Source organism: Streptomyces sp. NPDC059582 (assembly GCF_042735715.1).
Taxonomy (GTDB): Bacteria; Actinomycetota; Actinomycetes; order Streptomycetales; family Streptomycetaceae; genus Streptomyces.
In genome coordinates, this window is the sequence record NZ_JBHWCC010000013.1 from 1 (window position 1) to 115,343 (window position 115,343).

91 protein-coding genes, 3 tRNA genes and 1 pseudogene (1 of these 95 running past the window's edge) are annotated in these 115,343 nt (G+C 71.0%); 44 read left to right on the top strand and 51 right to left on the bottom strand.

Annotation, left to right across the window (positions count from 1 at the left end; genetic code table 11):
- Positions 1-48: 48 nt before the first annotated feature.
- Together ACFV0T_RS14075 and ACFV0T_RS14080 are read right to left on the bottom strand one after the other, a co-directional pair.
- Positions 49-477: an organic hydroperoxide resistance protein gene (locus ACFV0T_RS14075; protein WP_385778101.1), complete on the bottom strand. Its 429-nt coding sequence runs from the start codon at positions 475-477 to the stop codon at positions 49-51.
- A 161-nt stretch (positions 478-638) separates the two neighbouring features.
- The gene (locus ACFV0T_RS14080) at positions 639-1,661 is read right to left on the bottom strand and encodes an NADP-dependent oxidoreductase (RefSeq protein ID WP_385778103.1); all 1,023 of its coding nucleotides are present in this window, start codon (positions 1,659-1,661) and stop codon (positions 639-641) included.
- A gap of 100 nt (positions 1,662-1,761) precedes the next feature.
- Here ACFV0T_RS14080 and ACFV0T_RS14085 point away from each other — a divergent pair, with 100 nt between their 5' ends.
- On the top strand, positions 1,762-2,220 hold the full coding sequence (locus ACFV0T_RS14085; RefSeq protein ID WP_385778105.1) for a MarR family winged helix-turn-helix transcriptional regulator: 459 nt from the start codon (positions 1,762-1,764) through the stop codon (positions 2,218-2,220).
- Positions 2,221-2,449: 229 nt separating this feature from the next.
- Here ACFV0T_RS14085 and ACFV0T_RS14090 read toward each other — a convergent pair whose 3' ends face one another.
- Positions 2,450-3,304 carry a hypothetical protein gene (locus tag ACFV0T_RS14090; RefSeq protein WP_385778107.1) on the bottom strand — a complete coding sequence of 285 codons (855 nt, stop codon included), beginning with the start codon at positions 3,302-3,304 and terminating at the stop codon, positions 2,450-2,452.
- Between the two features lie 297 nt (positions 3,305-3,601).
- Between ACFV0T_RS14090 and ACFV0T_RS14095 the strand changes: the two genes are divergently transcribed.
- The 8 genes from ACFV0T_RS14095 (at position 3,602) to ACFV0T_RS14130 (ending at position 13,882) form a co-directional block, all read left to right on the top strand.
- A complete protein-coding gene (locus ACFV0T_RS14095; RefSeq protein WP_385778108.1) occupies positions 3,602-4,762 on the top strand; it encodes a mandelate racemase/muconate lactonizing enzyme family protein in 1,161 nt (386 codons plus the stop codon).
- The gene (locus tag ACFV0T_RS14100) at positions 4,759-5,763 is read left to right on the top strand and encodes a zinc-binding dehydrogenase (RefSeq protein ID WP_385778110.1); all 1,005 of its coding nucleotides are present in this window, start codon (positions 4,759-4,761) and stop codon (positions 5,761-5,763) included. The genes ACFV0T_RS14095 and ACFV0T_RS14100 overlap by 4 nt, the downstream gene beginning before the upstream one ends.
- Before the next feature lie 111 nt (positions 5,764-5,874).
- Positions 5,875-6,852 carry a hypothetical protein gene (locus tag ACFV0T_RS14105; RefSeq protein ID WP_385778112.1) on the top strand — a complete coding sequence of 326 codons (978 nt, stop codon included), beginning with the start codon at positions 5,875-5,877 and terminating at the stop codon, positions 6,850-6,852.
- A 50-nt stretch (positions 6,853-6,902) separates the two neighbouring features.
- Positions 6,903-8,009, top strand: a complete 1,107-nt coding sequence (gene chvE / locus ACFV0T_RS14110; RefSeq protein WP_385778114.1) for a multiple monosaccharide ABC transporter substrate-binding protein — start codon at positions 6,903-6,905, stop codon at positions 8,007-8,009.
- 42 nt (positions 8,010-8,051) lie between these two features.
- Positions 8,052-9,602, top strand: a complete 1,551-nt coding sequence (gene mmsA, locus ACFV0T_RS14115) for a multiple monosaccharide ABC transporter ATP-binding protein (RefSeq protein ID WP_385778115.1) — start codon at positions 8,052-8,054, stop codon at positions 9,600-9,602.
- Complete coding sequence (mmsB, locus tag ACFV0T_RS14120; protein WP_385778117.1) at positions 9,599-10,843, top strand: multiple monosaccharide ABC transporter permease; 1,245 nt, start codon at positions 9,599-9,601, stop codon at positions 10,841-10,843. The genes mmsA and mmsB overlap by 4 nt, the downstream gene beginning before the upstream one ends.
- A gap of 51 nt (positions 10,844-10,894) precedes the next feature.
- Positions 10,895-12,040, top strand: a complete 1,146-nt coding sequence (locus ACFV0T_RS14125; protein ID WP_385778119.1) for an aldose epimerase family protein — start codon at positions 10,895-10,897, stop codon at positions 12,038-12,040.
- Between the two features lie 153 nt (positions 12,041-12,193).
- A complete protein-coding gene (locus ACFV0T_RS14130) occupies positions 12,194-13,882 on the top strand; it encodes a pyridoxal phosphate-dependent aminotransferase (RefSeq protein WP_385778121.1) in 1,689 nt (562 codons plus the stop codon).
- A gap of 56 nt (positions 13,883-13,938) precedes the next feature.
- Here ACFV0T_RS14130 and ACFV0T_RS14135 read toward each other — a convergent pair whose 3' ends face one another.
- Positions 13,939-14,421, bottom strand: a complete 483-nt coding sequence (locus ACFV0T_RS14135; RefSeq protein WP_385778123.1) for an ATP-binding protein — start codon at positions 14,419-14,421, stop codon at positions 13,939-13,941.
- Between the two features lie 156 nt (positions 14,422-14,577).
- Between ACFV0T_RS14135 and ACFV0T_RS14140 the strand changes: the two are divergent.
- Together ACFV0T_RS14140 and ACFV0T_RS14145 are read left to right on the top strand one after the other, a co-directional pair.
- Positions 14,578-14,703, top strand: a pseudogene (locus ACFV0T_RS14140) (transcriptional regulator); the annotation flags it as partial.
- A complete protein-coding gene (locus ACFV0T_RS14145) occupies positions 14,700-14,954 on the top strand; it encodes a DUF397 domain-containing protein (protein ID WP_385778127.1) in 255 nt (84 codons plus the stop codon). The pseudogene ACFV0T_RS14140 and the gene ACFV0T_RS14145, both read left to right, overlap by 4 nt.
- Positions 14,955-14,991: 37 nt before the next feature.
- On the opposite strand, the gene ACFV0T_RS14150 is transcribed toward ACFV0T_RS14145, so the two are convergent.
- On the bottom strand, positions 14,992-15,645 hold the full coding sequence (locus ACFV0T_RS14150) for a DUF4360 domain-containing protein (RefSeq protein WP_385778128.1): 654 nt from the start codon (positions 15,643-15,645) through the stop codon (positions 14,992-14,994).
- 222 nt (positions 15,646-15,867) lie between these two features.
- Between ACFV0T_RS14150 and ACFV0T_RS14155 the strand changes: the two genes are divergently transcribed.
- Positions 15,868-16,557 carry a hypothetical protein gene (locus tag ACFV0T_RS14155; RefSeq protein WP_385778130.1) on the top strand — a complete coding sequence of 230 codons (690 nt, stop codon included), beginning with the start codon at positions 15,868-15,870 and terminating at the stop codon, positions 16,555-16,557.
- Between the two features lie 10 nt (positions 16,558-16,567).
- Here ACFV0T_RS14155 and ACFV0T_RS14160 read toward each other — a convergent pair whose 3' ends face one another.
- A complete protein-coding gene (locus ACFV0T_RS14160; RefSeq protein WP_385778132.1) occupies positions 16,568-17,026 on the bottom strand; it encodes an RrF2 family transcriptional regulator in 459 nt (152 codons plus the stop codon).
- A gap of 206 nt (positions 17,027-17,232) precedes the next feature.
- Here ACFV0T_RS14160 and ACFV0T_RS14165 point away from each other — a divergent pair, with 206 nt between their 5' ends.
- From ACFV0T_RS14165 to ACFV0T_RS14185, 5 genes are read left to right on the top strand one after another with little or no spacing between them, the layout of a single operon-like run.
- Entirely contained in the window at positions 17,233-18,447 is a 1,215-nt protein-coding gene (locus ACFV0T_RS14165) for an MAB_1171c family putative transporter (RefSeq protein WP_385778134.1), read from the top strand.
- Between the two features lie 33 nt (positions 18,448-18,480).
- On the top strand, positions 18,481-18,999 hold the full coding sequence (locus ACFV0T_RS14170) for a toxin (protein WP_385778136.1): 519 nt from the start codon (positions 18,481-18,483) through the stop codon (positions 18,997-18,999).
- Positions 18,996-20,180, top strand: coding sequence for an MAB_1171c family putative transporter (locus tag ACFV0T_RS14175; protein ID WP_385778137.1), 1,185 nt, complete (start codon positions 18,996-18,998; stop codon positions 20,178-20,180). The genes ACFV0T_RS14170 and ACFV0T_RS14175 overlap by 4 nt, the downstream gene beginning before the upstream one ends.
- On the top strand, positions 20,177-21,388 hold the full coding sequence (locus ACFV0T_RS14180; RefSeq protein WP_385778139.1) for an MAB_1171c family putative transporter: 1,212 nt from the start codon (positions 20,177-20,179) through the stop codon (positions 21,386-21,388). Before ACFV0T_RS14175 ends, ACFV0T_RS14180 begins: the two co-directional genes overlap by 4 nt.
- Positions 21,385-22,782, top strand: a complete 1,398-nt coding sequence (locus ACFV0T_RS14185) for an FAD-dependent monooxygenase (RefSeq protein WP_385778141.1) — start codon at positions 21,385-21,387, stop codon at positions 22,780-22,782. Before ACFV0T_RS14180 ends, ACFV0T_RS14185 begins: the two co-directional genes overlap by 4 nt.
- Positions 22,783-22,873: 91 nt before the next feature.
- Here ACFV0T_RS14185 and ACFV0T_RS14190 read toward each other — a convergent pair whose 3' ends face one another.
- Together ACFV0T_RS14190 and ACFV0T_RS14195 are read right to left on the bottom strand one after the other, a co-directional pair.
- The gene (locus ACFV0T_RS14190; RefSeq protein ID WP_385778143.1) at positions 22,874-23,719 is read right to left on the bottom strand and encodes an SMP-30/gluconolactonase/LRE family protein; all 846 of its coding nucleotides are present in this window, start codon (positions 23,717-23,719) and stop codon (positions 22,874-22,876) included.
- Complete coding sequence (locus tag ACFV0T_RS14195) at positions 23,716-24,489, bottom strand: IclR family transcriptional regulator (RefSeq protein ID WP_385778144.1); 774 nt, start codon at positions 24,487-24,489, stop codon at positions 23,716-23,718. The genes ACFV0T_RS14190 and ACFV0T_RS14195 overlap by 4 nt, the downstream gene beginning before the upstream one ends.
- A gap of 110 nt (positions 24,490-24,599) precedes the next feature.
- Between ACFV0T_RS14195 and ACFV0T_RS14200 the strand changes: the two genes are divergently transcribed.
- The 3 genes from ACFV0T_RS14200 (at position 24,600) to ACFV0T_RS14210 (ending at position 28,174) form a co-directional block, all read left to right on the top strand.
- Positions 24,600-25,199, top strand: coding sequence for a hypothetical protein (locus tag ACFV0T_RS14200; RefSeq protein ID WP_385778146.1), 600 nt, complete (start codon positions 24,600-24,602; stop codon positions 25,197-25,199).
- Between the two features lie 198 nt (positions 25,200-25,397).
- Positions 25,398-26,843 carry an acyl-CoA synthetase gene (locus tag ACFV0T_RS14205; protein ID WP_385778147.1) on the top strand — a complete coding sequence of 482 codons (1,446 nt, stop codon included), beginning with the start codon at positions 25,398-25,400 and terminating at the stop codon, positions 26,841-26,843.
- Complete coding sequence (locus ACFV0T_RS14210) at positions 26,840-28,174, top strand: carboxyl transferase domain-containing protein (protein WP_385778149.1); 1,335 nt, start codon at positions 26,840-26,842, stop codon at positions 28,172-28,174. Before ACFV0T_RS14205 ends, ACFV0T_RS14210 begins: the two co-directional genes overlap by 4 nt.
- A gap of 133 nt (positions 28,175-28,307) precedes the next feature.
- On the opposite strand, the gene ACFV0T_RS14215 is transcribed toward ACFV0T_RS14210, so the two are convergent.
- Entirely contained in the window at positions 28,308-31,958 is a 3,651-nt protein-coding gene (locus ACFV0T_RS14215; protein ID WP_385778151.1) for a S8 family serine peptidase, read from the bottom strand.
- 1,990 nt (positions 31,959-33,948) lie between these two features.
- On the opposite strand from ACFV0T_RS14215, the gene ACFV0T_RS14220 reads away from it, so the two are divergent.
- From ACFV0T_RS14220 to ACFV0T_RS14230, 3 genes are all read left to right on the top strand, one after another.
- Positions 33,949-34,986: a rod shape-determining protein gene (locus ACFV0T_RS14220; protein WP_385778152.1), complete on the top strand. Its 1,038-nt coding sequence runs from the start codon at positions 33,949-33,951 to the stop codon at positions 34,984-34,986.
- Positions 34,987-35,005: 19 nt separating this feature from the next.
- Positions 35,006-36,433 (top strand): GAF domain-containing protein, encoded by a 1,428-nt coding sequence (locus ACFV0T_RS14225; RefSeq protein ID WP_385778154.1) that lies wholly within the window; start codon positions 35,006-35,008, stop codon positions 36,431-36,433.
- Positions 36,434-37,010: 577 nt separating this feature from the next.
- Positions 37,011-39,482, top strand: coding sequence for a lamin tail domain-containing protein (locus tag ACFV0T_RS14230; RefSeq protein WP_385778156.1), 2,472 nt, complete (start codon positions 37,011-37,013; stop codon positions 39,480-39,482).
- Between the two features lie 82 nt (positions 39,483-39,564).
- Here the strand turns inward: ACFV0T_RS14230 and ACFV0T_RS14235 are convergent, their stop codons facing one another.
- Genes ACFV0T_RS14235 through ACFV0T_RS14245 form a run of 3 tightly spaced genes read right to left on the bottom strand, consistent with a single transcriptional unit; the run spans position 39,565 to position 48,921 of the window.
- Complete coding sequence (locus ACFV0T_RS14235; RefSeq protein ID WP_385778158.1) at positions 39,565-39,768, bottom strand: hypothetical protein; 204 nt, start codon at positions 39,766-39,768, stop codon at positions 39,565-39,567.
- Between the two features lie 4 nt (positions 39,769-39,772).
- Complete coding sequence (locus tag ACFV0T_RS14240; RefSeq protein WP_385778160.1) at positions 39,773-40,411, bottom strand: hypothetical protein; 639 nt, start codon at positions 40,409-40,411, stop codon at positions 39,773-39,775.
- Positions 40,408-48,921, bottom strand: a complete 8,514-nt coding sequence (locus ACFV0T_RS14245; protein WP_385778161.1) for a ricin-type beta-trefoil lectin domain protein — start codon at positions 48,919-48,921, stop codon at positions 40,408-40,410. The genes ACFV0T_RS14240 and ACFV0T_RS14245 overlap by 4 nt, the downstream gene beginning before the upstream one ends.
- 419 nt (positions 48,922-49,340) lie before the next feature.
- Here ACFV0T_RS14245 and ACFV0T_RS14250 point away from each other — a divergent pair, with 419 nt between their 5' ends.
- From ACFV0T_RS14250 to ACFV0T_RS14285, 8 genes are all read left to right on the top strand, one after another.
- The gene (locus ACFV0T_RS14250; RefSeq protein ID WP_385778163.1) at positions 49,341-53,261 is read left to right on the top strand and encodes a LamG domain-containing protein; all 3,921 of its coding nucleotides are present in this window, start codon (positions 49,341-49,343) and stop codon (positions 53,259-53,261) included.
- A gap of 477 nt (positions 53,262-53,738) precedes the next feature.
- Positions 53,739-54,920 carry an ATP-binding protein gene (locus ACFV0T_RS14255; RefSeq protein ID WP_385778165.1) on the top strand — a complete coding sequence of 394 codons (1,182 nt, stop codon included), beginning with the start codon at positions 53,739-53,741 and terminating at the stop codon, positions 54,918-54,920.
- A complete protein-coding gene (locus ACFV0T_RS14260) occupies positions 54,917-55,768 on the top strand; it encodes a roadblock/LC7 domain-containing protein (protein ID WP_385778167.1) in 852 nt (283 codons plus the stop codon). Before ACFV0T_RS14255 ends, ACFV0T_RS14260 begins: the two co-directional genes overlap by 4 nt.
- Complete coding sequence (locus ACFV0T_RS14265) at positions 55,758-56,141, top strand: DUF742 domain-containing protein (protein WP_385778169.1); 384 nt, start codon at positions 55,758-55,760, stop codon at positions 56,139-56,141. The genes ACFV0T_RS14260 and ACFV0T_RS14265 overlap by 11 nt, the downstream gene beginning before the upstream one ends.
- Positions 56,142-56,705 carry an ATP/GTP-binding protein gene (locus ACFV0T_RS14270; RefSeq protein ID WP_385778171.1) on the top strand — a complete coding sequence of 188 codons (564 nt, stop codon included), beginning with the start codon at positions 56,142-56,144 and terminating at the stop codon, positions 56,703-56,705.
- A gap of 10 nt (positions 56,706-56,715) precedes the next feature.
- Positions 56,716-58,098 carry a cytochrome P450 gene (locus tag ACFV0T_RS14275; RefSeq protein ID WP_385778173.1) on the top strand — a complete coding sequence of 461 codons (1,383 nt, stop codon included), beginning with the start codon at positions 56,716-56,718 and terminating at the stop codon, positions 58,096-58,098.
- Between the two features lie 60 nt (positions 58,099-58,158).
- Positions 58,159-59,442 carry a cytochrome P450 gene (locus ACFV0T_RS14280; RefSeq protein WP_385778175.1) on the top strand — a complete coding sequence of 428 codons (1,284 nt, stop codon included), beginning with the start codon at positions 58,159-58,161 and terminating at the stop codon, positions 59,440-59,442.
- A complete protein-coding gene (locus ACFV0T_RS14285) occupies positions 59,439-60,221 on the top strand; it encodes an enoyl-CoA hydratase/isomerase family protein (RefSeq protein ID WP_385778177.1) in 783 nt (260 codons plus the stop codon). Before ACFV0T_RS14280 ends, ACFV0T_RS14285 begins: the two co-directional genes overlap by 4 nt.
- Before the next feature lie 230 nt (positions 60,222-60,451).
- Here ACFV0T_RS14285 and ACFV0T_RS14290 read toward each other — a convergent pair whose 3' ends face one another.
- From ACFV0T_RS14290 to ACFV0T_RS14300, 3 genes are all read right to left on the bottom strand, one after another.
- Positions 60,452-61,753: an MFS transporter gene (locus tag ACFV0T_RS14290; RefSeq protein WP_385778178.1), complete on the bottom strand. Its 1,302-nt coding sequence runs from the start codon at positions 61,751-61,753 to the stop codon at positions 60,452-60,454.
- Positions 61,750-65,019, bottom strand: a complete 3,270-nt coding sequence (locus tag ACFV0T_RS14295; protein ID WP_385778180.1) for a BTAD domain-containing putative transcriptional regulator — start codon at positions 65,017-65,019, stop codon at positions 61,750-61,752. Before ACFV0T_RS14295 ends, ACFV0T_RS14290 begins: the two co-directional genes overlap by 4 nt.
- Positions 65,020-65,942: 923 nt before the next feature.
- Entirely contained in the window at positions 65,943-66,803 is an 861-nt protein-coding gene (locus ACFV0T_RS14300) for an alpha/beta fold hydrolase (protein ID WP_385778182.1), read from the bottom strand.
- 64 nt (positions 66,804-66,867) lie between these two features.
- Here ACFV0T_RS14300 and ACFV0T_RS14305 point away from each other — a divergent pair, with 64 nt between their 5' ends.
- Complete coding sequence (locus ACFV0T_RS14305) at positions 66,868-67,401, top strand: cysteine hydrolase family protein (protein WP_385778184.1); 534 nt, start codon at positions 66,868-66,870, stop codon at positions 67,399-67,401.
- Positions 67,402-67,446: 45 nt separating this feature from the next.
- Here the strand turns inward: ACFV0T_RS14305 and ACFV0T_RS14310 are convergent, their stop codons facing one another.
- The 13 genes from ACFV0T_RS14310 to ACFV0T_RS14370 form a co-directional block, all read right to left on the bottom strand.
- A complete protein-coding gene (locus ACFV0T_RS14310) occupies positions 67,447-67,839 on the bottom strand; it encodes a PPOX class F420-dependent oxidoreductase (protein WP_385778186.1) in 393 nt (130 codons plus the stop codon).
- The gene (locus ACFV0T_RS14315) at positions 67,836-69,350 is read right to left on the bottom strand and encodes an FAD-dependent monooxygenase (RefSeq protein ID WP_385778188.1); all 1,515 of its coding nucleotides are present in this window, start codon (positions 69,348-69,350) and stop codon (positions 67,836-67,838) included. The genes ACFV0T_RS14310 and ACFV0T_RS14315 overlap by 4 nt, the downstream gene beginning before the upstream one ends.
- Positions 69,347-70,915, bottom strand: coding sequence for an MFS transporter (locus ACFV0T_RS14320; RefSeq protein ID WP_385778190.1), 1,569 nt, complete (start codon positions 70,913-70,915; stop codon positions 69,347-69,349). The genes ACFV0T_RS14315 and ACFV0T_RS14320 overlap by 4 nt, the downstream gene beginning before the upstream one ends.
- Positions 70,916-70,966: 51 nt before the next feature.
- Entirely contained in the window at positions 70,967-72,004 is a 1,038-nt protein-coding gene (locus tag ACFV0T_RS14325; protein ID WP_385778192.1) for a 3-oxoacyl-[acyl-carrier-protein] synthase III C-terminal domain-containing protein, read from the bottom strand.
- Entirely contained in the window at positions 71,991-72,827 is an 837-nt protein-coding gene (locus ACFV0T_RS14330; RefSeq protein ID WP_385778194.1) for an HAD family hydrolase, read from the bottom strand. Before ACFV0T_RS14330 ends, ACFV0T_RS14325 begins: the two co-directional genes overlap by 14 nt.
- A gap of 4 nt (positions 72,828-72,831) precedes the next feature.
- Positions 72,832-73,797, bottom strand: coding sequence for an aldo/keto reductase (locus ACFV0T_RS14335; protein ID WP_385778196.1), 966 nt, complete (start codon positions 73,795-73,797; stop codon positions 72,832-72,834).
- A gap of 17 nt (positions 73,798-73,814) precedes the next feature.
- Positions 73,815-75,047: a beta-ketoacyl-[acyl-carrier-protein] synthase family protein gene (locus ACFV0T_RS14340; protein ID WP_385778198.1), complete on the bottom strand. Its 1,233-nt coding sequence runs from the start codon at positions 75,045-75,047 to the stop codon at positions 73,815-73,817.
- Entirely contained in the window at positions 75,044-75,283 is a 240-nt protein-coding gene (locus ACFV0T_RS14345) for an acyl carrier protein (RefSeq protein WP_385778200.1), read from the bottom strand. The genes ACFV0T_RS14340 and ACFV0T_RS14345 overlap by 4 nt, the downstream gene beginning before the upstream one ends.
- Positions 75,284-75,300: 17 nt before the next feature.
- Positions 75,301-76,347 carry a beta-ketoacyl-ACP synthase III gene (locus ACFV0T_RS14350; protein WP_385778202.1) on the bottom strand — a complete coding sequence of 349 codons (1,047 nt, stop codon included), beginning with the start codon at positions 76,345-76,347 and terminating at the stop codon, positions 75,301-75,303.
- Positions 76,344-77,339, bottom strand: a complete 996-nt coding sequence (locus ACFV0T_RS14355; RefSeq protein ID WP_385778204.1) for an AfsA-related hotdog domain-containing protein — start codon at positions 77,337-77,339, stop codon at positions 76,344-76,346. The genes ACFV0T_RS14350 and ACFV0T_RS14355 overlap by 4 nt, the downstream gene beginning before the upstream one ends.
- Positions 77,340-78,017: 678 nt before the next feature.
- Positions 78,018-78,094, bottom strand: a tRNA-Ile gene (locus ACFV0T_RS14360).
- A 166-nt stretch (positions 78,095-78,260) separates the two neighbouring features.
- Positions 78,261-78,333: transfer RNA gene (locus tag ACFV0T_RS14365), tRNA-Asn, on the bottom strand.
- Between the two features lie 5 nt (positions 78,334-78,338).
- Positions 78,339-78,411, bottom strand: a tRNA-Asn gene (locus tag ACFV0T_RS14370).
- Positions 78,412-78,569: 158 nt separating this feature from the next.
- On the opposite strand from ACFV0T_RS14370, the gene ACFV0T_RS14375 reads away from it, so the two are divergent.
- From ACFV0T_RS14375 to ACFV0T_RS14390, 4 genes are all read left to right on the top strand, one after another.
- A complete protein-coding gene (locus tag ACFV0T_RS14375; RefSeq protein ID WP_385778206.1) occupies positions 78,570-78,875 on the top strand; it encodes a YtxH domain-containing protein in 306 nt (101 codons plus the stop codon).
- A 100-nt stretch (positions 78,876-78,975) separates the two neighbouring features.
- Entirely contained in the window at positions 78,976-80,430 is a 1,455-nt protein-coding gene (locus ACFV0T_RS14380; RefSeq protein ID WP_385778208.1) for an FGGY-family carbohydrate kinase, read from the top strand.
- A gap of 105 nt (positions 80,431-80,535) precedes the next feature.
- A complete protein-coding gene (locus ACFV0T_RS14385) occupies positions 80,536-82,269 on the top strand; it encodes an ABC transporter ATP-binding protein (protein ID WP_385778210.1) in 1,734 nt (577 codons plus the stop codon).
- The gene (locus ACFV0T_RS14390; RefSeq protein WP_385778212.1) at positions 82,269-84,197 is read left to right on the top strand and encodes an ABC transporter ATP-binding protein; all 1,929 of its coding nucleotides are present in this window, start codon (positions 82,269-82,271) and stop codon (positions 84,195-84,197) included. The genes ACFV0T_RS14385 and ACFV0T_RS14390 overlap by 1 nt, the downstream gene beginning before the upstream one ends.
- Positions 84,198-84,246: 49 nt before the next feature.
- On the opposite strand, the gene ACFV0T_RS14395 is transcribed toward ACFV0T_RS14390, so the two are convergent.
- The 5 genes from ACFV0T_RS14395 to ACFV0T_RS14415 all read right to left on the bottom strand — a co-directional run bounded on the left by ACFV0T_RS14395 (position 84,247) and on the right by ACFV0T_RS14415 (position 91,642).
- Positions 84,247-85,707, bottom strand: coding sequence for an RNA polymerase sigma factor (locus tag ACFV0T_RS14395; protein WP_385778214.1), 1,461 nt, complete (start codon positions 85,705-85,707; stop codon positions 84,247-84,249).
- Positions 85,708-85,858: 151 nt separating this feature from the next.
- Positions 85,859-87,763, bottom strand: coding sequence for a DNA primase (dnaG, locus tag ACFV0T_RS14400; protein WP_385778216.1), 1,905 nt, complete (start codon positions 87,761-87,763; stop codon positions 85,859-85,861).
- Between the two features lie 176 nt (positions 87,764-87,939).
- Positions 87,940-89,202 carry an NAD(P)/FAD-dependent oxidoreductase gene (locus ACFV0T_RS14405; RefSeq protein ID WP_385778218.1) on the bottom strand — a complete coding sequence of 421 codons (1,263 nt, stop codon included), beginning with the start codon at positions 89,200-89,202 and terminating at the stop codon, positions 87,940-87,942.
- 133 nt (positions 89,203-89,335) lie between these two features.
- Positions 89,336-90,634 carry a deoxyguanosinetriphosphate triphosphohydrolase gene (locus ACFV0T_RS14410; RefSeq protein ID WP_385778220.1) on the bottom strand — a complete coding sequence of 433 codons (1,299 nt, stop codon included), beginning with the start codon at positions 90,632-90,634 and terminating at the stop codon, positions 89,336-89,338.
- Between the two features lie 105 nt (positions 90,635-90,739).
- Complete coding sequence (locus ACFV0T_RS14415; RefSeq protein WP_385778222.1) at positions 90,740-91,642, bottom strand: sirohydrochlorin chelatase; 903 nt, start codon at positions 91,640-91,642, stop codon at positions 90,740-90,742.
- A gap of 236 nt (positions 91,643-91,878) precedes the next feature.
- Between ACFV0T_RS14415 and ACFV0T_RS14420 the strand changes: the two genes are divergently transcribed.
- Positions 91,879-92,565 (top strand): vancomycin high temperature exclusion protein, encoded by a 687-nt coding sequence (locus tag ACFV0T_RS14420; RefSeq protein ID WP_385778224.1) that lies wholly within the window; start codon positions 91,879-91,881, stop codon positions 92,563-92,565.
- Positions 92,566-92,774: 209 nt separating this feature from the next.
- On the opposite strand, the gene ACFV0T_RS14425 is transcribed toward ACFV0T_RS14420, so the two are convergent.
- A complete protein-coding gene (locus ACFV0T_RS14425; protein ID WP_385778226.1) occupies positions 92,775-93,221 on the bottom strand; it encodes a gamma-glutamylcyclotransferase family protein in 447 nt (148 codons plus the stop codon).
- Positions 93,222-93,393: 172 nt separating this feature from the next.
- Between ACFV0T_RS14425 and ACFV0T_RS14430 the strand changes: the two genes are divergently transcribed.
- The 3 genes from ACFV0T_RS14430 to ACFV0T_RS14440 all read left to right on the top strand — a co-directional run bounded on the left by ACFV0T_RS14430 (position 93,394) and on the right by ACFV0T_RS14440 (position 97,048).
- Entirely contained in the window at positions 93,394-95,052 is a 1,659-nt protein-coding gene (locus ACFV0T_RS14430; protein WP_385778228.1) for a M4 family metallopeptidase, read from the top strand.
- Between the two features lie 703 nt (positions 95,053-95,755).
- Positions 95,756-96,286, top strand: a complete 531-nt coding sequence (locus ACFV0T_RS14435) for a hypothetical protein (protein ID WP_385778230.1) — start codon at positions 95,756-95,758, stop codon at positions 96,284-96,286.
- Between the two features lie 144 nt (positions 96,287-96,430).
- Positions 96,431-97,048, top strand: coding sequence for a class F sortase (locus ACFV0T_RS14440; protein WP_385778232.1), 618 nt, complete (start codon positions 96,431-96,433; stop codon positions 97,046-97,048).
- Between the two features lie 6 nt (positions 97,049-97,054).
- On the opposite strand, the gene cpt is transcribed toward ACFV0T_RS14440, so the two are convergent.
- The 3 genes from cpt to ACFV0T_RS14455 form a co-directional block, all read right to left on the bottom strand.
- Entirely contained in the window at positions 97,055-97,588 is a 534-nt protein-coding gene (gene cpt, locus ACFV0T_RS14445; protein WP_385778234.1) for a chloramphenicol phosphotransferase CPT, read from the bottom strand.
- Positions 97,589-98,099: 511 nt separating this feature from the next.
- On the bottom strand, positions 98,100-99,032 hold the full coding sequence (locus tag ACFV0T_RS14450; RefSeq protein ID WP_385778236.1) for an oxidoreductase: 933 nt from the start codon (positions 99,030-99,032) through the stop codon (positions 98,100-98,102).
- A 318-nt stretch (positions 99,033-99,350) separates the two neighbouring features.
- Entirely contained in the window at positions 99,351-100,238 is an 888-nt protein-coding gene (locus ACFV0T_RS14455; RefSeq protein WP_385778238.1) for a serine hydrolase, read from the bottom strand.
- A gap of 340 nt (positions 100,239-100,578) precedes the next feature.
- Between ACFV0T_RS14455 and ACFV0T_RS14460 the strand changes: the two genes are divergently transcribed.
- Positions 100,579-101,055: an excalibur calcium-binding domain-containing protein gene (locus ACFV0T_RS14460; RefSeq protein ID WP_385778240.1), complete on the top strand. Its 477-nt coding sequence runs from the start codon at positions 100,579-100,581 to the stop codon at positions 101,053-101,055.
- Positions 101,056-101,143: 88 nt separating this feature from the next.
- On the opposite strand, the gene ACFV0T_RS14465 is transcribed toward ACFV0T_RS14460, so the two are convergent.
- The 4 genes from ACFV0T_RS14465 to ACFV0T_RS14480 form a co-directional block, all read right to left on the bottom strand.
- Positions 101,144-102,379, bottom strand: a complete 1,236-nt coding sequence (locus ACFV0T_RS14465; protein WP_385778242.1) for a tyrosine-type recombinase/integrase — start codon at positions 102,377-102,379, stop codon at positions 101,144-101,146.
- A 63-nt stretch (positions 102,380-102,442) separates the two neighbouring features.
- The gene (locus tag ACFV0T_RS14470) at positions 102,443-102,631 is read right to left on the bottom strand and encodes a helix-turn-helix domain-containing protein (RefSeq protein WP_385778244.1); all 189 of its coding nucleotides are present in this window, start codon (positions 102,629-102,631) and stop codon (positions 102,443-102,445) included.
- Positions 102,632-103,083: 452 nt separating this feature from the next.
- The gene (locus ACFV0T_RS14475; protein ID WP_385778246.1) at positions 103,084-104,556 is read right to left on the bottom strand and encodes an ATP-binding protein; all 1,473 of its coding nucleotides are present in this window, start codon (positions 104,554-104,556) and stop codon (positions 103,084-103,086) included.
- A 1-nt stretch (position 104,557) separates the two neighbouring features.
- Positions 104,558-105,400, bottom strand: coding sequence for a bifunctional DNA primase/polymerase (locus tag ACFV0T_RS14480; protein ID WP_385778248.1), 843 nt, complete (start codon positions 105,398-105,400; stop codon positions 104,558-104,560).
- 202 nt (positions 105,401-105,602) lie between these two features.
- Between ACFV0T_RS14480 and ACFV0T_RS14485 the strand changes: the two genes are divergently transcribed.
- The gene (locus ACFV0T_RS14485; protein ID WP_385778250.1) at positions 105,603-106,631 is read left to right on the top strand and encodes a hypothetical protein; all 1,029 of its coding nucleotides are present in this window, start codon (positions 105,603-105,605) and stop codon (positions 106,629-106,631) included.
- Between the two features lie 14 nt (positions 106,632-106,645).
- Here the strand turns inward: ACFV0T_RS14485 and ACFV0T_RS14490 are convergent, their stop codons facing one another.
- The 7 genes from ACFV0T_RS14490 to ACFV0T_RS14520 all read right to left on the bottom strand — a co-directional run bounded on the left by ACFV0T_RS14490 (position 106,646) and on the right by ACFV0T_RS14520 (position 111,563).
- Complete coding sequence (locus tag ACFV0T_RS14490) at positions 106,646-107,110, bottom strand: hypothetical protein (RefSeq protein ID WP_385778252.1); 465 nt, start codon at positions 107,108-107,110, stop codon at positions 106,646-106,648.
- Positions 107,111-107,313: 203 nt separating this feature from the next.
- Positions 107,314-109,419 (bottom strand): ATP-binding protein, encoded by a 2,106-nt coding sequence (locus ACFV0T_RS14495; RefSeq protein WP_385778254.1) that lies wholly within the window; start codon positions 109,417-109,419, stop codon positions 107,314-107,316.
- Positions 109,420-109,499: 80 nt separating this feature from the next.
- Positions 109,500-109,817 (bottom strand): hypothetical protein, encoded by a 318-nt coding sequence (locus ACFV0T_RS14500; RefSeq protein WP_385778255.1) that lies wholly within the window; start codon positions 109,815-109,817, stop codon positions 109,500-109,502.
- 2 nt (positions 109,818-109,819) lie between these two features.
- A complete protein-coding gene (locus tag ACFV0T_RS14505; protein ID WP_385778257.1) occupies positions 109,820-110,173 on the bottom strand; it encodes an RRQRL motif-containing zinc-binding protein in 354 nt (117 codons plus the stop codon).
- Entirely contained in the window at positions 110,170-111,021 is an 852-nt protein-coding gene (locus ACFV0T_RS14510) for a protein spdB (protein WP_385778259.1), read from the bottom strand. Before ACFV0T_RS14510 ends, ACFV0T_RS14505 begins: the two co-directional genes overlap by 4 nt.
- Entirely contained in the window at positions 111,018-111,284 is a 267-nt protein-coding gene (locus tag ACFV0T_RS14515) for a DUF6284 family protein (protein WP_385778261.1), read from the bottom strand. Before ACFV0T_RS14515 ends, ACFV0T_RS14510 begins: the two co-directional genes overlap by 4 nt.
- Before the next feature lie 93 nt (positions 111,285-111,377).
- Entirely contained in the window at positions 111,378-111,563 is a 186-nt protein-coding gene (locus ACFV0T_RS14520; protein WP_385778262.1) for a hypothetical protein, read from the bottom strand.
- 496 nt (positions 111,564-112,059) lie between these two features.
- Here ACFV0T_RS14520 and ACFV0T_RS14525 point away from each other — a divergent pair, with 496 nt between their 5' ends.
- Together ACFV0T_RS14525 and ACFV0T_RS14530 are read left to right on the top strand one after the other, a co-directional pair.
- Positions 112,060-112,827 (top strand): helix-turn-helix domain-containing protein, encoded by a 768-nt coding sequence (locus tag ACFV0T_RS14525; RefSeq protein ID WP_385778264.1) that lies wholly within the window; start codon positions 112,060-112,062, stop codon positions 112,825-112,827.
- Entirely contained in the window at positions 112,827-113,300 is a 474-nt protein-coding gene (locus ACFV0T_RS14530; RefSeq protein WP_385778266.1) for an NUDIX domain-containing protein, read from the top strand. The genes ACFV0T_RS14525 and ACFV0T_RS14530 overlap by 1 nt, the downstream gene beginning before the upstream one ends.
- On the opposite strand, the gene ACFV0T_RS14535 is transcribed toward ACFV0T_RS14530, so the two are convergent.
- The 3 genes from ACFV0T_RS14535 to ACFV0T_RS14545 form a co-directional block, all read right to left on the bottom strand.
- Complete coding sequence (locus ACFV0T_RS14535; RefSeq protein ID WP_385778268.1) at positions 113,288-113,857, bottom strand: HD domain-containing protein; 570 nt, start codon at positions 113,855-113,857, stop codon at positions 113,288-113,290. The two genes, ACFV0T_RS14530 and ACFV0T_RS14535, sit on opposite strands and share 13 nt — an antisense overlap.
- A gap of 11 nt (positions 113,858-113,868) precedes the next feature.
- A complete protein-coding gene (locus ACFV0T_RS14540; protein WP_385778270.1) occupies positions 113,869-114,309 on the bottom strand; it encodes a GntR family transcriptional regulator in 441 nt (146 codons plus the stop codon).
- A 106-nt stretch (positions 114,310-114,415) separates the two neighbouring features.
- Positions 114,416-115,343, bottom strand: partial view of an ADP-ribosylglycohydrolase family protein gene (locus ACFV0T_RS14545; RefSeq protein WP_385778272.1) — the 3' portion only. The gene runs 848 nt beyond the window's last position; the window shows 928 of its 1,776 coding nt (coding positions 849-1,776); its start codon lies beyond the right edge, outside the window; it ends in the stop codon at positions 114,416-114,418.

Here is a 115,343-nt window from a genome sequence, read left to right on the forward strand (position 1 = left end):
GGCCGCACCCCGTCCGGGGTGCGGCCTTCGGCCGCGCGAGGCCCGCCGTCAGACGAGCGTCACGATGATGTTCCCGCGGGTCGCCTTCGAGTACGGGCAGACCTCGTGCGCCTTCTCGATCAGCGACCGGGCGGTGGCGGGGTCGGTGTTCGGGATGTCCGCCGAGATCTCGACGATGATCCCGAACCCGTCCTCGTTGCGGCCGATGCCGACCTTCGCGGTGACGGTCGAGCCGGAGACGTCGGCGCCCTCCTGGCGGGCGACGACGCCGAGCGCGCCCTGGAAGCAGGCGCTGTAGCCGGCCGCGAACAGCTGCTCCGGGTTGGTCCCGGAGCCGCTGCCGCCCATCTCCTTCGGCGGGTTGACGACGACGTCGAGCCTTCCGTCGTCGGTGGCCACGCGCCCGTCCCGGCCGTTCTCGGCGGTGGCGACGGCGGTGTACAGGACGTCAGCGGGTCGGATGGCAGCGCTGGGCATGGTCTTCCTCCTCGGTCCGCCGCGACTCGCGCCCACGATCGCCGACGGCTTCGGAAAGAAGTTACCGCACAACGGAAAGCCCCGAGAAGGGACCGCCAGGAAGAGGGCCGAGACGGAGAACGACAAGAGAGCGGGAGAGAGCGAGAAGAGACCGGCCGGGGTCAGAGCTTGACGATCATCTTCCCGGTGTTGTCGCCGCGCAGCACCCCGAGGAACGCCTCGAGGTTGTTCTCGATGCCCTCGACGACCGTCTCGGCGTACTTGAGCTCGCCGGAGCGGACCCAGGCGCCGACCTCCTGGACGAACTGCGGCTGGAGGTCGTAGTGGTCGCCGACCAGGAAGCCCTCGATACGGCCGCGGGTCTGGATCAGCCGGGCCAGGTTCTTCGGGCCGGGGACCGGCTCGGTGCTGTTGTAGACCGAGATCATGCCGCAGACCGCGATCCGGCCACCGCGGTTGAGGGACCCGACGGCCGCCTCCAGGTGGTCGCCGCCCACGTTGTCGAAGTAGACGTCGACGCCGTCCGGGGCGGCCGCCCGCAGCTGCTCGCCGACCGGCCCGTTCTTGTAGTTGAAGGCGGCGTCGAAGCCGTACTCCTCGACCAGGAGCTTGACCTTCTCGTCGGATCCGGCGGAGCCGATGACCCGGGAGGCGCCCTTGAGCCTGGCGATCTGGCCCACCTGGCTGCCGACGGCGCCGGCGGCACCCGACACGAAGACGGAGTCGCCCTCCTTGAAGTCGGCGACACGCAGCAGACCGGCGTAGGCGGTGAGCCCCGTCATGCCGAGCGCACCCAGGTAGGTCGACAGGGGCGCGGCCTCCGGGTCGACCTTCACGGCCTGCTTGGCGTCCACCGTGGCGTACTCGCGCCAGCCGCCGAAGTGCAGCACGTGGTCACCCGGGGCGATGCCCTCGGCGGCGGAGGCGACGACCTCGCCGACGGCGCCGCCCTGCATGGCCTTGCCCAGCTCGAAGGGGGCCACGTAGGACTTGGCGGCACTCATCCGGCCGCGCATGTACGGGTCCACGGAGAGGTACTGGTTGCGTACGAGGACCTCACCGGGCCCGGGCTGCCGGATCTCCGCCTCGACCAGGGCGAAGTCCTCGGGCTTCGGCCAGCCGACCGGGCGGCTGAGCAGCTGCCATTCACGGCTGGTGGCGGGGAGCGTGGGGGTGTCGGACATGGAACCTGGGCCTTCCTCGCATGGTTCAAATACTTCAGTACCTGAAACAACCATGCTCCTGAATATTTCAGGATGTCAAGTAAAGGGGTACCCTGAAGCCATGCCCACCCCACCGCGGACGCGCCGTCCGGACGCCCTGACCATGGAAGTCGTCGAGCTGATCGGCGAGGTCGTGGCGCGGTTCTACGAGGACTACGAGGCCGCCGCCGGGAAGCACTCCCTGACCGGCGCCCAGGCCCGGCTGCTGAGCCTGCTCGCCCTGGAGCCGCTGCCCATGCGCAAGCTGGCCCAGAAGCTGAAGTGCGAGCCGTCGAACGTGACAGGCATCGTGGACCGCCTGGAGTCCCGCGGCCTGGTGGAGCGTCGCCCGGACCCCGCCGACCGCCGCGTGAAACTGGCGGCGGCGACGCGGGAGGGCGAGGAGACCGCTCGCAGCCTCCGCGAGTCCCTGCACTTCGCCCGGGAACCGCTGGCCGGACTGAGCGAGGAGGAGCGGGTGGTGATGCGGGGGCTGCTGCGCCGGATGCTGGGCACGGACCCGGCGGCCGACCGGACGTGACGCGCCGGGCGGGCGCCCGGGCCGAAGGCGCCGCGGGGCGGGAGAGCCCGAAGGTGCGACGCGCGCCCGTCCCGGTCCGGGGCCGTCAGGGCCACGAGGGCCGCCGGGGCCTGAGAGCCGGCGAGCGGTCCCTGCCCGTCGTGCCCGCGGTGCGGCACGGGCGGTCGGCGGGAACCCGGCGGAGTCCCGTCGGAATCCCGGCAGCGTCCGACCGCGGCTCAGCCGGGACTCAGGTGCACCACCACAGGAATCGGTTGCACGTCTCGGAAGGCGTCGGGTCGGGTGTCGGGTCCGCGGGCGTGGGGTTCGCCGACGGAGTCGTCGTCGGCCCGGGGGGCGTCGCCGGGGCCTGCGTGGAGGCCGTCGGAGCGGTGACCGGGGACTGACTGTCCTCGGGGGTCTCCTCGGCGTCCTTCGACGGGTCGTCCGACGGGGACTCGGACGCCGACGCGGAGGCCGAGGGGTCCGCGGAGGCCGAGGGCGACTTCGTGCCGGTCGTGTCGTCGAGGGGGTCGGCCGTCTCGGTCGCGTTCGCCTCGCCCGACGCGGAGCCCTCCGCCGACGCGTCCCCGCTCGCAGCCGACTTGTCGGAGGAGAAGCCGGGGGCGTCGACGCCCAGCTCGGCGAGGCTCAGTACACCGGCCGCCAGGACGAACCCGGCGGCGACCAGGACGGTGCGCCGGCGGCGTCGGCGGTGGGCGGCCGCCTTGCGGTCACGCCGACTGGCGACGGGCTCGTCGTCGGGTTCGGCGAAGTCGTCGGTCGCGGGAACGCCGCCGGGTCCGGGGTCGTCGCCGGGGCGCTCGAAGTCGTCCGCCGCCGGCTCGTCGAGGCGCTCGGAGTCCTCCCGCCCGCGTCTTCGGCCGCCGCGCCCCCGCTCCCGGCGTCGCGCGGCACGGCCTCCGGGTTCGGCGGGCTCGGGATCGTCGCCCCCCTCGTCGCGCGCGTCCGGGTAGGACGACGCACCGGCGGCACCGGAGTCGGTCTCTTCCGCGTGCTCGCGGAGCTGTTCGGCAGGTGTGCCGCACCCCGGGCACGCGAGGGCGCCGTTGAGGTGCCGTCGGCACGGGTCGCAGTAGTCCATGACGCGGGAAGACTAAGTTCCCGCCGGGTAACGCCACTAGGGGTTGCTGTGAAAATTGTGTGGGAGACCATGTTTAACGGCGTGGGATGTTGCGCGAAGCGCCCGAGGCCGTGCGAAGCGCCTGACATCGTCCCGAAACCGGACTTCGAAACTGTCGAAACCGTTATCTGTCCGACCCATTGACACCCCCGCCGCCCCGTCCTTACTGTCACGCCAGCATTTCGAACGTGTGCCGAAATATCGAACACGCCGGCACGCCAGCCAACTGAGCCGACGAAGCAGCAAGGGGCAACCGCCGTGCGCATCACCGGAATCAGCACACACGTGGTCGGGACGCCGTGGCGCAACCTGACCTACGTCCAGGTGCATACCGACGAGGGGATCACCGGAGTCGGCGAGACCCGGATGCTGGGCCACACCGACGCGCTGATCGGCTACCTGCGCGAGGCCGAGGCCAATCACATTCTCGGCTCGGACCCGTTCGCTGTCGAGGATCTGATGCGCCGGATGAAGTACGGCGACTACGGGCGCGCGGGCGAGATCGTGATGTCCGGTATCGCCGTCGTCGAGATGGCCTGCTGGGACATCAAGGGCAAGGCGCTCGGCGTGCCGGTCTGGCAGCTGCTCGGCGGCAAGGTGACCGACCGCGTCAAGGCCTACGCGAACGGCTGGTACACGACGGAACGGACCCCGGAGGCGTACCACAAGGCCGCCCGGGCGGTCATGGAGCGCGGGTACCGGGCGCTGAAGATCGACCCCTTCGGCACCGGGCACTTCGAGCTGGACCACCAGCAGAGCCTGTACGCCGTCTCCCTCATCGAGGCGGTGCGGGACGCCATCGGCCCGGACGCCGAACTGATGCTGGAGATGCACGGCCGCTTCTCCCCCGCCACCGCCGTCCGGCTGGCCCGCGAGCTCGCGCCGTTCAAGCCCGCGTGGCTGGAGGAGCCGGTGCCGCCGGAGAACCTCAAGGCCCTCGAAAAGGTCGCGGCCAAGGTCGACATCCCGGTCGCGACCGGTGAGCGCATCCACGACCGGATCGAGTTCCGGGAGCTGTTCGAGAGCCAGGCCGTCGACATCATCCAGCCGGACGTCGGCCACCTGGGCGGCATCTGGGAGACCCGGAAGCTGGCCGCGACCGCCGAGGCCCACTACGTACTGGTCGCCCCGCACAACGTCGGCGGCCCGGTGCTGACCGCGGCCTCCCTCCAGGTCGGCTTCACCTCGCCGAACTTCAAGATCCTGGAGCACTTCAACGACTTCGCGGACGCGGAGATCAAGAAGGTCGTCAAGGGCGCGCCGCAGGTCGTCGACGGGTACTTCCACCTCTCCGACGCGCCGGGCCTCGGGGTCGAGCTCGACGTCGACGCCGCCGCCGAGTTCCCGCAGCAGCAGGCCCGGTTCGACCTGTGGGCCGAGGGCTGGGAGCAGCGCAAGCCCAAGGGCGGCGGACAGTGAGCACCGCCGTGGTCGTCGAGGGGCCCGGCGAGCACCGGATCGTCGCGCACGAGCCGCGGCAGCCGGAGGCCGGGGAGGCTCTGGTGAGCGTGCACGCCACCGGGATCTGCGGCAGCGACCGCGAGGTGTACCAGGGCAACCGGCCCGAGGGCTACGTCCGCTACCCGCTCACTCCCGGGCACGAGTGGTCGGGGACGGTGCGGGCGGTCGGCGCCGGGGTGCCCGGGTCGCTGGTCGGCCGGAAGGTCGTGGGCGAGGGCTTCCGCAACTGCCAGGTCTGCGACCGCTGTCACGCGGGCGAGACGACGCTGTGCAGCGCCGGGTACGAGGAGACCGGCTTCACCCGGCCCGGAGCCATGGCCGCCACCCTGACCCTGCCCGCCCGGCTGCTGCACGTCCTGCCGGACGACGCCGATCTGACCGCCGCCGCCCTGCTGGAGCCGGCCGCCTGTGTCGCGGCCGCCGCGATCAAGGCGAACGCGCGGCCGGGCGAGCGGGTCGCGGTGGTCGGCACCGGGACGCTGGGCATGTTCGCCGTGCAGTTCCTGACGGCGGGCTCCCCCGCCCAGCTGCTGGTCGTCGGCACCCGTGACGACCGGGCGGTGCTCTCCCGGCGGTTCGGGGCCACCGACTTCCGCACGAAGGACCAGGAGCTGCCCGACGACTTCGACGTGGTGATCGAGACGGCCGGTTCGGCGTCCGCCGCGCGCACCGCCGCCGCCCTGCTCCGGCGCGGCGGACGGCTGGTGCTGACGGGAATCCCGGCACCGGGCGCGGACGGCCTCGACCCGACCGACCTGGTGGTACGGCAGCTGGAGGTGCACACCGTCTTCGGCGCGCCACCGGACGCCTGGGCGCACACGGTGCGGGTCTTCGCGGCCGGGCTGCTCGATCCGCTGCCGCTGGTCACGCACGAGCTGCCGCTGGCCGAGTTCTCCGCGGCGATCGAACTGGTGGGTTCCGGCGACCCGAAGGTCGGCAAGGTCCTGCTCCGCCCCTAGCCGTATGCCGGTACGGGGGTGACCTGACCGCCTCCGTACCGGCACAGGTCCCAGCCTTTCCGTACCCAGAGCCGCGAACCTCGTCCGAAATACCGAACAAGAAGGACAGTTGTGACCGACGCTTCCGCCCCGGCAGCCCGTCGACCCGGCGAGCAGGCGCTCGCCGCGCTCGGCCTGGGCGCGCCCGCCCTCGACCCCGCCGACGCCTCGCCCCACAGCTTCCCGGGCGGTGGCCGCTGGCGCACCGAGATCCCGTCGTGCGAGGGTCCCGAGGCGCTGGCCGTCGTCCTGAAGGAAGCCTCGCGCCTGGACGTGCCGATCCACCGGATCAGCCAGGGCAGCGGCGTGTGGATGCTGACCGACGCCGAGATCACCGAGATGGTCGACGCGGCCGCCGAACGGGACATCGAGCTCTGCCTGTTCACCGGTCCGCGCGGCACCTGGGACATCGGCGGCTCGGTGCGTACCGACTCGCGCGGCGGAGGGCTGCGCGCCCGCGGCCACGACGCGGTCGCCGGCTGCGTCGAGGACGCGGTGCGGGCCGCCGAACTGGGCGTCAAGTGCCTCCTCGTCGCCGACGAGGGCGTGCTGTGGACGCTGCACCGGGCCCGCCTGGCCGGCCTCCTCCCGGCGGACACCACGCTGAAGGTGTCCGCGCTCATCGGCCCGGTCAACCCGGCCGCGTACGCGGTGTTCGAGGGGCTGGGCGCCGACTCGGTCAACGTGCCCAGCGATCTGACGCTCGATCACCTCACCGAGATCCGGCGGACGTCGGCCGCCCCGATGGACATGTACATCGAGGCCCCCGACGATCTCGGCGGCTATGTCCGGATGTACGAGATCGCCGAGCTGATCCGGCGCGGCGCACCGCTCTACCTGAAGTTCGGTCTGTCCAAGGCACCCGGCATCTACCCGTGGGGCACCCATCTGCGGGACGTGACCCTGGACACCGCCCGGGAGCGGGTGCGGCGCGGCCGGCTCGCCCTGGACCTGCTCGCCCGGCACGGCGCGGACGGCGACATGGCGCCGCTCGGCTCCCGACTGCCCGGAACGCTCCACCGCTTCCCCGTCGACGCCCTCCAGGCGTGACACCCCCGCTCGCCCCCTCTCAACGACGAGAAGAACAAGGACTGATCACCATGCGTAATCGCAGAGCCGCCCTCGCCGCCGTAGCCGGAGCCGCCTCCCTCGCCCTCACCCTCACCGCCTGCGGCCAGAGCGGTGAAGGCGGCAGCAAGGAGGAGGCTGACAGCAGCAAGGGCGGGACCATCGGCATCGCGATGCCGACCAAGTCGTCCGAGCGCTGGATCGCCGACGGCGACAACGTCGTCAAGAACCTGGAGTCCAAGGGTTACAAGACCAAGCTGGTCTTCGGCGAGGACGACCCCGACCAGCAGGTCTCGCAGATCGAGAACCTGATCACGCAGGGCGTCAAGGCGCTGATCGTCGCGGCGATCGACAACAAGTCGCTGAACAACGTCCTCCAGCAGGCCGCGGACGCGAACATCCCGGTCATCGCCTACGACCGGCTGATCCTCGGCACGAAGAACGTCGACTACTACGCGTCCTTCGACAACACCAAGGTCGGCGAGCTGCAGGCCGGCTACATCGTCGACAAGCTCGGCCTGAAGAGCGGCAAGGGCCCGTTCAACATCGAGCTGTTCGCCGGCTCGAACGACGACAACAACACCAAGTACTTCTTCAACGGCGCGATGAGCGTCCTCCAGCCGTACATCGACAGCAAGAAGCTGGTGATCCGCTCCGGCCAGACCGGACTCACGCAGGTCACCACCCTGCGCTGGGACGGCGCCACCGCGCAGAAGCGCATGGACGACATCCTCACCAAGTCGTACAAGAGCGGGGGGGTCGACGCGGTCCTCTCGCCGTACGACGGCATCTCGATCGGCATCCTGTCGGCCCTGAAGTCGGACGACTACGGCTCCGGGAGCAAGGCGCTGCCGGTGCTGACCGGGCAGGACGCCGAGCTGGCCTCGGTGAAGTCGATCATCGCGGGCGAGCAGACGCAGACCGTCTACAAGGACACCCGTGAGCTGGCCAAGGTCGCCTCGAACATGGTCGACGCGGTCCTCAACGGCAAGAAGCCGGAGACCAACGACACCAAGACCTACGACAACGGCTCGAAGGTCGTGCCCGCCTACCTGCTCCAGCCGGTGAGCGTCGACAAGTCCAACTACCAGCAGGTCCTGGTGGACGGCGGCTACTACACGGCGAACGAGCTCAAGTAACCGCCGGTCCCACTGATCCCTCATTGATTGGAAGGCACGACCATGGCGGGACCCGTCCTGGAAATGCGCTCGATCGTCAAGACCTTTCCCGGCGTCAAGGCGCTGTCGGACGTCACGCTGACCGTCCGCCAGGGCGAGGTCCACGCCATCTGCGGGGAGAACGGCGCCGGCAAGTCGACCCTGATGAAGGTCCTCTCCGGCGTCCACCCGCACGGCACGTACGAGGGCGAGATCCTCTTCGAGGGTGACGTCTGCCGCTTCAGGGACATCCGGGCGAGCGAGCAGCACGGCATCGTGATCATCCACCAGGAGCTGGCGCTGGTGCCGTTCCTCTCCCTCGCGGAGAACATCTTCCTCGGCAACGAGCACGCCAAGGGCGGGCTCATCGACTGGAACCAGACCCTGCGGCACGCCAGCGAACTGCTGCGCCGGGTCGGTCTCGGCGACCACCCGGAGACCCGGGTCGCCGACATCGGCGTGGGCAAGCAGCAGCTGGTGGAGATCGCGAAGGCGCTGTCGAAGAAGGTGAAGCTGCTCATCCTCGACGAGCCGACCGCGGCGCTGAACGACGAGGACAGCGGCAAGCTCCTGGATCTCATCCTGGAGCTGAAGAAGCAGGGCATCACCTCGATCATCATCTCCCACAAGCTCAACGAGATCCGCCGGGTCGCCGACTCGGTGACGATCCTGCGCGACGGGCGGTCCATCGAGACGCTCGACGTGAAGGCGCCGGAGACCACCGAGGACCGGATCATCAGCGGCATGGTCGGCCGCGATCTCGACCACCGCTTCCCCGAGCGCACCCCGCACCACGCGGAGGAGGGCGCGGCGCCGGCCCTGGAGATCCGCGGCTGGACCGTGCACCACCCGATCGACCAGCAGCGCAAGGTGGTCGACGACGTCTCGGTGCAGGTGCGGCGCGGGGAGATCGTCGGCATCGCCGGTCTGATGGGCGCCGGCCGCACCGAACTCGCGATGAGCGTCTTCGGGCGGTCCTACGGCCGGTACGCGGGCGGCACGGTCCTCAAGGACGGCACGGAGATCCGTACGAAGACCGTCGCGCAGGCGGTCCGGCACGGCGTCGCGTACGTCACCGAGGACCGCAAGCACTACGGCCTCAACCTCATCGACACCATCAACCGCAACATCTCGCTGACCGCCCTGGACAAGGTCGCCCAGCGGGGCGTGGTCGACGAGCACGAGGAGCGCCAGGTCGCCGAGCGCTACCGCAAGTCGATGAACATCAAGGCCCCGACCGTGTTCGAGCCGGTGGGCAAGCTGTCCGGCGGCAACCAGCAGAAGGTCGTCCTCAGCAAGTGGATCTTCGCGGGTCCCGAGGTGCTGATCCTGGACGAGCCGACCCGCGGGATCGACGTGGGCGCCAAGTTCGAGATCTACACGGTCATCGACAAGCTGGCCGCCGAGGGCAAGGCGATCATCTTCATCTCCTCCGAGCTGCCCGAACTGCTCGGCATGTGCGACCGCATCTACACCATGGCCGCGGGGCGGCTCACCGGCGAGTTCTCACGGGCCGAGGCCACGCAGGAAGTGCTGATGCGTCAGATGACGAAGGACAAAGAGGTAACGCGATGAGCACCGATGTGACCAACGTCCCGGCCGAGGCGCCGCCCGGCAGGAGCGGTGGCGGCGGCACCGGGGACAACCTGCTGCGGCTGATGCTCGACGGCCTGCGCCGGAACATGCGCCAGTACGGCATGCTGATCGCCCTCGGCCTGATCGTCGTGCTCTTCGCCGTCTGGACCGACGGCGACCTGCTGCTGCCGCGCAACGTCTCCAACCTGGTCCTGCAGAACAGCTACATCCTGATCCTCGCGATCGGCATGATGCTGGTGATCATCGCGGGCCACATCGATCTGTCGGTGGGTTCGCTGACCGCGTTCGTGGGCGCGTTCGCGGCGGTGCTGATGGTGCAGCACAGTGTGGCGTGGCCGGTGGCCCTGCTGCTGTGTCTGCTGGTGGGCGCGGTGGCGGGGGCCATGCAGGGCTTCCTGATCGCCTATCTCGGCATACCGTCGTTCATCGTCACCCTCGCCGGGATGCTGCTCTTCCGCGGCCTCACGGAGATCCTGCTCAAGGGGCAGACCCTCGGCCCGTTCCCGGACGGCTTGCAGAAGATGGGCAACGGCTTCCTGCCGGAGGCCGGCCCGCACACCAACTACCACAACATCACGCTGCTGCTGGGTCTCGCCGTGATCGTCTTCGTGGTCCTCCAGGAGGTCCGCGACCGCAGGCGCCAGCAGGAGTTCTCGCTGGACGTGCTGCCGGCCAAACTGTTCCTGCTCAAACTGGTCGCGCTGGTCGCGGCGGTGCTCACCGTCACGATGCTGCTCGCCAGCTACAAGGGCGCCCCGATCGTGCTGCTGATCCTCGGTGTGCTGGTGGTCGGCTACGGCTACGTCATGCGCAACGCCGTCTTCGGCCGTCACATCTACGCGATCGGCGGCAACCTCCCGGCGGCGAAGCTGTCGGGCGTCAAGGACAAGAAGGTCACCTTCTATGTCTTCCTGAACATGGGCATGCTCGCGGCCCTGGCGGGTCTGGTGGTCGCCGCCCGCCTGAACGCGTCCTCTCCGAAGGCCGGCCTGAACTTCGAACTCGAGGCGATCGCCTCCTCGTTCATCGGTGGCGCGTCCATGAGCGGCGGTGTGGGCACCGTCCTCGGCGCGATCATCGGTGGTCTGGTCCTCGGCGTGCTGAACAACGGCATGAACCTCCTCAGCGTCGGCACCGACTGGCAACAGGTCATCAAGGGCCTGGCCCTGTTGGCCGCGGTCGGGTTCGACGTGTGGAACAAGCGCAAGTCCGGTTCGTAACTCAGCTGGGCCCCACCGACGGTGGGGCCCCTCCATCTGCAGGAGCCGCACATGGACATGAGCAGACGTACGGTCATCGCGGGAGCGGCGGCAGCGGGCCTCACCGCCGCCGCCATGGGCACCGCCCACGCCTCGGGCGGCAGGAAGCCGGTACGGGAGCTCTTCGGCACCCTCGTCGACGGAACCAAGGTCCACCGCTGGTCGCTGGAGAACGGCGGCACCCGGCTGAAGGTGCTGTCCTACGGCGGCATCGTCAACGCCCTGGAGATCCCGGACCGGCACGGCCGGTACCGCAACGTCTCCCTGGGCTTCGACAACATCGAGGACTACGTCGCCAAGAGCCCGTACTTCGGCGCCCTGATCGGCCGTTACGGCAACCGTATCGGCAAGGGTCGGTTCACCCTCGACGGCACGGCCCACCAGGTCAGCGTCAACGACGGCGTGAACAGCCTGCACGGCGGCGCCCAGGGCTTCGACAAGCGCGTCTGGGACGTCGAACCCTTCACCAAGGGCTCCGACGTCGGCCTTCACCTGCACTACGTGAGCATCGACGGCGAGATGGGCTACCCCGGCACGCTCCGCGTGAAGGTCACCTACACCCTCACCCGGTCCGGCGACTGGCGCATCGACTACGAGGCCACCACCGACAAGGCCACCGTCGTCAACCTCACCAGCCATGTGTACTGGAATCTCGCAGGCGAGGGCAGCGGCTCGGTCTACGACCACGAGCTGTCCATCGCCGCCGCCCGCTACACACCGGTCGACTCGGGGCTGATCCCCACGGGCGAGCTGGCCAAGGTCGCGGGCACCCCCTTCGACTTCCGCCGCACCAAGGCGGTCGGCGAGGACATCCGCGTCGCGAACCAGCAGCTGCTGTACGGCAAGGGCATCGACCACAACTGGGTCCTCGACAAAGGCGTCACCGCGCGGCCCGCGCATGTCGCGACCCTGCGCGACCCGTCCTCCGGCCGCTCCCTGAGGATCGCGACCACCGAGCCCGGTCTCCAGTTCTACTCGGGCAACTTCCTCGACGGGACCCTCGTCGGCAGCGGCGGCCGTATCTACCGCCAGGGGGACGCCCTCTGCCTGGAGACGCAGCACTTCCCGGACTCGCCGAACAAGCCGTCCTTCCCCTCGACGGTACTGCGTCCCGGCCAGACATACCGGACCTCTACCGTCCACACGTTCGACGCGTAAGTTCAAAACCCAAGAAGTCACACTTCTTTCACAAGAGTTGAACGGCGTCTCGTGCGCCTCCGTATGTAAGGGCGGCCCGTGCTCCCCCGCGCGGGCCACCCAATGACGACGGGCCCGGTCGTCCCCGCCGGGCCCGCCCCATATGGAGGTTCCATGGCCGACAACGTCACCTCGTTGTTCCGCAGCACAGCGGCACACAGCCCGTCGATGGCGGCGCTGACGCGGGAGGGCGACGGATCGGGCCCCGTGGACTTCTGTATCCCCTGCAACCCCTATTTCCCCACCCCGGCGATGTTCGACGAGATGGCCTCCCGGCTGCGCGACATCATCACGTACTACCCGAGCGGCGCCGACACGATCACCGGCGAGCTGTGCAACCTGCTCCAGCTTCCGCCGCAGTGCGTGGCTATGGGCAACGGCTCCACCGAGCTCATCACCTGGATCGACCACCTGCTGGTCCGCGAGTCCCTCGCCATCCCCGTCCCCACCTTCGGCCGCTGGACCGACCAGCCGATGGAGACCGGCAAGCGCGTCGACATGTTCCCGCTCCAGGAGTCCAGCGGCTTCGCCCTGGACCTCGCGCAGTACGCCGAGTTCATCCGCAAGCGAGGCACCCGGGTCGCCGTCATCTGCAACCCGAACAACCCCGACGGCGGCTTCCTGCACAAGCAGGCTCTCGTGCAGTTCATGGACGCGATGGCCGACCTGGACCTGATCGTCGTCGACGAGTCGTTCCTGGAGTTCGCGGACGCCGAGGCGGAACCGAGCGTGGTGCAGGAGGCGATGCTGCGTCCGAACGTCATCGTGCTGCGCAGCCTCGGCAAGAACTTCGGCCTGCACGGCATCCGCTTCGGCTACCTGGTGGCCAACCCGTCGCTGGCCGGCCGCGTCCGCTCCATGCTGCCCAAGTGGAACCTCAACGCCTTCGCCGAGCACGTGGTGTTCATGCTCAAGGAGCACGGCGCCGAGTACGCGCAGAGCCTCCATCAGGTCCGCCGCGACCGACTGGACATGGCCGGCCAGCTCGCCGCCCTGCCCGGCCTGACCGTCTACCCCTCCCAGGGCAACTTCCTCTTCGTGCGCCTTCCCGTCGGCGCCGAGGGCACGGTGGTCCGGGACCGGATGCTGACCGAGCACCGGATCCTGGTCCGTGAGTGCGGCAACAAGGTCGGTTCGTCCAGCCGCTTCCTGCGTCTCGTGGTGCGCCCCCAGGTCGACGTGCGTCGCCTGGTGTCCGGCCTGGAACAGGTGCTCTACGGGACCAGGAGGGGAGCCGCCGTGCCCGAGCCGGCCAACGGGACCAACTACAGCTCGGGCACGGCGGCCGTGGACCGCCTGGTCAGCGCGACGAACGGGGCGGGCATACCGGGCCTCGCCGCCCAGGCCATGGCCGTCGGCATGCCGGCGGCGCCACAGGGCGGCCAGTCCATGGGCTCGGGCATGCCGATGCCGGCTGCGGCGCAGGCGGCCCCGCAGCAGATCCCCCAGCAGATCCCGCCCCAGATTCCGCAGCAGATTCCGCAGCAGGTCCCGCCCTTGATCCCGCAGCAAGTCCCGCAGCAGGTCCCGCAGCAGGTCCCGCAGCCGATGGCGGCACCGGTCCCGGCTCAGTTCCCCGCACAGATCCCGGCCGCCGCGCAGATCCCGGCCGCCGCGCAGATGCCGGTGCCGGTACCGGTCCCCGCGCCGATGACCGGCCCGACCCCGCCCGGTGTACCGGCGCGCGGCGGTCTCACCGCGGCCCAGGTCAGAGGCACGAACGGCCTCACCCCGGCCCCGGCGACAGGCTGGCCCAGCGCCCAGAGCTGGCCGAACGCGGCGGGCATGGGCCAGACGGGCTGACACACCCTCGCCCAGGACTCGATCTACGACGGCCGCCCAGGGACACCGAGCGGCCCCTACGTCCCCGGCGTCACCGGCCCGCTCACCCGCACCATGGCCGGCCGGCCCGGCAGGTCCACCTCCGCCCGCACGGTCTTGCCCGGCGGCGGCTGCCGGTCCACCACCTCCCACCGGTCCGCGAGCGCCGACACGAGGACCAGCCCGCGCCCCGAGTCGGCGAGCGGCGGGACGGCCTGTACGTCCGCCGGTCCCGGCGGGCGGGGATCGCCACGGGTGTCCGTCACCTCCACCCGTACGCTCCCCGTGACGAGCGAGAGCCGCAGCTCGAAGTCCCGGCCCGGCACCCGGCCGTGCGTCACCGCGTTCGCCGCCAGCTCGGCGACGATCACGGCGACGGCGTCGGACACGTCCGTGCCGTGCGGGACGCCCCAGGCGTGCAACTGGTTCACGGCGAGCCGACGGGCGAGGCGGGCACCTCGCGGGGTGGCGCTTAAGCGCTGGGTGAACACACGTACGGTGACGAGTTGTTGGTGGGTCATGCCCCCAATCTGGCGCCCCGATCCACCGTTTCTCCAGGCTGACACCGCGTACGCCGGTCCAGCGTACGTGGTGACCGGGTGGACAGTACCCGTCACCGACCGTGATCATGGGCGCGAGAGGTGACCGATGGTGACCGACGGGTCGGCGGGTGAGCCGGAGTCCTCATCTCCGACCCGAGAGAGATCAGCGTCCTCCATCAGCGGTATGCCAAACTGCGCTCCCAGGCCCTCACTCCAGAGGACTCCAGGGGCTTGCTGGAGCAGATGCGAGGAGCGCTATGAACACGCCCGAACTGGCTTGGTTCAAGAGCAGCTACAGCAGCGCATCCGGCGACGACTGCGTAGAAGTCGCCCTCGCCTGGCACAAGTCCAGCTACAGCAGTGGCAGCGAGGGCGACTGCGTCGAGGTGGCCGTCTGCCCCGCGACCATCCACATCCGTGACTCCAAGAACAGCGACACCGGCGCCGACGGACCGCAGCTCGCCGTGACCCCCACCGCCTGGACGCACTTCCTCCCGCACAGCGTGAAGTAGTGGCCGGGCGGCGGGGCCGGAGACCAGTGGGACGGCGTCAGGACCCGGGGCACTCCTTCCACGCCAGGTGGTAGACGGTGCTGATGTCGCCGTCGGTCGAGTCCATGGTCATGAAGCTGACCTTGCCGGGCGCGGAGCTGCCCGCGTTCACGCGCAGTTCGGTGTTGATGTTGAAGTTGCGCTGGACTCCGCAGGGAGCCCAGACGAGTTGAGCCCAGTCGGTGCTGTCGGTGGCCTGCCAGCTGTCGTCGTAGGGGCCGTTGTACGGGTGGTTGCGGAACGCCGTGCTGGACGAGCCCTGGAAGTAGTACGAGGCCCGCTGTGTCGCGCTCGCGCCGGACTGGAGCGCGGCGTAGCCGCGGTAGTCGGCGCTGGCGATGGCGTACGTGAAGCCGGACGGGACGTGGACCAGCAGGTTGAGCTGGCAGTTCTTGCGGTAGGCCGTGGGGTCGGAGTTGCCGCCGGCCTGGGCGAGGTAGGCACTGTAGGTCACCGTGAAGGCGGTGTTGTCCTCGGAGACGGCGACCGCGGTGGTGCCCTGGGGACAGCCGGAGCCGTTCACCGTGGCGACCTTGATGACGATCTTGTCCGGGGGCGGGTCCTCGAACCCGGAGGACGCGCCCTGCGCCGGGAGCGCAGTGGTGAGCAGAGCGGCGGCGGCCGCTCCGCTCAGGAGGAGTCCGACAGACATGGTTCTCCTAATCGTTCAGTGGGGGGTGGCACGCGCAATCCCGGCCTGTGGAGAAACCATGAGCATGCTGTGAAGGCCGGGAGCGGTCGCATCGTAGGCGCGACCGGACGGCGCGGTCAGGCCGAACTCCGGCCAACCGGAAGGCCCGTCTGTGACGCGGCTGTGACCGGAGGTGTGGCTTCCACCACGGCCGGGCGGCCCCCGTCGCCTCAAGATCGGCGAATGCGCAGAAACCCCTTAACCGCCCTGGCCGTGGGCCGCCCGGCCGTCGCGGTGCTCGCCACGGCCGGCGTGATCACCGGTGTTCTGACTGGCTGGACCGGCCTGGACACCGTCAACGGGTGTGGTCTTCCGGTCAATCGGTATCCGTCCGAAAGCGCGCAGGACTGGGTGCGCGACGCGGACGTGGTGATCGTCGGACGAGCCGGGCGGGAGCGGGAGAGTGATCGGCAGGAGCTGAAGGTCGGGGCGTACCGGTACCAACTGGAACGGACCGTGGAACTGACCCGCGAATCGGTCGTGTTCACGTCCCGCGGGCGCGCGCACCCGGCCCCCGGCCCGACCGTCGACTACGTCGCCCCGGGCTGGAAGATCCTCCGCTCCGACGGCACGACCCGCGTCGACGATCTGACCGGCGACGCGCCCCGCGTGGTCCCGGGCCACACGTACGTCCTCGCCCTGCGCTGGCAGGAGGAACGCTGGGTGTCCCTCGGCGAGGGCGCGGTCGTACCGTTCGACGACCACGAGATCGGTCGGGGGGAGTGGTGCGGCCAGGTACTCGACACCGAGGCCTTCGCCGAGGGCGAGCGCCTCTCCCGCCGGGACGACCACAGCCTGGAGAAGACCCTGCTGGGCCAGGACGAGAAGGCCCTGGCCCGCGCCCTGGACCGGGCCCGGCCGACGGACGGCTGAAGGGCCGGACCTACGGGTTCTCCCACGCCGCGGGCTCCGCCGCGAGCTGCCGTACCGGGTCGGGCAGCGCGTCCGCCGCGAGGTCGGCGATCGTGACCCCCTCCAGGACCCTGCGCACGTTCGCCCGCAGCGCGATCCACAGGGGCAGCAGGGGCTGTGCGGTGCCGGTGTAGGAGAGGCCGGTCGGGCGCTCGCCGCGTACCGACACGATCGGGCCGTCGACCGCGCGGATCACGTCCGCCACCGTGATCGCCGAGGCGTCCCGGGCCAGCCGGTAGCCGCCGCCCCCGCCGCGCCGGCTGTCGACGATCTCGCCGCGCCGCAGATCGCCGAGGATCCCCTCCAGGAACTTGTGCGGAATGTCCTGCGCGGCGGCGACCGTCTCCGCCTTCACCGGGTCCCCGCCCTGTTGTACGGCGAGCTCCAGGACCGCCCGTACCGCGTAGTCCGCCCGTGCCGAGATCCTCATCGCCCCATTGTGAGGCGTCCCGGCCGCCCGGCCGTCTGCGGCCACGGCGCGCGCCACCGGCCGCGACCGTCGGACACCGGCCAGAACAAGGGTAGTTCGGTGTCGAACAACGGCCGGTGGACGACATGACGGGGACACTTCCGGGCGCGTAACCTCGGACCGGCTGCGAGGACGGACGGCGAGGGAAGGTGGGGGAAGGGGGCACGATGGACGGTGGCGTCGGCTTCTCCATCTCCTTCTGGATCCCTACCGCGGTGCTGTCCGCGGCCCTGGTGATCAAGCTGCCCACGATCATCCGGCTGTGGAAGGACCCACTGCTGCGGGCCGTCGGCGGTCTGCTGCTGCTCGCCTGCTCGGTGTTCCTGTTCGTCGCGCCGTCGACGATCGCCTGGACCAACCGCGTCACCGGCGTGCCGAACATCTCCGCGCCCTGGGTGTACTCGCTGCTCACCGCGTTCTGCGGATCCTGTCTGCTGCTGATCATCGCCTGGCGCAACGGCCTGTCCGACCGTTCGGCCGAGACCCGGCGCGCCACGCGGTGGGTGATCGGCGTGTACTCGGGCGTGATCGTGGCGCTGTGGGTGTTGTTCGCCCTCGCGGACGTGCCCGTGGAGCGGCTCACCGACCTCGACACCTACTACGCCAACACGCCGTTCATGCGCGAGGAGATCCTGCTCTACCTGCTCGCGCACGCCGTGGCCGTGCTGATCACGTCCCGGCTGCTGTGGGACTGGGTGCGCACCGACGGGCTCGACGCCTGGCTGCGCTCGGGGCTGACGTCCCTGTGCGTCGGCTACGGCCTGAACCTCATCTTCGCCGTGTCCAAACTCGCCGCCGTCGTGGCCCGTTGGACCGGTCACGACCTGGACCGGCTGAGCACCGGCGTGGCACCGCCCGTCGCCTGTCTGTCGGCCATCGCGATCGCGGTCGGCTTCATCCTGCCGCACGTCGGCCAGTATCTGCACGACCGCTGGCGGGTCCGGCTCGCCCACCAGGAACTGCGGCCGCTGTACCTGCTGACGCGCTCCGTCCACGGCGGCGGCGTGCCCCGGCTGCCGCGCGGCACGGCCGAACTGCGCCTGACCCGCCGCGAGACCTTCATCCGCGACGTGCTGCTGCCGCTGGCCCGGCACATCGACGAGGAGTCGCGCGCCCGGTCGTACGCCGCCGCCCTCACCCTCGGGCTGCCGCCGGAGCGGGCCAAGGCGCTGGCCGCCGCGATCGCGATCCAGGACGCCGTCGACGGGACCCGGGGCCGCTTCGCCGGGGACGGCGCCGCCGAGGACGCGGAACCCACCGGCCACGCGGACACCACCGACCTGCTCCAGGAGATCGGGGCCGTGTCGCGGGCACTGCGCAGCCCCCACGACATCGACGCGGTGCGCACCCTGGCGACGGCGCCGGCGGCGGAGGTGAGGTAGCTGAAGCGGGGCCTGTCTTGGCATATTTCAACGGTGCGTAAGAAGAAGGAGATGCGTCGGCTCGCCGGCACGCTCATCGATCCCATCCGGATCCCGATCCCGGCGGACCCCGAGGCACTCTTCGACGCACTGGTGGAGTCGGTCAGCCAGTGGCGCGGCCGGGAAGTCGTCGTCCACCGGCGGGTCTTCCCGCCGCACACGGCCAGCGGGCTCTGGCTGGACGGCGCCCACCACGACGACGTCGTCATCGACAAACGAGCCGCGGTCTGGCATCAGATCGTGATCTTCTGCCACGAGGTGTGGCACATGCACCAGCAGGGCGGGGGCGACTTGGACGAGCCCGGTGACGGTCCCCGGCTCGTCGCGGCGCGCACCGACTTCAGCCTCGCCGACGAGCAGGAGGCCGACCTGTTCGGCATGCTCATGGGCCGTCGGCTGCGCACCTGGCTGGAGGCGCCGGCCGACTCCGTGTACGCGGCCGACAGCACCGGTGCCCAGAACCTCTCCGGGCGCATCGGGGCCGCCCTCAACTACCGCGGGACACGAGGATGAGCGGCCTGATCAACTATGTGAGCTGTGGGGTGCTGTGGCTGGCCCTGGTGGTCAAGGCCCCCGACCTGATACGTCACTGGCGCGACCCCTACCTGCGCACCATCTGCGTGGTGCTGGGCCTGGCCGGGGTCTGCTTCTTCCTCGGAGCCCCGCCGACGGTCGGCACGATCAACGGCGTCAGCGGCATCCCGAACCTCGCCGCCCCGCTGACGTACGCGTCGATCACGGCGTACAGCGCGGCCGCCCAGATCCTGATCGTCTACTGGCGGGGCGGCCCCCAGGTGCACCGCTCCGTCCGCCGCTGGGTCGTGGCGTACGCCTGCGTCCTGATCGGCATCGCGGCGATGTTCACGCTGGGCGACGCGCCCGTGGAGCGCCGTACCGACCTGGACACCTACTACGCGACGACGCCGTTCATCGCCGAGATGATCGTGCTCTACCTGGCCGGGCACCTCGCCGCGGTGAGCGTGACCATGGTGTCGTCCCTGGGCTGGGCCCGTCAGGTGCACGGCTGGCTGCGCGCGGGCCTGGTGACGCTGGGCGTCGGCACGCTGTGCAACGCCGGGTACAGCGTGAGCAAGCTCGCCGCGGTCGTCGCCCGCTGGTGCGGGCAGGACTGGTCGGGACTCGGTACGACCGTCTCGCCGGCCGCCGCCGGACTGGGCGCGCTGGTGACGGTCACCGGCATCCTGATCCCGCTGATCGGGCCGCGGCTGACCCAGTGGCGCGACTCCCGGCGGGCGTACACCCGTCTCGGACCGCTGGAGCGGGAACTCGACGGCGTCCTCAGCCGCCGCGCGCTGCGGCTGCCCCGGCCCCGCTGGTCCTCCCCCACCAGCCTGCTGATCTGGCGCCGGACCAGCATCCACAACGCGCTGAGCCACCTGGACGCGTTCTTCGACCGGGGCCTGTTCGACCGTACCCGCGAGGCCGCGCTCGCGGACACCGGCGGCGACCCGGAACAGGCCGACGCCGTCGCCTGGGCCGCCGTCATCACGGTGGCCGCGCGGGAGGAGCCGTACCGGGAGAGGCCCCTGACGGACGTCGACGGGCCCGACCGGGTCGAGGACCGGACGCCCGGCCCGGACGCGCTCGCGCGCATCGCCGACGCCCTGGCGTCCTCCCCGCTCGTCGCGGCCGCCCGGATCCGCAGCGGCACCACCACGACGGGCACCGCATGAGCGTCGTGGTCTACGTCGCCGCCGGTGTCCTCGCGCTGTCCGGCGCGGTGCTGTTCCGTCGCCCGCGGGCCGGCGTGCGCGCCGTCCGCAACCCGCTGACCGTGTCCACCTGCGCGGCCATCGCCCTCGGCGCGCTCGTCCTCGTCTGCTCGGCGCCGCTGACCCTGGCCGCCGTCAACGACCTCACGGGCGTGCCCAACTTCGGCGCCCCGCTGACCTACGGCATGCTCTCCGCGTACAGTTGCTCCCTGTTCATCCTGCTGATCAACTGGCGGGGCGGGTCCCGGGAGCGGATCCGGCGCATGGTGCTGCTCGGCATCGCGGCCTACGGGGCGCTGATCGTCGCCATCGTCGTGCTGTTCGCGCTGGCGGACGCGCACACCGAACGGCTCACCGACCTCGACACCTACTACGCCGACACCCCGTTCATGCGCGAGATGATCGTGCTCTACCTGGTCGGGCACAGCGTCGCGACCATCGGGCTGTGCGCGGTGGGCGTCAAGTGGGGGCGTGAGGTCACCGGACTGCTGCGGACCGGGCTGCGGCTGATCCTCATCGGGTCGATGCTGGACGTGCTGGGCTTCCAGCTGACGAAGTACACGGCTGTCGTGGCGCGTTGGACGGGTCACGACCTCGATTTCCTGTCCACCGTCATCGCCCCGCCGATGGCCTCGCTCGGCGCGCTGACCTGTTCCGTGGGGTTCGTGCTGCCCCGACTGCTGCCCTCGCTCGCCGCGCACTGGCACAGTCTGCGTGATCTGCGGACGCTGGGGCCGCTGTGGTCGTCGCTGCGGTTCGCGTCCACCGCCCCGCCGCCGCCCGGCTCCTGGTGGCGGCTGCCGCGCGAGCGGTTGCAGTGGCGGGAGGTCGCCATCCACGACGCGCTGCTGGCACTGGCCCCCTACTTCGACGACCGGGTCCGGGAGCGGGCACTGGGCGGTGCCCTGCGCGCGGGCCGCTCCGCGCACCGGGCGCGGCTCATGGCGGAGGCGGCCATGCTCTGCGACGCCGTACGCCAGGCCGCCGCGCGGGCCCGGCCGCTGGAGACGCCGAGCGGGTACCGGCTGCACGCCACGACGTCCGCCGGGACCAACGGTCTGGCGGAACTGGTGGAACTGGCCCAGGAGTTCACGCGATCATCACATGTCGGAACCGTGCGTGTGGGTACGGTGACGGCCACCCCCGACCGAACCCGAGGAGCCCCATGACGCGTAGAGCTGTTGTCATCGGTGCCGGCCTGGCCGGCATGCTGGCCGCGGCCGCGCTGTCCCCCAGCGCGGACGAAGTGATCGTGCTGGACCGCGACGAGCTGCCCGACGGGCCGGACCACCGCAAGGGCCTCCCGCAGGGCCGCCACGCACACGTCCTCATGGCCGGCGGCATGGCCGCGATGGAGGACGTCGTACCGGGCGTGAGCATGCGCAAGCAACTGCTCGCCGCGGGCGCCCACGAACTCGCCACCGGCCGGGACATGGTGGCGCTGACCCCCGAGGGCTGGTTCCGGCGCTGGCGCCACGAGGGACCTCGGATGATCGCGTGCAGCCGGGCGCTGCTGGACTGGTCGGTGCGGGTCGCGGTCCTGGCGAACACCCGGGCCGAGGTCCGCCGCGGTCAGGTCGTCGACCTGCTGGGCGACGCGGGCCGGGTGACCGGCGTCCGCGTCTCCTCCGGCGCGGCCGGCGACCTCGGTGAGACAGAACTCGCCGCCGACCTGGTCGTCGACGCCAGCGGCCGCGGGTCGCGGGTGGTGCGGTGGCTGGGCGGGCTCGGCGTGACCGGCATCCGCGAGCGGACCGTCGACACGGGCCTCGTCAACGCCACCCGCGTGTACCGCGTCCCGGCGGGCGCCGAGCGCTTCCCCATGACGATCGTGCAGGCCGACCCGTACGTGTCCCGGCCGGGCCGCAGCGGGATGATCCTGCCGATCGAGGGCGGCCGCTGGATGGTCAGCCTCGGCGGCACCCGCGGCGGCGAACCGCCCGCCGACCCGGAGGGCTTCCTGCGCTACGCGCTGGAGCTGCCCCACCCCATCGTCGGCAGGCTGATCTCCGGCGCCGAACCGCTCACCGACGTGCAGATCAGCCGCAGCACCCGCAACGACCGGCGGTACCTGGAGAAGGTCCGCGACTGGCCCGAGGGTCTGGTCGTCCTCGGCGACGCGCTGGCCACGTACAACCCTGCCTACGGGCAGGGCATGACGGTGGCGGCACTCGGCGCCCAGGTGCTCCGCCGGGAACTCGAGGGCACCGGGCTCACCGCCGCCGGCCTGGCCCGCCGGGTGCAGCGCCAGGCCGCCCGTCCGGTCGACTCGGCCTGGGCGGCGGCCGTCGGCCAGGACGTCTGGTACCCGGAGACCCACGGTGCCCGGCCCACCGCCGCCGACCGCCTGGTCACCCGCTTCACCCGCCGCCTCACCCTGGCGTCGACCGGCTCCTACGGCGCGGCGGCGGCCCTGTGGGACGTGACGAGCCTCCAGGCGGGCCCCGCCCGGCTGCTGCGCCCCTCGGCCCTGCTCGCGGTGCTCAACGGACCGCTGCTGCCGCCGCTGGCGGGGCCTCCGTTGACAAAGGAGGAGTGGCGGCTGGTGGCGGCCGCGGGCTGAGCGGGCCTCAGGAACAGCGTCAGGGGCGGGGCTCGAAGGGGGGCACAGAGGGCAGTGGGCAGAGGGGCCGGGGACGGGGCGGAAGCAGGGCTCAGCCGGCGAAGGCCGGCTGCGGCAGTCCCTTCCCCGCGCCCGGCACCACCAGCAGGGAGCCCGCCGCCGACGACGGCGCCGACAGGCCCGTACGGGCTGTGGTGACGTAGAGGTCGGTCAGGTCCGGGCCGCCGAAGGCGCAGGCGGTGGTGCGGGGGGTCGGCAGGGTGAGCACCCGGTCGAGAGTGCCGGACGGGGTGTAGCGGCGGACCGCGCCGCCGTCCCAGAGAGCCACCCACACACAGCCGTCGGCGTCGACCGTGAGGCCGTCGGGGTAGCCGGCCCCCTCCTCGATCTCCGCGAGCGGACGGCGGTTCGCGATCCGCCCGTCGGCGTGGTCGAAGACGTCGATCCGGCGGGTCGGCGAGTCGATGTAGTACATCAGGCGGCCGTCGGGGCTCCAGCCCGTGCCGTTGCTCACCGCCACGTCGTCCAGGACCACCTCGGCCGTGCCGTCACCGGTGACCCGGGAGAGCGTGCCGCCGCCCGGGGCCTCGTCGTAGCGCATCGTGCCGGCCCAGAGGGAGCCGTCGGGGGCGACGGCCGCGTCGTTCGCGCGACGGCCGGGCACCGGGTCGTGGTGCAGCCACCGGAAGGTGTCGTCCGGGTCGAGCAGCGCCACCCCGTCGCGGAGGTTCAGCACCAGACCGCCGCCCGCGCGGAGCTTCACCGCGCCCACGTGCTGCTCCGTCGTACGGACCGTGCGAGCGCCGGAGGCGGGGTCGTACGTGTGGATGCGCGAGCCCAGGATGTCCAGCCAGACGAGCCGGCCGGACGCGGCGTCCCACGTCGGGCCCTCGCCGAGCGTCGCCTGCGCCCGCACCGCCACCTCGTACGCCGTCATGCCACGCTCCGGTGCCCCAGGCGCTCCGACAGCTCGACGGCGCCCTTGGCGGCGAGCTGCTCCAGCTCGGCTCGGCGCTCGTCGCTCCAGCGGATCATCGGCACGGAGATGGAGAGCGCGGCCACCACCTTCCCGGTGCGGTCGTGGACCGGAGCGGCCACGCAGCTCACGTCCGGGTTGGACTCGCGGCTCTCCACGGCGATGCCGCGCTGCCGGATCTCCGCCAGCGCCTCGCGCAGGGCGGCCGGCGAGGTGATGCTGTTCGGGGTCATCGCGATCAGGTCGGCGTCGTCCGGGACGCGCGCGGTGAGCTCCGGCTCGGGCAGCGAGGCCAGCAGCATCTTGCCGACCGAGGTGCAGTGCGCGGGCAGCCGGCGGCCGGCGGCGGACACCATGCGCACGGCGTGCGTGGAGTCGACCTTGGCGATATAGATGACGTCGGTCCCCTCCAGGATCGCCACGTGCACGGTCTCGTCGCAGGTCTCGGCGACCGAGCGGGCCACCTGCTGGCCCTCGGCGGCGAGGTCGAGCTGCTCGGCGTAACGGCTGCCGAGCTGGTACGGGCGTACGCCGAGCCGGTAGCGTCCGGGCTGACCGGGCACCGGCACGATGTACTGACGGGCGGCGAGCGTGGTGACGAGTTCGTGCACGGTGGTGCGTGGCAGCTGGAGCCGGCGCACGATGTCGGGGGCGGAGAGCGTCCCGTCTCCGTCGAGGAAGAGCTCGAGAATGTCGAGAGCTCGGGTCACGGCAGGTACAAGGCGTCCCACGACCGACCCCTCCCTTGATGTTCGATATTTCAACAGACGATCGGGATAACGAACACAGGCTAGCCATAGTGGGGTTCCACGGGCAATGGTCCTGCGGACGGTGGGCGACGATGGGTGCCATGCCGTCCTCGAAGCCTCCCGCCGGCCCCTTCACCGTCCAGGACTTCCAGCTGGTCCTGCTGCGCCGCATGGCCGACCACAACCCCGACCTGGTGGACGACGCCCGCCGCCGGCTGGGCGTCTCCCTCGCCGACATGCGGGAGGCCAACAAGCGTTGGCAGGCCATGCTCCGCTCCCCGAGGTCCCGTTCCGCCGCCACGCGCTACCGCTCCGTCCTCGGCACCCCCGAGTCCGTCACCGCCCGCAGGATCGGCGACCTCGACTGCGCGGCCTGGCAGTGGCCGGTTCCGCTCTGGCCCGACCTGCGCTTCGAGGTCCTCGTGGGACCGAACCAGGCGGTGTGGAACGAGTGGCTGGTGCGCGCGCCGGACGCCCCGGCCGCCGAGCCGCGCACGGTGGACGACCTGCGCCCCTGGTCCTGCACGGTCGACGAGGCGGCCCGCGCCTTCGCCCCCGCCCGCCCCCTGGAGGGCACCGCCCCCACCCGCTGGGGCCTGGCCTTCACCGCCCCGGACGCGCGGGGCGTACGACGGGAGGTGGTCGCCGAGTTCACCTGGGGGCTGTTGCAGCGGACGGCGGTCGGCGAGTAGCGGGGGCGGCGGGCAGCGGGAGCCGAGTCTTCGGGCGGAGCCGAGGTCGGCGGGCGGCGGTGGCCGAGGGCGGCGGGCAGCGGGCAGCGGGCGAAGTGACCGGTATCAACCCTCCGGCGGCGGCGGATCGCACCGGCGCTGGTGTAGGAACGGAGGTGTTGTTCCGGCTGTGTCCCCTCACCACCAGGAGTGCACCGCGTGACCTCCCTCTTTCCGGCCCTGACGGGCGATCCGGGTGAGCAAGTCGCCCTGCGGTTCGGCGACCGGTCCCTGACGTACGGAGAACTCGCGGCGGCGGCAGCCGCCGTCGGCGAACGGATCCGCGGGAACGGCCGGGTGGCCGTCTGGGCGACCCCCTCGCTGGAGACGGCCGTCGGGGTGGTGGGCGTGCTGCTGGCCGGAGCGGCCGCCGTGCCGCTGAACCCCAGGTCGGGAGAGAAGGAGCTCGGGCACATCCTGTCCGACAGCGCGCCGGCCCTGGTGCTGGCCGGTCCGGGGGACGAACTCCCGCCCGCCATGGGTGACGTGGCGCGCGTGGACATCGACGTCCACGCGACCGGCGTACTGCCCGTCGCCGACGACGCGGACGACTCCGCGCCCGCCCTGGTCGTCTACACCTCCGGCACCACCGGCCCGCCCAAGGGCGCCGTCCTCCCGCGTCGCGCGATCGCCTCGACCCTGGACGCGCTCGCCGACGCCTGGCAGTGGACCGGCGACGACGTGCTGGTGCACGGGCTGCCCCTGTTCCATGTGCACGGGCTGGTGCTGGGCGTCCTGGGCCCGCTGCGGCGGGGCGGCTCGGTCCGGCATCTCGGCCGGTTCGACACGCGGGGCGTGGCCCGCGAACTGAACACCGGCGCGACCATGCTGTTCGGAGTGCCGACGATGTACCACCGGATCGCCGAGGCACTGCCCGCCGACCCCGAACTGGCCAAGGCGCTCACCGGAGCCCGGCTGCTGGTGTCCGGCTCCGCCGCGCTGCCCGTGCACGACCACGACCGGATCACGACCGCGACCGGCCGCCGGGTGATCGAGCGGTACGGCATGACCGAGACGCTCATGAACACCAGCGTGCGGGCCGACGGGGAGGCGCGGGCCGGGACCGTCGGCGTGCCGTTGCCCGGCGTGGAGGTGCGGCTCGTCGAGGAGGACGGGACGCCGATCACGGCGTACGACGGCGAGACCGTGGGCGAGATCCAGGTGCGCGGCCCGAACCTCTTCACCGAGTACCTCAACCGGCCCGACGCCACGGCCGACGCCTTCACCGCCGACGGCTGGTTCCGCACCGGCGACATGGCGGTGCGCGACCCCGACGGCTACGTCCGGATCGTCGGCCGCAAGGCCACCGACCTGATCAAGAGCGGCGGGTACAAGATCGGGGCGGGTGAGATCGAGAACGCGTTGCTGGAGCATCCGGGGGTGCGCGAGGCCGCCGTCACGGGGGAGCCCGACCCGGATCTGGGCGAGCGGATCGTGGCCTGGATCGTCCCCGCGGACCCCGGGTCCCCGCCCGACGCCGACGCGTTGGCCGACCATGTGGCCGCCCGGCTCGCCCCGCACAAACGACCGCGCACGGTCCGCTACCTCGACGCGCTGCCCCGCAACGACATGGGGAAGATCATGAAGCGGGCGCTGCCGGTATGACCGACGGCCGCACCGCACGCGGGACCATAGCCCTCGTCACCGACGACTTCACCGAACTCCCGTATCCGACAGCGGAGTCCCGGCCTCCCGACGGCCCGCTCGGCTGGCAGGGCTACGACGCGTCCCGGGCCCGCGCCGCGCGGCGCACCGGCGAGGACGAGGCCGTCGTCTGCGGCACCGCGAGCGTCGAGGGCACCCGGGCCGTGCTGATCGCGTTCGAGTTCGGCTTCCTGGGCGGTTCGCTCGGCGAGCGCACCGGGGACCGGCTGGAGGCGGCGTACACGTATGCGCGCGAGCACCGCCTCCCCGTCGTCCCGCTGGTCGCCACGGGCGGCAGCCGGATGCAGGAGGGCATGCTCGCGCTGACCCAGCTCCAGCGCGTGGCCCGGCAGTCGGTCCTCACCCGCGATGCCGGTCTCGCGCAGATCGCCGTGCTGCGGGACCCGACGACGGGCGGCGGCTGGGCCACACTGGGCGCGGGCGCGGACGTCGTCCTCGCGCTGCCCGGCGCCCAGGTCGGCTTCGCGGGCTCCCGGGTGCGGCCGCCGGACGCCGACCCGGCCGCGTACACGGCGGAAGCACAGGTGGCGGCGGGCGCGGCGGACGCGGTCGTCCGGCCGCGGGAGCTGCGCGGGACGCTGGGGCGGTGGCTGCGGCTGCTGACGACGCCCTCGGCGGAACCGGCCCCCGTGCCACGGGCGCTCGGCTCCCCGGACCTCCCGGCGACCGGCTGGGACGCGGTACGGCGGGCCCGCGCCGCGTCCCACCCGCGGGCCGGGAGTTATCTGGACGCCTACTTCACGCACCGCGTGGCCCTGAGCGGCGACCGCTGCGGCGGCACCGACGCGGGCATGCTGTGCGGCTTCGGCGAGCACCGGGGACGGACCGTCGCCTACGCCGCCCAGACGGGCACGGCGACGCGTCCCGCCGGCTACCGGACCGCCGCCCGGCTGATCCGCCTGGCGGACCGGCTCGGCATACCGGTCCTGACCCTGGTGGACACCCCGGGCGCGGCCAACGACGCCGAGGCGGAACGGCAGGGAGCGGGCGCCGCAATCGCGGACCTGTTCGGCGCGGTGGCCGCCACCCGCACCCCGGTCACCACGCTGGTGATCGGCGAGGGCGGCTCCGGCGGCGCCCTGGCCCTGGCCGCGCCCGGCACCACCTGGGCGGCGCCGGACAGCTACTTCTCGGTCATCGCCCCCGAGCTCGCGGCGGCCATCCTGAAGCGGCCGCCGACGCAGGCCGAGGCGACCGCGAACCAACTCCGCATCCGGCCGCAGGACCTGGTGGAGCTGGGTGTGATCAGGGCCGTCGTGACCCGGGAGTAGGCCGGTCCGGAGCCCTCGGCCGTGCCGGCTCCCCGGTCCGGAGCACACGGCCGTGCCGGCTCCCCGGTCCCGAGCGCACGGCGGCGCCGTCTCCCCCTACCCGGGAGGCGGCGCCGCCTGCTTTCGCCGTGGGCTACTTCACCCCCACCGCCCGGATGATCTCCTGCCGCACCGAGCCGCCCCGGTTGTCGCTCGCGGTCGCCCGCAGGGAGACGTACGCGGCGTCGCGGGGCACGTTCAGCGTCCCGTGCCAGGCGGCCCGGCCGGATCCGGTGAGCCGCACCGGCCGCCAGGTCTTGCCGTCGTCGTAGGAGACATCGAGCGTCCCGCCGCCGAGGGTCCCGGTGCCCGTGGCGTTCGCGACGTACTGGGCCCCGATCCCGACCGGCAGCCGGCCGCCGCCCCGGACCGCGCCCGCGAGGTCGGTGTCGACGTCGAAGGAGAGGTTGATCAGGGGCAGGTAGGTCCAGCGGTCCTCAGGGGTGGCCGCCGACCGGAAGGTCCACTCGGCGTGCCCCTTCGTCGCGAGCTTCCAGCGGCCGGCGTCGAGCGCCGTGTCGGTGACGACCTGGTAGGTGTGCTCGTCGGCGGGCGCGTCCCAGACATAGGCACCGGAGCTCTGACGCCGGTCGACCCGCTCCCCGTCGAGGTAGACCTCGGTGTACTGGGTCATCCCGGTGTCGCTGCTCCACACGTCGCCGAAGCCGGTGTGGTCGGGCCCGGAGTCGCCCCAGCCGGGGGTGTTGAGCTGGATCACGTTGCCGGAGCGCTGCTGGCCCCAGCCGAGGCCGGTGCCGAGCCAGGGGTGCCAGACCGGCTTGAACCAGTCGAGGTCCGGGTGGGAGGCGCCCTTGTAGGTGAGGAGTCCGCTGCGTTCCTCCAACGCGCCGTCGGCCGCCGACACGGACTCGTGCCACTTCTGGCCGGGCCCGGTGGAGACGTAGTCGGTGCGCTCGGCCGGGTAGTCGATCCGCTCCGAGAAGCCGAGGCCGAGGGAGAAGGTGTCGGTGAGGGAGAATCGGTACTCGCCGCCGCTCACCGGCCGCGCGGCATGGAACTTCACGTCCACGGCGGCGAGTTCGCGGCCGCTCGGCGCGTAGGTCAGGTCGTGGTCCGGGATCGCGCCCGGGTGGCCCTCCGAGAGGTCGTACACGTAGGGCGTGTTGCGGGTGCCGGTCATGTCGACCTTGCCCGCGTGCCGCAGCCGGGCCGCGTCGGCGGCGTTGACGGTGGCGATCAGGATCGGGCGGTCACTGCCGTCGTCCGCTCCCCACCAGGCGTTCAGGCGTCCGGCCGTGTCGTCGGTCACGAACAGCGCCTTGGCCCCGGCGTCCTGGGCGGCCCGGGCGAGCGCGCCCGGGTCGGTGCCGGCGGCGAGACGGGCGAGGACCGCCTTGCCGGCGACCCCGGTGAGGGGACCGTCCCCGACGTCGACCAGCGCGAGCTTGGTCCGGCCCTCGACGAGGGTGGCGCCCGGCTGGAAGACCGCTTCGCCGATGCCCTTGACCTCCAGCAGCGGCTTGCCGAGCCGCCACACGGTCCGGTACTCGAAGGAGCCCTGCGTGACCTTCTTGGTGGGCGCGGCGAACATGCTGTCGTACTTCACCGGCACCTGGACCGCGCCGAACAGGTCGGAGCCGTCGGCGCTGCGGTCGTACTCCATGAGCAGCTGCCGGGTCTCGGTCCTCTGGTTCACCTCGGCCCTGATCTCCCGCAGCTTCCGTCCGTCGAGGGTGATCTCGCGGTCCCGGTCGAGGGTGATCTCGGGCGCGGCGAGGAAGCCGAGGCCGAGCGAGTCGGCGCCGTGGCTGCCGCGTACGTCGAGGAAGGAACTCAGGCTGTACGTGGCCGGCTTCAGGCGCAGCTTCAGGGTGCCGGAGTCGTCGACCTGCGCGGTGTAGGCGTCGACGCCCGCGACGAGCTGCTGGACGGCGAGGTAGGCGGCCGTGGGGGCTCCGTCACGGTCCTTGACGTGGACGGTGAGCGTGTACCGCTCCTCCTCCTTGACCAGCCCGAACGCGGTGTGCGCGAGCACTGTTCCGTCGGCGGAGGCCACGATCTGCCCGCTGGTGTCGCCGACCTCCGCCTTGGCGCCGTCGCCGGTCACGGTGGTGGCGGCGGTGCCGTGCGCGGGCACCGTGAGGGAGGTGTCGGCGAGGGTGGCGACCCCGTCCGGGGCGCCCTGCACCGACAGGGTCAACCGTATGTCCGCGTCACCGGAGTTGGTGTAGGTGACGGTCCTGGTCACCGGCTTCTCGTCCGCGTACGGCCAGCCGTAGAAGCCGAGGTCGGCGCTGCCGGTGGCGGTGACCTGCGCGGCGACGGCGTCGGGCACGCTGACCCGGCCCGCCCCCAGCGCGTAGGCGGAGGCGTCGAGTCGCTTCGACGTGGACATCAGCGCGTCCTTGAGCTGGGCGCCGGTCCAGTCGGGGTGCTCCTGGGCGAGCAGGGCGGCCACTCCGGCGACATGGGGCGTCGCCATGGACGTACCGCTCATGGAGGTGTAGTAGCCGCTGCCGTCGGCCAGTCGGGAGCGGGCCGCGAGGATGTCGACGCCGGGGGCCGAGAGGTCGGGCTTGAGGGCGTTGTCGCCGTACCGGGGGCCGGCGCTGGTGAAGTAGGCGGCCTCGTCCGCGGAGTCGACCGCGCCGATGGTCAGGGCCGCGTCGGCGGCGCCGGGCGAGCCGATGGAGGAGGGGGCGCCGGTGTTGCCGGCGGCGATCACGAAGAGGGCACCGGTCTCCTGGGAGAGGGTGTTCACCGCCTGCGCCATCGGATCGGTGCCGTCGCTCGCCTCGGTGGAGCCGAGGCTCATGGAGACGACCTTGGCGTGCACGTCCCGCGCGGCCCACTCCATTCCGGCGATGATCTGCGACTCGCTGCCGGAGCCCTCGTCGCTGAGCACCTTGCCGACGGCGAGCGTCGCGCCGGGGGCGACGCCCCGCTCCTTCCCGTCGGAGGCAGAGCCGCTGCCGCCGACGGTCGAGGTGACGTGGGTGCCGTGCCCGTTGCGGTCGGCGACCTCCTCGCCCTCGATGAAGCTCTTGGTGGCGGTGACCCGGTCCTTGAGGTCGGGATGGCTCAGGTCGACGCCGGTGTCGAGGACGGCGACGGTGACGCCCTCGCCGGTGAGCCCGGCCTCCCAGGCCCGCGGGGTGCCGATCTGGGCGTTGCTCTCGGCCATGTCGGCGCTGACGCGGCCGTCGAGCCAGACGCCCTTCACCCCGTCCTGCGCGGTGAACGCCTGCCAGAAGCCGCGCCCCTTGTCCGCCTCGACGGCCGCCCCGCGCACGCTGGGCAGCGCCCGGGTCCGCTCGGCGCCCCGCGGGGTGACGGTCCGCGCGCCCTTGTCGTAGGTCACGATCAGCGGCAGCTCGTCGGTCTTGTTGTCGGCGAGCCCCTGCCGTATCAGCTCGCTGACGTCGAACAGCCGCTCGTCGAGGGTGCCCGCCCGCAGATACGGCAGGGCCTCGTCCGGTACGACGCTGATCCTGCCGTTGGTCGTCTGGGTCCGCACGGCGCCGGTGGCCCCCTCGGGCCGCTCGACCGTGATCGTCTTCTTCCCGTCGCCCAGGTCGGTCACGGTCACCTTGTCACCGGTGACGAGCGTGACGGTACGGGCGGCGCTCACGGTGGTCGGGGTGCCCGCGGCGGCCGCGGCGGCCGCCGGGGTCGAGCCGGTCGGTCCGCTGCCGTGCGCGCCCGCGTCCACCGCCGGCAACAGGGCGATCACGAGCCCGGCCGACAGGAGGGTCACCCCACGTCTGACTGGTCCTCTGGTCATCCACGCCTCTCTTCCTCGTGTGCTGCGAAGAGTCTCGGGGGGCTTGTGTTGCGGTGGAGTTGACCAGGACGGGCGGAAACGCGCCCTGGCGGGTTCCCGCCAGCGCCTCGCGGCCCGCCCGGCCGGGGCAGCACGCCCGCGCCCGGCGATTCCCGGGCAACACCTACAAACGCCGCACTGAGTAGGAGAGTTCACTGAAGCCGTGCATCTCGGAGCGGGGCGTCCCACGCGGGGTACGGGTCACCGGAGCGCAACTCCGGTTCCCGCCAGCCGACTTGCCGGGCCGGTTCGGAGGCGGCGCGCCTGCTTCTCGGGCAACCGGCCGACGCACCCGACCGCTTCGGGGCCGGCGCGCCGGCCACCCCGGCCACCGCCCGGCGGCGACGGCCGCTCGGGGGCGGCACCTCGGCCAGCCCGGCCACCGCCCGCGACAGCGGCCGACCCGGAGACAGCACTCCCGGCCAGCCCCGCCACCGCCCGGCGCGTCGGCACCGAGGCCAGCCCGGGCACCGCCCGGCGGCGACGGCCGCTTCGGGGACTACGCGCTGGCTGCCCGGCCACCGTCCGACGCACCCGGCCGCTCGGGGGCGGCACCTCGGCCACCCCGGCCACCTTCCGGCGCGTCGGCACTCCGACCAGCCCGGCCACCGTCCGGCGGCGACGGCCGCTTCGGGGACTACGCGCTGGCTGCCCGGCCACCGTCCGACGCACCCGGCCGCTCGGGGGCGGCACCTCGGCCAGCCCGGCCACCGCCCGGCGGCGACGGCCGCTTCGGGGACTACGCGCTGGCTGCCCGGTCAACGCCCGACGCACCCGGCCGCTCGGGGGCGGCACCTCGGCCACCGTCCGGTGGCGACGGTTCGGGGACTGCGCGCTGGCTGCCCGGCCACCGTCCGACGCACCCGGCCGCTTCGGAGGCTGAGCCCTGACCACCGCCCGCGAAGCGGTGCTTCGGGGCAGACCCTCGCCGCCGCCCGCAGCCCGGTCACTTCAGAGACGGCGCCTCGGCCGCCCCGGCCGCCGTCCGCGAACCCGGTCGCTTCGCAGACGGCGCCTCGGCCATCCGGCCACCGCCCGCGACGGCGGCCGCCCCGGAGACAGCGCTCCGGCCACCGCCCGCGACAGCCGGCCGACCCGGAGACGGCACTCCGGCCACCCTTGAGTCGCGCCTCGGCCGCTCCGGCCACCGCCCGCGACAGCGGGCGCCCCGGAGACAGCGCTCCGGCCACCGCCTTCGACCCCAGCCACCCGTGAGTCAGCACCCCGGCCACCCCGGCCTCTGCCGCACGACGGCCACGCGACGGCCATGCGCACAGCCTCACCACCGCCGGCGGCTGTGCACGGCCAATCGGCCCTATCCCCGTCCACGGGTTCCGCAGGGCCAATCGGCCCTATCCCCGTCCACGGGTTCCGCACGGGCGGTCGACCCCGACTCCCCTTGTCCGCGCAGGCCTGCCTGCCCCATCTCCGGTCAGCCGGCTGTACACGGCCGATCGGCCCAGCCGTCGTCCAGGGGCTCCGCAGGGACAATCGATCCCACCGTCTCCCGGCCCGCGGGTCCGACCGGCCTCATCGGCGGCGACCCCCGGCCCCGGACCGAGCGGCAGCGTCCGGCCCCATCCCAGGTCCAGTCGCGCCAGCCGCGCCAGGACCGCCGTATTGTCACTATCTCCTCCGACCCCGGCCCCTGCCCCCGCCCCGCGACCACCACGTCCAGCGTCCAACGCCCAGCCCCGTCGCCCGGCCACGGCGACCGTGGCACCGCGCGACCGCGCGACCCCGACACCGCGACCCCCACCGCACCATCACCACCCCCGCCCCGTCACACGCCCCGACACGGCCGACTCCCTCTGACGCCAGCCCGAACCGCCCGTTCGGCCGCACCCCGCCCGGCCCCCTCCAGAAGGCGCCCGCCGCCCCGCCGCCGCACGATCGAGAAAGGCCCGCCACCCGGCAGGCCGCACGGTCTTGCTCCTCGGGAGGACCTGCCATGACCGCCAGTCTGGAGCAGCTGCGCCGCTGCCACTTCGCCGTCGACCTGGGCGCGGCGAGGACGCGGGTGTTCGTGAAGGGGGCGGGGCTCGTCGTCGACCAGCCGTCCGCCGCCGCCGTGAACACCCGTACCGGCGCGCTGATCGCGGTCGGTGAGTTCGCCGAGCAGATGACAGGCCGCACCCCCCACTACATCCGCGTCGTACGGCCGGTCTCCGGCGGTACGGTCGTCGACATCGAGATGGCCCAGCGCATGCTCCGGCACCTGCTCGGCGACAAGATCCGCCGCAGTCTGCGCCGCAAGCCCCGGCTGCGCGCCGCCGCCTGCACCCCGCACGACGCCGACCCGCTGGCCCAGCGCGCGACGATCGAGACGCTCGTCGGCCTCGGCTCACGCCGGGTCGAGCTCGTCGACACGCTCATCGCCGCCGCCGTCGGCTGCGGACTGCCCGTCGAACGGCCGGAAGCCACCATGATCATGGTGTGCGGCGCGGCCGCCACCCAGGTCGCCGTGCTCTCCCTCGGCTCGATCGTGACCGCCGAGCGGATCCCCGTCGGCGGCGAGGCCGTCGACCACGCGATCATCCAGCACCTTCGCCACGCGCACGAGCTGATGCTGCCGAGCCAGTCCGTACGGCCCCTCCAGCTCGCCTTGTCCGGCAACGGCTCCTCCCCGCACGGGCCCACGTCCACCGAGATCCACGGCCGGGACGTGGCCACCGGCCTGGCCCGTTCCGTGCGGGTGGACACCGCCGCCGTACGGGACGCGATCGAGACCCCGCTGACCGCCGTGCTCGACAGCATCGGCCGGGTGCTGCGGGACTGCCCGCCCGACCTGGTGGCCGACCTGGTCGACCGCGGGATCATGATGGTCGGCGGATCCGCCCTGATCCCGGGGCTCGACCAGATGCTGCGGCACGCCACGGGCATGCCGGTGAACATCGCCGATCGGCCCGACGTGTGCGCCGTACAGGGACTGGGCGCGATGCTGGAGGGCAGGGTCGAGCCGCTGACGCTGAACCCGCTTGCCGCCTGACCGAGGGCGCGGCAACGGTATGGCCGACGACCGGCTGCCGGGACTCCCTCCCCTCCTGGACGCCGTACTCAGCGTCGGCACCGACCTCGAACTGCGCGCCACCCTCCAGCACATCGTGGACGCCGCCGCCGAGCTGACCGGCGCCCGCCGCGCGGCCGTCGGCACGACCGACGCGGCCCGGGACGGGCTCGACGACCTCGACGAGGTGTGCGCCGCGGGTCCGCCCGCCCGGCCGGGCACGTCCGGCACCCTCGAAGTGCCCATCATGGTCGACGACGAGATGTTCGGACGGCTGTACCTCGCCGACAAGCGCGGCGGCCCGTTCACCGCGGAGGACGAACAGTTGCTGCGCGCTCTCGCCGCCCAGGCCGGCATCGCGATCGGCAACGCCCGCCTGTACGAGTCCGCCCGTCGGCGCGAGCGCTGGATCGAGGGCGCGGCGGCCGTGACGACCGCCCTGCTCACCGGCGGGACGGCCGCGGACGCGCTGATGACGGTCGCCGACCGGGCACGCGTTCTCGCCGACGCGGCCGGGGGTGTCATCCTGCGGCCCACCGAGGAGGGCGGTATGGAGATCGTGACGGCCTCGACGCTCGACGACCCGGACGACGTCGTCGGCACGACCATCGAGCCGGGCAGCCCGGTCCTGGTCCAACTCCTCTCCGGACAGGCGGTGTTCACCGACGACGCGGCGGCCGAACCGCAACTGTCGACCCATGTCCCGCACCGTTTCGGCCCCATGATGATGCTGCCGCTCCAGGCAGGCGGCCAGCTCGTGGGCACCCTCGCCCTCCCCCGGCGGCGCGGCGACCGCCCGTACACCCCCGACGAACGCCTCCTGGCCACGCAGTTCGCCTCCCAGGCCGCCCTCGCCCTGGTCCTCGGCCACGCCCGGCACGGCCGGGAACGGCTGGCGGTCTACGAGGACCGCGACCGTATCGCCCGCGACCTGCACGACCTCGTCGTCCAACGGCTTTTCGCCACCGGCATGATGCTCCAGGCCGCCCGGCGCCGGAGCGGCGGCACGGACGTCGACGAGATCCTGAGCCGGGCCGTGGACGAACTGGAGTCGACGATCCAGGAGGTCCGTACAGCGATCTTCGCCCTTCAGCAGCCGCCCGCCGAGGCCCCCACCACGTTCCGTGGCCGGGTGCTGCGCGAGACGGCGGGCGCGGGCGCCCTGCTCGGCTTCCAGCCGTCCGTGCGTTTCACGGGCGCCGTCGACAGCAGCGTCCCGGATCGGGTCGCCGGCCATCTGCTGACCGCCCTGCGCCGCGCCCTGGCCGCGGCCTCCCGCCGCCCGGCCGTCACCCGCGTCGAGGTCACCGTGGACGCCACGGCGACCCTGCCGGACGGCCGCGCCTGCGTACGCCTGACGGTCCACGACGACGGCACGACGCGGGACGGCGACACCGGTACGACGATGACATGGCGGTCCCCCTTGTGAACCGGACCGCCGCTCGATCGCTCAGCCGCTCCGTCGCGCAGTCGTTCAGCCGCTCCGTAGCTCGGTCGTTCCGCAGCTCGGTCGTTCCGCAGCTCGGTCGTTCCGCAGCTCGGTCGTTCCGCTCGGTCGTTCCGTAGCTCGGTCGTTCCGCTCGGTCGTTCCGGCTTCCGCCGGTGTGATCAGTAGGGCAGGATCCGCCCCGAGGGCGTCCTGCGGTCGATCTGTTCGTCCCGCGGAGCGGCGGGCCGACGGCTGACACGGACACGAACCCGGGCCTGACGATTCATGACGCCTCCTCGTGCTGCGTATCCGGTACGGAATCCATGCCCCGGACCCGATCCCTCCACCCTCACCGCGGTGAACGACATCGTTCCCACGCAGGCCCCTCCCATGCACCCGGAGCACGATTACGTCGTAAGGAACAAGACGGAACGTCAGCAACTGGACCCGCAGATTTAACGACGTGCCTCTTGTAACGCCCTTTTCTACGCGCGTAACCTCAGTCGTTCCTATGGCCAGTCAGTCGTGAGGCACCTCATGTGCCTTTCCTCGGGCGGACGTTGAAGGAGTCACCCTCGTGTCGATTCACAGACCCAGCGCGACGCGCGTAGCCGGCGCCGCGTTCGTGGCCGCCACCGCCACGGCCGCCGTCGTCGTGGCGCCGCTGCCCGCCGCCTTCGCCACGCCGTCGACGACTGTGGTGATATCGGAGGCCTACGGCGGCGGCGGCAACTCCGGGGCCACGCTCACCAACGACTTCGTGGAGCTGGCCAACCGCTCGACGGCCGCGTACGCGCTGGACGGGTACAGCGTCCAGTACCTCCCGGCCACCGCCTCCGCCGGCTCGCTGTGGCAGGTCACCCCGCTCACCGGCTCGCTCGCCCCGGGCGGCAGCTACCTGGTCTCCGAGAGCGCGGGCACCGGCGGCACCACCGCGCTGCCGAAGGCCGACGCGAGCGGCAACATCGCCATGGCCGCCGCGAGCGGCACCGTGGCCCTGGTCAAGGGCACCACCGCCCTGACCTGCAAGACGGTCGCCGACTGCACCGGCGACACCAATGTCGTCGACCTGCTCGGCTACGGCACCGCCGTCGTCCGCGAGGGCACCGCCGCGCCGACGGCGAGCAACACCACCTCCGTGTCCCGCGCCGCCTCGCTCGCCGACACCGACGACAACGCGGCCGACTTCACCGCCGGTTCGCCCACCGCGACCAACAGCGCGGGCGAGACCGCGAACGGCGGCGGCGACGGTGGCGGCCCCGGCGGCCCCACGGCGCCCGGCGCGTTCCGGGTCCACGACATCCAGGGCACCACCCGCGTCTCGCCCCTCAAGGGCCAGAGCGTCGTGGGCGTCCCCGGCGTCGTCACCGCCGTGCGCACCACCGGCAGCAAGGGCTACTGGATCCAGGATCCGGCCCCGGACGCCGACCCCGCCACCAGCGAGGGCCTGTTCGTCTACACCGGCTCCGCCGCCCCCACCGTGTCGGTCGGCGACTCGGTCCTGGTCAGCGGCAAGATCTCGGAGTACTACCCGGGCACCGGCACCCAGTCGGTCACCGAGCTGGGCAGCCCGGTCTTCACGACCGTCTCCACGGGCAACGCCCTGCCGGGCGCGGTCGTCCTGAACGACTCCACCGTCCCGGCCGCGTACACCCCGACCGCGGGCGGCGGCAGCATCGATGCCCTGCCGCTCCAGCCGGCCGTGTACTCCCAGGACTTCTACGAGTCCGTCGAGGGCATGCGCGCCTCGGTCACCGACGCCCGGGTGGTCGGCGCGACCAACTCCTTCGGCGAGATGTTCGTCACCGCCAAGCCCCACGAGCGCCCCACCCGGCGCGGCGGCACCCTCTACGGCGCCTACGACCAGCAGAACACCGGCCGGATCGAGATCGCCGCGGCCGACGGCTCCACCCCGACCCTCAACGTCGGCGACGAACTGTCCGGCACCACCACCGGCCCGGTGGACTACGCCTCCTTCGGCGGCTACCTGCTCGCCCCCTCCGCCGCCACCACCGGCACGGCCGTCGACAACGGCCTCAAGCAGGAGGTGACGCGCAGGCAGAAGGGCAAGGAGCTCGCCCTCGCCACCTACAACGTCGAGAACCTCGACCCGAGCGACAGCGCCGACAAGTTCGCCCGTCTCGCCAAGGGCGTCGTCACCAACCTCTCCTCGCCCGACGTCGTCACCCTGGAGGAGATCCAGGACGACAACGGCGCCACCGACGACGGCACCGTCACGGCCGAGGCGACCCTGACCAAGTTCACCGCGGCCATCACCGCGGCGGGCGGCCCGAAGTACTCCTGGCGCTACGTCAACCCGGTCGACGGCAAGGACGGCGGCGAGCCCGGCGGCAACATCCGTCAGGTCTTCCTCTTCAACCCCAAGCGGGTCTCCTTCGTGGACCGCGCCTCCACCGGCGACGCCTCGACCACCGCCGTCTCCGTGGTCAAGGACAAGCACAGGCGTGAGGCGCACCTCTCCGCCTCACCGGGCCGCATCAACCCCACCAGCACCGCCTGGGACAACAGCCGCAAGCCCCTGGTCGGCGAGTTCAGGTTCCAGGGCCGGACGGTCTTCGTGATCGCCAACCACTTCAACTCCAAGGGCGGCGACGACCCGCTGCACGGGCGCTTCCAGGAGCCCACCCGCTCCTCGGAGACCCAGCGAAAGCTCCAGGCCGCGGAGGAGAACGCCTTCGTCGACAGCCTCCTCGCCGCCGACCCCAGGGCCCAGATCGTGGCGCTCGGCGACCTCAACGACTACGAGTTCTCCGACGCGGTCAGCACCCTGACGGACGACGGTGACGTCCTTACGGACCTCATCAACACCCTCCCGGTCGCCGAGCGGTACAGCTACGTCTACGACGGCAACAGCCAGACCCTCGACCACATCCTGACCAGCCCCGCCGTCACGCACTACAGCTACGACGTCGTCCACATCAACGCGGAGTTCGCCGACCAGGCGAGCGACCACGACCCCCAGGTCGTCCGCATCGACGTGAACAACTGCGGCAAGAGCGCGTACCACCCGAAGCCGCACAAGAAGTAACGACGAACCTTCCACCCGAGCCCCCCATCTGACCCTTTCACCAGGCGGGGGGCTTCGGGCGGCTCGCGCCACGGCGCGCGTCTCAGCCCTGGACCAGGACGAGGACCCCACCGGCCAGCAGAAAGACCCCACCCACGAGGGCGACCCCGGCGAGGACGCCGAGCACCCCCGGCCGCAGGATCAGCGTGCCAGACGGGCCGGCCGGGGAGCTCAACTGCCGACGCCGCAGCGCGAGTGCGCGGATGCCGGCAGACACGCCGAGAAGCCCCATGAACAGATACGGCATGGCGTCAGCCCTCCAGGCTGTCGAGCAGGTCCGCGAGCTTGGCGATCACGGTGGCCGGATCCCCCTCGGCCAAGGGCCCGGGGTGACCGGGAACATGAAGCCGGAATTGTCCTGGCCGGTGGAACACCACGGACGCCACGATGTCGTGGGTGAAGGCGTGCCGCATGAAGAGAAGGTTGTGGCCCACGCCCGGGAAGAATCCGCGGACGACCGGATTCTCCGCGGCCAGTTCGACCACGTCCCGGTAGAGCTCCGCGCCGTCACGACGAACGATCCGCCATTGCGTCTCCAGCTCGTCGCCGCGCTCGTAGGCCAGTTGCAGCTCCGAGTAATTCACGAAGGGCCAGCGCGCGGCCATCTCCTCCAGCCGGGTTCCGGCGAGCCAGGCCCGAGCCGCTTCGGCCACCAGGCGCTTGTCCTGCGTGGCTCCGTGTGCCCACCCCCAGCCGTCCCGGACGAACGAGAGAGCGTAAGCGTCGTTGCCGGTGATCACGTTCACCTTCGAACGGCCGTCACTCATGAACGCCAGGGTGCCCGGCCGTTCCTGCGGAGCCATGAACAGCTGCGGAGAACCCTCACCGAGTTCGGCGTTCAATGCTGCGGCCAGTGAATCGCCGACCTCGGCGCCGGGGAATTTCATCATGGTCGGTAGTCCTTCATTTCTTCCGTGATATCAGTCCCGTTCCTGAACCAGCGGATACCCGACCAGGAACGGGACTCGTCGAGGAAGACGTAGTAGTGAATACGCCACATCTCCCATTCCGTACCGCGCACCGATTTCACGTCCCCCTTCGCAGCACGCCCCTTTGCCACCGCGTTCCTGAACACAACCTGAGGATTGAGTTCACCTTCGTCCAGAGCGCCCAGGTCCACGAGGATGTGGATGTCCGGGTTTCCCAGAGCCGCGTTGACTTCATTGATCCACTGCGCGTTGCCCCCGCCGTCCTCGTGCTCGGCCGCGTACAGGGATCCGTTGAACGTCATGGCGCCCTGTTCCCGGGCCAGCGGTTCACCGACGCTCGCGACACCCAACACGACCTTGTCACCGGCGGCAGGCGAGACCCCGCGGGGGGCCTGCCCGTCCTTCTCGCACTCGCAGCGAGGCGAATGGCGATCCTCTCCACACACATTGTGGACCAGCACCGACACACCGCCGGCCACCACGTAGTAGGTGTGTAGTTCGCGGACCGTCAGGTTGTACCTGTTGGCAGCCCCCGGCGTCGCCCGCACCCCAGCGATCAGAAGGCTGTGACCGTCCTCCGCGGTGAGCGCGTGTCCGGGTGTCAGCTTGCCCGCCGGTACCCAGGTGTGAAGGGTCACGTCCCAGAAGGGGTGCTTGGAGGTCGTATGCAGGGTCGCCGTACGGCCGTGGCGGAGGCTCACCGTGACGTCGATCAGGTCCTTGTCGCGGTGGACGAGCGTCGCGACGACCTCACGGGCGCCGACGTGCTTGCCCTTCCCGGCGTCTGCTGACTCGACCTTGTCGCCGACCTTGATCTTTCCGATCGCCTTGGTCTTCCCGTCGGCCATGAGCACGGGGGTGTCCGGCGAGAAGCTGCACTGGCCGCCTTCCTCCGTACCCGAGTTCCCGGTGCCGGGGTCGTCCGAGGCCGTCGCTGCCTTCCGCGAGGCCGCCGCGTCGTGCTGTACGTCGGACTTCTTGGGTTTGGCGGCGTTCTCGCCGGCCGCGTCGCTCGCGGACTCCTTGCCCGCGCCCGAGGCCGCGGCGGCATCGCCGGAGCCACCGGAACTGCCGGAGGCGTCGTGCGGGGCCGGTTCCGCAGCGGCCTTGGGGGCCGCGTCGGCTCCGCCGCCCGAGGGAGGTGACTCCCCTTCCTCCGCGGCGAATCCTCCGGCGCCCGCACAGCCCATCGCCGCGCAGTCGGCTCCGAACATGCCGGCCACCATTCCGGCGCCCTCGGCCGCACCCAGGACGCAGGCCGGGGCGGCGACGACGGTTCCGGCGCAGGCGGAGACGACCACCGCGACGGCGACCACGACAACGACGACCGTGACCACGGTCTCCACGACGGGCAGGGCCTTCTTGAAGTAGTGCCCGGCGCAGCCGAAGAAGCCGTGGCAGCCACCGTGGTGGGACTTCTTCTTGCCGCTGGAGGTGCTGGTGTCCGGCTTGCTCGCGGCGGCCTGGCACGCGGAGCCGCAGCCACCGCCGCCGCCGTCGGCGACCAGCATCAGACCACTCGGGTCCGCCGCGCTCGACGGGTTGTCGCCCGCGTAGGTGTAGCCGCCCATCTGGTTGGGGTCGCCCGGTTCGAAGACGGGGTCGGGGGTGAGGAAGCGGCCGAGGACGGGGTCGTAATTGCGGGCGCCGAGCAGGTTGAGGCCGGTGGTCGCGTCGAGCGGCTGGTCCAGGAAGCCGTGGTTCTCGTCCGGCGCCACCCACGAGCTCGGCTTGGTGCCGCGCGGGTTGCCCCAGGGGTCGTAGGAGCGGCGGGTGACGGTCAGGGACGAGGCGTCGACCGCGGTGACGGCGGTGCCCTGACCGTTGGCGATCTCGTAGTTCACCGAGCCGCTGCTGGAGCGGGTGACGGTGGTGCCGTCCGGGCCGGTGATGCTGCGCAGTCCGGTCCAGGTCTTGGCGGAGACGTTGAGGGTGATCTGCTCGGCGCCGCCGAAGAGGTAGAGGATGCGGGTCTTGTCGGTCCCGTCGACCGCGGCGGTCTGCTCGAGCAGGTCGCCCTGGGCGTCATACAGGTACTTGCTGGTGTTGGTGTGGGTGCCGGAGGTCGTGGCGACGGTGGCCGTGCGGCCCTCGGCGTCGTAGGTGAAGGTCTGGCTCTGGCCGGCCGGGATCGCTCCGGTGGCGGCGCCCGCCCAGGCCTGGCCGCTGCCGCCGCAGGTGGCGACGGTCAGCTGGGTGGCGTTGGTGGCGGAGGCACCGGGGTCGGTCAGGCAGACCGCGCTGTTGGCGTTGCTGACCAGGGTGCCGGTGGTGGTGAGTTTCCACTTCTGGGTGGCGTCGGTCTTGCAGGTGTCGATCACCACGAGGGTGCCGGAGGTGGTCGCGTTGCCCGAGGTGTCCAGGCACAGGCCGAGGACCTTCACCGTGCCGTCGGTACCGATCGTCCACTTCTGGGCGGTGGACCCACTGCAGGTGTTGATCTGCACCTTGGCGCCGGCGGTCGTCGAGCCGCCCGCGTCCTCGACGCACTTCTTGCCGCCGCCGGAGATCGTGAACGCGGTGGACAGCGGGCCGGTGCTGGTGACCCTCCGGCTGATGGTGTCGCCCGCGTCGACGTTGGCGTAGGCGGGATCGGCATAGGTGGAGGCGATGCTCGCGGTGCCGGTGCCGGGGTTGCTGAGGGTGGCCGTGCCTGCCTGGTCCGGCAGGGTGGCGGCGGTCGTGCCGTCGGTGCCGGTGTAGGCGATGCTCTGGGTGGTGTCGTTGAGAGCGCTGCCGGCCGTGTCGTGGTTGACCATGCCGGTGCGGTCGCCGAGCTGGTCGTAGGTGTACGTCTGCCAGTACGGGGCGGGGCCGCCGACGGTGTTCGTCTTGATCGGGGACGTCGTGGTGGTCTGCACCCTCGCCGTGGTGCAGCCGCCGACCGCGCCGACCGTGGCCGCGTTGGGGTCGGTGATGCCGGCGGTGTCCGTCCAGGCGGCGGTCAGCCGCTGGAAGGAGTCGTAGGTGAAGCACTGGATGTCGTGCGTGGTGTTGTTCTGGAGGTCGTCGATCGCGGTCAGTTCGCCGGCCTGGTCGTAGCGCAGGTTGACGACGTCCAGGGCGGTGGTCGACGTCTGCAGCATGCTGCTGGTCTGGGTGACGCGGCCGGTGGTGGCGTCGTACTGGGCGAAGGTCGCCAGTTCCTTGCCGGTGGGGCCGTAGTTTGCCTGCATGACACGGCCGAACGCGTCGTGCACGGCAGTGTCCAGGTAGGCGGGCGTGTTGGCGGAGCTGATGAAGCCGCCGATGCCGTCGAGGTTGCCCTGCTGGGTGTAGCCGTAGTCGATGTCCTCGGCCGGCAGGTTGCCGTCCGCCTGGTAGTGCGTGGTGGACAGCAGGCCGACGTTCGGGGTGTAGCGGGAGGTGGAGGTGTAGGTGACCGTCCCGGACGCTGGCGCGCTGGACTGGCCGGCGGCGGCGAACCCGTCGGCGGCCGGGATCGTCAGCGTGGTGCCCAGTGGCTGGTAGGCGGTGTCGTAGCCGGTGACGGCCTGCTTGTACGCCTTGCCCGACGCGCCGCCGACGTATCGGGTCGCGGAGGTCTCGTAGCCCTTCTCCAGGGTGTCGTACTCGCGGGAGGCCAGCAGTTTGCTCTGGTCGGGACTGGCCGACCAGGCCGCGGCGTACTCGGCGGTGGGCCGGTTGTCCCAGTCGTAGGTGAAGGACAGCGCCTGGCCGCGCGGGTCGGTGGTCTGCAGGAGGTTGCCGGCCAGGTCGTACTTGTCGTACGTGGTCCTGCCCGCGTTCGGGTCGGTCTGTGAGGTCTTCTGGCCGAGCGCGTTGTAGGTGTACGACCAGGCGTTGCCCGCGTTGTCCCTGATCGAGTCGATCTGGCCCGCGGCGGTGTAGACGTAGTGCGTGGTGGCGTCGGCGGCCGGGACGGCGCCCGCCGTGCCCTGCTTCCACAGGACCGTGCCGCCGGAGGAGACCACGTCCGCGGTGGAGTCGTTGCGGATCTGGAAGGTGGCGCCGGTGGTGGCGGTCAGGCCGCTGGTCCACAGCTGGGCGACGGCCGTGCTGTAGACGACCAGGTTGCCGTCGGTGCCGAACTTGGCCCAGGCGCCGGGGTGGCCGCCGGTGCCGGAGGACCAGATGGTCGCGCCGGTGGTCAGGGCTGAGAGCACCAGGTTGCCGTCGGCCTGCATGCTCAGGCGGACGCTGTCCGAGGTCAGCGAGGTGCCCGAGGGGATGACCGAACCGCCCGTCAGGGTGACGGTGGAGCCGGTGTTCTTCACCACCGTGCTGGTGGTCTGGCCGACGGCGTTGCTGAAGGTCGCGGTGGAACGGCCGCCGGCCGGGGCCGTGGTATCGACCTCCTCCGCGCCCGGGTAGCTGGTGGAGGTGTGCCACTGTTCGACGGCCTGGTGCCAGAGCGTCTGACGCAGCGGCCGGCCCTGACCGTCGTACGTGGACGTGGTCTCCGAGGGGATCTGGTTCTCGTTGGCCGCGTACAGCGTGGTGGACGGGAAGTGGTTCGGCTCGGAGTAGGCGGCGTACGACGCGGTCTGCCAGCCGTGCGAGTCGTAGAAGGTGTCCGAGATGATCCGGCCCGCGTCGGAGTCGCCCATCGCGGTGGACTGTGTCTGCCGCGGTTGCAGCATGCCGTCGTAGATCGTGATCCTGGTGGCGTACGTGCCGTCCTCGCGGAGCGTCTTCGTGGTGACCGAGGACGGCGCGCCCGGCTGGGTGACGGTGTCGCCGGGGGCGGGGACGGCGCCGGGGTTGATCGAGTACGTGAAGGTCTCGTCCGCGCTCTGGCCGACCGACTTGTCCCGGCCGGGCAGCCACACCGCGGTGCGCCGGCCGAGCGCGTCATACGTCATGTCCGTCGTGCGGTTGTTGGCGTCGACGCTCTCCAGCGGCAGACCGCGCAGCGCGTCGAGGGTCGACTTCACCTGCCAGCCCTGGCTGTTGACGGAGGTCTTCGCGGTGGCGTTGGTGTTGCCGCCGGAGCCGCTCCAGACCGGATCGAAGTCGGTGTGGGTCTTCTGGCCGGTGGCGTCGTAGGCGTCGGTGATGCGGCCGCCGCCGTCGTACTTCGTGGCGGACGTCGTCTGCCAGTTCTCCGTGCTGCCGGTGAATCCGGTCGCGGTCTGGGTGCCGGTGACCTGACCGAGGGCGGTGACCTGGCCGAAGGCTCCGAGGCCGGACAGTGTGCCGTCACCCGCGTAGTAGATCTTCTGGTCCGTCAGCAGGCTGCTCGCGCTCACCGCGGTGGTGCAGTCACCGACGACGGAGATGACCCGGTCCGCGTACGACAGCATCATCGTGTTCGACGCCGGCGGGCTCGCGTAGGTGGTGGTGGCGCACTTCTCCTGCCTGGGATCGGTGCCGTCGCCATGCCCGTTGACGGTGGAGACGCGGCCTTGGCCGTCGTACGCCGTGTCGGTCGTCGTGTGCCGCCAGCTGCCGTTGGCGAGCAGCTCGTACTCCCGGGAACTGCTCGCCTTGATCCGGTGCGCGCTGAGGTCGGGCAGGGTGGACAGGCCCGGCTCGGTGTCGCCGGGGTTGTCCTCCTGGGTCCAGTCCGTCCAGGGCGCCTGGTTCGCGGACGCGGTGGTGGTGAAGGTGAAGGGGCCGTTGACGCTGACCGCGTCGACCGTGCCGCCGGCCCCGGTGTAGGTGTCGTCCTGCAACGTGGTGCCGGCCAGCTGGTCGGCGTCGGGGACGCTCAGGACGGTACTACCGCCGACCTTGGCGTCGACGGTGACGGAGCGTCGGGTGCCGTCGGCCTTGTAGTCGCCGTCCATGCCCTGCAGATAGGTGGTGGTCTGCTGGGTGACGGGTTCGGGGGCCTGCCCGGTCTGCACGGTGACGGTACGGAAGCCGCGGAACTGGTCCCAGGTGCGGTGCTGGTCGTCGGTCAGCGCCGAGTCGTCGCGGTGCCAGGCCGGGCCGGAGTAGCTGTAGCGGGAGACCTGGGTCTCCGAGCCGGCCGGGTTGTTCTGGGCGTCCGGCCTGTACTGGCCGGCGATGGTCAGATCGGACACGGCCACGCTGTTGACGGTGACCTTGTTGAACCAGTCCGCGATCGGCTTCGAGGCGCCGGGGACGGTCCAGTAGACGGGGTAGCAGGAGTTGGTGTTGCTGTCGGCCTGGGAGATCGAGAGTGTCTTTCCCGCGCAGGGTGCCGAGTTGTACTCGACGGCGATCGACTCACCGCTCTCGGTCTGGATGCTGGAGATGCGCGGCCGGTACAGCGGCGGGGCGGACGGCGAGTCGTCGTTCACCCGGTTGTCGATCTCGGTGCCGGTGAACGACACCTGGTTCAGCGTGATGTCGCTGTTGCCGTTGTCGTAGGTGTCCTTGCCGGTGTGCCGGACGGACTGCAGCCACATCACGGCCTGGAGCATCCCGGCGTCCTTGGGGTCCACCGTGGTGCCGGTGACCGGGTCGACGGTGCCGCCCGCGTCCGAGTAGACCTGGCCCAGTTCGTAGGAGTCGACCGCGGTGAGCTGGTCGGTCGCCTTCACATGGACCTTGGTGGTGATGGAGTCCAGCCGGGTGGTGGTCCAGAAGCTGGGTCCCGATGTGACGCACACGTCCTCGGGCACCTTCGTTGCGCCGTCCGGCAGCTTGGTCTTGTCCGTCGAGTCGCAGTGCAGGTCCCACGGCACGTCCGGCCAGTGGGTGGCTGTGGAGTCCTTGAGGTTTCCGGCCGAGCAGTCGGTGAAGCCGGAGTTGGTCTGGCACCTCTGCGCCAGGCCGAAGTCCACCTCGGCCGCCGGGGTGCGTCCGGCCTGCTCGTCGGCGAGCTTGTAGCCGTACGAGATCAGCGTCAGCGCGCCGCCGCGGGTGTACGAGGTCAGCGTGCCCGTGTCGTCCGGGTCGTCGCTCACGCCCGCCTGACCGCCTCCGAGGTCGTAGTAGTTGGATTCGGTGGTGTAGTCGTAGCGCTGCACGAATCCGGTCGGCGACACGACGAAGTCGAGGTTCCAGCGCCAGCCCTCCGGTTTGTCGCACTGGGAGGCCTTGCCCTTGGCGCTGTCGTGGCAGGGGTCCGAGGAGCGCGGGTGCAGGACGGGCACTCCCCACGCGGAACGCGTCGAGTCGTCGGCGGGGTTCGCGGGCATGGTGGCGTCGCTGCCCACGCCGGTCGGCGAGTGGTCGGCGCCGAAGTAGGCCGCGCTGCCGTCGGTGGTCAGGACGCGGTAATAGACGCCGTCATGCAGGCCGTTGGCGGCGCCGGACAGCTCCTGCACCACCGTGCCGTCGTCGCCTTGCAGCCGCCACTGCTTGATCTCCCCGGGCACGCTCGAGTCCACGCCGTCGGGCACCAGCACGCCGGAGTGCGAGCCGAAGGAGAGCGTGGCGTTGTCCCCGCCCCAGCACTCGTCGCCCGAGCCCTTGACGAGCTTCTTTCCGTCCGAGTCCAGAAGCGAACCGCAACTGCGGTAGCCGCGCTCCACGAAGCCGACCTGGTAGCTCCAGCCGTCGCCGACCCAGGACGCCTGGGAGTTGCGGGCGGTGGTCTCGCCGTCCACCGACTGCGAGTCGTAACTCAGGCCGACGGAAGGGGCGTTGCCACCGAGCGCGGCGGGCACGGAGATCGGGTAGGCGTAGGTGAAGGAGCCGGTGGCGGAGGCCTGCCAGGTGCCTGCGGCGGAGAGGGTGGTGGCGCCGAAGTCGCCCTGGGAGCCGGAGGTGCCGGAGGTGACCGCCAGCGCGGTGGTGCCCGTGGCGGCGGCCAGGGGCGCGGTGCGCACGGACATGGCCGTCGGGCCGTGCGCGTCGCCCGACTCACCCGTGTCGTCCTTCTGCTCCGGTTCGGGGTCGGAGGCGGGTGCGGGTGTGGAGTCCAGGGTGACGGTCGCCGTCAACTGGTCGGCGGTGGCGCGGTTGGTGAACTTCAACGGGGTGCGCTTCTGGCACTCCGTCCGCTCCGGTGTGGTCAGCGCACAGCCCGGCAGTTGGACGAGCTGAAGCCGTGAACCGTAGCCACCTCCGTACGCCTTGGCTATCGCGCCGTAGTCGACGACCACCCGGACCCGGGCCCCTGCGGTCGTCGCAACGGACGGGGTGATGCCGAGCAGCATGCCGTTGGCGCCGGCCTTGAGCGTCCGGGCGTGGGACGCGGTCTCGACGCGGACCCCGGGGACCGCGTGCCCGCCATCGGCGGACGCCAGCCAGACCGGCAGTTCACCCGCCTTGACGGGCCCCGCCGCACCGGTGGTCGCCAGGTCGACGGTGGCCGTCGCCGCCTTGGGCCACTGCGGGGTGTCCGCCCGATAGGTGTCCGGTGGCCGGTACCCCTTGGGGTGCGCGGTGATCTTCTGCCGCAGGGCGTGCGCTCCTACGGCCCGAGTGGTGTCGAGGCTCTTGGGATCCCTCGGATTCCACACCGCGCCGGTGAACTTGAAACCGCCGTGGTGTCCGAAGTCGGGGTCGTCCGAGTGCCCAGCGAGGAAGCCCGGGGTGCCGACACCGGTGGCGATCGCCACCGGCAGGAGCAGTGCGACGAGGGCCACCGGAATGGTCCACAGGCCCGGTCCGCCAAGGAATCTCCGATGCCAACCGCCCGTGAACCAGCGCCGTCTGCCACTCACGCGTATCCCCCGGAATCCGGCCCTGCTGGGCCGTCATGTCGTCACCGCACCCGTGTGAGTGATCGACCGGAGGCTAAAGATGGCCATGATCGCGACTCAATACCCTTTGCCATTTCAGTGGAAAGACCGTGCCTCAACTTGGCAGACCGTGTGTAGTTTCTGTACCGAAATCGATCACTGCCCTGTGGCTACCGGGCTTCCCCCCACCCCGATGCCAGCAATCGAAGGAAGCCCGCCAGGTGTTGAGAGAGCCCAGCCCCTTGCTGCCACCGATACGAACCGGCCAAAGACGCGTCGCTCCGGCACGCCGACTCGTCCTGTTCGCCGCCGCCCTCAGCCTGTTGTCGGCCCTCCCGGTCCTACCCGCCGTCGCCGACGGCTTCTCACCCACCCCGGCCGATCCTCTGCTGGCCGCGCGTGCGCAGGCCCTGTCCACCGGAAAGTCCGTCCCGGTGGACGCGTTGACCACGGAGGTCTCCACCACCGAGGCCCTGCCGGACGGCACCTTCTCCAACACCACCAGCGTGCTGCCCGCCCGGGTCCTCAAGGACGGCGACTGGACGCCGGTGGACGCCGACCTGGTCGCCGACGGCCACGGCGGCTACACCCCCACCGCCACCCCGAACGGGGTCACGCTCTCCGGCGGCGGTGACGGACCGCTGGTCACCCTCACCCACGCCGACGGGGCTGCCATGGCCCTGACCCTGCCGTTCACGCTGCCCAGGCCCAGCGTCGACGGGGACACGGCGCTGTACTCGTCGGTGCTGCCCGGCGTCGACCTGTCGGTGTCCGTCACCGACCAGGGAGGCTTCAGCGACGTCCTGATCGTCCACGACGCGGAAGCGGCGACGAACCCACAGCTGAAGAAGCTCACGTTGGCCGCCGACACGAACGGCCTCAGCCTGGCCACCACCGACTCCGACAACATGACCGCCACCGCCACCGACGGCGATCTGGCCTACACCAGCCCGCAGCCCCTGATGTGGGACTCCGGCACCACGCCCGGCACCCCCCATGAGCCCGGCCCGGCCACCGGCCTGGTCTCCTCCGTGGCCGGCCCCGGCCCGGGAGCCGACACCGAGCCGGTCGCCATGACCGCGACGAGCAAAGCCCTGACCCTGACCCCGGACGCCGGCCTGCTCGCCGGTCTGGACACCACGTACCCGGTGTACATCGACCCGTACACCAACCCCGTCTCCTCCACCGCCGGCCACTACACCGAGGTCTACTCCAGCTCGGCCTGCGACAACTCGCCGCAGTACGACAAGGCGCAGACCAACGGGCAGGGCGTGGGCTACCAACAGTGGGGCGGCGCCTGCGGAGTCGGCCTGGAGCGGTCGTACTGGGCGATCAACACGAGCGGGCTGCATCCGTCGTTCGTCGTCTACGACGCCTTCGTGAAGATCTCCACCACCTACGCGGCCAGCTGGGACTGCAGCCACAACCAGCCGCTGACGCTGCACACCACGAACGCGATCTCGTCCGGCACCGACTGGCTGTCCCGGCCCGGCGTCCACGACAGCGCCTTCCCGCCTGCCACCGACACGGTGCCCAGCGGCGCCAACTCCGGCAGCTCGTGCAGCAACAGCACCGCCACCTTCCACGTCACCGACCAGGCCCAGAAGATCGCCGACCAGGACGGTGACGGCTACGACGCCGACGGCACCTTCGGTGACGGCACCAACACCTGGACCATCGGCCTGTACGGCAACGAGTCGCAGACCTCCGGCAACGACGACTACCTGCGCATGTCGACCACGCTGACCCTCACTACCAAGTTCGACATCCCGCCCGCCGTTCCGACCGGTCTGCACATCACCCCGGCCGCCGCAGGCGCCTCCGCCGCCTGCACCATGACGGGCGTGGGCTGGATCGGCGCCACCACCTACTCGGACGCCGGCAGCAACATCACCCTGCACTCCACCGTCACCACCCAGATGTCCGGCGAGAACGTCAAGGCGCACTACCACGTGTGGGACCGCACGGTCGATCCAGACGGCGACGGCAGCGGCACCGACGTCTCGAACCCGGTCAGCGCCTTCCTCGACTCCGGCACCGACGCGGCGGTGAAGATCGGCGCCACCCTGAAGGACGGCCACCAGTACGGGTGGGACGTCTACGCGGAGGACGACTCGTCCTCCGACCTCAAGTCCGCGGTATCCGAACACTGCTGGTTCACCACCGACTTCACGGCGCCGCAGACCCCGGAGGTGACCGGCAACTCCTCGTTCCCGACGGTGGGCTCCGGGCCCGCCGACCCGGTGGTCTACGCGGCGCCGGGCACGACCACGGACTTCACCGTGGCCGGCTCCGACAGCCCTGCCGTCGACACCACCTGCGACCCGGGCCCCTGCAAGTCCAGCGGCATGGGCTCCTTCCTGTGGCAGCTCGACTCGCCGCCCACCGCGGCCGACGGTCAGAGCGCCGCGCTCACCGGCACCGACACCCAGGGCAGGTCCACCGCGACCATCCCCGTCCCGATCCGCGACTGGGGTGTGCACACCCTGTACGTGGCCGGTGTGGACAAGGCGGGCAACATCTCCACCGCCCCCTCCGGCTACACCTTCACCGTCCCCTGGAACCCGGCCACCTCGGTCAAGCCCGGTGACATCTCCGGCGACGGCGTGCCCGACCTGCTCGCCACCACCAAGACCGGCGACCTCGACCTGATCCCCGGCAACAGCGACCCCGCCCAGAACACGGCCCCGGGGCCGGGCGGCCCGGTGACCGGCGCCCCGCCGGCGGTCACCGGCCCGGTCACCGTCGCCACCAAGTCCGACTCCCCCGACGGCACCGGCTGGGACACCTACCTCATCGCCCACCGGGGCAACCTGCACGGCACGAACGTCGACGACCTCTTCGCGTACAAGAGCGGCAAACTGTACGTCGTGAAGAACGACCAGGATCCGGTCGACGACGCGTCCTTCCCGCGCTCCCCGTACTCCACGTACGGCGGCTTCATCGGAAGGCGGTTCGACGTCATCACCAAGGACGCCTGCGCGCCGGCCGACATCGTCGCCGACGACAGCCGCTGCCGCGGTACCGACTACAACAGCCAGACCTGGAACATCAGCCAGCTCGTCACACCCGGCAACGTCTTCGGCAACACCAATGGCTATCCCGCCGTCATCAGCGTTGAGAACAAGGAGCTGTGGATCTACCAGTCCGACGGCGGTTACCACCTGAAGAACCCGATCCTGCTCGGCGACGGCGACTGGACCGGGCAGACCCTGATCGCCGCGGGCACCTTCAAGGGCAACCCGGTCCTGTGGTCCCGTGACAACGCGACGGGCAGCCTGTACAGCTACCCGATCACGGTGGACGCGGCGACCCTGGTCCCCGCTCTCCTCCACCCCACGGTGCACACGAGCCTGGGGCTCACCCTGTCGCCGGCCGCCTACCCCCGCATCGCCTCCCCCGGTGACATCAACAGTCCCGTGCAGCCGGGCGCGACCAACCCCGGCGGCCCGGACGGCCTGCCCGATCTCTACGCGGTGGACGTCTTCGGGCAACTCGACGAGTACAACTACCGCCAGAGCCCGGTCCTCACCTCCCCTCCCATGTACGACTTCGCTCCGCCGGTCTCCCTGGGTTCGGTGTCGGACACGGCTACGCACTGGTGGAAGCTCGCCGAGGGCGCCGGCACCACCACTGCCGACAGCACCGGCACACTCACCGCCACTCTGTCCGGTGGCTACACCTGGGCCACCGACACCACCCGCGGCAACTCCGTCACCCTGAACGGCACCACGGGGTACGCGGCCGCCACCGCGTCCGCAGTGGACACCTCCAAGAGCTTCACCGTCTCGGCCTGGGTCAAGCTCAACTCCCTGACCGGAAACAGCACCTTCCTCTCCCAGAACGGCACCACCAACAACGGTTTCCAGCTGTACTACTCCTCCGGCGCGCAGGTCTGGGGCTTCGGCCGGCACAGCACCGACGGCACCACCGGGGCCGTCTGGCGGGCCGTCTACGGCAGCAAGGCCACCACCGGTCAGTGGACCCATCTGGTCGGCGTCTACGACGCCACCGCCAAGGAGCTGCGCCTGTACGTCAACGGCAGGCTCACCGGCAGCAGGGACTGGACCTACACCCCCTGGAACGCCACCGGCCCGCTCCAGATCGGCCGCAAACTGTCCTCCGGCGCCTACGGCGAGTACGCCAACGCGTCCGTGAGCGGCATCCGCGTCTACCCCACCGCCCTGCCCCCGGCCGACGCGTCGGCCACGGGTGACGTCCCGAAGGTCACGCAACTCGGCTGACCCGCACGACCGACACATCGGATGCCCCGCCCCCGCCACCCGACGGGGGCGGGGCATCCCTGCGTGAACGGCGGGACATCGGTTCGTGAACAGGGGATTTCACCCCCGGACCGAGGCACGGCCGGGTGTGGAAAAGTTCTGTAGGTTCAAGGCGCCCGCAGGCGGTCCCGGTTACTCAGAGCTATCCTTCGACCATCGGGCACACCTGCCAGTGACGACGATCGGATGCACCGTCAACCGCCTTGCCTGGAAGGCCCGTTGTGCCCGGTAGAGGCCCCCGAGGGCCGCCGATCCGAGGCCTGGACACGGTGATAGCATTCCCGCGTCTGCGACCTTGATCGACTTGCCTCGGGCTCCGGCCCGGTATCGGTCAACTCCTCGTGCACCAGCGGTTATGCAATCCCCCGTGGAGTGTCGCGGACCCTCGCGAGGTGTATCCGCGGAGGCCTGCATGCCACGCGCCGGGAAAGGTTTTCCATGAATCGAGACGCGCTTATGTGGTGCCTGGTTGCGGTCACGGCGATAGCCGTCGCCGCGGTTGTGGTGCTCGTCCTCCGCAACAGGGCCCTGGGGGTGAAGAAGAGGCAGGCCGAGGCCGCGCTGGAGCAGGAGCTCGGCACCGTCCAGGGACACCTGCACCTGGCCCAGGGCGAGCTGCTGAGGGTCCGGGGCGACCAGGACCGGGTCATCCGGGACGCCGAGCAGTCGGCGGAGGCGAACACCAAGGACGTCCTCAAGGGCGCCGCCCGCTTCCTGCAGAGCCTCGCGGCCGAGCAGACCGTGCTGCTGGACGAGATCCAGCGCAAGTACGGAGGACACACCGTCCTCGCCGACCTGATGGACGTGAACCACGCCAACGCCCAGATGGCCCGTAAGGCCCAGGGCATCGCGGTCATGTGCGGCGCTCCCGTCAGCCGCCGCAACCAGCCCGCCAGCGTCTACGACGTCGTGCGCAGCGCCCAGAGCCAGATCCGCAACTTCAACCGGGTCGAGATCATGCAGCCGAGCGGCATCGCGCTGAAGGCGACCGCGGTCGCCCCGGTCGCCCTCGCCGTGGCGGAGCTGCTTGACAACGCTGCCAGCTTCTCCCAGGCGGACGCACCGATCGAGGTGACGTTCCAGCGGGTCCAGAAGAACCTGTGCATCGTGATCGACGACGCCGGCGTCGGCATGAACGACGAGGACCGGCAGAAGGCGACCGTGCTGCTGTCCGGGGACTCCGTCCCCCGGCTGTCGCAGCTGGGCTCCCAGCCCAAGTTCGGTTTCCCCGTGGTCGGTCTGATCGCGAGTCAGTACGGCTTCAAGGTGGATGTCACCGGAGTCTCGCGCTACGGCGGCGTCCGGGCCGTCGTCCTGCTGCCAGAGGAGCTGTGGACCATGGAGGAGACGCCGGCCCCGGCCGAGGAGACCCCCATCAGTATCAGGGGGGTCGAGAACCGCGATCAGAACAGCACGCGCACGGTGCACGGCCTGCCCAAGCGCGGAGCGCGCCAGACGCCCATCGCCAGTGTTCCCTCCGGCGACGGCGCCCCGCGAGGGACGCAGACGTCCAGAAGGACCGCCCGTGGGTCCGGCGGCGGCCTGGGCGCTTTCCAGCGCGGCACGCTGACGGGCCGCGACCTCACCGCCCCGTCGCCCGAAGGGTCCGAAGACGCATGACCACAGACATGTCGTGGATGGTCAAGGACATCGTCGACAACGTCCCCCGGGCCTTGCACGCCGTGGTGCTGTCCGCCGACGGCCTCCCCCGCGGGGCCACGGAGGGCCTGAGCCCGGCGGACGTGCGGACCATCTCCGCCGCCATGGCCGGGATGCAGTCGCTCAGCCGGGCCACCGCCCACTTCGCCGGGCTGGCGCAGGAACGGCAGTGGAACCAGACGATCATCGAGTTCTCGCACGGCTGGGTGTTCCTGATCGGTGCGGGGCAGGGCGCCTACCTGGCCGCCGCCGCCGAACCCGACGTCGACATGGAGCAGATGTCGTTCCGTATGAACCGTCTGGTCATGCGGCTCGGTGACAACCTCGCCTCCCGGCCCAGGGTGGGCGTCGGGGAGCCGGCCGAGGGCGGCGACGGCGCCTCGGCGCAGCGGGCGGGGGCGGGCGGTCAGGGGATCGTCCTCCCCGAACTGGACGAGGTGATCTCGTCCGTCCCCGGTGCCCGGCACGCCGTGCTGCTCGGCGCCGACGGACTGCCCCGCGGCGCGAGTTCGGGGATGGACAAGGACCTGGCGGACACGATCTCCGCGGCCATGACGGGCATCCTCGCCTACAGCCGTGCGACCTCGCAGTTCGCGGGCGGCCAGGAGGCCGACGAGTGGCAGCAGACGGTGATCGAGTTCCAGCACGGCTGGATCTTCCTGATCTCCGCGGGTGGTGACGCCTTTCTCGCGGCCGCGGCCGAACACGACTGTGACATCGAGGAGTTCACCACGCGCCTCAAGGACGTGGTGCTCATGGTCACCCCGCAGCGGGTGCCGCAGCAAGGGAGGGCCGGCCATGCACGATGAAGGACCGGACGAACTGGAACTGACATCCGCGTTAGTCCCTCTCTTCGTCATCACCCAGGGACGTGGACTGCCCGCGGACCACGAGTTCGAGCACACCACCCTGGTGATCGCCCACGCCGACACGTCGGCCGCGGCCCGCACCCTGTCCCCGGAAGCCCGACGGGTCATGGACCTGATAGCCGACGGCTATCTGTCCGTGGCCGAGGTCTCCGGCCATACGCACCTGCCGCTGGGCATCGTGCGCATCCTGCTGGCGGAGATGGCGGAAAAGGACCTCATCATCGTGAGGAACCCCCCGGAACGTGCCGAGCGTCACGACCGCGAACTGCTCGTCGCCGTACTCGACGGCCTGCGAACCCACTTGGGAGCGTAAGTGAAGCATCTTGATCCGGCCGTCTCCCACGCGGTGAAGGTTCTCATCGTGGGCCACTTCGGGGTCGGCAAGACCACGTGCATCGGCAGCATCTCGGAGATCAAACCGCTGCAGACCGAGGAGGAGATCACCGAGGCCAGCGAGGGCTTCGACGACCTCTCGGGAACCCCGAACAAGACGACCACGACCGTGGCGATGGACTTCGGACGTCTGACGCTCAGCGACACCCTGGTCCTCTATCTCTTCGGAACGCCCGGACAGGAACGTTTCAAGGAGATGTGGGAGGGCCTGTCCCGGGGCGCGCTGGGCGCCCTGGTCCTGGTGGACCCCGAGCGGCTGCACGAGAGCTTCCCCATCCTCGACCTGGTCGAGCGCTTCGGCCTGACCTATGCCATCGGCGTCAACCACTTCGACGGCACCCCGGCCTACCCGCTCGACGAAGTGCGCGAGGCGCTGAACCTCTCCGACGAGACCCCGATCGTGCACTGCGACGTCCGCGACCGGGGCTCTTCGGGGCAGGCACTCATCACCCTCGTCGAGCACCTCATGTCCATACTTGGCTAGGAGTCACGGCATGCAGCAGCAATTCGACCCCTCCGGGATACCGGCGGGGTGCCCCGCGCACGGCAACGTCCAGCTGTTCGGACCCGAGTTCGGCTCCGACCCCGAGGCCCATTACGCCGGCCTGCGTTCGAAGGGACCGAGCTCCCCGGTCGACATCGCGCCGGGCGTCGAGGTCGAGCTGGTCACCAGTTACGACGCCAGCCTGTACATCCTCCAGAACGCCGGCTCGTTCGTCCGGGACTCGCGCCGCTGGGCGGACCTGAACGCGGGCCGCATCCCCGAGGACAGCCCGGCACTGCCCATGATGGGCTACCGCCCGAACGCTCTGTTCAGCGACGGCGCGGCGCACGCCCGCCTGCGCCAGGCGGTCACCGACAGTCTGGCCACCATCGACGAGGGCCGGCTCGCCCGGAAGACCCAGCAGTCCGCCGACTACCTGATCAGCGGGTTCAGCTCCGAGCCGCTGGGGCAGGCCGAGCTGATGGCCGCGTACGCGCAGCCGCTGCCCCTGCTGGTCTTCAGCGACCTGTTCGGCTGCCCGCCGGAGATCGGCGACCGCGTCATCGTCGGGATCAGCGGCATCTTCGAAGGCACCCCCGGCGCCGACGCGGTCCTCGGTGGCGCCCTCGCCGAACTGATCGCCCTCAAACGCAGCCAGCCCGGCGAGGACCTCACCACCCGTCTGATGGTGCACTCGGCCCGGCTGACCGACGAGGAGGTGCTGCACCAGCTCGTGACGCTGCTCTCCGGCGGCACCGCGCCGCTGACCGCCGCCATCGGCACCAGCAGCGCCCTGTACCTCAGCGGCGACTGGCCGACCGGCCTGCCGATCGAGGACGCGGTCGTGCAGACGCTGTGGAACTACGCCCCGATCGCCAACTATGCGGCCCATTACCCCACCCACGACGTCGAACTGGGCGGCCGGGTCCTCAGGGCCAACCACCCGGTGCTGATCTCCTTCGCGGCGGCCAACACCGACCCCAAGCTGACCGAGCACCGCGAACAGCTCAGCGCCAAGGCCCATCTGGCCTTCGGCGCCGGCCCGCACGCGTGTCCGGCCAAGGACCCGGCGTTCATGATCGCCGCGACCGCCGTCGAGTCCCTGGTCAACCGGCTGCCGGACGTCGAGACACGCGTCCCGTTCAAGGAGCTCGCCTGGGCGCCGAGCCCGTGGAGCCGCACGCTGGTGACCGTTCCGATCCGGTTCACCCCGCGCACGGTGCTGTCGGCCGCAGCCTCCCGGTCCACCGCCGCCGGGGCTCCCCTGGGCACGCAGCCGTCCGCCTCGGCCCCCCAGCCGTCCGCGGTTCCCACGTCCCGGCCGGCGCACGCGGCGCCCCAGCCCAAGGGCGGGCTGTTCAGCCGCTTCCTGGCCTGGACCAGAGGCGAGTGACGTAGGTAACCCTAAGAGAACACAGTGGTATTGGATGCTTCAATCAACCCACGGGTACGTATGGCGGCTGTTGCTCAGAAAGGAGCCGTCATCGTGGGGTTGAGTGTCACGACTCCGTCGTCCGACCGTCGCGCCACCGTCTCTCTCTTCTCCCGTCTCCGGAAGCCCGAGGGACAGACCGACCCATTCTCCATCTACGCGGAGCTCCGGTCGCAGGGCGGAGTCAGCCCCGCACCCTGGGGCGGTCTGCTCGTGACCAGATTCAGCACCTGTGACCGGGTGCTGCGCAGCGGCGACTGGCTGGAGCCGGACAAGGAGTGGAGGCAGCGGCAGGGGGAGCGCACCCGCTGGAGCGCCCCCTCCTCCCGTGAGATCAGCAGCACCCTGCCCGCGCTCAACCCGCCGGAGCACACCCGGGTGCGCCGTGCGGCCGGCACCTTCGACCGCGGCACGATCGAACGCATGGGGCGGCGGGTCGGCGGGATCGTCGAGCGCCTCCTCGACTCCCTGATGGACCATCTCCACACCGGCGAGGCGGACTTCGCCGCGCTGGTCAGCGAAGAACTCCCGATCGCCACCATCGGGGACTGGCTCGGCCTGCCCGCCGCCGACTGGCCACGGCTGCGGGAACTGACCCATGACCAGGTCTTCACCCAGGAACTGCTGCCCTCCGCGAGCCAGTTGGCCCGGTCGGACGCGGCCATGGCCGAACTGCGGACCTACTTCCTGGAGCTGGTGCGCGACCGGCGCACCCGCCTCGGCGACGACCCCGTCTCGGACTGGATACGGAGGTGGGACGCCCTGGAACCGGACCAGGACAAGGCCGACGAAGGGGTCTACTTCCTGGCCCTGTTCGTGCTGCTGGCGGCCCTGGAGACCACGTCCACCCTGTTGTCGACCATGACGCTCCTGCTCGTCGAGGACCCGACGCGGTGGAACATGATCGCCGAACACCCCGACCTCGTCCCGGCGTTCGTCGAAGAATCGTTGCGCTACGACCCGCCGACCCATGTGATCAGCCGAGTGGCCGCCAGGGACTGCCTGCTCGACGGCGTCGAGGTCGGCGCCGACCAGATGGTCCACCTCATGGTCGGAGCGGCCCACCGCGACCCGGAGAGACACCCGCACCCCGACCTCTTCGACCCCCGCCGCAAGCCCGGCCACCTCGCCTTCAGCGGAGGCATCCACTACTGCCTCGGCGCCCCCCTCGCCCGGCTCGAGGCTCACACCCTGCTCCACCAACTGACCACGCGCCTGCCCCGCCTCACCCTGGTCCGCCGCCCGGGCTGGGCCCCCAGGGTGGCGTTCCGGCGCCTGCTGAACCTGGATGTCGCCCTCGCATGAACCCCTCCCCCCTCACCTTTACCGCACCGGTCCGCGAAACCCTCGCCGTCGAGCAGACCGGCCCCGTCCTGCACGTCCGGCTCAACCCCGCCGCCCAGGACGACACCCTGAGCACCGCCGTACTCGACGACCTCCTCGCCCTGCTCGACGGCCTCCACGAGCAGCCCGACGTCCGCGTCCTGGTCCTGTCGTCCCTGGGCAAGGACTTCTGCCTGGGAGCCGACCGCCAGGAATACCAGGACGCCGTCACCTCCGACCCGACAGGAGCCGCGCTGCGTCGCATCGCGGACAAGGCCCACCGTCTGTGCCAGGCACTCGAGACCACCCACGTCATCACCGTCGCCCGGCTCCACGGCAGCGTCATAGGCGCCGGTCTCGCGCTCGCCGCCTACTTCGACCTGCGGGCGGGCGCCGACACCTGCCGGTTCCGGATGCCGGAGGTCGGTCTGGGCCTCTCCCCCGCGTGGGGCGGAGCCATGGGCCGCCTCATCTCCGAGGCCGGCGCCGCGAACATCCGTGAGCTCATGCTCACCTGCGACGTGTTCGACTCCCCGACCGCCCATCGGATCGGTCTCCTCCACAAGGTCGCCCCCCTCGACCGGTTGGACGACACCATCGCCGGCTGGACGAGGCCACTCGTACGCCGCTCACCCGAGGCCCTCGTCCTGACCAAGCGCATGCTGGCCGGCTACACGCGGGCCGACCGCATGGCCGACGTCTCACTCCTCGACTCCCACCTCCTGACGTCCCGACTGACCGCCCCCCGAAGCCGTACGTGACGCCTCCCCGGAGAAAGGCCGTCGGCCTCCAGGCGCACGCGAGAGCGCGGCCGAAGTCGGACAACCGGCGTCGCCCCGGTGGCCGGCCGTCGTGAGGGCGGCGCGGGACACGCTTGAGGAGACGCGCGCCGACCGCTGAGGAAAGTGACCCCCGAGGGGCCGGGCCACCGTGTGCGGTGGTCTGGCCCCTCGGCGTTCGCCGCTCACCGCTCGCCGCTCGCCGCTCACCGCTAACCCTCCCCGACGGCCGCCAGGTCCACGTCCTTGGTCTCCCGGTACCGGAAGAACGACACAGTGCTGATCAGACAGAGCACCACCACGTACCACGGGTACCAGGTGGTGTGGCCGTGCGCGGAGAGGTACTCGATCAGGTAGGGCGCCGTGCCGCCGAACAGGGCCACCGTCAGCGCGTACGGCAGCCCGATGCCGCTCGACCGCAGCGACGTCGGAAACATCTCCAGCACCGCCGACGGCGCGGCCGCCGCGTAGCAGCCGAACAGCAGCAGAGCCGCCGTCATCACCGCGCCCAGCCGCACGGCCGAACCCGACAGGAGCCCGAAGAGCAGCGGGGACACGATGGCGAACCCGCAGCCGAACACCAGCAGCAGCGGACGGCGCCCGTACCGGTCGGCGGCCATGCCGAGCAGCGGAAGCGCGGCCATGAACACCACCTGCGCGACGACGGCGGCCTTCAGCGCGGCGTTCGCCGGTATCCCGTACTGGAGTTGGGCGTACAACGGCAGGTACGAGGCGAAGGTGTAGTAGACGACGGTCGCACCCAGCGTGAAGCCGACCACGCGGGCGGCGGCGCGCGGGTGTGTGCGCAGCACCTCCCGCGCCGGGTTGCGCGGCCGCCCCCGCACCGCGTCGAAGACGGGTGTCTCGCGCATCCGGCCGCGCAGGTACCAGCCGTACAGGGCGAGCAGCGCGCCGAGCGCGAAGGGAACCCGCCAGCCCCAGGTTCCCAGCTGGGCAGGGGTGAGCGTGTCGTGCAGGAGCAGCGCGAGCAGCGTGGCCGCGAGCGTGCCGAGGGTGGTGCTGATGTAGACGGCGCTGGAGTACAGGCCGCGGCGCCCGCTCGGCGCGATCTCGTTCACGTACGTGCTCATCGCCGCGCCCTCGCCGCCCGCGGACAGCCCCTGGAGCGCCCTGGCCACCACCAGCAGCGCCGGGGCCAGTACGCCGATCGTCCGGTAGGGCGGGGCGAGCGCGATCAAGAGGCTGCCGCCCGCCATCATCAGCAGGGACAGCCGCAGTGCCGTGGTGCGGCCGTGGCGGTCGCAGTACGCGCCGATCAGCGCCCCGCCGAGCGGTCGGAACAGGAACCCGACCGCGAAGACCGACAAGGTCCGCAGGACGTTCGTGGTCCCGTCGCCCGCCGGGTAGAAGTGCGGGCCGAGCAGCGCGGCGAACGTCACGAACGTGGCCCAGTCGAACCACTCCATGGCGTTGCCGACGGAGGCGACCAGCACCGGCCGCAGTCGGCCCCTCCCCAGGGATACGCGACCCGCCTCCGCGACAAGGGTGTTCACGATGTCGTCCTCCCGTGCTGTGATCGTGCGGCGGGTGCGACGGGCGCGGCGGGTGCGGCGGTTGCGACGGGTATGGCGCCGAGTCGTGCGCGTACGTCTTCGGCCTCGGCGACGCCGATCTCGGTGAACGCTTCCAGAGCCTGGGTCCAGTACGCCCGCGCCCGCGGGTGGTCGCCGTCGAACGTGGCGACGGCGCCCAGGACGTGCCTGGCCCTGGCGATGTTCAGCCGCTGCGCGGTCGGCTGCGACAGGGCGAGCGCCAGCTGCGCGCACTCCTCGGCGCGGTGCGGGTCGCCCAGCCTCAGGTAGAGCGGGGCCAGTTCCAGGAGGACCTTGCTGCGGGCGATGTGGTTCACGCTGCCCTCGGCGAGGGTGCGGGCCTCCTCGGCGTGCCCGGCGGCGTCCTCACGGCCCAGCAACCCGTCCGTGACGGCCATGCGGGCCAGTGCGTACGCCTCGCCGTCGACATAGCCGATCTGCCGCGCGCCGTCGAGCGCCGCGGCCGCGTAACGGGCCGACTGCGGCAGCGAGCCGAGGCCCACGCTGATGGCCGAGAGGAGGCACAGCGTCTCCACCTCGTAGGTGCGGTCGCCGCACTCCTGGAAGGAACTCAGCGCCCGCTGGGCCGAGTCGAGCGCGGTCTCGGGCCGGCCGATGTCCAGGTCGACGAGGGCGAGTCCGTACAGCGAGATGCTTCTGTCGTACGAGGAGTCGATGGACTCGGACACCTTCAGCGCCCGGGTGAAGCAGGACCGCGCCTCGGCCGGCTCCCCGGTCGCCTGGCGCACCAGGCCCAGGTTGCGCAGGCTGTACGAGCTGATGTGGTGCAGGCCGAGGCCGCCCGCGGTGGCCAGCGACGCCGTGAGGCACTCGGTGGCGCGCGCCATGTCTCCCCGCGTCCAGTGGATGAACCCCAACAGGCCTTGGGTAGTGGCCTCCAGCCGTGGCGACCGGATGGTGTGCGCGACGTCCAGCGCCCGCCGTGCGGCCTCCTCGGCCTGCGCGCCCCGGCCCAGGCTGAGGTGGGCGAGGCTCATGTTGTTGAGCGTGGCCGCGACCTCCTCGGCCATGCCGAGCCGGTCGTGCAGCGCGAGGCTCTTCTCCTGGTGCGCGATGGCCCGCTCGTAGTCGCCCAGCGTGTTGTGGAGGTTGGCGAGGCTGCGGTGCATCGCCGCGATGCCGCGCTCTTCGTGGAGGGACTCGGCGGCGGACAGCCCGATGCTGGTCGTCTCCCGCCACTCGGTGCGGTACTTGCCCGTCCAGAAGAAACCGCGCAGCGCGTCGGCCAGATGCCAGGACATCTGGTGGGGGCCGTGCGTGCCGAAGTGGCGCACACAGGCCATCAGATTGCGTCGCTCGGCCAGCAGCCAGGCCATCGCGTGGCTCTCGTTCGGGAACTGCGGCGCGTCGAAGGTCGCCTTCGGCCGCTCCGGTTGGGCCAGCCGCACGAATTCCGAGTAGAGGACGTCGGCCGCGGCGCAGGCGCCCGCGAGATACCACTGGCCGAGCCGCTCCAGGGCTTCGGCCCGCTCCCGCGCGGAGTGCTCGGCGAGCGCGCAGCCCTGCGCGTACTCACGCAGCAGATCGTGGAACTGGTAGCGGCCGGGGGCGGGTTGCTGCAGCAGGCTCGCCGTCTCCAGGCGGCTCAGGCCGGTCCGTGCCTGCGCCTCGCTGATGTCGGCGAGCACCGACACGGCGGCGGGTGTGAAGTCGGAGCCCGGGAAGAGCCCGGCCAGGCGGAAGACCGCGCGGTCGTGCGGGGTCAACGCGTCGTACGACAGGGCGATGGCCGTGGAGACGGCGGACGTGTCGCCGTCGACGGAGAGCGCGGCGAGACGGTTTCCGCGACGCAGACTCTCCAGGTAGTCCTCGGTCTGCCCGCCTGGGGCGCCGATCAGGTTCGCCGCGGCGATCCGGAGCGCGAGCGGCAGGTACGAGCACAGGGCGGCCACTTCGCGTACCACATCCGGCTCGATCGCCACCGCGGCCTGCCGCATCATGCCGGTGACCAGCTCGGCCGACTCCTGCGCGCTGAGCGTGCCGACCCTGATCACCTGCGCGCCGTGCGTGACCGCGAGGGAGCGTAACTGCCGCCTGCTGGTGATCAGTACGGAACATCCCGCGTCGCCGGGGATGAGCGGCAGCACCTGCTCGACGCTGGACGCGTTGTCCAGCACCACCAGCACGCTCTTCCCGGTCAGCTTCGACCGGTAGAGATTGGCCTGTTCGACCGGGTCGACCGGGATCTGGTCCGCGGGCACGCCGAGGCTGCGCAGGAACTGCGAGAGCACCTGGTCCGGCGGGAGCGGCGTCTGCGCCCCGCCCTGCTCGTAGCCGCGCAGGTTCACGTACAGCTGTCCGTCCGGGAAGGCGCTCCGCACCCGGCTGCCGAGCCATACCGCGAGCGCCGTCTTGCCCACGCCGGGCGGCCCGGACAGGACCACGACGGGGACGCCGGTACGGTCCGGAGCCGGAGGGAGCATCGTCTCGATCCGGCCGACGACCTCGTCCCGGCCCACGAAACCCACGGCCAGGGGCGGGAGTTGCGCGGGTACCGTGACGGCGCCGAGGCGCGGCCCGTGCGGGGCCGCGAGGGCGGGGTCCGATTCGAGGATGCCGGCGTGCAGGGAGCGCAGCCGTTCCCCGGGCTCGACGCCGAGTTGTCCGACCAGTTCACGGCGGGCCTGCTGGTAGATGTCCAGCGCCTCCGCCTGCCGTCCCGAGCGGTACAGAGCCAGCATCAGCAGGCTCCAGAAGTTCTCCCGCAAGGGGTTGTCCATGGCCGCCGTGCGCAACTCCTTCACCAGCTGCGCGTGCCTGCCGAGGTGGAGCTCGGTCTCGAAGTACGCCTCCAGCGCGCCGAGCCGCTCGTCCTCCAGTGCCGGGGACTCGTCGCGGCGCAACGCGTCCGACGGGATGTCCGCGAGCGGCGCGCCCCGCCAGGTGCTCAGCGCGTCGGCCAGCAGCCGCGTCCGCTCCTCCGGCATCTCCGCCTGCTGGGCCAGCCGGACCAGACGGCGGAACCGCGTCAGGTCCAACTCCCCGTCGGCCACGTCGATCCGGTAGCCGCCGGCCGCCGTCTCCACCAGGCCGGCGTCGCCGAGCAGCATTCTCAGCCGTCGTACGTACGTGTGCAGCGCCCCGCGCGGGTTCGACGGCTTGCGCTCGTCCCACAGCCAGTCGGCGAGGCGGTCGTTGTCGACCACCGACCCGGCCCGCAGCAGGAGCGCGGCCAGCAGCACCCGGAGTTTCCCGGAATCAATCACCAATTCTCGGCCGGCGACGCGCGCGGAGAGCGTTCCCAATATTCCGAAACTGTTCCCGACGCCAGGCGCGGCTGCGCTCGGCGATGGGACGAATTCTGTTCGCACCATGCAGTTCTTGCCGTCCCCCGTAGACGTGTGCACAGCCTCCCGATGCTACGCACCGCGCCATTGCCAGAACGCGTGCAAGGGGACCCCTCAGCCGTGCCGTTGCCACCCTAGGCGACATCGGAGGCGCCCCGGGAGTCCCGCCTTGTTCGGTTTGTCACACACCAGGTCCGATCTTTCGCGCCCGTACCCGCCGAGGTGAGGGCGGCGGGACCGGCTCCGGACAGTGGAGCGAGGGTGACGTGCCGGGTTCCGGTGGGCACCGGAGGTGGCTCGGCGCGGAATTTCCCCACGAGATGTTCCACGTCTGTTCGTCGGCGGGGAATTCCCTGCCGTGACGGTTGCCGCGCGAAAGCGACGGGCTCGTGACGAGCTCCTGGCCGTTTCGACGTTTCTGGATTCCTGGCCCGGCCAGTGCGCTCACGCAGTGCCCGTGAACCGTGAAATCGCCGCCGTCAGCGGGTCCGAGAAAGACGCCTCATCAAGGCGGTAAGAGGGGCGCCGGCTGCGCAGCGCCCGGAGGAAATCGCTTTCCGCGTCCGGACTTCCACCGTCGGCGGTCGGGGACGCGAGGGTTTCGCGGGCCGACGAGGCGGTGCCGTCGGCGGCGGGCGCGTGCCGGACTCCGTCACCGGGCTCGGGGACGTACGGCAGCGCGGCGTCGCCGTGCGTCTCGGGCTTCGAGCACCCGACCGGCGCCGCGCCCACGTGTGCTCTCGGCCGCGCGCGCCAGGGAGCGGCCCTGCCGGTTGCATGACGCATCACAGTCTCCTTCGTACGCGATTCGGGCGGTCGTGGCGGGGAGCGATATCCCTCGGTCAGGTCCGCCGCAGGTGGTCGACGACCAGCGACCTGATGGTCGACGACCAGTGCGGCGGGAAGATGTGGCCCATGCCGGCGATCCGCCACAGGCGCGCGTGCCGGATCACCCGGTGCAGTTCCTCGCCGTGCTCCAGGGGAAGGACCGGGTCCTGCTCGCCGTGCACGACGAGAGTCGGCACGTCGAGGGCGGCGATCCGGCCGGTCAGCGGGGGCGTGCGGTCCAGGGCCGCCGAGTGACGCCAGGAGGTGTCGAGACCATGGCCGCGGGACATCACGCGCCGGACCAGGTCCATCCAGTAGGCCTGGTCGAACGGCACGGCGGGCCCCACCAGCACCCGCCAGCCGTCGACCGCCGCGGCCACGCGCTCCTCGGGCCCTCGCGGCGGGGACGCGGTGAGCCGTGCGGCCCGCTCCAGCATCGGCGGGCGCGGCCCGGGCAGTCCGGTTCTCGGCGGCAGCCGCACATCGCCGTTCGCGTCCGGGGAACTGGACAACAGCACCAGCGACCGCACGAGTTCGGGCCGGTCGAGCGCGAGCAGCTGGGCCACCATGCCGCCGACGGACTGGCCCACCACGTGCGCCGAGCCCAGGCCGAGCCCGACGATCACGTCGGCGGCGTCCCCGGCCAGCGTCGACAGGTCGTACTCGCCGTCGGACTTCCCCGACCTGCCGGTGTCCCGGTGGTCGTAACGCACCGCGAAGTACCCGTCCGCGGCGATCAGTCGGCACAGCTCGTCCGGCCACACGATGCCCGGCGCCGTGCCGCCCATCACCAGCAGCACCGCCGGATCGCGGCGGCTGCCGAACGTCTCCGTCCACAGTCGCAGGCCGTCCTGCGTCGCGATTGGCCTCTCCATCGGGCTCTGTTTTCCCCTTGGTAGGGTGCGGTGGACCGCTGATCATCTGTCCTGGGGGAACTGAATGACCCGCGCACGCACGGCACTTGTCCTGGTTGATCTGCAACGGTGGATCGTCGACATGCCGTGGCAGCCGACCCGCGGCGATGTCGTGAGCGATGTCTGCGGGAGGCTGCGCGAGCACTTCGCGAGCACCGGCTCCGCGACCGTCGTCCTCGTCCGGTACGTACGAGCCGACGGCGCCGACGGCGGCGTCGACGCCGCCCCCAACCGGTTGGTTCCCGGTCTGGAACCGCGTACCGGCGAGCACCTGGTGACCAAGAACGGCCTCGACGCCTTCGAGGGGACGGACCTCCACGACCGCCTGCTCCGCGAAGGCGTCACGCAGGTGGTGATCGCCGGTCTGTCCACCGCGCACGGCGTCGCCGCCACCGCCGCGACGGCGCTGCGCCTGGGCTACGAAGTGGTCGTCGTCTCCGACGCCACCGCCAGCGTGGACGAGGCGCAGCACCGCGAGGCGCTCGACCGGCTCACCGCGCTCGGCGCGCGCACCGGTCCGGTCGCGGACCTCGTGGCCGCGAAGGTCGGCGGGAGCTGACCTCGCGGCCCGGCAGGTCACCGTCGGCCGGCCTCAAGCCGCGGTTCACTGGTGGCTGACCGCCGTGGGCTTGACCACGTACACGATGCGGTGCGCGACGTCCGGCGGCGGGCCGTCCAGTTTCATGCCGTACCGCTGCGCGAGCTGCGCGAAGAACTCGCCGGACGAGTCGTCGTCGATGCGCACCACCTCGCCGCGGATCTCCAGGTAACGGTACGGCTGGTCCGGGTCGTTGACCGACACCGCGACGTGCGGGTCGGCTGTGATGTTCTTGTACTTGTAGCGGACCGTCGTGTTGGTGAAGCGGACGTACTCTCCGTCCCAGGAGAACCACATCGGGTTCACCTGCGGGCCACCGCCCGCCGCCCGGATCGTGGCCAGATGGCCGAAGAGCGGCCGCTCCAGCAGGTCCCGGTGGCTTTCCGGAATGAGGCTCATACGGTGTGTTCCTTCACTCTCTCTCGTTCGTCCTGCCCGGCGCCGAGCAGGGGGCGGAACAGGTCCGTCAGTCGTGCCCGCATCGTGGCGACGTCCCTGGCGATCCAGTCCACGTGACCGTCCGGTCGGACGAGCACGAACGCGGGCCTTCCACGACGTGCCTCGGTGCGGACGTCGAGCACCGCGTCGAGCCGGTCGGCGCACCACCGGGTCAGCTCGCGCGCCGACTCGTCCCGCGTCCCCGTCAGGATCAACGTGTGGCGCAGATCGTCGAGTTCCTTCCGCAACGGCTGCGGCGCCAGCGCGCCGGGCACGAACCCGGCCGTCTTCCTCCCGGCCGAGGGTCCGGTCCGGTATTTCATCCGCAGACCGGCGAGCCACGGAACGTACGCCAGGTCGAAGAGACGCAGGCCCGACGCGACACGCAACAGGTTGTCGCGCAGGAGGACCTGGTGCCCCTTGCGCAGCAGCCACAGCTTCGTCTGCACGTCGGCCTGGCGCACCACCGCGCGCGCCACGTCCCCGCGCTCGCTCACATAGGTGTCGAGCAGCCGCTCGGCGCTGTGCCCGTGCCAGACCAGGGCGAGCTTCCACGACAGGTTGTGGGCGTCGTTGACACCGGCGTTGAGGCCCTGCCCGCCGGCCGGGCTGTGGATGTGCGCGGCGTCCCCGATCAGGAAGACCCGGCCGTCCCGTGTCGTGTCGGCGTGCCGCGCGTGCACGTTGAAGACGCTGATCCAGTCGGGGTCGCGGAGCCGGATGCCGCCGGGCCCGCGCTCGTCGACCAGGCTCTGCACCATGGCCAGGTCGGCGTCCTCCTGACTCACCCCGGCCGGCGCCGAGGTGAACACTCGCCAGCGGCCGTCCGGCAGGCCGCAGGCCACCAGGATGCCGCGTGGTGAGCAGAAGTAGTGCGTCATCCGGTGATCGAAGCGGGTGTCGACCATCACGTCCGCGACCACGAACCGCAGTTCGTACGTGGATCCCTCGAAGCCGATGCCGAGGTGGCCGCGGACCGTGCTGCTCGCCCCGTCCGCCCCGACGACGTACGCGAACTCCTCCTCGTGCTCGGTGCCGTCCGGATGACCCAGCCGGGCACGCACCCGGTCGTCCAGCTGCTCGAGGCCGAGCAGCTCGGTCCGCCACCGCACAGCGCCGCCGACCGAGGTGAAGTTGGTCCGCAGGACCTCCTCGATGTCCGGCTGCGGGCAGATCAGCGGGCGGGTCGCCGGCTTGTAGCGGAGGTTGGCGATGACCTTCCCGTCGGAGTAGTACCGCATCTGCGACTGGGGCAGTGCGCGGGTGGCCAGCAGTTCCTGCCCGCCGACCCGGTGGATCAGCTCGACGGTCCGCGGCCACAGGCCCAGCGCCTTCGACAGCGTGCTGGGGCCGTCGGCCCTGTCCACGCAGCGGACCGGTACACCACGCCGGGTGAGTTCGGTCGCCGCGGTGAGCCCGGCCGGTCCCGCGCCCACGACAAGGACGGGGAGCGCGTCCGCGGGGGCGGTCATACGGCCGCCTTCTCGACGGCGGGTTCGGCGGCCGCGGCCGGCTGGGCGCGCTCGCGCAGCATCACGCTCACCAGCACCGCGCTCGCGGCGCAGATGGCGACGACCACCCACAGCACCAGGTGCAGGCCGTCGGTGTAGCTGCCGGTGAGCAGGTCGAGGAAGTCGGAGCGAGCGGGACCCGCGACGGCGTCGGCCGCCCCGGCCATGTCGCCGCCGATCACGCGGTCGGCCACGCCGCCCGCGTCGATGCCGTTCGCGCCCTGGACCGCGGACAGGCCGTCGGAGATGTGCGAGCGCGTCGAGTTGAGCAGCACGGCGCTCATCACGGCGATGGCGAACGCCTCACCGGCCAGGCGCATCGTGTTGAAGAGTCCGGCGGCGGCACCCGCCTGCGCCGGCTCCACGGAGGTGATCGCCGCACCGTCCACCAGACCGGCCGTCATGCCCATCGAGATACCGAGCAGCAGCAGCGGACCGGCCAGCGCCGGCACCGGCACGTCCGGCTCGATCAGGGTGAGCCAGCCCGCGCCCACCGCGGCGACCACGAGGCTCAGGGTGAGGACGAGCCGGGTGGACACGCCGCTCTTGACCAGCTTGCTGACGACGAGCGGAACCACCAGGACCGGCAGGGTGAGCAGCATCATCGTGGCGCCCGAGGCGTTCGTGCTCATCCCCGCGACCCCGGTGAAGTACGTGGGCAGCAGCACCAGCAGGCACACGAAGCTGAACGACAGCGCGACGGGGATCAGCGAAACCGCCATGAAACGGCCCTGCTTGAGGAGCGAGAGCTGGATCATGGGCTGGCGCTGCCGCAGTTCGGCGACGGCGAACAGTGCCATCAGCACGACCGACCCGGCGAACAGCAGCAGCGTTCCACCGCTCGTCCAGCCGTGCTGCGGCCCCTGGACGATGGCGTACATCAGGCAGAACAGGGACAGTGTGAACGTGATGGTGCCGGCCCAGTCGACCTTCGTCGCGGCGGGGTTCTTCGACTCGGGCATCAGCGGCACCGCGACGAGCACGAGCACCGAGATGGCCAGGTGCGAGAGGAACACCGAACGCCAGCCGAAGGTGTTGACGAGCAGACCCGCGGTCGACGGGCCGAGTGCCAGGCCGGCACCGGCCGACGAGCCGAGGATCGCGAAGGCCCGCGCCTGGGCGGCGCCCTCGAACGTCGTGGCCAGTATGGCGGCACCCGAGGTCATCACCGCCGCGGCCCCGAGCCCGGCGAGCGCGCGCGCCACGTCGAGCACCACGATGCTCGACGTCACCGCGCTAGCCAGGGTCGACAGGGCGAACAGGGCGGTACCGGCGGCGAACATCCGCCGTCGGCCCACGATGTCCGCGAGCGAGCCGCAGCCCAGCATGAAGCAGGCGAAGGCGAGGTTGTAGGCGTTGACCACCCACTGCAACGGGGCGAGCCCCACGTGCAGATCGGAGTTGATCTCCGGAAGTGCGACGGAGGTACCGGTCAGCGAGGCAGGCAGGACCAGGACGGCAAGACAGACCGCGACAAGCGTCAAAGTCGGATTGCCGCGACCGGTGTCCGGACGAGCCGTACTCATGAAAGGTCCCCTTTCAAGGGGTTGATGGGGGGATGGGGTTAACGGTGGGGATCAGCGGGTGGGCCGGGCGACGACCGCGCACGTGAAGCCGAAGCCCCCGCCCGCCGAGATGGTCAGGGCGATCTCGCCGGGCGCGAGGAGCTCCTGCTCCCGGATGTCGGTCAGGTTCGCCGCCATGTCACCGGCTCCCAAATGGCCGGTGCGGTCGCCCAGTTCGACGATCCTGGCCTTGGTCAGGCCCTCGACCGCCGGGTGGTACGTCTCGCGGCGGACCTTGATGCCCACCCTGGGCAGAGCGAGAACCCGGATGCGGGGGTCGTCGACGTCGATGCCGGCCTCCTCCAGCGCGGTCGTGACGATGTCGCGCAGAGCGACATGCACTCCGCTGTAGAAGCCGTCGAGGCCGACATCGGTGATGAACGCCTTCTTGGTGCGCTTGACGTCGATCCGGTCGCTGTTCCACCGGCTCGCCGGGGTGAACTCGTCCCGGCCGCGGTGCAGCCCCTCGGCCGCCGAGACGGCGGCGCTGGACAGTCCGAGGAGCGTGAACTCATCGAGAGAGTCGTCGCGTTCGTGCAGCAGGATCGCTGTCGCCCCGTCGCCGTAGAAGACGCCGTAGTCGCCCGCCCAGCGGTCGAAGCCCTCGTCGGGGAAGCGGTCGCCGGTGGTGACCAGCGCGGTGCCGACGGTGCTGTCGGCCAGGAGCCGCGACGCGGCCGCCTCCAGTGCGGTGCCGCCGCCGTTGCACATCACCTGGATGCCCAGCGGTACACCGCGCACCGCGCCGACCCGGTGCGCCACGTAGTGCGCGGGGGACCAGAAATCGTGGCCCTGGTGATGGATCCAGGCGTGCGTGGTGAAGCCGAGGCCGGCGCCGTCCCAGCCCGCCGCCGCCAGCGCGCCGCGCGCCGCCTCCACCGCCATGTCCGGCGCCGAGACCGTCCCCGAGACCGGGACTTCGGTGACACCGGTGTTCGTCAGGTCGTCCTCGCCGATCCTGCCACGCGCGACGGCGTCCAGGGCGGTCTCGACGGTCCCCGGCAGCCACGTCCGCACCGCCCTGATCCCCAGCCCGTTACCGAGTCGCATGTGCGCGTTCCTCCGTGTTCGACGTGGAGGGAGCCCGCAGGGCGGGGGGAGGTGAGGTCGCCGCAGAGAAGGCGGACGGGTGCCTGGCCGGGTCCGTAGCGGCGGTCCCCTGTGCCACCGCTGCGGACCCGGCGGTCCCCGGCAACCGGATCCAGCCGAACCTCTCGGCGTGTTCGGCGAGCACCGGGTCGTCCCCGACGACCCCCGCGCCACCCACGCAGGTGAGCAGCGGCAGATCCGACGCGTGGTCGCCGTACGCGACGCACTCCTCGGGACGCGCGCCCGACCGGTTCATCAGTGCGCGGGCGGCCGTGGCCTTCGCCTCGCCGATCATCGCGGTGCGCACCTCGCCCGTGTACCGGTCCGCGACCACCTCGGGCTCGCCGCACAGCAGATGGTCCGCGCCGAGGTGCTCCGCGATCGGTTCGAGGCAGGCCCGGAACGACCCCGAGACGAGCGCGACTTCGCATCCCTCTGCCTGGAGCCGGTGCAGTTCGCGTACGGCCTCCTGGTGGAGGAAGCCGTCCCGCTGCCGCTCGCGGGCGAACCAGCGGCGCCCGCTCTCGGCGACCGCGGCCTCCTCCATCCCCGCGTAGTTCCGGTAGTAGGCGCGGTTGGTCTCCTCGCGGGGCACGCCGGCCCGAGCCGCTCGCGTCAACTCGTCGGCGGCCGCGCGGTATCGGTCGGGATCGGCGAGGTGGAACTCCAGGAAGGAGAACATGCTCTTGCTGTCGATCAGCGTCTCGTCGACGTCGAAGAACGCGATTCGGACGGGCCGTGCGGGCCGGCGCCCGCCGCCGGCGGGTCGGATGTCGTCGCTCATGCGCTCAGTACCTGCTTCCGACGGCGGCGGGCAACGCGGCCAGGTCGGCCAGGTCCTCCTCGGTGAGGCGGACCTCCACCGCGGCCAGGTTCTCCCGCAGATAACGGGAGTTCTTCGTGCCGGGGATCGGCACCACGCGGTCGCCCTGCGCCAGCGTCCAGGCGATGGCCACCTGGGCGGGCGTGACCGAACGGCGGTCGGCGACCTCCCGGATCACGTCGACGATGCGCTGGTTCGCCTCCATCGCGGCGCGGTGGAAGCGCGCGTTGGCGGTGCGGAAGTCGCTGTCCTCGAACTGGCCGGGGTGCAGGGTCCCGGTGAGAAAGCCGCGGCCCAGCGGCGCGAACGGAATGAAGCTCGCCCCCACGCTCTCGCACCAGCCGACCATCCCGCCCGACTCGCCCTCCAGCGCGTCGCGTGTCCACAGCGAGAGTTCGGACTGGACGGCGGTCACCGGGTGGATCCCGTGTGCTTCGCGGGCCTGTGCGACGGTGGCCTCGGACATGCCGAGCCAGCGCACCTTGCCCTCTTCGACGAGCTCCGCCATCGCGCCCCATGTCTCCGCCAGCGGCACGGCGGGTTCGATGCGATGGACGTAGTAGAGGTCGATGACGTCGATGTTCAGCCGGCGCAGGCTGGCTTCGACCGCTGTCCGCAGGTAGGCCGGCGAGTTGTCGCGGTGGGCCGCCCGGTGCTGAAGGTCGTCCAGGACGATGCCGAACTTCGTCGCGACGACCGCCTCGTCCCGGCGGCCCGCGACGGCCTTGCCCAGTAGCGTCTCGTTGTGGCCCGCCCCATAGAGGTCGGCCGTGTCCAGCAGGTTCCCGCCGAGGTCCAGTGCCTCGTTGATGACCCGGATGGAGCGTTCGTCGTCTCGGGCGGACTCCTGGTAGAGCCAGCTCATGCCCATGCACCCGAGGCCGACGCTACCGATCTCGATTCCCGTGTTGCCCAGTTTTCTCAGGCGCACCTTTGCTCCTTCTGCTCTCAGACGGCCGCGAATACGAGTGCGGCGTTGTGGCCGCCGAAACCGAGTGATGTGCTCACCGCGACTTCCAGGTCCGCCTCTGCCGCCTTGCCCGACGTGACGTTGAGGTCGATCTCGGGGTCGAGGTCGGTGAGGTTGGCCGTCGGCGGGACCACACCATGGCGCAGCGCCAGCGCGGTGAAGGCGGCCTCGATGGCGCCCGCGGCGGCGAGCGCGTGCCCGGTGACGCCCTTCGTCGAGGTGACCAGCGGGCGCTCGCCCAGGACCCGGCGCAGTACGCGGCCCTCGGCGACGTCGTTGAGCGGGGTGGAGGTGCCGTGGGCGTTCACGTGGTCCACCTCGTCCGCCCCCACACCCGCGTCGGCGAGGGCGGCGCGCAGGGCGCGCTCCATCCCGGCTCCGCTCGGGTCGGGCGCGGTGGCGTGGTAGGCGTCCGTCGACGAGCCGAAGCCGATCACGTCGGCGTAGACCGAGGCACCGCGCGCCCGCGCGTCTTCGGGCCGCTCCAGTACGAGGATCCCCGCGCCCTCCGCCGCGACGAAGCCGTCGCGCGCCGCGTCGAACGGCCGGGACGCGGCGGCCGGATCCTCGCGCCGCCCCGAGAGCCCGCCCATGCGCGTCAGGCCGGTGATGGTCGCGGGCGTCAAGGCGGCCTCCGCGCCACCGGCCAGCACCACGTCGCAGGTGCCGGACCGCAGCAGGTCCCGGGCCAGGCCGATGGCGTTGGAGCCGGACGCGCAGGCGGTGGCGGTGACCATGCTCGGCCCGAACGCCTTGACGTCGATGGCCATGTGGCCCGCGACCATGTTCGACATCCCCATGGGGATCATCAACGGGGAGACGCTCTTCGGCGCGTCCTCCAGGAACCTGCGGTGCTGCTGCTCCCATGTTCCCGTACCGCCGAGCGAGTTGCCGACGATGACGCCCACGCGGGTGCCGTCCCAGCTCTCCGGGTCGAGACCCGCGTCGGCCACCGCCTGGCGGGCGGCGACGATCGCCAGCTGCGTGAAGCGGTCCAGCCGCCAGGCGTTGCTCGGCCCGAGCCGCGCCCCGGCGTCGAAGCCCGGCACACGACAGGAGAAGTCGACGGGCAGGCCGGCGAGTTCGGGATCGGGAGCGGCGGTCGACCGGCCGGAGCACACCCGCTCCCAGCTCGTCCGCGCGTCGAGGCCGGCCGCGGTCACGAGTCCGACACCGGTGATCGCCACGGCCCTCTTCGAGAGGAGGGTCACGCCCGCACGCCCTGGGATTCGATGAGCTCGACGGTGTCCGCTATGGTCGTCTCGCCCTGGAGGACTTCGTCGCTGAGGTCGACCCCCAGATCCTTGTTGATGAGCATGGTCAGCTCGATCAGCGCGAGCGAGTCGAGGGCGAGATCCTTGTAGGAGATCCCCGGCTCGATCTGCGCGGCGGGCACGCCGAGCTGGGAGACGAGAAGACCGGTCAGCTTTTCCTGTACAGCGCTCATGGTTCCGCTTTCTTCGTTCACTTCGTGTAGGTGGATTCAGCGGGCGCCGGGGGGCCCGGCAGTGGTTCGACGGACACCTCGGGAAACTCCAGGGCCGCGGCCCCCCAGGTGAGGCCTCCGCCGAAGGCGCACAGCAGCACCCGGTGCCCCGGCGCGATCGAGCCCGTGTGCACCGCGTCGGCCAGTGCCAGCGGGATGGAGGCGGCGACGGTGTTGCCGACCCGGTCGAGGTTGACCACCAACTTCTCCTCGGGCAGTCCGAGTTCATTGCCCACGGCGGTCAGGATGCGGATGTTCGCCTGGTGGGCGACGAGTCGGTCGACGGACTCGACGGGCCAGTCGAGCTGTTTCGCCAGCCGCCGCGACGACTCGCTCATCCGCGTCACGGCGTTGCGGAACACCGAACGGCCCTGCATCGTGAAGAACTCGTCGCCCGGTGCGTCAAGGCCCTTCGAACGGTGCTCGGACCCGCCGCCCGGCACCGTGATCAGGTCGGCCTGGGAGCCGTCGCTGGCCAGGTCGAACCCGAGCATCGCGCCGCGTTCCCGCAGGCTTCCGGCGCGCAGCACCGTCGCCCCCGCGCCGTCCCCGAAGATCGCCCTGGTCGTACGGTCCCCGGGGTCGAGGATGGTGGAGAAGGTGTCGGCGCCGATCACCAGGGCGCTGTCGGCGATCCCCGCACGGATCATGCTCGACGCGGTCGCCAACGCGTACACGAACCCGGTGCAGACGGCGGCCACGTCGAACGCGGGTATCTCTCCGAGCCCGAGCCGGCTGGCCACTTCCGGCGCCGTGGCCGGGCACGGGTGGTCCGGGGTGCTCGTCGCGAGGACGAGGAGGTCCACCGAGTCCGTGCCCGCCGAGGCGAGCGCCCGCGCCCCGGCCTCGACGGCGACGTCCGAGGTGGACAGCCCCGGCGGGACGACGAACCGCTGCCTGATCCCGGTGCGGGTGGTGATCCACTCGTCGGTGGTGTCGAACTGCCCGGCGAGGTCGTCGTTGGTGATCCGCGTCGGCGGCAGCCAGCCTCCGAGTCCCGCGAGTACCGCGGCCCGTCCGCTCACCGTGCGCTCCGGTGCGACGCGGGAACGGCCGAGGTCTCCACGGTGCCGGACGCGACCTCGTCGCCGTTCTGCCGGAAGGCGATCCGGAAGATCTGGATCCCGTCGGTGTCGCGCTCGGGGACCGCGCTGACCGTGGTGGGCGCGTCGAGTTCGGCGAACTTGGCGAAACCGATGTCGAACCCGATCAGCGTGGACCCGGCCGCGGGCCGGCCGAGGAGCCGGGCGCCGGCGAGCAGGGCGGCCTGCCGTGCGGCCTCCGTGAGCACCATGCCCGGCAGGTGGTCCTGCGCGTGGTCGAACATGCTCGGGTTGTCGTTGGGCGTCCGTACGCCGGCGGAGATGCCGTCACCGTCGCGCACCGGGGCGATGAGCAGGGCGTTGACCGGCGCCGCGCGCCCGAGGTCCTGAGGGGCGACCGTCGCCGGGACGGTCGCGACGTCGTCGGACGAGACGGGCGGGCTGCCGCGCCGCTTCGACCGGACGAAGGAGTACGTCCCCGACGACAGGTAGCCGACCGCCATGCGCACCTCGCCGACCTCCTCCCCGCGGAGCAGGAGGCGCATCTCGTACGTGACGGATCGGACGGCCGCGGTCGCGCCGACGGGTCGGTCGGTCGCGACCTCGATGGTCAGCTCCGCCGGGTCGCCGGAGTGCGCGGTGAACAGGCCGGGGAGCCGCATGGACCACGACTGCAGGACGAACTTCGTGTCGCTGTCGACGCCGAGGTGAGAGTGCGCGCCGTAGGTCTCGGCCTGCCGAGCGCATTCCAGGAGCAGGATCGGGTCGACGACCGAGTGACCGATGTGATCGGTGAAGTAGGCGTGCGACGAGGGGAGTTGGGCGCCCGCGAGGAAGCGCTGCCCGTCGACCGCCGAGGTGTCGGTGAGGAACACTTCCGACAAGGCCCGGCGGTGGAGGAGGCGCCGGTCGACAGACCGGACGAACTCGAGCGCCCGGACACCGGACGCAAAGGTACTTGTGGACACCGTCATCGGCGGGTAACCCCCTCCCAAGAGCGCGGTGGAACTCGCACCGGCGCTCTCGGAATCTCGTAGTCGTGCACCGGCGGACCAACGCGTCCGCGGTTGACGGTGACGAAATTAGCCACGGCGTCTTTCGTCCCGCTGTCCGAGCGTGTAAGGGGTCGCCGTCCCGCTGTCAGGACCGCTGCCATGGGGACTCTCGCGGGCGGTTCCGCGCGAGTCCGACGGTTCTCGTGGTGCGTGAACACGGGTGGGCCGGTCGCCGGCCTCGCGGTTCACCGGGGACGGGGTGCGCTGGTGGGTGTCGGCGGGCGTCCTGCTCGTCTCGCCCGAGCGGCCTGCCGGATGCCGGCAGAGTCCGCTCCGCCCGTGGCCGAGCGCGATGTCGACCGGCGGGAACCAGGGGGCGCACCGGGCCGGCCCGCCGGACCGACAGGTGGTGTGCGCGACCGGATCGACGGGCGGACAGGCCGGACTCAGCTCACGTACGTGTCCTCGAGGACGTCATGCTCTGTTCGGGCCATTACGACGTCGCCCTGCCCCGTACCCGCGGCCTGCGCACCGGACGGGCCGATCTCCCGAGCGGCGCCCGACTCCGAAGTCGCGAGCAGGGGATTCACTCCGCTGAGCGAGAGTTGACGTTCCGGCACTCAGCAAGGAACGTTTCTTCCGGTCACGGACCGGCACTGGTGGGGCGGGTGGGACTCGAACCCACGGCCGACGGATTATGAGTCCGCTGCTCTAACCGGCTGAGCTACCGCCCCATACGGCGTGTCGCGTACATGTGTGCGCGCCGTCTGCCGCAGCATAGCCGCTCATACGATCTCCTGCTTCGTATGGTCGACTTCGCATGACCATGAGGACCGTGCTGCCGTCCGAGCGGTTCCCCCGGACATGAAAAAGGACCCCTAAGGGTCCTCGTTCAGCATGCTCCCCCGACTGGACTCGAACCAGTAACCTGCCGGTTAACAGCCGGCTGCTCTGCCAATTGAGCTACGGAGGACCGAGCTCCCCCGACTGGACTCGAACCAGTAACCTGCCGGTTAACAGCCGGCTGCTCTGCCAATTGAGCTACGGAGGAATGCCTCGTTGCATCGAACGCATCTCCCTGGGTATTCGCCAGGGGGCGGACGCTCGCTGCGACACATACATTAGCGCAAGCAGGGGGGTGCTCCGCCAATCGGTACTCCCCGGCTTCGATGCCGCGCCAGAGACCTACGCAAGGGAAGGGCGGTCGCCATGCGCTACCGGCTCACGTTCGTCGCCGGACTCGTCCTGGGTTACGTGCTGGGCACGCGGGCCGGGCGCGAGCGCTACGAACAGCTGAAGAAGTCCGCGCGTCAGGTCGCGCAGAACCCTGCCGTGCGCAACACCGCGGAGTCGGCCGCCCAGCAGGGCCGCCAGATCGCGGGCAAGGCCTACCACGTGGTGAGCGAGAAGGTGGGCGAGCGGATGCCCGACTCGGTCTCGGACCGGGTGCGCTCGCTGCGGACGCGCAACGGTGCCGGAGCGGGCGAGGACGACTGGGGGACCAGCAATACGTAACGCAGGTCACAGGGCCGGAGGCCAGATGACAGACGAACTGCAACGTCCCTGAGGCTTCACCCGGCACCGACACCTCTCCCGGTGCGGCAGAATTTTGAGCATGGGGATAGTCGCCGGGTTGGACAGTGCGCCCGATTTCACTCGTATCGTCGTCTGCGACGCGGACACGGGAGCCGTGCTCAGGCAGGGCTATGCGCCGCATCCGCTGGAGGCAGGCGAGGGCGGCGGGCGGCCGGCCGACGTCGATCCGCAGGCCTGGCTGCTGTCCCTGGGCGAAGCCGCGGGCGGCGGGCTCCTGGAGGGCGTGCAGGCCATCGGCGTCTCCGCGCAGCAGAACGCGATCGTGCCGCTGGACAGCCAGGGCAACACCGTGCGGCCTGCGCTGGTCGGCGGCGACCGGCGGGCCCAGGTCGCGGCGGCCGACCTGGTGGACGCCCTCGGCGGGCGCGAGGCCTGGGCGCAGGCGGTGGGCTGTGTGCCGCAGGCGGCGCAGCCGGTGACCAAGCTGCGCTGGCTGGCCCGGAACGAGCCCGACAACGCCCGGCGCGCCGCCGTACTGCTCCAGGCCCACGACTGGCTGGTGTGGCAGCTGCTGGGGCGTCCGGTGCGCCGGACCACCGACCGGGGCGGGGCCTCGGGCACCGGGTACTGGTCGGCCGCCACCGGTGGCTACCGGCCCGACCTGGTCGAGCTGGCGCTCGGCCACCAGGCGATGCTGCCCGACGTGATCGGCCCGTCCGAGGCGGCCGGCACGACCCCGGAGGGGCTGCTGATCTCCGCCGGTACCGGCGAGACCATGGCCGCCGCCTTCGGGCTCGGTATCGGCCTCGGTGACGCGGTCGTGTCGCTGGGGGCGTCCGGTTCCGTGATGGCCGTCCATCCCGAGGCGCTGGTCGACCAGAGCGGGATGATCACCTCACTGGCCGACGCCACCGGCATGCACCTGCCGGTCGTCACCACCCTGAACGCCGTACGCACCCTGCGCGGCACCGCCGAGCTGCTCGGCCTCGCCGATCTGGAGGCGCTGTCCGACCTGGCGATGAAGTCGACGCCGGGGTCGCACGGCCTGGTGCTGCTGCCCTATCTGGAGGGTGAGCGGACGCCGAACCTGCCGCACACCGCCGGGACCCTGGCGGGCCTCAGGCGCGAGTCGATGCGGCCGGAGCACCTGGCGCGGGCCGCGTTCGAGGGCATGCTGTGCGGGCTCGCGGACGCGCTCGACGTGCTGCGCGGCCGGGGCGTGGAGGTGCGGCGGGTGTTCCTGCTGGGGGCGGCCGCGGAGCTGCCCGCCGTCCAGACCGCGGCGCCCGCGCTGTTCGGCGCGCAGGTCGTGGTGCCGCAGCCCGCCGACTACGCGGCGATCGGCGCCGCCCGGCAGGCCGCCTGGGCGCTCGGCGCCTCCCAGGGCACTCTCGACCCGCGCACCCCGCCCGCCTGGCAGGGCGCGGCCGCGCAGGTCCTGGAGCCCGGTGAGGAGCTGGCGGTGGGACAGGCGGTGCGCCAGCAGTTCGTGTCGGTGCGGGAGCAGACCCATCCGGGGGCGTTCCGCGGATGAGGGCGATCCGTTGGCTTAATCGGTTGAGGTAACACCGGTGGAGTGTCGGACGATAGGGGCCAGGGGCAACCGTCCGCCCCTTTCGCCGACTCCGAGAGACGTAGCGTGCTCATACGACTTCTGCGGGCCTATCTCAGGCCCTACAGAAAACCCATCGCTCTCCTGGTGCTGCTGCAGTTCCTGCAGACCTGCGCCACCCTCTACCTGCCCACGCTGAACGCGGACATCATCGACAAGGGTGTCGTCGACGGCGACACGGGCTACATCCTCAGCTACGGCGCTGTCATGGTCGGCATCTCGCTGGCCCAGGTCGTCTGCAACATCGGCGCGGTCTACTACGGCGCCCGGACGGCGTCCGCGCTCGGCCGGGACGTGCGGGGTGCCGTCTTCGACCGGGTGCAGTCGTTCTCCGCCCGGGAGGTGGGCCGTTTCGGCGCCCCCTCGCTGATCACCCGGACGACCAACGACGTGCAGCAGGTCCAGATGCTGGCCCTGATGACGTTCACCCTGCTGGTGTCGGCGCCGATCATGTGCGTGGGCGGCATCGTCCTGGCGCTCGGTCTGGACGTCCCGCTGTCCGGGGTGCTGGTCGCGGTCGTCCCGCTGCTGGGCATCTGTGTGACGCTGATCGTGCGCCGGCTGCGCCCGCTGTTCCGGGCCATGCAGGTGCGCCTGGACACCGTGAACCGGGTGCTGCGCGAGCAGATCACCGGCAACCGGGTCATCCGCGCCTTCGTGCGCGACGACTACGAGCAGGAGCGCTTCCGGAAGGCGAACACCGACCTCACCGACCTCGCCCTGGGCACCGGCAACCTGCTGGCGCTGATGTTCCCGGTGGTCATGACGACCGTGAACCTGTCGTCGATCGCCGTGGTGTGGTTCGGCGCCCACCGCATCGACAGCGGCGGGATGCAGATCGGCGACCTGACCGCGTTCCTCGCCTATCTCATGCAGATCGTCATGTCCGTGATGATGGCCACCTTCATGTTCATGATGGTGCCGCGCGCGGAGGTGTGCGCCGAGCGCATCCAGGAGGTCCTGGAGACCTCCTCCAGCGTGGTGCCGCCGGTCGCGCCCGTGCGGGAACTGCGCCGCCACGGCCATCTGGAGATCCGCGGGGCGGGCTTCCGCTACCCGGGTGCCGAGGAGCCGGTGCTGAAGGCCGTCGACCTGGTGGCGCGCCCCGGTGAGACGACCGCGGTGATCGGCTCGACCGGCAGCGGCAAGTCGACCCTGCTGGGTCTCGTACCGAGACTTTTCGACGCCACCGACGGCGAGGTGCTCGTCGACGGGACCGAGGTCCGCGACCTCGACCCGCAGCTGCTGGCGAGGACGGTCGGGCTGGTGCCGCAGAAGCCGTACCTGTTCGCGGGCACGGTGGCGACCAACCTGCGCTACGGCAATCCGGACGCCACGGACGAGGAGCTGTGGCACGCGCTGGAGGTGGCGCAGGCCAAGGACTTCGTCGACGGGCTGGAGGGCGGCCTCGACGCGCCGATCGCGCAGGGCGGCACGAACGTCTCGGGCGGTCAGCGGCAGCGGCTCGCCATCGCGCGTACGCTCGTGCAGCGGCCGGAGATCTACCTCTTCGACGACTCCTTCTCCGCCCTCGACTACGCCACCGACGCGGCGCTGCGCGCGGCGCTGGCGGACGAGACCGCCGAGGCGACCGTCGTCATCGTCGCCCAGCGGGTGTCGACCATTCGCGACGCCGACCGGATCGTCGTGCTCGACGAGGGCCGGGTCGTGGGCACCGGCCGTCATCACGAGCTGATGGCGGACAACGAGACCTACCGGGAGATCGTGCTCTCCCAGCTGACGGAAGCGGAGGCCGCCTGATGGCCGGGCCGATGGGGCGGATGATGGCCGGGACCGGCCCGGACAGCCGCTCGCTGGACTTCAAGGTGTCGGGCAGACGGCTGCTGAGCCACTTCAAGCCCGAACGGGTCACCATCTACGTGCTGCTGACGTGCGTGGTGGTGAGCGTGGGCCTGAACGTGATCGGGCCGAAGATCCTCGGCAAGGCCACCGACCTGGTCTTCGCGGGGATCATCGGGCGGCAGATGCCGGCCGGGGCGTCCAAGGAGCAGGTGCTCACGGCGATGCGCGAGCGGGGTGACGGCTCGGTCGCCGACATGCTCCGCAGCACGGACTTCACGCCGGGCCAGGGCATCGACTTCGGTGCCGTCGGCGACGTGCTGCTGCTGGCGCTGAGCACGTTCCTCGTCGCGGGCCTGCTGATGGCGTTCGCGACGCGGCTGGTGAACCGGGTGGTCAACCGGACGATGTTCCGGATGCGGGAGGACGTGCAGACGAAGCTGTCGCGGCTGCCGCTGTCGTACTTCGACCAACGGCAGCGCGGCGAGGTGCTCAGCCGGGCCACGAACGACATCGACAACATCGGGCAGACGCTCCAGCAGTCGATGGGCCAGCTCATCAACTCGCTGCTGACGATCATCGGTGTGCTGGCGGTGATGTTCTGGGTGTCGTGGCTGCTGGCGCTGGTCGCGCTGGTCACCGTGCCGCTGTCGTTCGTGGTGGCGACCCGGGTGGGCAAGCGGTCGCAGCCGCACTTCGTGCAGCAGTGGCGCTCCACCGGAAAGCTGAACGCGCACATCGAGGAGATGTACACCGGGCACACGCTGGTGAAGGTGTTCGGGCGGCAGGAGGAGTCGGCGAAGCAGTTCGCCGAGCAGAACGACGCGCTGTACGAGGCGGGCTTCAGGGCGCAGTTCAACAGCGGGGTGATGCAGCCGCTGATGATGTTCGTGTCGAACATCAACTACGTGCTGGTCGCCGTCGTCGGCGGTCTGCGGGTCGCCTCCGGCTCGCTGTCGATCGGTGACGTGCAGGCCTTCATCCAGTACTCGCGCCAGTTCTCGATGCCGCTGACGCAGGTCGCGTCGATGGCGAACCTGGTGCAGTCGGGTGTCGCGTCCGCCGAGCGGGTCTTCGAACTCCTCGACGCGCAGGAGCAGGACGCCGATCCGATGCCGGGTGCCCGGCCCGAGGAGCTGCGCGGACGGGTCGCGCTGGAGCACGTGTCGTTCCGCTACGACCCCGAGAAGCCGCTCATCGAGGACCTGTCGCTCAAGGTCGAACCCGGGCACACGGTCGCCATCGTCGGCCCGACCGGCGCGGGCAAGACCACGCTGGTCAACCTGCTCATGCGGTTCTACGACGTCACCGGCGGGCGCATCACCCTCGACGGCGTGGACATCGCGCGGATGTCCCGGGACGAACTGCGCGCCGGGATCGGCATGGTGCTCCAGGACACCTGGTTGTTCGGCGGCACGATCGCCGAGAACATCGCGTACGGCGCCGCGCGGGAGGTCACCCGCGGGGAGATCGAGGAGGCGGCGCGCGCCGCGCACGCCGACCGGTTCGTACGGACCCTGCCGGACGGCTACGACACCGTGATCGACGACGAGGGCAGCGGGGTCAGCGCCGGTGAGAAGCAGCTCATCACCATCGCGCGGGCGTTCCTGTCCGACCCGGTGATCCTGGTGCTGGACGAGGCGACGAGTTCCGTCGACACCCGCACGGAGGTGCTGATCCAGAAGGCGATGGCGAAGCTGGCGCACGGGCGTACGTCGTTCGTCATCGCGCACCGGCTGTCGACGATCCGGGACGCCGACACGATCCTGGTGATGGAGAACGGGTCGATCGTGGAGCAGGGGGCGCACGCCGAACTGCTCGCGGCGGGCGGGGCGTACGCGCGGCTGTACCAGGCGCAGTTCGCGCAGGCCGTGGCCGAGGTCGACTGAGGCGGCCGACCTACGGCCCCGAGGGCCGCTCACCCGAAGTGGGCGGCCCTCAGTCCAGGTAGCCCCGCAGCTGGTCCGCGAAGGTGTGGTCGCGCAGCTTGTTCAGCGTCTTGGACTCGATCTGGCGGATGCGTTCCCGGGTCACCCCGAAGATGCGGCCTATCTCCTCCAGCGTGCGCGGGCGGCCGTCGGCGAGCCCGTAGCGCAGCTGGACGACCTTTCGCTCGCGTTCGCCGAGCGTGGAGAGCACCGCTTCCAGGTGTTGCCTGAGCAGCAGGAACGCCGCCGACTCCACCGGTGAGGCCGCGTCGCCGTCCTCGATGAGGTCGCCGAGGGCGACGTCGTCCTCCTCGCCGACGGGGGCGTGCAGCGAGACCGGTTCCTGGGCCAGCCGCAGCACCTCGCTGACCCGCTCGGGCGCCAGGTCGAGGTGGTCGGCGACCTCTTCCGGGGTGGGTTCGTAGCCGCGTTCCTGGAGCATGCGGCGCTGGACGCGCACCACGCGGTTGATCAGTTCGACGACGTGCACCGGGACGCGGATGGTGCGGGCCTGGTCGGCGAGGGCGCGGGACATGGCCTGGCGGATCCACCAGGTGGCGTAGGTGGAGAACTTGTAGCCGCGGGCGTAGTCGAACTTCTCGACGGCCCGGATCAGGCCCAGGTTTCCCTCCTGGACGAGGTCGAGCATGGTCAGGCCGCGGCCGACGTACCGCTTGGCCACGGAGACGACGAGCCGCAGGTTGGCCTCGATCAGGCGGCGCTTGGCCATCCGGCCCAGCACCACCAGCCGGTCCAGGTCCAGGGCCAGCTGGCTGTCCAGGTCGGGGGTGTTGAGGAGCTTCTCCTCGGCGAACAGCCCGGCCTCGACACGGCGGGCGAGGTCGACCTCCTCGGCGGCGGTGAGCAGCGGGATGCGGCCGATCTCGCGCAGGTACTGGCGGAACAGGTCCGAGGACGGGCTGCCGGAATCGGCGCGGGCGGGCGGGAGTTCGACGGGCTCGGGAGCCTCCTCCTGCGCCGCCTCGTCGGCGGGTGGCTCCCCGGGCTCGGAGGACTCCGCCGGCTCGGACGGGACCTCCGGCTCCGCTTCGGGATGGTGCGCGGCACGGTCCTGTGGGGGCACGGCGACCAGCACGTCGGTCTCGGCGTCCGGCTCCACGCCGTCCGCGCCACCGTCCGTACGACTGTCCGTACCGCCGTCCGTACGACTGTCCGTACCGCCGTCCGTACGACTGTCCGTACCGCCGTCCGTACGACTGTCCGTACGGCCGTCGGTCCCGCCGTTCTTGCCGCGGTTCTTGCTGCGGTGCGTGCTTGCGTTGGTCTGGGTCAGGGTCTGGGTCTGCACGGGGGCGACCTCCAGGATGATCGCTGCTGAGGTGTGCGGCAGCGGTACTTCGGGGACGGAGTGGGCGGCCTCGCCGCTGTCCGTCCCGTACGCGATGAGCGGAACCGCGGGGGTGTGGGACCCGTTGGGGACGGATCGGCCGCGCTCCGAGGACTCAGGCACCGGAACCCAGTGTGGAGTACGACACATCGCCGCCACGAGGGGCGTGCGGTGACTTTTTGCGTCCGCTCCGTGACCGCACGGTTATCCCGGTGTACGGGTAGGCCTCTGCGCGGGACTCAAACCACGGGAACGGTGTACGGCCGATTCCGTGTCAGAGGGCGGCCGCGCCCTGCTCCCGCAGCGCCTGGTCGTACTGCTGGAGGATCCACAGCTCGTTCTGCACGGCGGCGAGTTGGGCCGGGTCACCGTGCGAGCCGAGGCGGGTGAGGCTGGACTGGATGTCACGGATGCGGCGCTCGACGGCCCGGCGGCGCACGGTCACGAGCTGCTCGCCCGCGTAGTTCTCGTCGACCGTCCTGCGCATGATCGCCTCGACCGCCAGTTCCGTCACCATCGCGCGCACGGTGTCGTCGGGGGCGGCCTCACGGACCCGGATCAGGTACTCCTGTCCGTCCTGCGTGCCGTACTCCGCGCCGCCCGCCTCCATGACGGCCTGGCGTACGGCCGCGTAGGCCGCGGCGGTGAACTCGTCGACGCCGTACGCGTCGAAGGCCGGGGAGACCAGCTCCGGGCGCTGGAGGGCGAGCTTGAGGAGCTCGCGCTCGGTGGCGTAGACGGGGTTGCGGAGGTTGAGGGCGGGGCCGCCGGCGGTGGGACGCGGGGCGGCGTCGTAGGGCTGCGTGCCGCCCCGGGCCGGTGCCGGGGCGCCCTTGCCGCCCCGGTCGCGGGCCCAACGGGCCAGCTGGGCCACCCGCTTGACCACGAACTGGGTGTCCAGGATGCCGAGCATGCCGGCCAGCTGGACGGCGACCTCGTGCTGGGCGCCGCTGTTCTTGATGCGGGCGACGATCGGGGCGGCCTCGTCGAGGGCGGCGGCGCGGCCCGCGGGGGTGTCGAGGTCGTAGCGCACGACGATCTGGCGCAGCGCGAACTCGAAGAGCGGGGTGCGCGGCTCGACCAGGTCGGCGACCGCCTCGTCGCCCTTGGCCAGCCGCAGCTCGCACGGGTCCATGTTGTCCGGCGCGATCGCGATGTACGTCTCGGCGGCGAACTTCTGGTCGTCCTCGAAGGCGCGCAGGGCCGCCTTCTGGCCGGCCGCGTCACCGTCGAAGGTGAAGATCACGCGAGCGCTGCCGTTGTCCATCAGGAGGCGCCTGAGGATCTTGATGTGGTCGCCGCCGAAGGCCGTGCCGCAGGTGGCGATCGCGGTGGTGACCCCGGCGAGGTGGCAGGCCATGACGTCCGTGTAGCCCTCGACGACGACCGCGCGGCTGGACTTGGCGATGTCCTTCTTCGCCAGGTCGATGCCGTACAGGACCTGGGACTTCCGGTAGATCGGCGTGTCGGGGGTGTTGAGGTACTTGGGGCCGTTGTCCGCCTCGTACAGCTTGCGGGCGCCGAAGCCGACGACCTCGCCGCCGATGTCGCGGATCGGCCACATCAGCCGGCCGCGGAAGCGGTCGATGGGGCCGCGGCGGCCCTCCTGGGAGAGACCGGAGAGGGTCAGCTCCTTGTCGGTGAAACCCTTGCCGCGCAGGTAGCGGGTGAGGTGGTCCCAGCCCTGGGGGCTGTAGCCGACGCCGAAGTGGACGGCGGCGGCCTGGTCGAACCCGCGCTCGGCGAGGAAGATCCGGCCGGTCTCGGCCTCGGGGCTGGTGGCGAGCTGCTCGGCGTACCACTGGGCGGCGACCTTGTGGGCCTCGACCAGGCGGATGCGTTCGCCACGCTGGTGGGCGGGGTTGTACCCGCCCTCCTCGTAGCGCAGGGTGATGCCGGCCTGGGCGGCCAGGCGCTCGACCGACTCGGAGAAGGTGAGGTGGTCGACCTTCATCACGAACGTGATGGTGTCGCCGCCCTCCTGGCAGCCGAAGCAGTGGAAGAGTCCCTTGCTCGGGCTGACCTGGAAGGACGGCGACTTCTCGTCGTGGAACGGGCAGAGTCCCTTGAGGTTGCCGCCGCCCGCGTTGCGCAGCTGGAGGTACTCGGACACGACGGCGTCGATCGGGACCGCGTCCCGTACCGCCTTCACGTCCTCGTCGTTGATCCGTCCTGCCACGTGGTGATTCTACGGGGGCGCACCGACACCCGAGCGCTTCGCCGGACGCGCGGTGCCGAACCCGCGGGCCGTCCGTCGCCGCTCGCCCGGTTGCCCGCGCCCGCTCCGTCGCCGCTCGCCCGGTTGCCCGCGCTCCTTTTCGGCGCGGGTACCGCGGCGGGCCTCGTCGCGACCGCTCAGGGGACGAGGCTCTCGAGCGAGACGTGCGGATCCGCCAGCGCCTCCGTGTCCACCTGGGTCCTGGACCGGATCAGCTGCTGGATCGGCTCTGTGACATCCCACACGTTCACGTTCATCCCGGCCAGCACCCTGCCCTCCTTGAGCCAGAAGGCGATGAACTCCCGCTTGACCGCGTCCCCCCGGATCACCACCTCGTCGTACGACCCCGGCGGCGCCCATCCGCTGTACTCCATCCCCAGGTCGTACTGGTCGGAGAAGAAGTAGGGCACGCGGTCGTAGGTGACGTCCTTGCCGAGCATCGCGCGGGCCGCGACCGGACCGGCGTTGAGCGCGTTGGCCCAGTGCTCGACGCGCAGCCGGCCGAAGAGGGGGTGCGGGAAGGAGGCGACGTCCCCGGCCGCGTAGATGTCGGGGTCGGAGGTGCGCAGCTGGGCGTCCACCACGATGCCACCGCCCTGCGAGCGGTCGGCGAGCTCCAGGCCCGCGGCCTCCGCGAGGGAGATCCGGGGGGCCGCGCCGATCGCCGCGAGGACGTCGTGCGCGGGGTGCTCCTCGCCGTCGTCGGTGCGGGCGGCGAGGACCATGCCGTCCTGGCCGACGATCTCCGTGAGGCGGACGCCGAAGCGGAAGCGGACCCCGTGCTCGCGGTGCAGCTCGGCGAAGACGTTGCCCAGCTCGGGGCCGAGGACGCCGTGCAGCGGGGTCGGCTCGGGCTCGACGACGGTGACCTCGGCGCCGTACTCGCGGGCCGCCGCCGCGACCTCCAGGCCGATCCAGCCGCCGCCCGCGATCACGATGTGTCCGTTGTCACGGCCGAGGGCGGCCAGGACGCCCTTGAGGCGTTCGGCGTGGGCGAGCCGGCGCAGATGGTGGACACCGGCCAGGTCCGTGCCCGGGACGTCCAGCCGGCGGGGCTCGGCTCCGGTGACGATCAGCAGCTTGTCGTAGTGGACGAGGGTGCCGTCCTCGCCGAAGCGGACCGTCTTCGCGGTCCGGTCGACGGCGTCGACGGTCTGGCCCAGGTGCAGCTCGATGTCGTTCTGCGCGTACCAGGCGGGTTCGTGCACGAAGACGCTGTCGCGTTCCTCCTTGCCGAGCAGATAGCCCTTGGACAGGGGCGGGCGCTCATAGGGGTGGTCGCGTTCGTCGCAGATCAGTATCACGCGGCCGGTGAAGCCCTCCGTCCGGAGCGTCTCGGCCGCCTTCGCGCCGGCCAGGCCGCCTCCGACGATGACGAATGTCTGATCCGCGTCGACCACTTGATGCCTCCTCGTAAGGGTGTCGCCATATGCGAGCGTCCCGCACGCAGGGTGATGCGGGAAGAGGGGGTGACCCGATCAGGCCACGCAGGGTCACCTTCGAGTGCCCTTCCACCTCAGGATCGAACTCCGCTCACGCGCCTCGGGGTGCTGTCAGCCAGGTGTGCAGCGAACGGGCCGAGGCGTCGGTCAGGGAGCCGATCTGGTCGACGATCACCCGTTTGCGGGCGCGGTCGTCGCCCGCCTGGTCGAACAGCGCGCGGAACTGGGGGTCCAGACCCTCCGGAGCGCGGGCGGTGAGTGCCTCCGCCAGTTCCGCCACCACGATCCGCTGGTCGGCACGCAGCCGCTCCTGCTCGGCGCGCTGCATGACGTAGCGGTCCGCGACCGCCTTGAGAACCGCGCACTCCAGCCGGACCGGGCGCGGGACGACGAGCTCGGCGGTGTAGCGCGTGAGCCGTCCGCTGCCGTAGGCCGCGCGCGTGGCGCCCTCGGCGGCCAGGCAGAAGCGGCCGATGAGCTGGCTGGTGGCGTCCTTCAGGCGGGCCTGGGCGACCGCGGAGCCGTCGTAGCCGTGCGGCCACCACTCCTGGTCCTGGAGACGGTCCAAAGCCTCGGCGAGCTCGGCGGGGTCGGTGTCCGCGGGCACGTACCGGCCGACGGCGACCGCGAAGACCTCCTGGCGCTCGGGCTCGGCGTGCAGGCAGTTGGGGTCGATGTGGCCGGCGTGCAGGCCGTCCTCCACGTAGTGCACCGAATACGCCACGTCGTCCGCCCAGTCCATGACCTGGGCCTCGAAGCAGGTACGCGTGCCGGGGGCGTCCTTGCGGACCCAGTCGAAGACCGGGCGGTCGTCCTCGTAGACACCGAACTTCGGGGAGCCGGGGGCGGTGGGATGCGCGCCCCGCGGCCAGGGGTACTTGGTGGCCGCGTCCAGGGCGCCCCGGGTGAGGTTGAGCCCGACGCTGACGAGGTCGCCGGACTCGGGGTCCCGGACGAAGCGCTTGGGCTCGATGCGGGTGAGGAGCCTGAGCGACTGGGCGTTGCCCTCGAAGCCGCCGCAGTCGGCCGCGAACTCGTTCAGCGCCTGTTCTCCGTTGTGCCCGAACGGCGGGTGGCCCAGGTCGTGGGAGAGACAGGCCGCCTCGACGAGGTCGGGGTCGCAGCCGAGGGCGGCGCCGAGCTCCCGGCCGACCTGCGCGCATTCGAGGGAGTGGGTGAGCCGCGTACGCGGACTGGCGTCCCAGACCTGACTGCGCGTGCCGGGCGTCACCACCTGGGTCTTGCCGGCCAGCCTGCGGAGCGCCGCGGAGTGCAGGACGCGGGCGCGATCGCGTTGGAAGGCGGTACGACCGGGCCGTTTGTCGGGCTCAGGAGCCCAACGCTCGACGGAGGCCGGTTCGTAACTGACGGGGAGTGCGGTGCCTTCCATGTCTCGACAGTAAGCGCCGACGGTGACAATCGGGGGGTGCGAGGGTCCGGGCGCGGGCCGGATCGCGGGGAATCGCGGCCGGCCCTCGGCGGTGCGTCGCGAAGTTCAGGCGGTTGTCAGTTTCGGGGCCGTGGGGGTCGAGGTCGTCGGCGTGTGGTCGTAGCGGTGGAGGATCAGGCGGGCCAGCGCCGGGTGGGCGCCGAGGGGGGCGGAGGCCAGCCAGGGGGCGGCTTCGGCGCTTCGGGTGGCCGAGCCGCCCGGGGTGGTGAAGTACGCGGCCACGGCGACCCGGTGGCGGCCCCGCGCGATCATCGCGCGCACGGCGGTGCGGACGTCGGGCGTGGCGGCGCAGGCGTAGGCGGGGACCACCGGGACCCCGAGGCGTTCGGCCAGGAGCCGGGCCGTGGCGCGGGTGCCGGCCGCCGACTCGGGATCGCGGGGGCCTGCCGCGGCCAACACCACACCGCTGCCCCGGCGTTCGGCCTCGCTCAGCCGGGTCCGCCAGCCGGACTCGACCAGACGCTCGTACAAGGCTTCGACGAGCAGCGGGTGCGGGCCGAGCGGGTCGGCCACGCGCGTGCGCACCCGGGCGCCGGCCGCCGACTCCGTGATGTCCCGCTCGACGGGCCCGCCGTGCCCGAGCAGCAGCGGCACGAGCACCGCCTCGTCGCAGCGCAGGGCGGCGAGCGTGTCGGACAGCAGCGGCTCGTTCAGCCCGATGTGGCCGAGGTGCACGGGCAGTCCGGGGCGCAGCTCGCGGACCCGGTCGAGGAGCGTACGGACCGTGGCCGCGGCGCGCGGGTCGCGGCTGCCGTGGGCCGCCAGGACGAGCTCGGGCGGCGCGGGACGCCGCCTGCCGTCGAGGGAGACGCGGCTGAGCTGACCGGCCAGCTGGGAGCCGATCCGGTTCATGAGGTGCGCCGCACTGTCGAGATGGGCGCCACCGGGGGGCAGACCGCCGGAGCGGCGGTGGTCGGACTCGTCGAAGAAGGAGAGCGACGCCGTCATGAACCGATGGTGACGGTACGAGGTTGCCGTCCCGTTGCGCGGGGATGACAGGCCCTCTCCGCGCGTTCACCGCGGGAGGCACGGGGTGGGTGAGGCATGGTGACCTGCCCTGACGGCATCGAACACGGGTCCGATCATCGGTGCGGCGACGAAACCGGATCACCCTTTACCGCGTCCTCCAGGGTCGAGACCTGGCCACGGCGCCCCGCCGCGGTCACCTGGGGAGGGACCGTCCGATGCGCCTACCGAAGCCGAGCAGACCCCGCCTGCCGCGCACCCGTGCGGGGTGGCGGCGGCTGACGCAGGCCGTGATGGCCGGGTGCGTGCTCGCGCTGTCCCCGGCGACCTGGCTGTACGTCGTGACCGGCGACCGGCTGCACACCACGGCCGACGTCCCCCGCACCGAGGTCGCGGTGGTCTTCGGCGCGGGCCTGTGGGACGGCGAGCCGTCGCCGTACCTCGCGCACCGCCTCGACGCGGCGGCCACCCTGTACCGCGCGGGCCGGATCCAGGTCGTCCTCGTCACCGGCGACAACAGCCGCGAGGACTACGACGAGCCGGACGCGATGCGCGCCTATCTGACCCGGCACGGCGTGCCCGACGGACGGATCGTCAGTGACTACGCGGGCTTCGACACCTGGGACTCCTGTGTCCGCGCCAAGAAGATCTTCGGCGTGGACCGGGCCGTACTGATCAGCCAGGGCTTCCACATCCGGCGGGCGGTCGCGCTGTGCCAGGCGGCGGGCGTGACGTCGTACGGCGTCGGCGTCGACGCGAAGCACGACGTGACCTGGTACTACGGGGGCGCCCGGGAAGTCTTCGCGGCGGGCAAGGCGGCACTGGACGTGCTGTTCGAGCCGGACCCCCGCTTCCTCGGCCCGAAGGAGCCGGGGGTGACCCGGGCACTGGCGGCCGGCCGGTGAGGCGGGGCTCGCGGTAGGGCGAGGGGCGAGGTAGGGCGAGCGTCGCGGAGGGGCAGGGCCCGGGTGAGGCGGGGCTCGCCGTGAGGCGGGGCTCGCCGTGAGGCGGGGCTCGCCGTGAGGTGCGGGCCGCAGTGCGGCGGGGCTCGCCGTGAGGTGCGGGCCGCAGTGCGGCGCGCGGAGGCGGTCGCGGCCCGGGGCAGCGGACCGGGTCAGCGGCTCGGCCGCCAGTCCCCGCTCTCGATGAGCCGGCCGCCGGCCCGCAGGCGCGCGGCGACCGTGGGCGCGGCGACGTAGACCCAGGCGCGCACGGCCGTGCCGTCCGCGACGCGGGCGACCTCGCGCTCGACGCGTTCGTAGAGACTGCGCGGATCGCCGGGCACGTACTCCTCCAAGCGGTCCAGGTCGACGAGCAGTTCGGCGTACGCGTCCGGCAGCGCGGTGACGAGTTCCCCGCGCACACCGGAACCGGCGGGCTCCTCCACGGCGTACGGGTATCCGGGCCCGTCGTACAGCACGGCGCCCGCGAGCCGGGCCGGGTCCTCGGACCGCGTCCGGCCGCGCAGGAAAACGTCGTGGTTGATCTCGCCGGGCCGGAGCGTCCCGTAGACGAAGAACGGCAACTGTCCGCGCACCCGCGCTCCCACTCGTACCCCCACCGGCACTCTCACCTGCACATCTGCACTACCGAAGCGTTGCAGAAACGATTCTCACCCCTCACACCTCCCCGTGCAGGCGCTATGGACATGACATGTCATGGCCTCTTAAATCTTCGTCAACATCCCGCGCAACCCCCCACACGCGCCCGATGGCGCCTTCCCGAGGAGACCGATGAATCGGATACGGCAGCACGTCAGCACGGTTCGCAGGTCCCGCCGTCTCGCATCCGCCTGCGTGGCCGCCACCACCGCGACCCTGCTGGCCGCCGCACTCTCCCCCACCGCCGACGCGGCCGACAGACCGACTCGGACCACCGCGATCGACAACGCCGCCTCTGCCGTCGCGGACCACGCGGCCGCACTCGGCCTGACCTCCGTCCAGGGCACCACCGTCCGGGACGTCGTCGTCGACAAGAACGGCACCCAGCACGTCCGCTACGACCGCACCTACCACCAACTCCCCGTCCTAGGCGGTGACTTCGTCGTCCACCTCGACTCCCACGGCGCGTACCGCAGCGCGGACCGGGCGACGCGGACCGCGATCTCGCTCCCCACGATCACCCCCGCCGTCTCCGCCCCGAAGGCCGCCGACGTCGCGGTGAACGCGCTGCGCGCCGCGAACCTCGGCGAGACCCTGAGGAAGGTCACGGCCAAGCCGCGGCTGGTCGTGGACGCTCTGCACGGCACGCCGAAGCTCGCCTGGCGCACCGACGTGGTCGCACTGGACTCGCTCGGCAACCCGGTGGCCCGCGCGGTGCTGACCGACGCCCGCACCGGCGCCCAGATCGACGCCTGGGACACCATCGAGACGGCGACGGGCGACGGCAGGTCTCTGTACGGCGGCACGGTGGCACTCGAGACGACCGTGTCGGGCTCGACGAACCAGCTCAAGGACCCGACGCGCGGCAACACGTACACGGGTGACGCCGCGAACAAGACCGACCTGTGCATCTTCGGCATCTGCATCAGCCGGGCGCCTTCGACGGTCTTCACGGACACCGACAACCACTGGGGCACGGGGGCCACTTCCGACCGCTCCTCGGCCGCGGTGGACGCCCAGTACGGCACGAACGAGACCTGGGACTACTACAAGAACGTCCACGGGCGGAACGGCATCGCGGGCGACGGCAAGGGCTCGTACAACCGCGTCCACTACGGCAACAACTACAACAACGCCTTCTGGGACGACAGTTGCTTCTGCATGACGTACGGCGACGGTGACGGGACGACGTTCGGCCCGCTGGTCGCGCTGGACGTGGCCGGTCACGAGATGTCGCACGGCGTCACCTCCAAGACCGCCGCGCTGACCTACTCCGGCGAGCCGGGCGGCCTGAACGAGGCGACCTCCGACATCTTCGGCACGCTGGTGGAGTGGTACGCGAACAACTCCTCGGACCAGGGCGACTACCTCATCGGTGAGAAGATCGTCCGCTCCGGCTTCGGCAAGGCGGCCCTGCGCTTCATGGACCAGCCCTCGAAGGACGGCAACTCCGCGAACTGCTGGAGCTCGTCGGTCGGCAACCTCGACGTCCACTACTCCTCGGGCGTCGCGAACCACTTCGCGTACCTCCTGGCGGAGGGCAGCGGCGCGAAGACGATCAATGGGGTGAGCTACAACTCGCCCACCTGCAACGGGTCCACGGTGACGGGCATCGGCCACGACAAGCTGGGCGCGATCTGGTACCGCGCCCTGACGGTGTACATGACCTCGTCGACGAAGTACGCGGGCGCCCGCACGGCGACCCTGAACGCGGCGAAGGACCTCTACGGCGCGACCAGCACGGAGTACGCGGCGGTGGCCGCGGCCTGGAGCGCGGTGAGCGTGGGCTGATCGCGGCTCGCACTTCGCGTCCCGCGGTCGCGGTCGCGGTTCGCGGTCGCGGTCGCGGTTCGCGGTCGCGGTCGCGGTTCATAGATCGCGTTTCGCGGTCCGCGGTCCGCGGTCCGCGGTCCGCGTGCAGCGTCAGCTGCGATCCGCCCCGTACGACGGAGCGGCGACGGTGGCCGTCCGGTGAATCCGCCGGGCGGCCGGAGGAGGCCGGTGCCCGCACCCAAAGCGCCGGCCTCCGGCCTGCTTCGGGCGGGGTCGGACCGCCCGGCCCGCCACGGCCCCCGGTCACCACGGTCGCCCGCCCCGCCGGATCGCCCACACGGGCCGATCCACCGCCGTCCCTCACCACCGGCTCAGCCGGCGCCCCGGTGGCGATCCGCGGCACCCGCTTCGTCCACCGCACCGCCCGGAGGTCGTCCTCGGCGGCCCCACTCCGGTCGTCTCACCCGTTCACCCCCGCGCCGTGCGCCCTTCGGGATTCTTCCCTCGGTGGCCCCTCACACGCCTGTGACCTGCCGAAACGGGTCGGGGCGAGATTCCGCGGCCGCCCTTCTGACACCCATTCATCCCAAATCTGACACTCCCTCAGGGAGCGGGCTCGGCTCGCTGCCACTTACCTCGGAAGAGCAGGGGCACGACCGACGCAGCGGCACTTGGGAGTGTCGCCGGCCGTCGCCCCACCGATGAGCTCGAGGGAGCACCGATGCGACGTACGGCCCGTCTGCTGACCGGCACCGCGCTCGCCGTCGTCGCCGCGGGCGGGATCGCCGCGCCGGCGTACGGCGACACCTCCGACAGCCTGGAGGTGTACCCGTCCACCACGGTGGCGGGTGGTCACGTCACGGTGAACACGTCGGCCTGCGGCAACGGCGGTACGGCGCTCGGCGACACCGGCTCGATGGGCGCCGGGCAGTTCACGCTGGCGCCCAGCACGCACGAGAACGACGCGATCGGTCAGTTCCAGGTGCCGCGCACCACGCAGCCGGGAACGTACGAGATCGTCGCGGTGTGTGCCGAGGGCAGTCGGCGGGTGAAGGGTGATCTGACGGTCACCATGACCGCCCTGTCCGGTCCGCAGGGGCAGGTGCAACCGAGAGGAAGCGTAAAGACGGGGGTCGGCGGCGCACTTGGCACCGACCCCGTGCAGACCGCGGCCGGCGTGGCGGCTCTCGCCGTCGCCGCCGCGGGCGGTACCTGGCTCCTGCATCGCCGGGCGAGAGGCGACGGGATCTGACGGACACCCTCCGCTGTCCGTCCGCCGGTACCGCATGTCCCCTCCCCCTCCGGGTCCGACGCCCCTCGCGGCCCGGAGGGGGCACGGGGACGATTTCAGAGGAGCTTCGGAGGAGCTGAAGAAGAGGGGAAGAGGGAGGCTGGCATGCGCAGGGTCGGCAACACCGCCATAGCCACGGTCAGCGCCGTGGCGCTCTGCTCGGGCGTGTGGCTGCTGCACGGCACCGGGACCCACGCCCCGCCACAGCCGTCCGCCGCGCAGGCGCACGCCGACCTGGGCGACGCCCGCGCCGCCGCCCCCGCGCTGCCTCCGTCCCCGCCCGACCGCATCCGCATACCGTCGATCCGCGTGAACGCCCCCCTCATGGGACTCGGGCTCACCGGCACCGGCAGCCTCGACGTCCCGCCCGCCGGGGACAAGAACCTCGCCGGCTGGTACGAGGCCGGCACCACCCCGGGCGAGACCGGCACCGCGATCGTGGCCGGCCACGTCGACAACACCGACGGCCCCGCCGTCTTCTACGACCTCGGCGCCCTGAAGAAGGGCAGCACCGTCGAGGTGGACCGGCGCGACGGCAGCGTGGCCCTCTTCACCGTCGACACGGTCGACGTGTACGAGGCGAAGGACTTCCCCGACGAGAAGGTGTACGGGGCCGCGGGGCGGCCCGAGTTGCGGGTGATCACCTGTGGCGGGGGCTATTCACGCACCACCGGGTACCAGGGGAACGTGGTCGTCTTCGCCCACCTCACGGGGAGCCGCTGAGCCCGCTCACGCCACCCGCGCCGCGATGGCCCGCGCGCACACCAGGGACTCGGTGCGTGTCGTGTCCACCTCGAAGTCGTAGACCACTCCCTTGTGGACGATCTCCGCCTGTTCCGCGGCCATCCCCGGGACCCGGTCTCCGCGCACGATCTCCCGGCCCTCCGCGACCTCACCCTCGCAGCGGACGCCGACCCACAGCACGTCCAGGCCGTCGAGGGCCTGCCGCCACCGTTCCTGGGAGGCGGCACCGCCGAGGAACACGTCGTCGACGATGATCCGGGCGCCCGCGCGGACCGTCGCGGCGATCCCCGTCATCCACGCCGCCTCCAGCGCCCGGAACCGGGGTCCCACGCTCACTCCGCCGTCCGGGGCGAAGTCGATCCCCGCGGGCGAGGTCTTCAGGGACGCGGGCATCGAGTCGACCAGGGAGTCGATCCCGACGCTCAGCCACGGCTCCGGCAGAACGGCCTGAAGGCACCGGGCGATACCGGACTTGCCCGAGCTGGAACCGCCGTTCAGCACGATCACTTGAGTGCTCACCGCGACACGGTAGAAGACTCCCCTCGCGGCGGACAGCGAATTTCGGCGGCGGCCGGGGCGCGGTGCGGGCGCGGAGGTGCCGGGGGTGCCAGGGCGCCGGGCGCGCCTCGGGCTGCCGGGGGTGCCAGGCGCGCCTCGGGTGCCAGGGGTGTGCCGACCGCGCGGGGGGGGTGCCGGGCGCGCCTCGGGCTGCCGGGGGTGCCAGGGCGCCGGGCGCACCTCGGGCTGCCAGCGGTGCCGGGCGCGCCTCGGGTGCCAGGGGTGTGCCGACCGCGCGGGGGGGTGCCGGGCGCGCCTCGGGCTGCCGGGGGTGCCAGGGCGCCGGGCGCGCCTCGGGCTGCCAAGGGTGCCGGGGGCGCCGGGCGCGCCTCGGGCTGCCGGGGGTGCCGGGGGTGCCGGGCGCGCCTCGGGTGCCAGGGGTGTGCCGACCGCGCGGGGGGTGCCGGGTCCGGGGGCCGCCGGCCAGGCTGGACACGGCCATGACTCCGTCGGCCGCCGCCGTTCGAGACCCCTACTCCCGCGCCTTCAGCCCGGCGTACGTCACCCCTGTGAGCTCTTCGGACGCCTCCCACAGGCGGGCGCTCGCCCTGTCGTCGCGGGTCCAGCGGGCCCGCCACGACGGTGCGGGGGCCCCGCGCCACATCGCGATGGACGGGCCGGTGAAGGAGTCGGGGCGCACGCCGGGGGCCGTGGCGGCGTGGAGGCTGGGCAGGGCGCCCGCCTCGGCCGGCTGGGCGATGACGCGGTTGCCGAGCTCCATGAGCCGCTCGGCGCCCCGGCGGCCCTCGGCGCGTGGACCGGCGGTCTGGAGGTTGGTGGCCGCGTACCCGGGGTGGGCGGCCGCCGCGACCACGTCCGAACCGGCGGCCGCCAGCCTGCGCGTCAGCTCGTGCGTGAACAGCAGGTTGGCGGTCTTCGAGCGGGCGTAGGCGATCCAACGCCGGTAGCGGTGCTCGCTGTTGAGGTCGTCGATGTCGATGTTCGCCAGCGCGTGCATCATGCTGGAGACGGTCACCACCCGTGCGCCGGGGGTGGCGAGCAGCGCGGGCGACAGCAGCCCCGTGAGGGCGAAGTGTCCGAGGTGGTTGACGCCGAACTGCGTCTCGAACCCGTCCGACGTCGTCCCGTAGGGCAGCGCCATCACACCGGCGTTGTTGACGAGCAGATCGAGCCGCTCGTACGGCAGTTTCGCCGCGAACTCCCGCACGGACCCGAGGTCTGCGAGGTCCAGGCGGGCGAACTCGGCCTGCGCGCCCGGTATTTCGCTACCGAGCCGCGCCACCGCCGCCCGTCCCCGCGCCTCGCTCCGGCAGGCCACGACCACGCGTGCGCCCTTGCGCGCGAGTTCCCGCGCGGTGACGTACCCGAGCCCGCTGTTGGCGCCGGTGACGACGGCCGTACGGCCGCTCTGGTCGGGGATGTCGTGCGCGCTCCAGCCTGACATGCGGTGTTCCCTCCACGGATGCCACAGATGACACAGATGACACAGAGGCCACGGATGGCAAAGTCACGACGGATACGACGGATACGACGGATGTGACAGGCGCCACGGGTGCCACGGATGTCCCGGGCACGCCTGGACCCACCCTAGGCCCGGCCTGGGCCGCCCGGGGAGCCCGGCGGGGGTACGCGCCCCCCGCCGGGCCCCGCAGGGCCCCGCCCCGAACCCGCAGCGCTCCCGAACCCGCCCCGGCCCGCCGTCGAACCGCCATCAGCCCGCCGTCGGATCCACGTCGGCCCGACCCCGCCGCTGACGGCGGCGTCAGCCTGTCGCCGACGGCTTCAGGTCGCGGTTCACGACCCGGGACGCGGCCTCGACCGTGGCTATGCCCTCGGCCATCGTCCGGCTGCCGCGCGAGAGCACGGCCATCCCGTAGTCGCGTCCGCCGCCGGTGAACACACCGACGCTGTGCACCCGCCAGCCGTCGCTCGCGTCCGGCAGCCAGCCGTTCTTGACGTGGACCGTGGCCGCCGCGGGCGCCCCTGCCGGGGTTCCCCACCGCTGGTCGGCTTCGACCCGGTTCATCAGACCGAGGGCGTAGGCGCGGGCGCTCCGGTCGAGGACCGTGTTGTCCGAGGTGAGCAGTCGCAGCAGCTTCAGCTGGTCGCCCGCCGTGACCTGGGTGCGCCCCCAGTGGCCGTTCACTGCGGGAACGGTGTCCCGCATGCCGGCCAGGGCCAGGAAGTGCCGGATGCCGGTGAGCCCGACCTGATGCCACAGGGCGTTGGTCGCGTCGTTGTCCGACTTGGTGATCATGGCGGTGGTGAGCTTCACCTCGCGTGCGGTCAGCTCGCGATGCTCGTCCGCCGCCTGCCGCAGCAGCGAACCCAGCACCGTGACCTTGATCACGCTCGCCGAGTCGAAGGCCGTACCGGCTCGCAGTGTGCACGAGGTGCCGGTGGAGCGGTCGTACACGGCGAGCGCCGAGACGCCCTCACGCCCGTGCAGGGCGCCGGCGATGTCCCGCGACAGCCGGTTCGCGAGCCCCGGGCTCTTCGAGGTGCAGGTCACGGGCGAGCCGCCGACGGTCGTGCCGCCCGTGCTCGCCCCGGCCGGGGCCGCGGTGGCGAGTGCGGCGAACGCGGCCCCCGCGGCCACGACCGCGGCAAGTCCCCGTCGCGTGCGACGGATGGTGTGCGTTGCGGGCATGGAAGCTCCCGTCCTGCTCAGTGTCTGGGGTCACATCGGCAACCCGCCCGCCTTGACTGCGGGATGCGACGAATGACGGCGACGCTACAGGGACGAAGAGACCCATGACGCGGAGAAAGTCCCCTTATGTCTGAATTGCGCATTTTCTATGCGTGTGACATTCGTCAAGGCATTCGTCGCAAGGAGTCCGGACAACAACCGCTCACGCACTCCCGGATGGCGCCCGGATCCCGCCGGGATCGCACCCGCTCCCTTCGTCACGAACCCATCACTTCCCCTCCACAAATGGTGTCCCGGCATTACGGTCATCCCCGCATCTGGCACACCTTGGGGGAACGCGATGACCAACCCGTACGCCGCTCCGGCCGCCTCGCCCGCCCCGCGCTGGGCGCGCAAGCGCTACCTGCTCCCGGCGCTCGGCCTGGCCCTGTTCATCGGCGTCGGCATCGGCAGCGGCGGGCAGGACACGTCGACCGGCGACGCCAAGGCCGCCGCCGCCGAGCCGCGCCCGACGGTCACCGTCACGGCCACGGCGACCGCGACCGAGACCGCGGCGCCCGAGCCGGCCGCCACGGTGACCGCCACGAAGACCGTCAAGGTCACGAAGACGGTCACGGCCCAGCCGGCGGCGGACAACGGCTCCGACGACAGCGGGGACGTCGCGGGAGGCTCCGGAGGGGACGACGGCGGAGGCGGCAGCACCTACTACGCCAACTGCACCGCCGCCCGGGCCGCGGGGGCCGCCCCCGTCCACGTCGGCGACCCCGGCTACGGCCGCCACCTCGACCGCGACGGAGACGGCGTCGGCTGCGAGTGAACCCCGAAGGGGCGGCACCCCCGCACAGGGTGTAAGACCAACCCCTTGAACAGGGGATTCGGGGTCTGCCGCCCCTCACAGGGCACTCTCAGGGCACGTCACTCAGCGCGGCCTCCATCATGTCGGCGGTCCGGTCCTCCTCCGCCTCCCACAAGTGCGTGTACACATTCAGCGTGATCGATGGCTTAGCGTGACCAAGCCTCATCTGCACCTGCTTCGGCGTCGCCCCGTTCTTGATCAGGACTGAGGCGTAGAAGTGCCGCAGATCGTGAAGCGTCGTGTCCTCGGGGACACGGACCTTGCCGCCCGCCTTCTTCAGGTGGGCGTTCGCCCGCTTCACGTTCCGGGCCCACACTTTCGCCCAGCTCCCCCGCCGGATCGCTCCGCCGGTCTCGCTGGTGTACAGCAATCGGGCATGACGCCATACGGGCTTTCGTGGGTTCGTCCGGTCCTCGATGTGCACGATCCGCGGCGGGAACTTCTCGCGATGCCGTGCGATCTCGTCTACGACCGAACGTCCTTGAGGAACGGCCCGATAGCTCTGCCTGGTCTTCGGCTCCCCGAGGTACGGCACCCCCTTGTCGGGACCGATCAACTGTTGTTTGACCGTCACAATCTCGGCAGGATCGCGGTCCTCCAGCCCGAACAACTCGCCTTGCCGTAAGCCCGTCGAAGCGGCCTGCCTCACCAGGGCGCGGTACCGGGGAGACGCGGTCACGATGAGCGCCTTCACCGCCTCCGGATGAAGCGGGTGGATCTCCGGATAGAAGACCTCTGGTGGTTTCAGCCCCTCCCATGGGTACTTCGGGATGATCCCCTCTTGATGGGCCATCTTCAGGATGCTGGTGCAGACATTCCAGGGCGTCGCGAAGGTCGACGGAGCAATGGCCGCAGACCGCTCTTTGATCCACCTCAGTCCGTCCACCCGCTGAATCCGGCCGATCTCCCGGTTGCCGAAAGTCGGGTAGACGTGCAGCCGTAGGGCCCGCTCAACGTTCGTCTCGGTCCGCTCGCGGTGTACGGCTGTCTCCTGCCAGCGTTCAGCGATGACCCTGAACTTCTGCTTGCCCAACTCCCGGTTCACGAACGTGCTGTCGTCGAGTTCAGTCGTCACCTTGGCGGCCCGGGAGTCCGCAGCAGTCTTCTTCTCGAAGTTCTCCTTGCACTGCTTGCCGGACAAGTCCCGGTAGCGCACCTGCCAGCGTTTCCCTGTGCCGTGATCGGTGCTGGGATACACCGTCTGCGTCTTGCTGCTGTGTGCCTCGCAAGGCTCGGCGTCGGCCGGCGGCCGGGACAGATGCCAGCGGTCGTACACGTCAGCCATCAGAACCCGTCCTCTCAGAGTAAGTCGAGTCGGCCATCAGGTAGGGCTCATTGCTGGTTTGGGTCATGCTGCGCGTTGGCTTCCGATCTCCTCGGAGTCGTACTTGTCGAGCGCGACGGCGTCGTACAGAACGCGTCGACCGCGCCTCATGAAGCACTGCGGGCCGGTTCCGGCGTAGCGCCAGTAGCGGACGGTTGCGGGCGACGTGCGGTAACGCTCGGCGACTTCTGCAGTCGTCAGGTACCTCTTCATGACGTCCTTCCTGCGGAAAGGGAAAGAGCAAGTCCCGCCCCGGGGTGCCGGGCTGTGTCCGAGGTGTGGATTTCTGCGTCACCGCGTCATCCGCGTCATACGGGCTTCTGACCTGCGCGTTTTGGGTGACGCAAAGGGGCGAGAGTGCGTCATCGGTGACGCAGGCGCTGCGTGCATCGATGACGCAGGTAACGCAGCGGTGACGCAGAATTCGCCGTCTGCGTCACCGCTGTATGCGCAGCTCAGAGGGCGCTTTCTGGGGCCTGGTGACGCAGGTGACGCACCGCTCTCCTACTTAGGAAAAAGGAGGGGGTGTCTGTGGTGGTCTGGTGCGGCTTAGGACGTGAAGAAGGAGCCGCTGCGCGGCGCGTCCATCAGGCGGCGCAAGCGCCGAACAGCAAGAGGAGCACGCCTGGCCGGTGGTGCTCCTCTTACTTGAACAGCGGTGCCGGTCAGAGCGCCTGCTGTTCGTGCCGGGGCACGGCCTGGGTGCGGGTCATTTCGATGTAGCGGCCCGCTTTGGTGCGGCCCGAGTCGATGAGGACGCCCCGGGCGGCGAGGGTGGGCTGTAGCCGCTTGAGACGGTCGGAGAGCACCTTCCCGGTGGTCGGCCAGCCCTTGGGCAAAGGGCGGCAGTCGTCGCCGATGTAGACGCGGCTGAGGCAGTGCAGCCACTCCGTGGACGTCATCCGCTGCTCGGCACCCGGTTCGATGCCGGCGGCGTGCTGCAACACGGTCTGCGCCAGGAGGTCGCCCTCAATGACGTCGTCGTTCAGATCGTCCAGACTCGCCCGGTAGGCGGCGAGAGCTCCCAGACCGGTTGCGGCATCGAGCTGCGCGCACAGGTGGGCGAAGTCCGCCATGCGCAGGTCGGTGGGGGTTTCCGCCTCGGCGGCGCGGACCTTCACCGTGAGGTCCAGGAGCGAGCCGAGAACGACCGGTAGAACCTCCGCGTACTCCGCCCACAGTTCCGCTTCGGTGCGTCGCACCCGGGGCCGCTCCAACCGCAGCGGTAGGAGCCGTTCGGCGAGGTCGGGCCGGATGACTCCCACATCAATACCGGTCAGCAGCAGGGGTCGGCGGTAGCCGACGCGGAAGACGTCCCCGTCGGTGAACAGGGCGCGCTTGACGCTTTCGGCGCCGGTCACGATGCAGCACATCGCATCCGAGAGTTCCGGTGTCATGTGGGAGAGGTTGTCCAGCGCGGTGACCCATCCGGCCGCCACGGCCGCGATCAGGTTCTCCTCATCCTTCGGCGCCCTGCGCAGGTCACCGCTCATGCCCTCGATGATCCGCACGAGCATCCGCCCGCCGGTCGACTTCCCCGCACCCTGCGGGCCCGTGAGGAACGGCGCGGGCACGGGCACGGACGGCCCCAAACAGCCGATCAGCCACGCGATGGCCAGGCACTCGGTTTCCGCGGTGGCGAAGTTGCACAGCCGGAGAAGGAGGTCGATGCCCTTGCCGTCGGTGTCCTTGGCCGGCAGCGGCAGTTCCCCGGTGAGCTGGGTGCGCCGCCAGCACACTTCGCGCGGGTCGGGGGTGAGGATGTCCCAGCCGGTGGGGTGGATGCGGACGGACTGTCCGTCGTTACGGCCCAGGTCCAGCCACGTCGCCCCATCGAATCCGGGGGCGACGCGGATGTGTACGGGCTGCACGTCCTCGGTCAACGCGAGTGCTTCGATCAGGTCCAACGCCTCTTTGAGTGCGGTGCCGTTGAACACGCCGATTCCGTCCTTGTACAGGCCGACCATGAGTTCCTGTCGGTGGCTGCCGGTGGTGCCCTGGGAGCGGATCGGTCGGGCCACGGGGTGGCCGTTCTTCTGCGCGTACACGGTTCCGTCGGCCGTGCGGAAGTAGCGGAAGTGCGCGTGCGCGTAGTCGGCGATGACTTCGCGGGCGGGGTTCTTCTCGTCGTCGGACATGTCACAGTCCCAACGTGGTCAGGGCGTTGGTCCACGCGTCGGTGCAGTGCCGCGGCGATTCGCCCTTGGCCTGCGCGGCGGCGAACAGCCGCGCGGTGTGGGCGTCGGTGAGGCATCCGCACCGGCCGTGCGTGGACAGCACCGCGAGGAACGTCCGGTAGACGGTGGCGTGCACCGCGCTGGAGGCCGCGGCGATGCGCTGCTCGGCCATGGCGATGCCACGGTCCAGATAGGTCGGCGTGCGGTGCGGGCACTCCCCGCCCTCAGCCCGTGCGGGCACCATGACGGCCGCCGGCCGGGCCGCGGTGGGTTCCTTCACGGTCAGCGCGCGCACGACGTCCGGCAGGCGGGCCGTGCTGCCGGCACCGGACCCGCGCCACCGGGCATAGGCCATCGTCGACTTGATGTCGACACCGTTACGGACGCCATTCACGGAACGGGTGGTGCCCTGGTAGATCCAATGTTCGCCGCGCGTGGTGGGCACGGTCCGGGTGGCGGGCAGGGCCGCGCGAGCCCAGTCGACAGCCGCGGGGTTGTCGAGATCCACGACGGTCAGTCCGGCGCCGCCGGGGTGGTAGGCGACGGATACGGCTTGCCGCCACGCCGTGGCCCACGCGGGCGAGGTGAGCACCTGCGGGTCGGTGGTGGCCGCGGCCCACGCGTGGCACGCCTTGGGGCAGTGGCAGGGGCCGGCGCTTTTCATGTTCGGCCGGCCGCCGCACGCGTTGCCGGAGCAGGCGGCGCAGTTGCCGAACGGCACCTTTCCAGCCCGCAGCGGCAGCACCGGGACCGAGCGTGCGGCCAGCGCGAGCGCGGTGTCCAACAGGGGCGGGACGGTGCTCACGCGGCCACCTCCAGCGCCAGCGTGAGGGCGGCGAGGGCTCGCCGGATGTCGGTGGGTTGGGTCATGCTGGATGTCTCCAGTTCCTGGGATGGATGCTGGTTGGTGAGGGCGGTCCCGGACTTTGGCGAGACGGGGGCCGCCCTTTCGTTGCGCCGCGGAATTGCGGCGGCGGGGTGTCAGTGGGGGCGGTTACTGTCGCGGCATGACGACGACCGTTGATCTTGTGCCGGGACTGGTGACGACGCGTGATGCCATCGCGGCGACCTACGGCTGTGGCACGTTTCAGGGCATCGAGCCGGCCGCGGATGCGGGAAAGGTGTTCGTGTACTCCGACCCGTCCGCGGGTGAGGAGTACGGCTACACCTTCGATGGCCGTGCGGAAGACGATGAGTTCGGTCCGCTGTACCTGTACACGGGTGCCGGCGCGAAGGGGGACCAGAAGCCGTCCGGCCGCAACGGGTCGTTGCTGAGCCATGTGGAGAAGCGGCGGGAGCTGCATCTGTTTGTTGCGCACGGCAGGGTGCCGGGCAGTGGGGCGATGCTTCAGCGCTACATCGGGCAGATGGTGTTGGACCCCATCAAGCCGTATGAGGTGCGGCGCGGGCCCGGCACGGATGGCGTGATGCGTAACGTGCTGGTCTTTCGGTTCCGGCCGGCGGAGGGAACGACGCCGGCGTGGACGGAAGCCGACAACCTTCCGGCCGCCGCGGCAACCGAGGTGGAAGTCGTCGACCCCGTAACGGCGGTGCCGGCGCCGGTGGTGCTGCCGCAGCAGAGTGGCGCGAAGGTCAAGAAGACCGAGCAGCACAGCACCACGGAGACGGTCGCGGACATTCCTGCGGGACAGCGCAAGGTCCTGCGCCGCGAGGGCGAGTTGGTGAAGGCGTTTACCGCGCATTTGGCCGCGGCCGGGCACGAGACCCACAGCTTTCAGATCACCATTGCCGGCGAGCCGGGAGCGTTGACGCCGGACCTGTACGACGCGACGGATCACGTGCTGTACGAGGCGAAGGGCCAGACGACCCGGGCGAACGTGCGGATGGCGATCGGACAGCTCGCCGACTACCGCCGCCACATCCCCGGGCGCCGAGACCTCCTGCGGGTGGCCGTGCTGCTGCCCAGCGAGCCGACCGCGGACGTGCGGGATCTTCTCGGCGAGGAATACGTCGAGCTGGTCTACCAGACCGAGGACGGCTTCGCCGGCTGGCCGCTCGCCTACAACCAGCCGTAGCCCGTTCCGGCTGGTCAACCGTGGAACCTGTTCCGCTTGATCACGGCTTTGCGGATGTTGACCGTGGTCCCGCCCCGGTGGCCACTCGCGCTGAACAACTGCACGGCGATCCATCCGCCGAAGATCACGGCCGCGAGGGTGATGAGCTGGGTGATGAGCGCGGTCAGAGCGGCGATGAACGTGGTGAGCAGGAGCAGTCCGCCGCACGCGGCGAGGAATCCGACGCCCCCGAGGGCGACGTTCACCGCCGCGCGCGAGACGGCCGGCTTCGTGGCGAGGGGTTCGGGCTGCATGGGGTTGATGGCGTAGCCGGTGACGACACGGCCGTCGGGCAGGACCACGCTCGCCACCGACGGGACCGCTCCCGGCTGGACGGGGATGAGCGGCGCCGGCGTGACGATGGCGGGGGCGATCGGGGTGGGCGTGTGGACTTCCACGGCCCCTTGTGTGGGCGCGTGGTGACCGTGTTCGGGGTACATGCGGAATCCCTTCCAGTGCTCGGTCAGGGAGGCGATGGCACACCCTTGTGGGTGGCCTGTGGAGGGGGTTTCAGGGGGCTGACCTGGGATGCCTCCCTACCTCCCTGGCGATCATTCGTGCAGGTCAGATGCAGGGAGGCGGGTCAGGGAGGGGATTAGGGAGTTCTCCCTGCCTCCCTGACCCGTCGGGGTGTGGCTCCCTGCTATTCGGCGGCGGAAGCGGAACCGTTCGTGTCGCGGTTGGCGAGGGCGCGGGCGACGCGTTCGCGGGCGACGACCATGCGCCCGTCGGACTTGTACGGTTCGGCTCCGGTGCCGTCCAGGACGCGCTTGAGGTCGATGAACGACCACTTGCCATAGGCGTCCTCGCTGAGTGCCGCGAGCCGCTTCAACACGTCCTGGGTGATCAGTCGCGGGGCGTCCCCGATGACGCCGGCGATGTCGGCGAGCGGGTCACGCTCCTCACCCCGCTCGACCACATGCAGCGTGGTGACCCCGTCGCGCAGTGCCTTGGCGCGGTCGGCGATGACTACGGCGTCGTCGGTGCTGATGTAGTGCGTGCGGACCGTGACGGAGGCCTGTCCCTTGGGGGTGTCGATGCCGTCGGAGGCGACGACCAGGGTTCCCTTGTCCAGACCGGGGCGCAGCAGGTGCGGGGCGGCGCCGCCGTTCACGGCCTTCTCCCCGAGCGCCATGACGCTCTGCGCTTCGGTGCCCAGGGCGAGGGAAGCGCGGGTGTGGGCGCCCTCGCGGACCAGCTTGGGAAGGTTCTGATCGGTGGGGTCCTGGGTGCCCTGCCACAGCAGCACGTTCACGGCCCGGCCCTGGTTGTGGATCTTCCGCGCGGCCATGAAGTACCGGGAGGTGGAGCTGGAGCCGCCGTAGGGGCGCTTCTCCTTGTCTTTGACCGGGCACATGAACGCGACCTGTGCCTCGTCGACGACGATGATGAGCGGCGGGAATGCCGTTCCGGGCGGCGCCTGGAGTCGGCGGTTCATCTCTTCGACCGCGTCCTCGAGCATCTCGGTGACCTGGATGACGTGGTCGTCGGTCGGTCCCTGGATGAGGCGGACGGCCAGGCCGTCGAACATCCGCCAGTCGCCCGCGCCCTTCAGGTCACCCATCCAGAACGCGACCGACCGGTCGAGGGCGAGCCAGAGGGCGAGGGCGCGCAGGGCGGCAGTCTTGCCCTGGTTCGACAACCCCGTGATCAGCAGGTGCCTTTGGAAGACGCTCAGGCTGGCGGCGTCGCCGCGCAGGTCCTGACCCCACGGGGCCTTGCTCTTGGCGTAGTTGGCGGTCATCGTCTCGTCCGTGACCAGCGGCGAGGGGCCGATCGGCTGGTCCAGCGCTCCGGAGTCGGCGATCCACACGCGGACGGTGCGGGCCGCCTCCGCGGTCATGATGAACACCTCGTGCTCGTGCCGGGTCAGGTTCTCGGCGAGTTTGCGTCGGCGCTGCTGCACCTCGGTCGTTGTGACCCCGGACGGGAGCGTGACGTCGACTTCGACGCCGCATCCGGCGATCCGGATCGGACCGAGCATGCTCGCGCCGGCGTCGCCCATCTCCTTGATGGCGCCTCGCAGCGCCGGGACGCCCAGGTCGCGCAGGGCCTTGACCACGATCGAGGGCGTGATGGGCTCGCCCTCGCTGGAACGGACGTTGTCGGGCATCGACCATGCGGGTGCGGCTTGCTGTTTGCTGCCGACGGCCCACAGGGCGAGCAGGGCGAGGAACGGGCCGATCGTGACCGCCGGGCCCCACACCACCTGCACGATCCGGATCAGCAGCCCGATGAACGCGATAGTGGCCGCCAGGGGGGTGATGACGTCGGCGACGTCGCCGTTGTTGATGGCCATCACGACCCCGAGCGCGACCAGCACGCCGACACTCATTCCGGCGCCGACCGCGACGCCCTTGGCCGCGTCGACGGGCGAGTGGAGCAGGTCCATGCGGCGGCGGTGACGTGCCTCGCGGAAGCGCTGGAGACGCTCTTCCCACTCTTCCGCCACCTCGTAGTTCCCCGCGGCTTCCGCAGCGCGCAGCATCCGCTCGTAGCGGGCCCCGGTGCGGCCGTCCCAGGTGCGGCGGGCGACGATCCGGCCCCCGTTGAAGGTGTAGAGGCCGTGCCGGGCCACGGCGCGGGCGGCGGTGCGGGTGGTCTCGTGCGTGACCGCGGTTCGCACGGCGCGGCCGGAGCGCACCCACAGTGGCACGGGCCGGACGGCGGGCGGGTTGGGGACCACGGTCAGCGTGGTCACGGCGGGTGGGTCGGTGGGCTTGTGCAGGGGAACGACGTTCTGGCTCATGGTGGTGAGCACTCCTGACTGCCCCATGGCGGGGTGAAGTGGAAGGGGTTCCGTGCGGGGCGGGGTGGTGCGGGCGGGTGTCACCACCAGCCGAAGGACTTCTTGGCGGCTTTGGCGCGGGCGGTCTCGGTGACGATCCGCTGCCGCTCGATCTGCAAAGCGGTCAGTTCCGCGATGAGCCGCGTCTCCGCAGCGGTCGAGACGGACTCCAGCCGGTTGTCCGCGCGGCTGGTGCTCCTGCCGCGCATGACCCGGTAGGAGCCGCCGGCCAGCGCCCGCAATGCCGCGCGCCGCTCCGGTCCGGTCAGGGGCCACATCTCGCCCTGCCGGACCGCTTCGAGCTTGCGCGTCGTCTCCCGGATCGCACGGTCCAGACGGCGGGTGTCGGGCTTGCCCATGGTCAGCAACTCCTCGGCGATTCGGGCTGGTTGGGGTAGGTACAGGGCACGCAGGTGCCGAGTGAGGTGGGGATGACGTATCCGGCGTCGCGCCGGCAGGTCGGGCAGGTGCGGCGAGCGCGCATCATCGCGTTATGGGCTCGCCACCGGCCCGGCGTCATCGGCCGGACCGGTCGGGCGAGGTCGACGCGGTACAGGTAGGCGACCAGCGGCGGCCGTCCCCGGCGGCGCGGCCGTTCCATCTGCGCGGCGACGTCCTGTCCGCCGGGGCGCAGGTTGCGCGCTCTGAGTTGGCGGCGGGTGGCGTAGCCGTCCGGGGCCAGGTGCCACCGGAATACCGGCAGCGTCCCGCTCACGCGACGCGCTTCCATGCGGCCCGCAACCTGACCTCGGATGCGGAGTGGCCGGCGGCGCGGAAGCGGGTGGCCATCTCGCGGTAGGACAGGGCCGGGGTCTCGCTGTGTCGGATCTGGTCGACCAGCGCGTCAAGCGCCGCGTCGGTCAGTGCGGGCCCCGCATCCAGGGCGAGGGGTTCGGTGGGTCCCCACACCGGGAGGTTCCAGGCGGGTGTGACGCCGGGCGTGACCCGGGTCGTCACGCTGGTCAAAGCGCGTCCGGTGTCCTCGCCCTCGCGTGCGGTCTCCAGCGTCGACCACGCCCGCGACAGGCTGTGTGCGGTCCGGGCCTGGACGCGTGCGACGCGGGCCCCGGCGTCCGTCACGGCCGTCAGCCGCGTCTCCTCCGTCGTGGCTTCCGCCCGCAACCGGGCGCGGGCCACGGCCGCCTCGTCGCGGGCCTCCTGCTGGATACCGCGGATCGCCCCGAGGGCGTTCGGGGTGAGTGCCGTGCGCTCCCACAGTCCGTGGACCAGCCAGAGTGCTTTGGCCGCGATGGGGAGCCAGGCCACGGCCAGCCAGGCGCCGGCGGACTCTTCCGCGGCGAGGGCGTGGGCGATGAGGACGCCGGCGGCGATGAGGCCGAAGGACCAGCCGACGCCGGTCACGGCGCGGCTGTGGTCGCCCTGCGCGGCGAGGCGCCGTTCGTAGGCGAGGGTGGCGAGCCATCCGCCGTCGATGCCGAGACCGACGACCAGCGCGACCGGCCACGGCATCACGGGACTGAGCCACATGACGACCACGGCGAGGGTGAGCACCATGGACACCGCCGTCATCGCGACAGCCGGCAACACGGTCTTGGCCTTCACGCCGCACCCCCGACCGTGCCGTCGGTGGTGAGGTTGGCGAGGGCGCGCCACTCGGCCAGCATTCGGGCGAGGGCGCGGCGGGTGCGGCGGGTGTCGACCTCGTTCGGGGTGTGGTCCATGGCGATGATCTGCGCGTCGATCAGGTCGACGTCCGCCAGGATCAGCGGCATCTCCTGCTCGATCGCATCCAGCTCAGCGTCCGTCGGCTCCATCCAGTCGGCGAACGCGGTAACAGCTTCCTGAACTGTGACGATGATGTTCATTGGGTCGTGTTCTCCCTAGTCGGTGGTACGGCCCGAAAGCGCCCCCGGAGTTCCAGCTCCGGGGGCGCGCGCCGTGTGCGGTGGTGGGGTTGGTCAGTCGCGCTTGTTGCCGTTGTTGACGTCGTCGATCTGGACGTTGTCGGGGTAGCCGTCACGGAGGCGTACGAGCGTGAAATAGCTGCCGCCGACGTCCGTGATCCGGTGCGTCTCGCCCCGATACTGGACGTCCGTGCCGACCTGGTCGGCGTTCGGGTGCTTGGGGTTGGTGATCCTGCGCAAGACCTGCTCCTCTCGTATCGGGATAGGGAGACCAGGCGCGGCGGCTGTCCTGTCCGGGAGTGCCGCCACGCCGGAAACACGTGCCAACGCTGCGAAGCAGCCGGTTGCTGGTGCGAGGTGGTGCGCTGTCTCCTTCGGGAACACGGGCTCCCGTTTCAGGCGTATGGAGACGTGACCTTTCGATCTGAGCCCTCCGGTTGACCAGGGATCCGGGTCCCTCGGCCCGCTCTGTCCCGGGCCCCTTGTCGTGCACTCGATCGGCCCGCGGAAGCGGTCCCGATCGAGAAGTACATGTATTACGTGTTCCTCATCTTGCAGAGGGGGGTTCGCCCCGTCAAGCCCTTCGGCTGTTTGGAGTACGCGCACCCCTCGCGCTCGATGCACCTACAGAGTGGCGTCGCGGGCGACGACACTCGACTTCGCACCTGTACGACCTGGGTCGTTCTTAGCTAGCGTGAAGTCGTACCAAGTCGTCCCTAGTTAACGGAGGTTGGGCGTGGCGAACGAGCGACTGCGCGGCGCGATAGTCGACTTGGGCTTGACCCTTGATGAGGTCGCCGAACGTCTCGGAGTCTCGGCCAAGACGGTGGAGCGCTGGATCAACGACCCCGAGCGCAAGCCGTACCGCCGCTTCCAGTACGCGACCGCATCACTTCTGAAATGCGAAGTCTCGTACCTCTGGCCGGACGAACGGACGTCGGCCGAAGTGACCGCGACGGGCAACGCCGAGTTGGTCAGGCTGTATCCGCATCGGTCCGTAGTGATGCAGACCCTTTGGACGAACCTGTACTCCAAGGCGACCCGGCAGTTTGACCTAATGGTGTACTCGGGGTTCTGGCTCACTGAGGATGCGACGTTTCACCGCATCGTGAAGGAGAAGGCGGCCGACGGAGTGCCCATCCGCTTCATCCTGGGAGAGCCCACGTCGCCGGCCGTGGCCGTTCGCGGCGGAGACGAAGGGATCGGCGCGGCGATGGCGGGCAAGATTCGAAACGCCCTCATCAACTACGGCCCGCTCTTCGGTCTCCCCGGTGTCGAGTTCCGCTTGCACGGCACCACGCTCTACAACTCGATCTACCGGGCCGATGACGAGATGCTGGCGAACGGCCACCTCTACGGGGTCGGCGCCTACATGGCCCCTGTGCTGCACCTGCGCCGCGTTCCGGGCGGTGAACTCTTCGACGCCTACGCTGAGAGTGTTGAGAAGGTGTGGGAGTCGGCCCGCCCGATCTCCTCACCCACCGATTGGGAAGGCACGCACTGATGAGCCGGATCGACTACTTCCGCGACCCGAACGCCCCAAAGGCCAACTCGGTGGTCCCCTCGGTGACGGCGGTGGTCCGCAACGATGCGGGACGCCTGTTGCTCATCCACAAGACGGACAACGACCTTTGGGCCCTGCCCGGTGGCGGCCATGACATCGGCGAACGCATCGCGGACACCGTCGTTCGTGAGGTCCGGGAAGAGACCGGCATTGACGTTGAGGTCGACAACGTCGTGGGGCTCTACACCGACCCTCAGCACGTGTTGGCGTACGAGGACGGCGAGGTCCGGCAACAGTTCTCCATCTGCTTCCGGGCCCACCCGGTCGGCGGTTTCCTACGCACAAGTAGCGAGTCGAAAGAGGTCCGCTGGATTGATCCAGCGGACCTTGACGGACTGGACATCCACCCTTCGATGATGCTGCGCATCAGGCACGGTCTCGATACCGCGCGGCAAGAGCCCTACATCGGCTGACCGCCAACAGAGGCTTCCGCCATCCGCGCCCCGACGCGCTTCGACGCTGCATGGATCTCGGGGGCCGCGCGCTGGATGAACCGCCCAACAATCGTGTCCGAGCCGTATCGCTGCACGATCTCATCCAGCCGCTCGGTCGGTGTCGTCTGCGTCCCGTCCGGCGTCGTCGTCATGTCGCAGTACAGCAAGGCGTCGACCAGGTCGGGACGCTCTAGCTCGAACTCACTCTCAAGATCCTGACGAAGTCCGCGTTCCTCCGCCTCCAGCAAGGCGCATGAGTGATGCGCCACGAGACGAACAACCCGTTCGTCTGCGCCTTCCTGATCCCTGAGGAACCGCGCGCCGTCCAAGGGGTGGAAGCCCGTGGCAGCAATGGCCGGCGAGTAGCCGATGTCATGCAGCACGGCCGCGGCTTCCAGTAGCTCCGCGTCCTCCCTCAGGATCGGGCTCAGGGAGCGAGCACGCTTGGCGACCCCTAGCGAGTGCTCCCACCGGCGCGGCAGCGATTCGGAAAGCAGCGATTCGGAGAGCGCGTATGCCCACTCAGTCAGTCCCATGGCGGCCAAGACTACGGCCGCTCGGGAGGTGCGGGGAGGGCGCGTACCGTGCGTCCCTTGCCGTGAACAGTGGCGAGCAGGCCGTTGCCCTCCATGAGCGCCAAGACTCGACGCACAGCCGTTCTGGACGCGCCGAACCGATCGCACAGTTTCGACTCTGAGGGGTAAGGGTCGCCGACCGAGAGCGCATCCTCCGTAATCACATCGATCATGCGTTCATCCAGGGATCGCCGATCGCCACTTCGAACGGGGCGCCAACCGATCCCCGGCGCGGACTCGACCACGCCGTCAGCTTCAAGGACCTTGAGTGCACGACGGATGGTGTTGCGCGAGACATCATGCGAGCGCATCAGCACCGCCTCCGAGGGCAAGGTATCGCTACCCCCTCTGATCTCTTTACGCAGAACTTCCGCAATAACTATGTAGGTTCCGCGCGGGCTGACTTCCGGCACCTCTGCTCCTCTCGCATCACTCCAACCTTTCGCCCCCAAGGGTCCCACAATCTACTCACGGATAAACAGATACCTCCAGCGCTCTGCCTCACGGAAGCACCCTGACTTATCGGGTGTTCCTCCGTTGGCGGGTGTTACGCGCCGCTTGACTAATAATTGCCGCGAAGGCAACCGCCGCATCGATCGAAACTTCACGGCTCAGTTCCAACAGGAGGCGGCCGACGGTTTCGTTATCCATGCCCGAAGCTCGCGCTTCGCGGATCGCCGACTCAACCGGCCTTTCTTGCTGTCGAACTTGGCTGACCCGAGGAGAATCAGAAAGATCCAGTAGAGCTTGCTGCTGATAGGAAGGCTTTCTCTCATCAGATGCCTTCCTAAGCCGTTCGGCGATCTCCTCGTCACCTCGGACTTCATTGTCTTCCATTCGAGGTGGCCGACCTAGACCAACATTCGTAGTTGGCAAGAGAGTACCGGCAATCCCAGGAATCACCTCCCTGGGATTTTCGCGCTGCTTGACGAGAACATTCTGACCAAATTCGAGGAGAAGCCACTGCCAGTTGAATCCTCCGCCGGCCTCGAAAACTGGCCCTTCAGACTCAACGTAACCAAGCCCAGTAAGAAACTTGCGACCTTGCGTCAAAAGTACCGAGTCAGCCTGCGTCTGAGGCGGCTGCCAGTGCAACAGGTCTGGATATTGAAAATTGGGACGTCTGTCAATTCCCGCAATCCGTGCGGCTTCCCTCACGATATAGCGGTCATCTTGAATTCGTCCCGGGAGTTCAGAAGGCCCGGAAATCAGAGCTCCCGCGATCCCCCCGTACACGGTCGCAATCGAATCCGTATCTGAATTGATCGCACCACAGGCGACCCTTATAGCCGTATCGAGATCTCCAGGGAATAGAAACAGTAGCGCCAAGGCAGCAAACAGGGTCCCCACTCCGCTACCGCGCTGTTCATCTTCAAACAGTCCCCACGTCCCCAAGAGTTTAAAATATTGATCGACCCTCTGTCCCTCATCGAGACCTGAAGACGAT

Coding starts and splice junctions, on each gene's coding strand:
- ACFV0T_RS14180 (WP_385778139.1), top strand. CDS start 20,177: ATGAGCGTCGTGGTCTACGTCGCCGCCGGTGTCCTCGCGCTGTCCGGC.
- ACFV0T_RS14200 (WP_385778146.1), top strand. CDS start 24,600: ATGGGTGCCATGCCGTCCTCGAAGCCTCCCGCCGGCCCCTTCACCGTC.
- ACFV0T_RS14285 (WP_385778177.1), top strand. CDS start 59,439: ATGAACCCCTCCCCCCTCACCTTTACCGCACCGGTCCGCGAAACCCTC.
- ACFV0T_RS14185 (WP_385778141.1), top strand. CDS start 21,385: ATGACGCGTAGAGCTGTTGTCATCGGTGCCGGCCTGGCCGGCATGCTG.
- ACFV0T_RS14300 (WP_385778182.1), bottom strand. CDS start 66,803: ATGGAGAGGCCAATCGCGACGCAGGACGGCCTGCGACTGTGGACGGAG.
- ACFV0T_RS14490 (WP_385778252.1), bottom strand. CDS start 107,110: ATGTACCCCGAACACGGTCACCACGCGCCCACACAAGGGGCCGTGGAA.
- ACFV0T_RS14310 (WP_385778186.1), bottom strand. CDS start 67,839: ATGAGCCTCATTCCGGAAAGCCACCGGGACCTGCTGGAGCGGCCGCTC.
- ACFV0T_RS14130 (WP_385778121.1), top strand. CDS start 12,194: ATGGCCGACAACGTCACCTCGTTGTTCCGCAGCACAGCGGCACACAGC.
- ACFV0T_RS14470 (WP_385778244.1), bottom strand. CDS start 102,631: ATGAAGAGGTACCTGACGACTGCAGAAGTCGCCGAGCGTTACCGCACG.
- mmsA (WP_385778115.1), top strand. CDS start 8,052: ATGGCGGGACCCGTCCTGGAAATGCGCTCGATCGTCAAGACCTTTCCC.
- ACFV0T_RS14220 (WP_385778152.1), top strand. CDS start 33,949: ATGACCGCCAGTCTGGAGCAGCTGCGCCGCTGCCACTTCGCCGTCGAC.
- ACFV0T_RS14235 (WP_385778158.1), bottom strand. CDS start 39,768: ATGCCGTATCTGTTCATGGGGCTTCTCGGCGTGTCTGCCGGCATCCGC.
- ACFV0T_RS14190 (WP_385778143.1), bottom strand. CDS start 23,719: ATGACGGCGTACGAGGTGGCGGTGCGGGCGCAGGCGACGCTCGGCGAG.
- ACFV0T_RS14255 (WP_385778165.1), top strand. CDS start 53,739: ATGAATCGAGACGCGCTTATGTGGTGCCTGGTTGCGGTCACGGCGATA.
- ACFV0T_RS14305 (WP_385778184.1), top strand. CDS start 66,868: ATGACCCGCGCACGCACGGCACTTGTCCTGGTTGATCTGCAACGGTGG.
- ACFV0T_RS14440 (WP_385778232.1), top strand. CDS start 96,431: ATGCGCAGGGTCGGCAACACCGCCATAGCCACGGTCAGCGCCGTGGCG.
- ACFV0T_RS14430 (WP_385778228.1), top strand. CDS start 93,394: ATGAATCGGATACGGCAGCACGTCAGCACGGTTCGCAGGTCCCGCCGT.
- ACFV0T_RS14275 (WP_385778173.1), top strand. CDS start 56,716: ATGCAGCAGCAATTCGACCCCTCCGGGATACCGGCGGGGTGCCCCGCG.
- ACFV0T_RS14330 (WP_385778194.1), bottom strand. CDS start 72,827: ATGAGCGACGACATCCGACCCGCCGGCGGCGGGCGCCGGCCCGCACGG.
- ACFV0T_RS14215 (WP_385778151.1), bottom strand. CDS start 31,958: ATGACCAGAGGACCAGTCAGACGTGGGGTGACCCTCCTGTCGGCCGGG.
- ACFV0T_RS14085 (WP_385778105.1), top strand. CDS start 1,762: ATGCCCACCCCACCGCGGACGCGCCGTCCGGACGCCCTGACCATGGAA.
- ACFV0T_RS14145 (WP_385778127.1), top strand. CDS start 14,700: ATGAACACGCCCGAACTGGCTTGGTTCAAGAGCAGCTACAGCAGCGCA.
- ACFV0T_RS14075 (WP_385778101.1), bottom strand. CDS start 477: ATGCCCAGCGCTGCCATCCGACCCGCTGACGTCCTGTACACCGCCGTC.
- ACFV0T_RS14390 (WP_385778212.1), top strand. CDS start 82,269: ATGGCCGGGCCGATGGGGCGGATGATGGCCGGGACCGGCCCGGACAGC.
- ACFV0T_RS14175 (WP_385778137.1), top strand. CDS start 18,996: ATGAGCGGCCTGATCAACTATGTGAGCTGTGGGGTGCTGTGGCTGGCC.
- mmsB (WP_385778117.1), top strand. CDS start 9,599: ATGAGCACCGATGTGACCAACGTCCCGGCCGAGGCGCCGCCCGGCAGG.
- ACFV0T_RS14160 (WP_385778132.1), bottom strand. CDS start 17,026: ATGAGGATCTCGGCACGGGCGGACTACGCGGTACGGGCGGTCCTGGAG.
- ACFV0T_RS14280 (WP_385778175.1), top strand. CDS start 58,159: ATGGCGGCTGTTGCTCAGAAAGGAGCCGTCATCGTGGGGTTGAGTGTC.
- ACFV0T_RS14135 (WP_385778123.1), bottom strand. CDS start 14,421: ATGACCCACCAACAACTCGTCACCGTACGTGTGTTCACCCAGCGCTTA.
- ACFV0T_RS14415 (WP_385778222.1), bottom strand. CDS start 91,642: ATGACGGCGTCGCTCTCCTTCTTCGACGAGTCCGACCACCGCCGCTCC.
- ACFV0T_RS14260 (WP_385778167.1), top strand. CDS start 54,917: ATGACCACAGACATGTCGTGGATGGTCAAGGACATCGTCGACAACGTC.
- ACFV0T_RS14345 (WP_385778200.1), bottom strand. CDS start 75,283: ATGAGCGCTGTACAGGAAAAGCTGACCGGTCTTCTCGTCTCCCAGCTC.
- ACFV0T_RS14450 (WP_385778236.1), bottom strand. CDS start 99,032: ATGTCAGGCTGGAGCGCGCACGACATCCCCGACCAGAGCGGCCGTACG.
- ACFV0T_RS14420 (WP_385778224.1), top strand. CDS start 91,879: ATGCGCCTACCGAAGCCGAGCAGACCCCGCCTGCCGCGCACCCGTGCG.
- ACFV0T_RS14150 (WP_385778128.1), bottom strand. CDS start 15,645: ATGTCTGTCGGACTCCTCCTGAGCGGAGCGGCCGCCGCCGCTCTGCTC.
- ACFV0T_RS14325 (WP_385778192.1), bottom strand. CDS start 72,004: ATGCGACTCGGTAACGGGCTGGGGATCAGGGCGGTGCGGACGTGGCTG.
- ACFV0T_RS14530 (WP_385778266.1), top strand. CDS start 112,827: ATGAGCCGGATCGACTACTTCCGCGACCCGAACGCCCCAAAGGCCAAC.
- chvE (WP_385778114.1), top strand. CDS start 6,903: ATGCGTAATCGCAGAGCCGCCCTCGCCGCCGTAGCCGGAGCCGCCTCC.
- ACFV0T_RS14455 (WP_385778238.1), bottom strand. CDS start 100,238: ATGCCCGCAACGCACACCATCCGTCGCACGCGACGGGGACTTGCCGCG.
- ACFV0T_RS14515 (WP_385778261.1), bottom strand. CDS start 111,284: ATGAACATCATCGTCACAGTTCAGGAAGCTGTTACCGCGTTCGCCGAC.
- ACFV0T_RS14320 (WP_385778190.1), bottom strand. CDS start 70,915: ATGAGTACGGCTCGTCCGGACACCGGTCGCGGCAATCCGACTTTGACG.
- ACFV0T_RS14465 (WP_385778242.1), bottom strand. CDS start 102,379: ATGGCTGACGTGTACGACCGCTGGCATCTGTCCCGGCCGCCGGCCGAC.
- ACFV0T_RS14495 (WP_385778254.1), bottom strand. CDS start 109,419: ATGAGCCAGAACGTCGTTCCCCTGCACAAGCCCACCGACCCACCCGCC.
- ACFV0T_RS14410 (WP_385778220.1), bottom strand. CDS start 90,634: ATGGAAGGCACCGCACTCCCCGTCAGTTACGAACCGGCCTCCGTCGAG.
- ACFV0T_RS14090 (WP_385778107.1), bottom strand. CDS start 3,304: ATGGACTACTGCGACCCGTGCCGACGGCACCTCAACGGCGCCCTCGCG.
- ACFV0T_RS14125 (WP_385778119.1), top strand. CDS start 10,895: ATGGACATGAGCAGACGTACGGTCATCGCGGGAGCGGCGGCAGCGGGC.
- ACFV0T_RS14355 (WP_385778204.1), bottom strand. CDS start 77,339: ATGACGGTGTCCACAAGTACCTTTGCGTCCGGTGTCCGGGCGCTCGAG.
- ACFV0T_RS14080 (WP_385778103.1), bottom strand. CDS start 1,661: ATGTCCGACACCCCCACGCTCCCCGCCACCAGCCGTGAATGGCAGCTG.
- ACFV0T_RS14225 (WP_385778154.1), top strand. CDS start 35,006: ATGGCCGACGACCGGCTGCCGGGACTCCCTCCCCTCCTGGACGCCGTA.
- ACFV0T_RS14500 (WP_385778255.1), bottom strand. CDS start 109,817: ATGGGCAAGCCCGACACCCGCCGTCTGGACCGTGCGATCCGGGAGACG.
- ACFV0T_RS14240 (WP_385778160.1), bottom strand. CDS start 40,411: ATGATGAAATTCCCCGGCGCCGAGGTCGGCGATTCACTGGCCGCAGCA.
- ACFV0T_RS14265 (WP_385778169.1), top strand. CDS start 55,758: ATGCACGATGAAGGACCGGACGAACTGGAACTGACATCCGCGTTAGTC.
- ACFV0T_RS14435 (WP_385778230.1), top strand. CDS start 95,756: ATGCGACGTACGGCCCGTCTGCTGACCGGCACCGCGCTCGCCGTCGTC.
- ACFV0T_RS14475 (WP_385778246.1), bottom strand. CDS start 104,556: ATGTCCGACGACGAGAAGAACCCCGCCCGCGAAGTCATCGCCGACTAC.
- ACFV0T_RS14535 (WP_385778268.1), bottom strand. CDS start 113,857: ATGGGACTGACTGAGTGGGCATACGCGCTCTCCGAATCGCTGCTTTCC.
- ACFV0T_RS14485 (WP_385778250.1), top strand. CDS start 105,603: ATGACGACGACCGTTGATCTTGTGCCGGGACTGGTGACGACGCGTGAT.
- ACFV0T_RS14380 (WP_385778208.1), top strand. CDS start 78,976: ATGGGGATAGTCGCCGGGTTGGACAGTGCGCCCGATTTCACTCGTATC.
- ACFV0T_RS14375 (WP_385778206.1), top strand. CDS start 78,570: ATGCGCTACCGGCTCACGTTCGTCGCCGGACTCGTCCTGGGTTACGTG.
- ACFV0T_RS14315 (WP_385778188.1), bottom strand. CDS start 69,350: ATGACCGCCCCCGCGGACGCGCTCCCCGTCCTTGTCGTGGGCGCGGGA.
- ACFV0T_RS14210 (WP_385778149.1), top strand. CDS start 26,840: ATGACCGACGGCCGCACCGCACGCGGGACCATAGCCCTCGTCACCGAC.
- ACFV0T_RS14460 (WP_385778240.1), top strand. CDS start 100,579: ATGACCAACCCGTACGCCGCTCCGGCCGCCTCGCCCGCCCCGCGCTGG.
- ACFV0T_RS14155 (WP_385778130.1), top strand. CDS start 15,868: ATGCGCAGAAACCCCTTAACCGCCCTGGCCGTGGGCCGCCCGGCCGTC.
- ACFV0T_RS14165 (WP_385778134.1), top strand. CDS start 17,233: ATGGACGGTGGCGTCGGCTTCTCCATCTCCTTCTGGATCCCTACCGCG.